This window comes from Armatimonadota bacterium, from assembly GCA_013314775.1.
GTDB lineage: Bacteria > Armatimonadota > Zipacnadia > Zipacnadales > JABUFB01 > JABUFB01.
In genome coordinates this window covers 288,358-372,796 of the sequence record JABUFB010000002.1, presented here as the reverse complement: position 1 = coordinate 372,796, position 84,439 = coordinate 288,358, and the positions used below count along the sequence as shown (strand labels likewise).

Annotated in this window: 61 protein-coding genes (1 of these 61 cut by a window edge); 41 read left to right on the top strand and 20 right to left on the bottom strand. The window is 64.1% G+C overall.

Going from position 1 to position 84,439, the window contains the following annotated elements; genetic code table 11:
- Positions 1–226 precede the first annotated feature (226 nt).
- From HPY44_02845 to HPY44_02835, 3 genes are read right to left on the bottom strand one after another with little or no spacing between them, the layout of a single operon-like run.
- Positions 227–1,273 carry a beta-galactosidase gene (locus HPY44_02845; GenBank protein NSW54927.1) on the bottom strand — a complete coding sequence of 349 codons (1,047 nt, stop codon included), beginning with the start codon at positions 1,271–1,273 and terminating at the stop codon, positions 227–229.
- Between the two features lie 30 nt (positions 1,274–1,303).
- Positions 1,304–4,756: a hypothetical protein gene (locus HPY44_02840; GenBank protein NSW54926.1), complete on the bottom strand. Its 3,453-nt coding sequence runs from the start codon at positions 4,754–4,756 to the stop codon at positions 1,304–1,306.
- 32 nt (positions 4,757–4,788) lie between these two features.
- Positions 4,789–6,756: an acetylxylan esterase gene (locus tag HPY44_02835; GenBank protein ID NSW54925.1), complete on the bottom strand. Its 1,968-nt coding sequence runs from the start codon at positions 6,754–6,756 to the stop codon at positions 4,789–4,791.
- Between the two features lie 190 nt (positions 6,757–6,946).
- On the opposite strand from HPY44_02835, the gene HPY44_02830 reads away from it, so the two are divergent.
- The gene (locus tag HPY44_02830; GenBank protein NSW54924.1) at positions 6,947–7,993 is read left to right on the top strand and encodes a hypothetical protein; all 1,047 of its coding nucleotides are present in this window, start codon (positions 6,947–6,949) and stop codon (positions 7,991–7,993) included.
- A 46-nt stretch (positions 7,994–8,039) separates the two neighbouring features.
- A complete protein-coding gene (locus tag HPY44_02825) occupies positions 8,040–9,149 on the top strand; it encodes a hypothetical protein (GenBank protein ID NSW54923.1) in 1,110 nt (369 codons plus the stop codon).
- A gap of 39 nt (positions 9,150–9,188) precedes the next feature.
- On the opposite strand, the gene HPY44_02820 is transcribed toward HPY44_02825, so the two are convergent.
- From HPY44_02820 to HPY44_02810, 3 genes are read right to left on the bottom strand one after another with little or no spacing between them, the layout of a single operon-like run.
- On the bottom strand, positions 9,189–12,290 hold the full coding sequence (locus HPY44_02820; GenBank protein NSW54922.1) for a DUF4981 domain-containing protein: 3,102 nt from the start codon (positions 12,288–12,290) through the stop codon (positions 9,189–9,191).
- Between the two features lie 49 nt (positions 12,291–12,339).
- The gene (locus tag HPY44_02815) at positions 12,340–13,071 is read right to left on the bottom strand and encodes a LamG domain-containing protein (GenBank protein ID NSW54921.1); all 732 of its coding nucleotides are present in this window, start codon (positions 13,069–13,071) and stop codon (positions 12,340–12,342) included.
- On the bottom strand, positions 13,061–15,973 hold the full coding sequence (locus HPY44_02810; GenBank protein NSW54920.1) for a hypothetical protein: 2,913 nt from the start codon (positions 15,971–15,973) through the stop codon (positions 13,061–13,063). Before HPY44_02810 ends, HPY44_02815 begins: the two co-directional genes overlap by 11 nt.
- Positions 15,974–16,128: 155 nt before the next feature.
- Here HPY44_02810 and HPY44_02805 point away from each other — a divergent pair, with 155 nt between their 5' ends.
- The gene (locus HPY44_02805; GenBank protein NSW54919.1) at positions 16,129–16,908 is read left to right on the top strand and encodes a creatininase family protein; all 780 of its coding nucleotides are present in this window, start codon (positions 16,129–16,131) and stop codon (positions 16,906–16,908) included.
- Between the two features lie 435 nt (positions 16,909–17,343).
- Entirely contained in the window at positions 17,344–19,779 is a 2,436-nt protein-coding gene (locus HPY44_02800; GenBank protein ID NSW54918.1) for a BNR-4 repeat-containing protein, read from the top strand.
- A gap of 88 nt (positions 19,780–19,867) precedes the next feature.
- Here the strand turns inward: HPY44_02800 and HPY44_02795 are convergent, their stop codons facing one another.
- Positions 19,868–21,448 carry a hypothetical protein gene (locus HPY44_02795; protein NSW54917.1) on the bottom strand — a complete coding sequence of 527 codons (1,581 nt, stop codon included), beginning with the start codon at positions 21,446–21,448 and terminating at the stop codon, positions 19,868–19,870.
- Between the two features lie 23 nt (positions 21,449–21,471).
- Complete coding sequence (locus HPY44_02790) at positions 21,472–22,590, bottom strand: SGNH/GDSL hydrolase family protein (protein ID NSW54916.1); 1,119 nt, start codon at positions 22,588–22,590, stop codon at positions 21,472–21,474.
- A gap of 190 nt (positions 22,591–22,780) precedes the next feature.
- Here HPY44_02790 and HPY44_02785 point away from each other — a divergent pair, with 190 nt between their 5' ends.
- The 4 genes from HPY44_02785 to HPY44_02770 all read left to right on the top strand — a co-directional run bounded on the left by HPY44_02785 (position 22,781) and on the right by HPY44_02770 (position 29,615).
- On the top strand, positions 22,781–24,535 hold the full coding sequence (locus tag HPY44_02785) for an alpha-L-fucosidase (protein NSW54915.1): 1,755 nt from the start codon (positions 22,781–22,783) through the stop codon (positions 24,533–24,535).
- A 47-nt stretch (positions 24,536–24,582) separates the two neighbouring features.
- Entirely contained in the window at positions 24,583–27,021 is a 2,439-nt protein-coding gene (locus HPY44_02780) for a glycoside hydrolase family 2 protein (GenBank protein NSW54914.1), read from the top strand.
- 26 nt (positions 27,022–27,047) lie between these two features.
- Entirely contained in the window at positions 27,048–28,295 is a 1,248-nt protein-coding gene (locus HPY44_02775) for a hypothetical protein (protein NSW54913.1), read from the top strand.
- Between the two features lie 285 nt (positions 28,296–28,580).
- Complete coding sequence (locus HPY44_02770) at positions 28,581–29,615, top strand: methyltransferase (GenBank protein ID NSW54912.1); 1,035 nt, start codon at positions 28,581–28,583, stop codon at positions 29,613–29,615.
- Here the strand turns inward: HPY44_02770 and HPY44_02765 are convergent, their stop codons facing one another.
- Complete coding sequence (locus tag HPY44_02765; protein NSW54911.1) at positions 29,616–31,979, bottom strand: heparinase II/III family protein; 2,364 nt, start codon at positions 31,977–31,979, stop codon at positions 29,616–29,618.
- A 253-nt stretch (positions 31,980–32,232) separates the two neighbouring features.
- Positions 32,233–34,380 (bottom strand): GH32 C-terminal domain-containing protein, encoded by a 2,148-nt coding sequence (locus HPY44_02760; protein NSW54910.1) that lies wholly within the window; start codon positions 34,378–34,380, stop codon positions 32,233–32,235.
- Positions 34,381–34,496: 116 nt separating this feature from the next.
- Here HPY44_02760 and HPY44_02755 point away from each other — a divergent pair, with 116 nt between their 5' ends.
- Positions 34,497–35,144, top strand: coding sequence for a ThuA domain-containing protein (locus HPY44_02755; protein NSW54909.1), 648 nt, complete (start codon positions 34,497–34,499; stop codon positions 35,142–35,144).
- A 42-nt stretch (positions 35,145–35,186) separates the two neighbouring features.
- A complete protein-coding gene (locus HPY44_02750; GenBank protein ID NSW54908.1) occupies positions 35,187–36,308 on the top strand; it encodes an exo-alpha-sialidase in 1,122 nt (373 codons plus the stop codon).
- Positions 36,309–36,315: 7 nt separating this feature from the next.
- Here HPY44_02750 and HPY44_02745 read toward each other — a convergent pair whose 3' ends face one another.
- A complete protein-coding gene (locus HPY44_02745; GenBank protein ID NSW54907.1) occupies positions 36,316–38,958 on the bottom strand; it encodes a LamG domain-containing protein in 2,643 nt (880 codons plus the stop codon).
- A 292-nt stretch (positions 38,959–39,250) separates the two neighbouring features.
- Between HPY44_02745 and HPY44_02740 the strand changes: the two genes are divergently transcribed.
- The 4 genes from HPY44_02740 to HPY44_02725 all read left to right on the top strand — a co-directional run bounded on the left by HPY44_02740 (position 39,251) and on the right by HPY44_02725 (position 46,048).
- Entirely contained in the window at positions 39,251–40,441 is a 1,191-nt protein-coding gene (locus tag HPY44_02740) for a Gfo/Idh/MocA family oxidoreductase (protein ID NSW54906.1), read from the top strand.
- 23 nt (positions 40,442–40,464) lie between these two features.
- Entirely contained in the window at positions 40,465–42,150 is a 1,686-nt protein-coding gene (locus tag HPY44_02735) for a hypothetical protein (GenBank protein NSW54905.1), read from the top strand.
- Positions 42,151–42,173: 23 nt separating this feature from the next.
- On the top strand, positions 42,174–44,573 hold the full coding sequence (locus HPY44_02730) for a family 14 glycosylhydrolase (protein NSW54904.1): 2,400 nt from the start codon (positions 42,174–42,176) through the stop codon (positions 44,571–44,573).
- 221 nt (positions 44,574–44,794) lie between these two features.
- Positions 44,795–46,048 carry an alpha-L-fucosidase gene (locus HPY44_02725; GenBank protein ID NSW54903.1) on the top strand — a complete coding sequence of 418 codons (1,254 nt, stop codon included), beginning with the start codon at positions 44,795–44,797 and terminating at the stop codon, positions 46,046–46,048.
- 43 nt (positions 46,049–46,091) lie between these two features.
- Here the strand turns inward: HPY44_02725 and HPY44_02720 are convergent, their stop codons facing one another.
- A complete protein-coding gene (locus tag HPY44_02720; protein NSW54902.1) occupies positions 46,092–47,147 on the bottom strand; it encodes a hypothetical protein in 1,056 nt (351 codons plus the stop codon).
- A 405-nt stretch (positions 47,148–47,552) separates the two neighbouring features.
- Here HPY44_02720 and HPY44_02715 point away from each other — a divergent pair, with 405 nt between their 5' ends.
- Positions 47,553–47,714: a hypothetical protein gene (locus HPY44_02715; GenBank protein NSW54901.1), complete on the top strand. Its 162-nt coding sequence runs from the start codon at positions 47,553–47,555 to the stop codon at positions 47,712–47,714.
- A 158-nt stretch (positions 47,715–47,872) separates the two neighbouring features.
- Here the strand turns inward: HPY44_02715 and rpsE are convergent, their stop codons facing one another.
- Positions 47,873–48,502, bottom strand: coding sequence for a 30S ribosomal protein S5 (gene rpsE, locus HPY44_02710; protein ID NSW54900.1), 630 nt, complete (start codon positions 48,500–48,502; stop codon positions 47,873–47,875).
- 272 nt (positions 48,503–48,774) lie between these two features.
- Between rpsE and HPY44_02705 the strand changes: the two genes are divergently transcribed.
- A complete protein-coding gene (locus HPY44_02705; GenBank protein ID NSW54899.1) occupies positions 48,775–49,995 on the top strand; it encodes an ISNCY family transposase in 1,221 nt (406 codons plus the stop codon).
- A gap of 149 nt (positions 49,996–50,144) precedes the next feature.
- On the opposite strand, the gene HPY44_02700 is transcribed toward HPY44_02705, so the two are convergent.
- Complete coding sequence (locus HPY44_02700) at positions 50,145–50,945, bottom strand: hypothetical protein (GenBank protein NSW54898.1); 801 nt, start codon at positions 50,943–50,945, stop codon at positions 50,145–50,147.
- Between the two features lie 298 nt (positions 50,946–51,243).
- On the opposite strand from HPY44_02700, the gene HPY44_02695 reads away from it, so the two are divergent.
- The 3 genes from HPY44_02695 to HPY44_02685 are packed head-to-tail and all read left to right on the top strand — an operon-like array spanning position 51,244 to position 54,640.
- On the top strand, positions 51,244–51,969 hold the full coding sequence (locus tag HPY44_02695) for an ABC transporter ATP-binding protein (protein ID NSW54897.1): 726 nt from the start codon (positions 51,244–51,246) through the stop codon (positions 51,967–51,969).
- Positions 51,970–53,616, top strand: a complete 1,647-nt coding sequence (locus tag HPY44_02690) for a hypothetical protein (GenBank protein NSW54896.1) — start codon at positions 51,970–51,972, stop codon at positions 53,614–53,616.
- A 46-nt stretch (positions 53,617–53,662) separates the two neighbouring features.
- On the top strand, positions 53,663–54,640 hold the full coding sequence (locus tag HPY44_02685) for a hypothetical protein (GenBank protein NSW54895.1): 978 nt from the start codon (positions 53,663–53,665) through the stop codon (positions 54,638–54,640).
- Between the two features lie 87 nt (positions 54,641–54,727).
- Here the strand turns inward: HPY44_02685 and HPY44_02680 are convergent, their stop codons facing one another.
- A complete protein-coding gene (locus tag HPY44_02680) occupies positions 54,728–55,648 on the bottom strand; it encodes a hypothetical protein (GenBank protein ID NSW54894.1) in 921 nt (306 codons plus the stop codon).
- A gap of 152 nt (positions 55,649–55,800) precedes the next feature.
- On the opposite strand from HPY44_02680, the gene HPY44_02675 reads away from it, so the two are divergent.
- Positions 55,801–57,720, top strand: a complete 1,920-nt coding sequence (locus HPY44_02675; protein ID NSW54893.1) for a right-handed parallel beta-helix repeat-containing protein — start codon at positions 55,801–55,803, stop codon at positions 57,718–57,720.
- Between the two features lie 83 nt (positions 57,721–57,803).
- Here HPY44_02675 and HPY44_02670 read toward each other — a convergent pair whose 3' ends face one another.
- Positions 57,804–58,583, bottom strand: coding sequence for a PEP-CTERM sorting domain-containing protein (locus HPY44_02670; protein ID NSW54892.1), 780 nt, complete (start codon positions 58,581–58,583; stop codon positions 57,804–57,806).
- 128 nt (positions 58,584–58,711) lie between these two features.
- Here HPY44_02670 and HPY44_02665 point away from each other — a divergent pair, with 128 nt between their 5' ends.
- A complete protein-coding gene (locus tag HPY44_02665; protein NSW54891.1) occupies positions 58,712–59,557 on the top strand; it encodes a hypothetical protein in 846 nt (281 codons plus the stop codon).
- 6 nt (positions 59,558–59,563) lie between these two features.
- On the opposite strand, the gene HPY44_02660 is transcribed toward HPY44_02665, so the two are convergent.
- Positions 59,564–61,801, bottom strand: a complete 2,238-nt coding sequence (locus tag HPY44_02660) for a DUF1343 domain-containing protein (protein ID NSW54890.1) — start codon at positions 61,799–61,801, stop codon at positions 59,564–59,566.
- Positions 61,802–61,975: 174 nt separating this feature from the next.
- On the opposite strand from HPY44_02660, the gene HPY44_02655 reads away from it, so the two are divergent.
- Together HPY44_02655 and HPY44_02650 are read left to right on the top strand one after the other, a co-directional pair.
- Positions 61,976–65,824 (top strand): hypothetical protein, encoded by a 3,849-nt coding sequence (locus HPY44_02655; GenBank protein ID NSW54889.1) that lies wholly within the window; start codon positions 61,976–61,978, stop codon positions 65,822–65,824.
- Between the two features lie 33 nt (positions 65,825–65,857).
- Positions 65,858–66,229 carry a VOC family protein gene (locus HPY44_02650; GenBank protein ID NSW54888.1) on the top strand — a complete coding sequence of 124 codons (372 nt, stop codon included), beginning with the start codon at positions 65,858–65,860 and terminating at the stop codon, positions 66,227–66,229.
- A 78-nt stretch (positions 66,230–66,307) separates the two neighbouring features.
- On the opposite strand, the gene HPY44_02645 is transcribed toward HPY44_02650, so the two are convergent.
- The 3 genes from HPY44_02645 to HPY44_02635 all read right to left on the bottom strand — a co-directional run bounded on the left by HPY44_02645 (position 66,308) and on the right by HPY44_02635 (position 69,164).
- Positions 66,308–67,327 (bottom strand): Gfo/Idh/MocA family oxidoreductase, encoded by a 1,020-nt coding sequence (locus HPY44_02645; GenBank protein NSW54887.1) that lies wholly within the window; start codon positions 67,325–67,327, stop codon positions 66,308–66,310.
- Between the two features lie 83 nt (positions 67,328–67,410).
- Complete coding sequence (locus HPY44_02640; GenBank protein NSW54886.1) at positions 67,411–68,292, bottom strand: FliM/FliN family flagellar motor switch protein; 882 nt, start codon at positions 68,290–68,292, stop codon at positions 67,411–67,413.
- Between the two features lie 23 nt (positions 68,293–68,315).
- A complete protein-coding gene (locus HPY44_02635; protein NSW54885.1) occupies positions 68,316–69,164 on the bottom strand; it encodes a hypothetical protein in 849 nt (282 codons plus the stop codon).
- A 205-nt stretch (positions 69,165–69,369) separates the two neighbouring features.
- On the opposite strand from HPY44_02635, the gene HPY44_02630 reads away from it, so the two are divergent.
- The 18 genes from HPY44_02630 to HPY44_02545 all read left to right on the top strand — a co-directional run.
- Positions 69,370–70,707, top strand: coding sequence for a hypothetical protein (locus HPY44_02630; protein NSW54884.1), 1,338 nt, complete (start codon positions 69,370–69,372; stop codon positions 70,705–70,707).
- Between the two features lie 103 nt (positions 70,708–70,810).
- Positions 70,811–71,194 (top strand): hypothetical protein, encoded by a 384-nt coding sequence (locus HPY44_02625; protein NSW54883.1) that lies wholly within the window; start codon positions 70,811–70,813, stop codon positions 71,192–71,194.
- Complete coding sequence (flgC, locus tag HPY44_02620; protein NSW54882.1) at positions 71,191–71,616, top strand: flagellar basal body rod protein FlgC; 426 nt, start codon at positions 71,191–71,193, stop codon at positions 71,614–71,616. Before HPY44_02625 ends, flgC begins: the two co-directional genes overlap by 4 nt.
- 24 nt (positions 71,617–71,640) lie before the next feature.
- Complete coding sequence (gene fliE / locus HPY44_02615; protein NSW54881.1) at positions 71,641–71,964, top strand: flagellar hook-basal body complex protein FliE; 324 nt, start codon at positions 71,641–71,643, stop codon at positions 71,962–71,964.
- Positions 71,965–72,011: 47 nt separating this feature from the next.
- On the top strand, positions 72,012–73,616 hold the full coding sequence (gene fliF, locus HPY44_02610; protein NSW54880.1) for a flagellar M-ring protein FliF: 1,605 nt from the start codon (positions 72,012–72,014) through the stop codon (positions 73,614–73,616).
- Positions 73,613–74,347: a hypothetical protein gene (locus HPY44_02605; protein NSW54879.1), complete on the top strand. Its 735-nt coding sequence runs from the start codon at positions 73,613–73,615 to the stop codon at positions 74,345–74,347. The genes fliF and HPY44_02605 overlap by 4 nt, the downstream gene beginning before the upstream one ends.
- Positions 74,344–75,807 carry a FliI/YscN family ATPase gene (locus HPY44_02600; GenBank protein ID NSW54878.1) on the top strand — a complete coding sequence of 488 codons (1,464 nt, stop codon included), beginning with the start codon at positions 74,344–74,346 and terminating at the stop codon, positions 75,805–75,807. The genes HPY44_02605 and HPY44_02600 overlap by 4 nt, the downstream gene beginning before the upstream one ends.
- Positions 75,761–76,252: a flagellar export protein FliJ gene (fliJ, locus tag HPY44_02595; protein ID NSW54877.1), complete on the top strand. Its 492-nt coding sequence runs from the start codon at positions 75,761–75,763 to the stop codon at positions 76,250–76,252. Before HPY44_02600 ends, fliJ begins: the two co-directional genes overlap by 47 nt.
- A complete protein-coding gene (locus tag HPY44_02590) occupies positions 76,228–76,761 on the top strand; it encodes a lytic transglycosylase domain-containing protein (GenBank protein ID NSW54876.1) in 534 nt (177 codons plus the stop codon). The genes fliJ and HPY44_02590 overlap by 25 nt, the downstream gene beginning before the upstream one ends.
- Positions 76,762–78,963: 2,202 nt before the next feature.
- Positions 78,964–79,500, top strand: a complete 537-nt coding sequence (locus tag HPY44_02585) for a hypothetical protein (protein NSW54875.1) — start codon at positions 78,964–78,966, stop codon at positions 79,498–79,500.
- Positions 79,501–79,521: 21 nt separating this feature from the next.
- The gene (locus HPY44_02580; protein NSW54874.1) at positions 79,522–79,947 is read left to right on the top strand and encodes a hypothetical protein; all 426 of its coding nucleotides are present in this window, start codon (positions 79,522–79,524) and stop codon (positions 79,945–79,947) included.
- A 95-nt stretch (positions 79,948–80,042) separates the two neighbouring features.
- The gene (locus HPY44_02575; GenBank protein ID NSW54873.1) at positions 80,043–81,251 is read left to right on the top strand and encodes a flagellar hook protein FlgE; all 1,209 of its coding nucleotides are present in this window, start codon (positions 80,043–80,045) and stop codon (positions 81,249–81,251) included.
- A gap of 154 nt (positions 81,252–81,405) precedes the next feature.
- A complete protein-coding gene (locus HPY44_02570; GenBank protein NSW54872.1) occupies positions 81,406–81,618 on the top strand; it encodes a flagellar FlbD family protein in 213 nt (70 codons plus the stop codon).
- A 10-nt stretch (positions 81,619–81,628) separates the two neighbouring features.
- Positions 81,629–82,450 carry a flagellar motor protein gene (locus tag HPY44_02565; GenBank protein NSW54871.1) on the top strand — a complete coding sequence of 274 codons (822 nt, stop codon included), beginning with the start codon at positions 81,629–81,631 and terminating at the stop codon, positions 82,448–82,450.
- Positions 82,428–83,279 (top strand): flagellar motor protein MotB, encoded by an 852-nt coding sequence (locus HPY44_02560; protein NSW54870.1) that lies wholly within the window; start codon positions 82,428–82,430, stop codon positions 83,277–83,279. Before HPY44_02565 ends, HPY44_02560 begins: the two co-directional genes overlap by 23 nt.
- Positions 83,276–83,869 carry a flagellar basal body-associated FliL family protein gene (locus HPY44_02555; GenBank protein NSW54869.1) on the top strand — a complete coding sequence of 198 codons (594 nt, stop codon included), beginning with the start codon at positions 83,276–83,278 and terminating at the stop codon, positions 83,867–83,869. The genes HPY44_02560 and HPY44_02555 overlap by 4 nt, the downstream gene beginning before the upstream one ends.
- 36 nt (positions 83,870–83,905) lie before the next feature.
- Complete coding sequence (gene fliN, locus HPY44_02550; GenBank protein ID NSW54868.1) at positions 83,906–84,253, top strand: flagellar motor switch protein FliN; 348 nt, start codon at positions 83,906–83,908, stop codon at positions 84,251–84,253.
- A protein-coding gene (locus HPY44_02545) for a hypothetical protein (protein ID NSW54867.1) crosses the window boundary here: on the top strand, positions 84,246–84,439 show its 5' end (the start). 400 nt of this gene lie beyond the right edge of the window; the window shows 194 of its 594 coding nt (coding positions 1–194); it begins with the start codon at positions 84,246–84,248; the stop codon falls past the right edge of the window. Before fliN ends, HPY44_02545 begins: the two co-directional genes overlap by 8 nt.

Genomic DNA, 84,439 nt, shown 5'->3' with positions numbered 1-84,439 from the left:
GTGGCTGTGGCTAAGGCTTCTTTCAGACCCCGCCTCGCGGCGACGCCCTTGCCTTCGCTTAACGGTTACGGTCTCCGATACCGTAGAGGACTTCCACCTCCGAGATCATGAACATGCCCGGCATACGAACGGCGCGCGGTCAACGGCCTGGCCGCGCATGAGTCTCACGAAACGCTGGCGATTGGTGAATTGCACGAACTATCCTCCGGTCACGGTTTGGGTCGGCTCAATGCTTGCGGATTGCCTGGAACGCCCGGTAGCTGTCGCGGGGCGTGACTGTTCCGGCTTTCCGGTCACGGTCACACAGGCCGAAGTCATGGGCATTCACGTCACTATCGCCGGGCAGGTCGGTGAGTACCAGGTAGCTGGCCTGAAACACCATGTGATACTCGGGTCTTGCGAGACGGTGGAGCACCTTGCGCAGGTTGCGGGCCTTGCGCGTCTCATCGGTGGTGTTCCATCCATACTCATTGAGCCACAACTTCTTGTGCTCATCGCCGTGGCGCACGAGACAGTCATAGGTATCGCGGATCGCTCGCCAGTGCAGGGGCTCTCCGTACGGATGAAGCGCCACGGCGTCGAAGCTATCCCCTCCGCCGTGAGTGTAGATGTCCTCCAGATACCGCCAGCCTTCGGCCACCCCGCTGTGGTAATCCAGCCCCCCCACGGCCAGGACGCAGTTCGGGTCGCCCTTCTTCATCGCGCGATACCAGCGTTTCAGCCACGGCACGTAAGTGTGCGCCATATGGCCGTTTGCGCACCGGTCGTTGATCCAACTGCACCCGTTGGGTTCGTTCCAAAATCCGTAGTACCGCACCTTGCCCCGGTACCGCCGCGCGAGGGTCTCGAAGAACCTCTCGAAATCCGGGATGAACCGTTCCGCCGGCGGGAACCGGTAGCCGATTCCCGGCGTCTTGGGCGCATTGTCCGGCAAGGCCCAGTCGGGCGTCAGTCCGGTGTAGGCGAATATCTCCAGACCTCGCCTGCGAGCCTCCTTCACCTGATGGTCTACGTAGTCCCAATGATACTCGCCGGGCGTGGGCTCAATGTCGATCCACGCAAAGTTCGCGGGGACGTTGGTCCCACCCATCTCCCTGATCCGGTCCATGCTGAGACGGTCGAAGGCTTTCGCCCGGGCATCATCGAGGCCGAGCCACCTGCCCCAGACGATTCCGCAGCCATAGATGAACGGGCGCGGCTCCGGCTCCGAGGCCCGGGAAGTGGTCGCCGCGAGGATGAGAACACAAAGCACGCAGATGACGGCGCGGAGCATGCAGCACGCCTCCTGTTGGGCCAAGGCGCATCACAATACCGGATGACGCACGCCCTGTTCGAAGAGTTGGGTCGGCCTGCTCGAAGCCTCCAGCAGCGTGAACGCGAACCAGTCACCGCCCCAGGTCTTCATTTCCAGGAAGCTATTGCCTGAGAGGCCTTCCACCGGCACATCGCGGGCCAGTGCCTGTCCACCGTAGACCGCATCCAGCAGACCGTTGCGAATCGACAGCACAAGTTCGTTGGTCTCCTCGCCCTTCACGGAGGGCTGATAGACTCTGCCCTCGCGCCACAGATCGGAGGGCAGATACCAACGGCTGCCATCGGTCTGGAGGGTCCACCGGCCGATGTCCAGCCGCCAGCGGCCGTTTCGCTGGAGCGCGATTCGGTAGGTCGCATCCGCACCTACCGGGTGAGCGGTAAATCGCGCCGTCGCGTAGTCATGGTAGATCTTGCTTCTGAGCTTCGGGCCACGCAGCCCCCTGCCAAGATCAACGTCGGGCTCGATGGTGACCCCCTTTGCGTCGGGGTTCAAGTCCCAGTCTGAGGGTCTGTAGCCCTGAATGCTGAAGTCCGCTGGAATAGGAGGTTCCACCGCCGGAGGCGTCTCGGGTGCGCCGGCATTTGCAGCAGGCTCGATCCGGACGGCTGCGAAGCGGTGGCTCGGGATCTCCAGGGCGATGCACCCGTCGCTCACGGAAATCGGGGTCTGTGCATCCACATCTTCCACGCTCACCGGCTCGCCGGGAAACAGCCCGCTCACGTCGAGCCGGGCGCTTTGCTTTGTCCAGGTCAGGTTGCTGACCACAAGCATTGCCGCATCCCGCTTCCGGTAGTACGAAAAGAGCACGTCGCCTTTGACCACCCGCACATGGGGCTGCTCGCGCCAGTACGGGTGATAGCTCACGGAAGAATCATCCTGGAAGTCCGAGTAGATCCGGTCCTCCAGTTCGGCGCACTCGTGGCGCACCTGCACGTCGTGCAGCGCCGCAAGGGTCATCATACGGCGCGCCCCATACGAGGCCGGGATGGTGTCGGTGCGGAAGCCCCAGGGAATGCCACAGTAGCCCACCGCGAACTTGTGCAACGGAATCCGGTACCCCGGCCGGTACCGCGAGATCTGCTCGCCCTCGTAGAAACCGTCGCAGAGAGACAGGGTGGAGATGCCGATTGCGCCGCCAGTGTGGGCGAACATCCACGGGCGCCTGCCCTCGCTGAACACCCCGCGCACCCGTTGCAGGAAACTGCGCGTGGCCATCAGCGGGGTGACAGCGTCCTCATTCCATGAGGGCGAAATCGGTTCGGCACAGGGAGCGTGGGCCGGGTTGGTGCAGGGCCAGGGCACCGAGGTGCCATCCATGTAGACGCCGTCGACACCCCCCTCGCGTGCGAGTCTCCGCATGCCGTCCAGCAGCAGATCTCCGTAAGGGCCGCGCACGCAGCACAGCCAGCAGGGCACATCACGCCCGGGGTCATAGGCGCGCTTGTACCACATGTGGCCCGGGGGCACCAGGAACTCCTCGCGGAACTCGGCGAAACCGGGGGAGTCCTCGGCCAGCATGCTGTTGAAGTACAGTAGAAAGGGCTTGCCACGTGCGTGGGCCTCTTCCGCACGGCGCTTCACTTCCGGCATCTTCTTCAGGTCCGGGTAGCCCTCGTGGTCTGACCATTCCTCGAACCACAGTGAGGTCTGTGCGAGGCCGTCTTTGCGCAGTGAGACGGGTTTTGTCGGCGTGGGCTGCAAGAAGAACCGGAACACGTGGCCGTCTTCCGTTACCTGTCCGGCACCGTCTACAAAGTTGATCCTCAGCAGCGTTTGGCCCGGCTTCTCGATCACCTGCATCTGCGAGCGCCGGCGCTTGGACAGGAACAGCGGAGTGTCGAAGTCGAATGCCAGACCGCGCTCATGCCCACCGACCCACAGTGACCCCGCCTGGCCTTCCCATCCGAACCCCGTGAGCTCTGCAACCTCCTGCACCAGAAGGGTATGCACGAACCGGGCGTTCTCCGGCCGGATCGGGAACTGGAGTGCGAGATGATCAATGGCGTGCGGGTCGACGCCTCGCACCCGCAGCTTGCAGACCGTGAACCCGTCGAACTCCACCCGGCTGGTCAACTCGAGACGCCCGCCGGGAATGAGCAGCGTCGCGTCGGCCACTGCTGTGTTGCCACGCCGGACGACACGCAGCCTCTGCGGGGTGAGGGTCGCCTGCTGCCCGGCGACCGACAGGATGATCTCTCCCGGGCCGGCCAGCAGTTCCTCACCGGCGCGAATGACCGAACCGAACAGGCCGCAAGGCGCGAAGGTCATGTCACCCGGGAGCAGCGAGATGGTGTCATCATGCACCGACGGCGCAGTCCACGGCATGGGCAACTGTGCGTCCACGAAGTCGCTGCCCGCATCGGTACCGAGCCACTCGGGCTCAGCCACCTGCTCAAGTTCGCGGCTTGCGGACGCGAGGACCGCGCCACCTGCATCCGTGAGACTAGCCTCCGCCTTGCAGGGCAGCGAGCACGCCTTGGGAACATCGAGAATGAGCCGCACAGTGCTTCCCGCATCCAGCGTCGCGCGCTTCTCCCCCACTCCGGACACGCGCAGGGCGGCCGATGCACCATCATCCCCCTGTCCGGCGCCAATGTCCGCCACCACTCGGCGCGAGAGAGGATACCAGGCGATCTTCACTTGCGCATGTTCCTGGGCAGGTGCGGAGACATGCGGTGCCGCTGCTTCCTGCACGGTGCGCTGCGTCTCTTCGCCCTCGGCAAGCAGCTTCATTGTGCCGAAAGGCATGGGGGCATATCCGCCGAAGGAGGGCAGGTGCCAGGCGGCCATATCCGGCGGCCGGAAACGGAAGAAGTTGGCGAAGACAGGCAGACCGTCGGCGCCCTCAATACCGGCGGATGCCAGAGGAATGCGCATTTCCACTGTCCAGCAGCCCTTGAAACGCGCCACTTTCGCTTGGAAGAGCGGACGCTCAAGCGCGCTCTCATTGTAGGTCCGCGCCTGGGCACCCGCAGAATTCACGGTGAACTGGTAGTAGTGATCCGCCGACGAAACAGGCTGCCCGAGGGCATTCTCGTAGCCGCCCATATTGAGCACTTCGCGCGAAACATCATTTCGGTCTGCTGTCCCCAGGATCACCTGCACCGCGTCGTCCAGGGAAAGGTCATCCGTCGGGCTGCGCAGGTGAGCCTTCGGGTAGCCGGGCTCCGTTTCGCTGCACCGCACGCCAACCCACAGGCTCTGTCCGTCGTGCAGCAAGCGGAACTCGGTCGCCTCTGGCAGTTGGTCCCGATTCCCTCGCTTGTACAGGTTCCGGATCACCGCCGCGCTATCCCACACGGGGTCGGCGAGCCGTCCCTCAAGCCGCGGCGGCTTGCGGGCAAAGGGAACGTTCACCGTCGGCGCGTCAGCAAAGCACACCTGCGCCAGCAAGACCACGCACGCTCCCAAAATCCCGGGCACAACTCCGTTGACACCCATCCGGTGACACCTCCAGCTTCCCATCTTCAGTCTTATAAGTCGAACAACAACCGCGTCAGCGCCGGGACAAGCCGGCCCGGCGCCTCATCTTCGGTTCCGGGGAGATCGATCACGGTGCACTCGAGCGCAGTGAGGAGCTCTGGAAGGTCGTAGTGCTGCAGTACATTGGGCATGAACAGGTCATGCGGCCAGCGCGGGGTCTCATCGGCAACAAGCGCCTCGAAGCTCTCGGGTCGGTTCCAGACGGCCAGCCCGTGCAGTGGCGCACCAATGAGCGCGACATGCATGGCGACCACTGCCCCTGCGCCGCAACCGCAGATAATGATGCGCGCGCGGTCAACGCCCGGATCACGCCGCGCGAAAGTCAGCGCTGCCAGGCCATCCCGTATACGCATCCCGAGCACCGAGTCCCCCAGCGCGGCAGAAGTGTACGCCAGGTAGCGATCAATGCCGCCCCATCCCGCCGCCTCGTACGGGTAGAGGTTCGGCTCAGTATCGCCCCAGCCGCGCAGGTCCACGGTGAGCAGGCTGGCGCCGGGGTGGTCGCGGTCGATGAAACGGATCGCGCTCATGAGCGGGCCATTGCGAGCGATGAGGCGGTGCCTGCCGGAGTCGTCAAAGTGGATCAACGTCGGAGCGGGCTTGTCGCTGTGGGCCCGGATGAAGGTGGCCGGCAGCTCGATTCCTGCCTCGGGCCGAAGCATCACCGGCTGCCAGTAGTGGGTCCAGAGCCGGAACTGGTCGCCGATTTCGGCTCGCTGCCCTTGTTCCAGGTCTTCAACCTGAGCCAGTTGCATCGCGGCCAGTCTGATGTCCTTCGCCGTGTGTCGTCGGTTTTCTCGAAGCTCTCTCGCCCGGGCCATACTGAGCGTTCGCATGTTCACATCGGTGCGCGGATAGCAGCGCAGATCCCCATACGCGTCCATGATGAACGCTTCGTCCGGCAGGTCGCAGGGAGGCCTCGCGCCGCCTGCGAGCCAGTGGTCCATGAACGCCACGAACTGCCTGGCCTGCGCAAGCGAGTATGCGTGCCCGCCGGGGTCCACAAAGAACCCGATGCATTCGGACATGCCGGCGGATGCGTAGAACAGGCGCGCTTCATCGGCTAACGCGCGCACGTCCCCGATGCGGAAAACCTCATCCTGCTCGCCCGCCATCAGCAGGACGGGCCTGGGGAATGCAGCGCAGATCAGGTCGATCTCGTCGATGCCTTCCGCATAGCGGCGCCACATGTGGGTCTCAGGGCAACCTGCATAGCACTGGGTGATGTCCAGATCCGCCAGCGCCGTCACACAGCAGGACGGTCCCATCACAGACACGCGCGGGTCCAGTAGTGCAGCCAGCGTGGTTGTGGTGCCGCCGCCGGAGACCCCGGTCATCGCCACCCCCCGGCTCGTGTCCACATCTTCACGGCTCTCCAGGTAGTCGATGCAGCGCAGGGCATCCGCGACGAAATACCGGCTCGAACTCTCCCCTACCGGGTAACACCGCACGCCATCCGCGAAGTGATCGTTACCGGGCTGCTTCTCGCTGGACTGACCGGGCGGGTCAAAGACAACGGCGAGATACCCGCTACGCGCGAAGAACTGGCACGGAAGCTGGTAGCTTTCGAATTGCTTGCCCGAATGCCCCACCGGAACCACCACCGCAGGGTACGGTGGCGCGAAATCGCGGGGCACGTAGACGGTGGCGTTCACTTCCCAACCGGGGAAGGAGTCGAACAGCACATTCTCCAGGCGGTACCCTTCGCGCTCGTGGCCGCTCACCAAACGCGCACGTATCGGCTCGGCATCGGGCCCGACCGGAAGCGTCCCGTAGAAGCCCCGAACTGCGGCGGTGATGGTCTCGCGGTACGCCTCCGCCGCGCCCTCCCGGATCGCCTTCTTCCGGCGCTCTGCCGCGCGTTCCATGCACTCGAGGCTGCGGCGCACGAGGTACCCCCGCAGCATGTCGCGCAGGTCTGTCTCGGGACAAATCGGGGCTTGAGGAAGACGGGGCATCTCGGCCTCCACGGCAGGCGTCGGTGTGAGAGCACACCCATATTTCTTCTTCCAGTGGCAATGGCCTGCGGGATTTTCCTGCGGGAATGAAGGAACCCGGGCGTCCGTGGCGAATCACGCAGGTCACGCGGAGACTCCGGCAACAATGGTGCGCCGCCGGAAGACGCGCAACTCGCGGAAGGAGCCTCGTATGAGTCGCCAACTCGCTCTGGACACCATCAACCTCAAGCCCACTCCCAGGTTTGCACACACCGAGTACAGCCTGGACTACCACGTGGACTATGTGACGCGCGTCACCGGCGTCCCCCCCGGTGACCCCAACCGGAGCCGAAAGCTGTACGAAGTGTGGGGCATCGACTTCCTGTGGGGTACCAATGACGGCCTTTTCGCCGACTGGGGCAACCGCGGCCGGGTGACAGACATGGGTCACGCCGTCTATGCCGCAGACGGGAGCGACCTGCGCCAGCCGAAAACGTCGCCGTTCAAGACACCCGAGGAAGTCTGGGCTTTCGACCCCATCGCCGAGTATGGTCTGCCTGATTTCGACGACCAGGTGGCCGCTTACGAGAACCAGGTTGTCAACGCGCGCACCAATTTCCCCGACCAGCTTCAGGCTGGCGGGTATTACAAGAGTATCGTATCCGGCGCGATTGCGTCTTTCGGCTGGGACATGCTGCTTCTTGCCTGCGCGGACCGGGCCAAGATGGAAAAAGTCTTCGACGGCTTCTACCGTTACACCAAGTTTCACATGGAGGCCTGGGCGAAGACCAGCGTGGAAGTGGTCATCCAGCACGACGACTACGTCTGGACCGCCGGGGCGTTCATGCACCCGGACATCTACAGGAGCGTGATCATCCCGCGCTTTGCCGACATGTGGAAACCGCTCAAAGCGGCAGGGAAAAAGATCCTGTTTATCTCCGACGGCAATTTCTGCGAATTCGCTCATGACATGCAGGCAGCCGGAGCCGATGGGTTCTTCTTCGAGCCCGACATGCCCTTTGACTGGATGGTGGAGCACTTTGGCGATTCCATGTGCCTCATCGGCAGCGACGTGGACTGCCGAGACCTCGCCTTCAGCCCGTGGGAAAAGGTCAAAGCCACCATGGACCGCACCGCCGAACTCGGGCGCAAATGCAAGGGGCTGATCTGGGCCGTGGGCAATCACCTGCCCGCCAACATCCCGCCGTCCATGATGGACCAGTACATCGAGTACCTGAAGACCATATGGTATCGCTGAGCTTCTTGCGAGAATTCACGCAGGTGCTCACTACAGGAGGCTGCTCATGGCGGCAACAATGACGCGCCGCGAACGTTGCGAACGGGCGATGGCGCTGCAGGAGACGGACCGCGTTCCCCTGTACGACCTCCTGCGTTGCGATTCGTTGTTCGAGCACTTCAGCGGCGAGAAGTTGCCGCCGTTGTCCGAAGACCCGGAAACGCTTGACAAACTGCACCGCATCGCCTGCAAGGCCGTTGGCGAGATGCTGGACATGACCCGCGGCGTGGGTTTCGGACCAGTGGTGGAGAAGGACGTCACCGACGCCCGGGGATTCGTCTACCACATCAGCCCTCACGCAAAGACGCATTGGATCGTGAGCCGCCCCTTCACTGATGAAGAGGGGGCAATCGAGTACGTGAAGCAGGCGATACTGGATATCAAAGCCGACACTCAGGGCATCCAGGCCGACCCTGCTGCCTATCGCGAGCGTTATCACGCCCATTTCCTGCACACCCAGGGGCTCATCGGAGGCACCGTGAACCTGTTGGCGCAGCAGGGCGTGGGCCTGGATGACATCCGGCACAACGTGGGGATGGAGCTCTACTGTTACCTGGAGCACGACGACCCCGGGCTGATCTCGGAGTACCTGGAGGCCTCCACCGAGCGCAATCTCGCCATCTGTCATGCCATCGCGGACCCCGCCCTCTCCCCCGCGGTGCTGACCTACGGCGACATCGCCTGCAAGGAGCGGCTCCTGCACTCGCCGACCTTTCTGCGCCGCGAGTTCTTCCCGCGCCTCAAACGCCTCAATGACGCCTGGCACAACTACGGCATCAAGTGCCTGTTCCACTCCGACGGCTACCTGATGGAGATCATGGATGACCTGATCGACGCAGGAATTGACGGGCTCAACCCCATCGAGACCGTGGCCGGGATGAACCTGCGCGAAGTCAAGGACAAGTACGGCGACCGGATCTTCATCGCGGGCGGCATCGACATGAGCCAGCTTCTGTCCAACGGATCGCCCGACGAAGTTCGGCATGTCTGCGAGCAGGCGATCAAAGACGCGCGTCCCGGGTTTTTCATGGGCTCTACTACGGAACTGGACAACAGCGTGCGCCTGGAAAACGTCCTCGTGATGTACGAGGTCGCCCTGGAGTCAGGGCCAGGGTAGCCGGACCGCGCAGGCTTGCTCATCACCGGTACGCATGCATCAATCAGCACGCAGCGCGGCAGCCATGCGCGGCTCCGCGGCGGCGTCCCGGTCGAAGGGCGCGAAGCGCACTTCGAAACTGAAGGGGCGGGGCCGCAACATGTATCCCGCGAAGGGTCCCGGTCCGCAACTGGCGCTACCGATGCCCTGGTGCGCGTGGTCCAGACTGAGGAACACGTGCTCGCGCCGCGGCACCTCGTGCATGTGAGCGGCCTCATCCAGATCGTTTACCGACTGCCACCGGGCGCTGAAACTGATATCGGGAACCCCGGCCACCATAAGCCCCCTCCCACGTTCGTCGACGAGGGTGATCCAGCGGGTCCGGCTGCGGCTCCCGTTTTCCTGCGGGTACACGTACGGAGTGCTGAGATCGTCCACATTGCCGCGCCACAGTCCCATGCGCTGGGCTTCCCATGTGTCCGGATAGCTCTCCCCGGGCCCGAGACCGTACCACGCAACCCGGCTCAGTTCTCCGGGTAGCCGAAGGTCCAGCCCGATGCGCAAGAGAATGTCGCTGTCCTCCCAGTTGTCCGATGGCTCGCCGCTGACCCTGAGCCGCACGGTCCCGCCGGGTTGCACCGTGTAGTCATAACGGCAGGTGAAGGCACGGCGCTGGTTGGGCGGGCTCAAGCGGGTATCGACGATGATCCGGACAGCTTCGCCCTCCGCCTCAACGCTCAGGTCCAGCAGCTTCGACGCGAAGTGTTTCAGGTCCGGGCCCTCCCACCACTTGCGTACTCCGAGTGCCCGGTCATTGTCCGTAACAGGGCGGAAGAAACTCAGGGCAGGCCCATCGATGAGCAGCGTCCGGCCGTCCCAGTCCCAGTGGCGCAGGCGCCCATCCACCTTGCTCACCAGCAGGGCCAGCCGGTCGCTCTCGACGATGACCCCGGACTGCAGTTGCCGGATATTGAGCGCCGGGCCGGCGGGGGTGGATGCGGCTGCGGGCGCGGACACCGGAAGCGCGAACTGCCCCCACGCGATCTCATGCCCGGCTTTGGCCCAGGATGTGTCTGAGGCAAGCGCCAGCGACAGGGTTACGTGGGCCCCAATGCCCGACAACTCTCGTCTGACAACCTCCGGGATGGTGATCTCGGAGGAGTCATGTGGCGCGGTGGGTGGGATCGCGGCCGATCCGCTTGCCAGTACATTCCCGTCACATTCGACGCTCCAGTTCAGGGCGAGATGGTCCAGCCCGATGAAGTCATAGAGATTGGTAAGCCGGAACACCCCGCGCGACAGGTCCACTGCCTCCACCCGCACCGGCTCGATGATCTTCTTGTACTGGATCATCCCGGGCGACGGCTCGCGCCACGGGAAGCACAGGCCGTCACAGACGAAGTTGCCGTCATGGGGATACTCGCCGAAATCCCCGCCGTAGGCATACCATGGCGTCCCATCGGGCTCCTGCATGGCAATTCCGTGGTCGATGAACTCCCACACGAACCCGCCGCAGAGGGACTCGTACTGATAGATCAGGTCCCAGTACTCCTTCAGGCCGCCGGGGCCGTTGCCCATAGCGTGAGCGTACTCGCACAGGACGAAAGGCGTGGACTGGTGGCGCTCGTTCGCAGTGACGCCCCAAGCCTCGAAAGGCTCCCCTTCGGCGATCTTTTTCACCGTATCCGGATGAGTGTACATCTGGCTGAAGACATCCGCGGTGTCCACAGCCACGTCGCGCTCGAAATGCACCGGGCGAGTTGGGTCGATCTCTTTCGCGAGGTTCAGCATCGCCCGGGTATTAGGCCCGTGGTCCGCCTCATTGCCTGCCGACCACATCACAATGCTCGGGTGATTGCGGTCGCGCATGACCATCCGGCGCATCCGGTCCAGGCAGGCACCCGCGAATTCGGGCGCCCAAGAGGGATTCGCATCGCGGTTCGACCCGTACCCGAACCCGTGGGTTTCGAAATCGCACTCATCCACCACATACAGCCCGTACTGGTCGCAAAGGTCATAGAAGCGCGGATCGTTGGGGTAGTGCGAGGTGCGCACGGCATTGATATTGTGCCGCTTCATGAGCAGCACATCGGTGGTCATGTCTTCCAGGGAGACGGCGCGGCCCTTTTCGGGATGATGGTCGTGGCGGTTCACCCCCTTGAACTTCACCGGCGCGCCGTTCACGCGAAACACCCGGCCCGTGATCTCCACCTGCCGGAACCCGACGCGCACCGAAGTGGTGTCCAGCACGCTCCCCTCCGCATCCGTTAGCTCCAGGACCAGCGTGTAGAGGTAGGGGTCCTCAGCAGTCCACTTGCGGCACCCCGGAACCTCCAGCGCGAGCGCAGTCCGCTCACTCGCCTCGGCTTGTCCAGCCACGACCTCTACCCGGTCGGCGTCGAAGAGCACCGCGTTGACGCTCAGCCCGTCCGCCTGCCCGTCTACGAGCGCTTCGATCTCCAGCCGGCCGTCGCGATACCCATTGCTCAACGGAGTCTTTACCGATACGTCGCGGATCCCGATGGGCGCCTCAGCTTTCAGGTATACGTCCCGGAAAATGCCCGAAAACCACCAGTAGTCCTGGTCTTCCATATACGTGCCGTCGGACCACTTGTGTACGCGGACTGCCAGAAGATTGGTTCCCGGGTTCACGTTTGCCGTGATATCGAACTCAGCAGGCAGGCGGCTCCCCTTGCTCAGGCCCACGTACTGGCCGTTGACCCAGACCTGGAGGGTGGATTCCACGCCCTCGAACCGCAGCACGATCCGACGCCCGGACCAGTCATCCGGCACCTGGAACCAGCGCCGGTACGATCCGGTGGGGTTCAGATCCGGCACCCGCGGGGGGTCGATGGCGAAGGGGTAGACCACGTTGGTGTAATGTGGCGGGTCGTAGCCCTGCATTTGCCAGCAGCCCGGTACTTCTTCCTCCGCCCAGCACCCATCTTCATAGTCCAGCCCTTCGAAGCCCTCCGGCGCCAGCACCGGACTCTCGGCGTAGTGAAAACGCCACGGCCCGTTGAGACTCAGGAAGTGGGCGGCCCCGCGGTCACAGGTGAGAGCGGCTTCGCGGTTCGGGTACGGAAACAGGTAAGCGCGGGCCGGCAGGCGGTTCAGACTGAAAAGCCCGGGGTTTTCCCAATCGTTCATCGTGCGGCTCATTTCGTCCTCCTCAGGCGTGGTTCGGATTGGTGGCGCAGGACACAGGTGGTCACTGATCGGCTCCAGACGCCACCGCAAACACCTCGTCCTCAGTCAGCGCCCGGTTGTAGATGCGCACATCGTCCATCAGACCGTCGAATGCATAGGCGTTCTTGCGGCCCACGTAGTTTCCAAGCACAAGCCCGCGCCAAGCAGGCTGCGGCGCAATGGTCCCGGCGAACTGCGTCTGCGCCTTCTCCACCGCGTTCACGAATACCCGCAGATGCCCACCATCCCACTGCCCGGCAACGTGGCTCCAGTGATCGGCGGGCACGCTCCACTCTGCTGAAGAGACCTGGGGCTCAAGGCCGTCCGGAGTGCCCACCTGGAAAGCCGCGCGCGCCCAGAAAAAACGCAAACGCCAACCGGGCCATGGCGGTTCTCCGCTCTTATCGCCCTTCATGCAGGCGATCTCGAAAGTGGCGTTGCGGCGCGTGGGCTTTACCCAGGCCATCACAGTGAAGGGGCCCGCAAAGTTGAGGTCTGCAGAATTAGCCACATTGAAGCCTTGCTCCAGCTTCTCGTCGAGCTTCACCGCCTTCCCGTACATACCGGGCACGAACACCGGCGCGACATCTCCTTTGGAGAAGAAAGCGGCGTGGTGCCCGGCCCCGGAAGCGTCGGCCACAACATTTCCTTCTGCGGAGTCCATGCGCCAGTGCGCCACCAGTCCCTCCTGACAGAACACCGGAACGCAGGCCACGAGACCGATCACCGTGAGAATGAGCGCGCTACTTCGCATATGCCTCCACCTCCGAGATCTGGGTGTACTCGTGGCCTTCGGCCAGTCCGGTCACAAGAACACGCAGGGCAGCGGCGGTCTGGGGCTCGGGCAGGCTGATTTCCAGGGTGTCCAGCGCGTCCCCGGTGAACTGCGCCACGGTCTTCCAATCGTCCCCGGCAGGCACCTGCACCTCGAGTGCGGTGATCTCCGCGCCGTGCACCACCACTCGGCCGATGGTCTGGGCTTCGGGCCAGCGGATCACCAGCCAGTCCGGCAGCTTGCGCGAGGTCCCATCCCGCCACTGCATCCCACCGATGACTCCGTCCACCACGCGGTCCGGAGTTGAGCCGTAAGTTGACCTCGAGGACACTTCCACAGTGGTGCCGTTGTCCTCGAAGGCGAGGTTGCCAGGCTTGCGCCGGGCGGCGTCCGCTTCCGCGATAGCTGCCCTGGGTACAGCGATGCTCTCACGTCCACCGATTTCTGCGTTTGTTGTGTATATGTGGGTCTCGTAGATGCCGAAGCTGTCCACGATCTCGCCGCCCCGGAGCTCAACGGTGCGGCCTTCGGAAACAACGTGCAGTGACCCCGCTGCGGGTGCGGGCGTTAGCGTTATCTTCGCGTCCTGCGTTTCGGTGGCGGTATTCACCGCGAAAACGAACAGGTCATCACCGACGCGGCGTGCCGATACGTGGATATGTTCGGGGCGCGCGGCATCTACCTTCACCGTGATGTTATCCGCCGGGTCGGCGAGAATCGCATCCTTCAGGTCCGCAACTTCAAAGGAAAGCCAGCGCATTCCGATGTCCAGGTACGGGTAGTTGGCAGTATGACTGTATGTGTACCACAAGAACCCCTTGGCGCCGTAGACCACGCCCTGATACAGCTGGTTGCGCAGTTCCGTGAGGTTGGGTCCGCGCTGGTTTTTCTTGTCATAGTCGCCGTAGTTGAAAGCCTGTGGGGTGAGCCAGATCGCCCGGCGGCCTTTACTCGCCTCCCGGCAGGCTTTTGTGAACTCGCTGGTCTTCTCAATGGGCTGGGCTGCGAGCCCGCCTTTGATGAAACACGGGTACGGGTCGGGCATAAGCACATCGCCGCCGTCCACGTACTTGAAGATCCCGGCGATGGTGTCATTGAGCATCACGCACGGGTGGAAAGGGTCGGCTTCACGACACACTTGCCAGATGCGTCGGCACCGTTCGGGCAATGCCGGGCGCAGCTCGGGCTCGTCGGCCATGTACCAGGCGAAGACGCCCGGGTGGGTGCCGATGTCCGACACCCTGGCAGCCAGCGCTGCCGCGTCAGCATCATTGAGCGGCTCGCCCCAGACGGAGGACGGGCTGATCATGCCGCTGCGCGGATACGGGTAGATGAGCGCGTGGGTCCCCGCTGCGACGACGCGATCCAGGAACTCGCGCAGGGCATCGTTCGACAGGTACTGGGAGTTGTAGCTCTGCATCAACTGATATGCGTGGCCCTCATCAGCCATGGCTTCAGGCGGGATGCTGAACCAGCCGAAGGGCAGCACAGGTTCGCCGTTGTGCAGGAGGACGTTGTGCTCATCGATGCGCCATTCGTGTTCCACCTGCGGCAGCTTGCGGATGCGCCGGGTCGCGCGGTGCAGATCTTTGCGCGCCTGCGTGTCCACCAGTCGCACCGTGAGGTCGAAGTCCGCAACCGGCAAGCCCTCCACCGGCATCTCGACACGCAGTTTCGGTTCCGCCTTGCGCACGATCCTTGGCGCGGACATCCCGGCCGGCGCGTCGGAGCCGTCTGCCAGGTCCAGGTCCGCGATAACGAAGAGCCCCTGCAGCTGCTCTTCGGGCATTGCCAGCGTCACATCGAACACGATCTGCTTCAGTTCCTCGGTGGCGAAGATGCAGTCCCGGTACCACGGCCGCAGGATGTCCAGCGTGATCGGACTGTACTTCACCTCCACCTGCAGTGCTCTGACAGCGAGCAGTCTGTCGGGCTGTTCGCGGTCGGCCAGCTCCAGCCGCAAGGTTTGTTCACCCTGGGCGGCCACGGGGACACTGAATTCGTACTCGCGGTCCTGTCCTGCATCAAGGCCGTCTTTGACCCACTCACCGGCACTGGCACCCAGCACGCCGCGAAAGACGATGAACTGGAAACGCGAGCCCGCGTTCTTCACATGAGTCTTCGCCCTGTACATCAGGTTTCCGTCCGCGTCAGGCTGGATGCTCACCTCATACGGGCTCTTGATCTCCCACAGGAAGGCCCCGAAATCGGCGTCCTGCATCTTGAGGGCCGCGTAAAGCGACGGCTGATGGAACCCGCCGGTAAGTGGGGAGTACGTACTCAGCTCCTCGCCGGGCCCCCGCCGCGCGCGAGTGACATTGATGGCCCAGTCCCCCCTCGAAGCGGCGGTGAGGCCAAGTTCGACCACCGGAATCTGCATTTCCACGAACCATTTGCCATCCCCCAACGTGGCCGCCGCCTGAATGCCGCAGTCCCACTCTTGACTGCGGACATGGCCGCCCTGGCGCATCTGCGCATCGTAAATGGTGCCCAGCGAGTTGACCATGAAATGGTAGTATTCAACGCGCTCTCCGGTTGGGTCCAGCATCACCTCAAGGCAGTCGTCGCTCCAGACTTTGCCATCGCGCCTGGTCTCCGCCGCCTTCAGATCAGCGATCTGCGGCTCATCAAGCTCAGCGCCGACGAAGACGTCGGAGGCGTCATGCCGGACTTTGAACCGAGTCTGCACGGGCGCAAGCTGCGCGGGGTTGTCCAGCATCGTGAATCCCGAGGACCACTCTCCGGACTGCCAGGCGGCATCGTCAAGCTTCCCATCAATGGTGATCGCGTCACCCGCCGGAAGTGCGATAACGGGTTGCGGTTGTGCCAGGAGCGGCGACGCAGCCAGACACACCAGCAGGAGGATGATCGTGGCATGCATGACAATATCCCTCACAGGCGAGACTTGAACCGGCTTACCCGTGGCTATTCCCCACTGGCCCAGGTAATTCCTTATTGCCACGCACAAGGTCTGTTTGCGGATGCGTGGAAACACTTCCGCCGTGAGTCGCCATAGCGCGTGTTGGAGGACAGGCAATGAACCTGCTCTGGGGCGAGAACACGTGGGAAGACGTCGCACAGGCGGCGCGAGACGGCGCCATCGTTGTCGCGCCCTTCGGCTCCACCGAGCAGCACGGGCCCATGCTGCCGGTGGATACAGACATCCACATCGCCGATCGCCTTGCACTGGACGGCGCGCGGACTGCGCGGGACAAGTACGGCGTCCCGGTACTGGTCCTGCCCACAATGCCCTTCGGACTGGCGCTGCACCACATGCGGTTTGCCGGGACAGTCTCTTTCCAGCCAGAGACTTACGTCCTTGCTATCGCCGACATCCTGCGGTGCGTCGTGAAGCATGGGTTCCGCAGGATCGCAGTCGTCAGTGGGCACGGCGGGAATGAGCCGGCGTTGCGATTGGGCATCGAAAAGGTCGTGCATGAGTTCGCCGAAGCATTCCCCGTGCGTATCGCCCTGTTCCTCGGACACCGGGACCCGGTCTTCTCCAGGCTCTCGCCCGAGATCTGGCGCGACGAACCCTCCGAGGGCCAGCCGGGCATCCACGCCAGCCGCTGGGAGACATCGGAAACCCTTGCGGACCGTCCGCATCTCGTCAAGACCGACCACATGGTGCGGCCTGAGTTGAAGCGCACGACGGTGCCGGAGTTCGCCTGGCGCACACACGAAATCAGCGAGACCGGCGCTTTCGGCGACCCGTCCCTCGCCCGGGCCGAGCTTGGCGAGAAGTGCTGGAGCGCCTGGGCGGAAGCGGTCGGCCAGTTCATCAAGCGCCTTGCCGATGAACCCCTCGACAGCTGACGCGCGCAAGGGCAGACGACAGGGACCCGGAGCGGCATTTGGCTTTCTGCAACTTGGCATACACCGGGTATGCGGTTGCCACGTGCTGGGGGAACTGCGGTTCCCCGGCAGTCATGCTCGAAGCCCGGCTTTTCGTCAGCGAAGAGCACGCCGGTGAGCCTCAACTCGCCCGCGAAAGACTGGTGGGTCTCGGTATGGCAACTATCCGCGACAGCCATCGCAAGCAAGACGGTGAGGGAGTTGAGGCCCGCTCGCCTTTGCGCCAACGCTGTGGCCGGTCGCCGCGCTGCGTTGCACTATGCAGTGCTCTGCCTTCGTCCTGCGGACTCATCCAACGCGCCATCGCCAGGCACCTGCCGGCAAGTGCTCGCCGCGCGGGAGACGAACCGCAAGAAAAAGGCCGGCTGTCGGCCATCGTCGAGAGGATGACCCCTTATGTCCCGCCCATTCACGGGAGCCGTTTTTCTGCTCACTTGCGCAATCAGCCTGCAGATCGCCGGCGCACAGCCTGATACTGCGGCGACTGCCCCCGGGGAGACAGTCATGCAAGAAGCCGAAATCCATCCGCTCATCGGTGGCTGTGGTGGCGCGTATCTCCTCGCCGAACCGGGGGAGCTGATCGTCGAAGTCGTGAAACGCGACCGCAATGCGCGACAGACTACCTGCGAGCTTCAGGCGATCCTCGCAGGCCCGGACCGCACCGTGCTGCAGACCGAGTACATACCTGATGACGGCAGGCCTGTGGGCAGCGGCCTGGGTCCCGCCGGCTCTGTGGTGCTGAAGACCAACGTCGAGCGCGCAGGCATCTACGCCCTCAACATCACGGCCTCCCAGGATCGCTATGGTGACAATTTCGTGTGGGGTATGCGCACCAACTGCCCGCGCTACATGCTGGAGACCGCTCGGGGTCACCGGGACGCGCGCCACCAGGAGCCCATCGTTCTGGAGAGCCCCGGAAGGCCCGTGGACGTGTGCTTCCTGCCGCGCAATGGCGAGTTCGCCATCGAGATCGCCGGGGTTCCCCCGGATGCAGGCCCGGTGCAGCTGATCGACAGCGCGGGCACGGTGCTGCAGACTCTCGAAGTCGGCGGCGATGGCAAAGCCGGCTGCACAATCCCCTCCGCGGCCGGCCGCGAAAACACGCCGTGGCGTCTCCACCTGCCGTCTGGCAAGGGCGTCATCCAGGCCGATGGCCTGACGCGTTGGGACAGGTCGGACCCCTGGGAGAACGTGTGCTCGTGGACGCCGAATCCCTCGTCATACTTCCCGGTGCTGGACAACCGGTGGCTGCTCACCCCATACCAGCGAACGGTCTACTCGGGCGCGGGCAACACAGACAGGCTCACATTCCAGGTGCGCAACAGCGCCCGGCAGGAGCGCACTATCCGCCTATCCCTGGAGTTCCCCGGCCAGGTCTGGCCCGTGCGTCTGGGCATGTCCGAGGTCGCTCTCGGCCCCGGCAAGAGCGCCGCGGTCCCGGTTGAGTTCGACCTGCCCGAAGGCACGGCCGAAATGCGCTGCCACATTCGAGCGACGCCCGATGGCCGCGAGGCGGTCAGCACATATTCCACGCTTATCGCCCGGGCGGGCCAGGCGCCGGCACTGTCCGCGCTGGACATGCCGATCCAGCTCAAGCCCTACCGGCACGAGAACGAGCAGTTCGGCTACCTGCCCGACTACCCCACCGAAAGCCAGTTCTATTTCGGCATCGATAACCGGCCCTTCGCCCGGATCAGTAGCGGGCTGGCCACCATCAGGGACGGAGAGTGGATCACCACCGATGTGCGCACGGCAGTTGGAGAGCTGCCCGAATCCCTCGCCGGGTCGTCACTCTCGCCTCTCAATACAAAGGTGGCTTTCGACCGCGATGGGGACCTTTACATACTCGGAAGCGGGCGGGGATTCGGTGTCTTGCTCCACTCCTCCGACGGTGGCCGGACATTCGATGCCACCCAGATTCCCGGCCGTACGGGTGCTTGGGACATCGAAGAGTTCACCGGGAACAACATTCCCGATGGCCCCCCGCCCATCGTTCGTTTCACCCGTACCCAGAGCGACCCGAAGCTGATCTGGCGGTCACTGCATGATCTGGAACTCATCGTCCCGCGCAAGGTGGACGGGCGCATTGAGATGGGCGAACCGGTGCGCATTTCCAGCACATGCATCGGCCTGTCAGCCCACTCGGGGATACCGTCGACGGTGGTATCGCGAGGAGACAAGATCCATGTGGCGTGGGGTGAAGCTACCGATCCCAACGAGAAGGTGCCGGGCGTGCCGACATATGTGGCTACCTACGACAAGAGCACCGGGAAGCTGGGCGAGCCTGCACTCATCGGCTACGGTCCGCCCGCTAATGACATCCACAACTCGCCCAGCATCACCATGGACGCGGATGGCTACCTGCACGTGCTCGTGGGCACTCACGGGCGACCGTTCCAGTACGCGCGCTCACTGGCGCCCAATGACGCCTCGGGCGGCTGGATAGAGCCGGTGTCCGCGGGTGATGACCTGAGCCAAACCTACATCGGTTTCGTGTGCGGGCCCGATGGGACGCTGCACGTGGTGTTCCGGCTCTGGCGGTCGGGCGAACCGTACCCCAACAGCAGCTACGCGACCCTCGCCTACCAGAGAAAGCGCCCCGGCCGGCCCTGGGAGGAACCGCGCATTCTGGTGGCGGCGGCGTTCTCTGAATACAGCGTCTTCTACCACCGCCTGACCATCGACCGCCAGGGTCGCCTGTTCATCTCGTACGACTACTGGTCTACTCACTGGTTCTACCGCAATGACCACTTCGGATCGCGCAGAGCAGTGATCATGTCGCCTGACGGTGGCGAGACCTGGAAGCTGGTGGACAACAAGGACTTCCAGTAGCGGCCGTCAAAGCTGGGCCGCAACCGCATCCCGCAGTTCCGCCGCAGTCCTGCGCACCGTGTCCAGATCGATGCGCACCGGCAGGCCGCTATTTCACCACAATGTTGCGGACCCACTCATTTGTCTTGATGCGCGAGTCGCCCGGAATAAGGCGCTGGCCGCAGATCTCCACGTTCTCAAAGGTGACGTTTTCGATGGGGCTGTCGGGGCCGTCGGCCATGACCACCACGTCGGTGTTCTGCGCCTGCAGCACCCGCACGTCCCGGAACAGCACGTCGCGGATGGCTCCTCGGGGCCTTTCACGCGCCGGCGGATTGAGTTGCTGGTACGGGTCGCCCGGCTTGTGGGGCAGACCCATGTGCCAGTCGTCCCAGTTGTTGACCACCTTGATCGGCGCGTGCAGCTCGCCGCGCACATCCTCGATGGTGATCCGCTCGAACCGGAAGTCGCGCACGGAACCCTCGCCCTCAAGCTCGATGCCGATGGCTCCGCGCGAGGTGGAGGCACAAGTGGCATGGAGCACGGTGCAGTCCTGGTACAGCACATTGGTCAGGTCCGCACCGCACTCGCAACACAGGCCCAGTGAGCCGCCCACGTCGGTCCAGACCACGCAGTTGCGAAAGACCACATTGCGCTGCGGGAGCCAGACCTTGACTTCCAGCGAGTCGTCGGCATTGTGGCTGAAACAGTTTTCCACCAGCGCGTCAGAGGTGCCGCCGATCACGATGCCATCGTTGTTCACGTAGTGCCCGATGACTTTCACGTTGTCGATGTGGACCCGGTTGGAGTTCACGACGTTTAGCGACCACACCGAGGACTCCCGGATAATGATGCCCTCGATTTCCAGTCCGTCGATCCCCTGTACGCGGATGAGATGTCCCCGCTGGCCGCACTCCAGAGCCTTGCGCCCGCAGAGAATGCCCCGGCCGCGTATGGTCACCTGCTTGCGCCATTTGCTGCTGAACATGCCCGGCGCCCACCAGACCTCGACACCGTAGACGCGGTGTGGTTCACCCAGCGTGCTCGGGTCCACAGGCCGCAGGTTCACGATGGCCCCGCCGGCGACATACACCGTCTCGGCGTCGCCGATATCCGTCTCGCCCACGTCATGCACGCCCGGGCCGAAATACCGAACCTTCGGGTCGTCGGGGTCCGGCGCGTCAGTCTCAGGAGGGTTCACGAAGATATGAAGGGGATGGTCCAGCCCATCGCCCGCTTCGACGGTCAACTGGCACGGCTTCGACACGCGGAAGGAGAACGCACCGTCAACCACTTCGGGCCGGATGCCGTGAGCCAGTGGCCGCACGGTGACCCGCGAGGTGTCGATGCCCGCCCTTTCGAGGCCAGCCAGCAGGCGCACCGTGACTTCGGCCTCGCCGGACAGATCGAAGCTGCAGAAGCTCACCGGCGAAACCGGACGCCCGGCGATGGTTGCGGCGGAATCCCCGTCGAACCGGTACGACGTGTAGCAGAAGACCGGTCGACCGTCCACCGTGACCGCGTAGTCCCCGGATGCAGGCTCGCCCGCTGGCGCGGGGTAGAGGGTGACCCGCGACGGTACGGGTGAATTGGCGTCTACCATTGGCGCATCCCCGCCCAGGTCAGCCAACGCAGAGGCCAGCGCAAGCGTAGCCATGACCCAGCACTGCATGAATGCTCGCGTATACATGGGCACCCCTGAAATCCGCCAGTTCACCGCGCCTGAAGCACTTCGCGCAGGACCGGCTCCAGTACCAGCGCTTGCCGCCAGAATCCCAGGTCGGTGGGGTGCGTGCCATCAACGGTGGCCTCGGCATCGCCGCCCAGCAGGTCCCCCCCGGGCACATAATGCAGGCCCGACACACCCGCTGCAATCAGTCGCGCGTAAGCCTCCTGCAGGGCCTTGTTCTTGGACATGTACGAGTTACGCGGCGCGGGAAGCAGCCAGCCCGCCTGGTAGCTGATGTTTTCCACCAGCAGGATCGGCGTGGCCGGATGGGCCTCGCGAAGCTTCATCACCAGCGGCTCGAGGCGCTGGGTGACGCCTGCCGCATCATTGTTCGGGAGCGCGTCCAGGACGAATGCCGCCGGATCGAGTTCCGCAAGAAGCGCCGCGACTTCCGGCTCCATCTGTCCGTTGCCCGAGAACCCCAGGTTGATGGTGGGTCGGTCCAGCCAGCGCCCGATGATCGCCGGGTACGCCATTCCCGGCCGCGACGCGCACCCGCCCTGAGTGATGGATGTCCCGTAGAAGACAATCGGCTTGTTCGCGTCGCCTGTTCGTACGGCCGTCTCCAGCATCGCCGACACCGGGACGCCGATCTCGGCCTTCACCGTGCCATTGTACAGGGGCAGATTCAGGATGTATTCGCGGGTGCCTTCCGGGATCCCCGTCGCCAGCGCCTGCTCGTTATCGTTCTGTTTCTCAGGCCTGCCGGTGCCGATCCAGCGCCAGCGCAGGCGCGGGTCGGTGGCAGTCGGGTCATTGGCATAGAGGTCCACACCGCTCATCCCAGTGGGCGGCATGTGGTTCATCCCGAGGTTCGGCGAAGCTACGGACCAACGCACGTATATCACCCGGGCGTTGGTCCTGAACCGGGCGCACAGACCCGCCGAGTTCTTGCTCAGGCTCCAGACCGGATCGCGCACAACGCCCTTTGCTTTCGCGGGAAGGCGGTCATAGTAAGCTTCAGTATCGGTCCAGCCTTTGCCCTCCACGCCGAGTTCAGTGAGGTCGTACCACCTGATCTCCTCGGCGGCTTCGCTGGACTCGGTGAGATTGGCGATGATGAGGATCAGCAGAGCGGCTGCGAGCATCGCGGACACGTCCATCGGTCGGGTCTCCTTGATGAAGCGGGATTGATGTGCAGTGCGTTGCTCTTGGTGTTCGGCGCAGTTTTCGCGGCCAATCAGGCCATACCTCCCACAGCCGGTGGAGGTGTTTGCGTCCGGCAGGGGAAAACTCTCGCCCTGCGGGACAACCCGCCACGTTTTCCGAACACACTGGGAGGAAAGACCAGCCATGGCAAAGGCAAGCGCCCCTCGTGCACCGAAGAAGACGCCGCGTGAGAAGACGCGCGAATGGTTCAGCAAGGCCAAGTTCGGCATGTTCATCCACTGGGGCGTCTATGCCGTCCTCGGCAAGGGCGAATGGATCCGAACCGTTGACAAGATCCCGCAGGACGAATACGCCAAGCTGCCGCCGAAGTTCAACCCCACCAAGTTCGACCCGGGCGAGTGGGCGGATCTGGCGAAGCGCGCGGGGATGAAGTATATGGTGGTGACCACAAAGCATCACGACGGCTTCTGCATGTTTGACGCCCACAACACCGACTGGAAGGTCACCAACACCCCATACGGCAAGGACGTCATCGCCGAACTGACCGAGGCCTTCGAAGCCCGGGACGTCCGGGTGGGCTTCTACTACTCCATCATGGACTGGCACCATGACGACTATCTGCCGCGCCTCGATTGGGAGGTCGAAGCGCGCCCGGCCGAAGGCCACGACGTCATGAATTACATCAAATACATGCGCGAGCACATCGAGCAGCTCTTGACCGAGTACCGCCCCGCGCCCTTCGTGCTCTGGTACGACGGCGGCTGGATGAACAAGCCCGAGGAACTCGGGGGCGTCGAGACCAACGCCATGGCCCGGAAGCTCAAGCCGGACATCCTCATCAACGACCGGCACTTCACAAAGGAAGACCTGATAACCCCCGAGCAACGCATTCCTCCCACCGGTATCTTCGACGAAGACGGCAACCCGGCCCTGTGGGAAGCCTGCATCACCATGACCTCCCACTGGTGGGGCTACGACAAGCACGAGAAGGTCTTCAAGACCAACGAGTTCCTGATCCGGATGCTGGTGGATATCGTTTCCAAGGGCGGAAACCTGCTGCTGAACATCGGCCCGAAGCCCGACGGGACCATCCAGAAGGAGTTCGTAACCCGACTCGAGGCCATCGGCAAGTGGATGGACAAGTATTCCGAGGCCATCTACGACACCACCGCCAGCCCCTTCAATCTCCTGCCCTTCTACGGCCGCGTGACCACCAAGGGCGACAGGCTTTACGTCCATGTCTTCGAATGGCCAGGCGATCTCCAGGCGCGCCTGCCCGGACTGGCCAACGAGGTGAAGGCTGCATACCTGCTGCAGGATGACAAGCCCGCGATCCCCTTCACCCGCGACGGCAAGGACTGGGTCTTTGACCTGCCCAAGAAAGCCCCGGACAAGGCGGCAAGTGTGTTCGTGGTGGAACTCGATGGCCCGCCGCAGGTGACGCCGGTTGTCCTGAAGCCGGACGCGAAGGGCACTCTCGAACTGCCGGTCCTGTACGGTCTGCTGGACGGCCCACACGGTATGCGCATCCGGTACGAGGCCCAGGACGGCATCATCCACGCCGGCAATTGGATCAACCCCCGCGACAGCGTGGAGTGGAGCTTCAAGGTCCCCAAGCCGGGCAACTACCAGGTCTGGCTGGAGTACGCGGTCGATGAGGGCCAGGGCGGCAGCGAAGTGGAGTTCATCGTGAACGGCAAGGAAGTGCCGCTAATCGCTCCCAACGGTCTGGTTTTCGGGGCCGGCAACATGCAGGTGGGCGACGAATCCAGGCGTCAGGTATGCAAGACCAGCGCAACTGGCGGCGAGTTCAAGCGCAAGAAAGCGGTTCTGGTGCGCCTGAAGCGCGGTGACAACACGCTGAAAGTCATGGTCCCGAAGATCAAGAAAGAACGGGCCATGAACCTGCGCGGCCTCGTGCTCAAGGCAGTGGAGTAGTGCCCGCCGAACTTGCGCAATATTGACCACACCCGGGAGGGTCTTCAATGCTTGCATGGATCAGCCTCGCTGCTTTGGCCGCTATCACACTGTTCGCGATTGCCGCAGGCGAAGGTTCACCTCGCACTTGCACGCGCCTGGGAAGCCGCTGGCGATTCCACCGCGGCGACGTTCCCGGAGCGCAGGAACCGGCCTTCAATGACGCCTCGTGGCGCGAGGTGAGCGTACCCCATGACTGGAGCATCGAGGACCTTCCCGAGACCGAAGACACCGGAGATGCCGAGCGCAGCGGTCCCTTCGTCTCCAGCAGCGTGGGCGGAGGGGCTGTCGGGTACACCGTGGGCGGGGTGGGCTGGTATCGGCTGGATCTGGACATCCCACAGCAGTGGCACGGGAAGCAGGTCAGCATCCTTTTCGACGGCGTGTACATGGACTCCGAGGTCTGGCTCAACGGAGTGAGCCTTGGCAAGCACCCCTACGGGTATACGTCCTTTCACTTCGACCTCACCCCGCACCTGAACTGGGACGGTCCGAACGTCCTTGCCTTGCGAATGGACTCGTCAGGCAAGACCAGTCGCTGGTATGCCGGCTCAGGCATCTACCGCCACGTCTGGCTCATTTCCACCGCACCGATCCACGTTGCCCAGTGGGGCATCGCGGTGGCCACGCCGCAGGCCGACGCCAACAGCGCCGATGTAAACGCGACCATCACCGTCTGCAATGAGACCGACGCCGAAGCCGCGGTTGCGGTGAACCTGCAGGTGCTCGATCCGAGTGGGAGCCTCGTCGCCGAATCCACATCCCAGGCCGGTCTCATGGCCGGGGAGCGGCGCGATCTCAGCCAGGACCTCAAGGTCGCCCGGCCTCAGCTCTGGTCCCCGGACTCGCCTGCCCTGTACAAGTTGATCACGACTCTGAGCGTGGGCGGCGAAGTCATCGACCGCGTGGAGACGCCTTTCGGAATCCGCACCTTCACTCTCGATGCCGAGAACGGGTTCGTCCTCAACGGGCAGCCCATGAAGCTCCGGGGCGGCTGCGTGCATCACGACAATGGCCCGCTGGGCGCATGCGCTTATGACCGCGCCGAAGAGCGCCGCGTGGAACTCCTCAAGGCCGCCGGCTTCAATGCCATCCGCACCGCCCACAATCCTCCGTCGCCCCGGTTCCTGGACGCCTGCGACAGAATTGGGATGCTGGTGATAGACGAGGCCTTCGACTGCTGGCAGATAGAGAAAAACCCCGAGGATTACCACCGTTTCTACGACGACTGGTGGCGCGCAGACATGGACGCCATGATCCTGCGGGACCGCAACCACCCCTGCGTGTTCGCCTGGAGCATCGGCAATGAAGTGGTGGAGCAGTCGTCGGGGGTGGAGGAGGGCCCGCGTATCGCAGAGATGATGGCCGAGCACGTGCGGAAGACGGACCCCACGCGCCCGGTGGCAATCGGCGCGCACCCGGGCACCGATCCCTGGGAGAAACTGGACCCGCTTTTCGCCCACCTGGACCTGTGCGGCTACAACTACAAGTGGGAGAAGTACGCGCCCGACCACGAGCGCGTCCCCAGTCGGGTGATGGCGGGCACCGAGTCCTTCCCGAAACAGTGCTTCGAATCATGGATCGCCACCATCGACAACTCCTGGGTCATCGGCGACTTCGTCTGGACTTCCTTCGACTATCTGGGTGAGGTAGCGCTTGGTCACACCCACTTCGAGGGCGATGAGAACCACTATGCCAAGTGGCCTTGGACTGCCGCGAATTGCGGGGACCTCGATATCTGCGGGTTCCGCCGGCCCCAGTCGTTCTACCGCGAGATCGTCTTCGGCAGACCGGGCAAGGTGGCGTGCTTCGTCGCGACGCCGGTTCCCGAAGGACGCACCGAAGTGGTCTTCGGCTGGGGCTGGCACAACGAATGGCCTTCCTGGACGTGGCCCGGTCACGAGGGCGAGAGCATGACCGTCCGGGTCTATTCCTCCTGCCCGCAGGTTCGCCTGCTCCTCAACGGCCAGGACCTGGGCACCCGCGAGACCAATCGTGACACCCGCTTCGAGGCGGTCTACGAGATTCCGTACGAGCCGGGCGAACTCGTCGCCGTCGGGCTGGACAGAAACGGCGCCGAGTTGGCCCGCTGGGCCCTGGAGACCGCCGGAGAACCGGCATCCATCCGCCTGATCCCCGACCGTACGACCTTGGACGCCGACGGGCAAGACCTGTCTTTCATCGAGGTGGAAGTCCTGGACCACCGGGGAATCCTGTGCGCGAACGCCGAAAACTTGCTGAGTTTCAGCATCACAGGGCCGGGGAGCATCGTGGCCGTGGCCAACAGCAATCCGCAGAGCATAGAGAGCTTCCAGCAGCCGCAGCGCAAGGCCTGGCGTGGGCGGGCACTCGTGGTCGTGAAGGCCGGCAACGAGCCCGGCGAGATCACCCTTGCCGCAAGCGCCGAAGGCATCTCAGCGGCTGAGATCAGTATCGCCGTGCGCTGACAGCACACCTCAATCGGGAGACCCGCATGAGCACCCCTTCCGACCGCGCACGCCTGCGCCGACTGGCCGCCGAGTACTCAGAGATCGTCAACAGTGACGAGATGAACGCTCGGCGCGAACGCTGGCGCCTGAGCAATCGGCTCGAAGAGCGCACCGTACCCTTCCAGATCGAGGACAACGGCACGTTCTTTTCCGATCTCACCCCGCCGCTGGAATGCGAGGGCGAGTTCGAGCGCAGTTGCGAGGCCCAGATGCTCAGAGCGATCACCAACTTCCGGCTGATCGACGACGACCGGGTGTTCCCGCGTTCCTTCGCGGTGCATGTCTCCGCCTGGCGCACCCCCAACTGCCCCGATTTGCAGTACCGCCGCGTGAAAGATTCCCGCGGGCTGGAACTGGGTTACGAAACCAACACCCCGCTGGCCGACCTCGCGAACTCCATGCACAAGCTGGTGCCAAGCGAGTACCGCCTGGACCGCGAAAGCACACAGCAGCGCGCGGAGATGGCGACGGAGCTTTTCGGAGACATCCTGCCCGTGGAGACCGTCTGCTTCCAGGCTGCGTACCCCGGCGGCGCGGTGGCCCAAGCCGGTGTACTGCTCATCGGTATGGACGACTTCTATCTTGCGATGGTGGACCAGCCCGAGAATGTCCATGCGTTCTTCGACTTCCTGACCAGCGAGGCCGAACGCTATCTGGATTGGCTCGAGCAGGAGGGGCTCATCACCAGCAATAGCCGGGAAATGGACTGCGGTTCGGGCAGTTGTGTCTACACCGATGAACTACCTCGGCGCGCGATCGGGCCCGGCGAGAAGCTGCGCGTGAGCGACACCTGGGGGTTCGTCGAAGCCCAGGAAGCCGCGGGGATTTCCCCCGACATGTACGCCGAGTTCATCCACCCCTACCAGCGCCGGATCGGCGATCGCTACGGGTTCATCAACTACGGCTGCTGCGAGCCCACCCACCATTTCTGGCCGTCCCTGCGCAATTTCCGCAGCATCCGTAAGGTCACCGTCTCCCCCTGGTGCGATGTCGCGTCTATCGCGGAGCAGGCCGGCAAGTCCGTGGTTCTGTCGCGCAAGCCCCACCCTATGAAGCTGTGTGGCCCAACCTTCGACGCCCGGGAGTTTGAACGCGACCTGACGGAAACCATGGCGCTCACCCGCGACAACTTCGTGGAACTGATCTTCCGCGACACCGTGCCCCTGTGCGGCGCCATGAGGGAGCGTGTTGCGGAAGCCTGCGAGATCCTGCACCGCGTAACGGGCCACTGACCCGGTGTGTGACCTGGCCGTTCTTCCCTGTCGGCCCGGCAGGCCCCGACCCGTCTGCGGGGAGCTTCCGGCGCGGCGGGTGCCGGCCCGACGGCCTGTTGCGGCTGGGAACGGATACCCTTGCACCCGGCGAGCACGAAGCACGCATCGTCTGCCTTGACGGACTGCTGGAAACGACGGGGAGGCATGGCAAGATTCGCTGTCTCGAATGCAGGGGGCGCTGGAGGTGAGCGGGAAAGTAACCATCCAGCGCCAGGCATCTTCCGCCGAGGCAGGAGGGCAAGCATGAACCACATTGACCGCTTCTACGCAACCGTTCGGCGGGAGCCGGTGGATCGGCCCTGCACCTGGCTCGGGCTGCCTGTTCCCGATGCTTGGCCCGCATTGCTGGCGTATTTTGGCGCCGCGGATGCCCGGGAACTCACCGAGATTACCGGTGACGACATCGCCCCGGTGGAACTGCCGTATCACTCCCCCACCAGCGACGCCATCTATGCGGCCTTCGACTTCGCCCACCAGGGCCCCGTAGACCTGGACCACCGGACCCTAACCAGCGCGGGGTTCTTCGCGGGACAGACTGATCCGGCATGTGTGGAGGAGTTCGACTGGCCGGACCCATCGCTCTATATCGACCCGGAGGAGTGTCGCCGCGCCGTGGCCGCGACGCCGCCGGAGCGCGCGGTGCTGGGGGTGATCTGGTCTGCCCATTTCCAGGACGCCTGCGCGGCTTTCGGCATGGAGAACGCGCTCATGGCGATGTATGACACGCCGGACGTCTTCCGCGCGGTGATCGACCGCATCACCGACTTCTACCTGCAGGCCAACGGCATCTTCTACGAGGCCACTGAGGGAGCCCTGCACGCAGTTCTCATCGGCAATGACTTTGGCTGCCAGACCGGACTCCTGCTGGCCCCCGAACTCATCCGCGAGTTCGTGATACCCGGAACCCGCCGGCTCATCGCCCAGGCGAAAGAGCACGGACTAGTCGTGTTCCACCATTCCTGCGGGGCGATACGACCCATCATCGGCGACCTCATCGAGGCGGGGGCGGATGTGATTCACCCCATCCAGGCGCTGGCGACCGGCATGGACCCCGCGAGCCTGATGCAGGAGTTCGGCGATCGCGTGTCCTTCTGCGGCGGGGTGGACTCCCAGTATCTCCTGGTGCGCGGGACGCCCGAACAAGTGCGCGCGAAGGTGCGCGAGCTGCGCTCGATCTTTCCCACCGGGCTGATTATCTCTCCCAGCCACGAGGCGATCCTACCAGACATTCCGCCGGCCAATGTAGCAGCGTTCCTCGAAACGGCGCACGAGATCTGATCAGCGCGGGCGCAGACTGACCGAAGGCGATTCAGTGCCCTGCCCGTCCCAGGTGATCGTGTCCTCGCGCCCCGGCCAGCGCACGGTGACAATCACTGCGCCATCCGGGCGCGCGAACTCGATCTCCGGTTCCAGCGTCCCCCCCGGCAGGGGCGCCAGCACGGCCGCGAACCCCGGGTTGACCGCAGTCACTGACGCCTTGAGCCGCGGGTGGCTCTCGTACAAGTCGCGGTCCAACCTGGCCGGGCCGTCCCCACTGATCGCCAGGACCATGCGCGGCTGGTCAGTCTCGCCGCCGACATTCACCACCCGCATCGGCGCCACGACGTCCCCACTCTCAGCCTCGAATCCGATCTCGGAATCCAGTTGCTCCAGTGTCAGGGCCTCGCGAGACGCAGCGGTGACGATGATCCGGTCTACCTGCGCGCCGGGCTCGCGGGTCGCGAACCGCAGGCTGTGCGTGCCCGGATTGAGGGTGTAAGTCACCTTCTCGAACCGGATGCCTTTGCTGACGCGGCCCCAGGTCCAGTCGCGCGCGCTGGGCATGTGCCAGTCCACCGGCGCGCCACCGTCCACACTCACGAGAAAGGAGTCCGACTTGCCCGCCTCCTCACCAGCCGCGCGCACCCGTGCCCAGACGGCGTACTCGCCCCCCTGCTTCACCTCGAACTCCCACGTCACATGCCCGCGCCCGGCCTCAGCAGCCGGGGTCTCCACGAAGCCATCGCCCGACGCGGATAAGGGCACCAGCAGCGCGCCGGATTCCCGCAGCTTGACATCAATGTTCGGCCCGGAGTGCAGCAGCCATGTGAACTCGTGCGCTGCATCGTCTTTCACGATGTCATCGAAGACCACTGAGTACGCCGGCGCGCCGTGACCGGGACGAATGAAGAGCGCATGGCGCAGGGCGTGCTCCACCGTGGCGCCGGGCTGGCCGTGATTGTTGCGGTTGTAGGCCTCGGTTGCGTCGGCCAGTGCGTACCCGAACTCGGCACTGTTCGAGTAGGCCACGATCTTCCCGTTGGTGCCCGCCCCGGCGCCGGAGATTGCTTGCCCCTCGCCGTCGATGAGCACGCAGTTGTGGGCCACCGTCTGGTCACGCCCACCCGGTTGGCGATTGTTCCCGTAGCCGGAATCGATGGCCCAGCGTTCACCGAGACCGTACAAGGTAATATGCCCCTTGTCCGCCTGGTTGTGGGTCACCTTGTAGTACGGTCCGGCCTCGATGGCGAACATCACGTCGTCCTTATCCCAGCCTGTGCGGAACACGCAGAGCCCGCGCCCGAGGAAGTGCTCTGCCGGCGGCTCTCCTGCCTGCGCGGGCGTCAGCGGCTCGACCTCGTTGTCCCAGATCACCGCAAAGGGCGAGTTCCCGCCACCGCAGTACTCCCACAGCCAGCGGGCCAGCCCGTCGTCATGGGCACCGGCGAGGCGCAGGATCACAGGATCGCTCAGGCCTGCGTAGTTCGCGTCATTCCGGGCATCGAAGACCCTCTCTCCGGGCAGGAGGGACATCGCCAGGTAGTGGGACACGCGCTTGAGCTTTGGGTGCGGGAATAGATCAGGGCCGCCACTCCGCAGCAGTGCGTCGGCAAACAGCGTGGCATTGCTCAGGCCATAGACCGCGTATAGTGTGCCCTCGAAGTACGCGCCCTGATCGTCGAAGCCCTGGTCCAGCCAGCGCGAGATGAGTTCGGCGCAGTCGTCCACCCAGCCCTGCGCTTGTTCAGGCCGGTATGCGCGCAACTGCAGGGCCAGGCAGCCGGCGGCCCCGACCGCGACGCCCACGAAATTGTGATGCGGAACCCACCACGTGCCATCCTTGTGGGCCTCCGCCAGGATGTTCTCCACATACCCCGCTGCAGTGTCCGCCCAGAGGGCCTTTTGTTCCGGGCTCAGCGCTTCGCCCAACCAGTCATAGCCCACCGCGAGACCGTGGGCGATGTCTCCTCTGGCTCCGGCGAAGGATTGCGCGACGCCCGGGTGTGTCACCGGAATAAGGCGGCAGGCGGCTTCCATAATCGCCGCCCCGTGCCTGCCCAGCGCCTCGTCGCCCGTCAACTGGTAAGCGAACCCGATGCTCTCCGTCCAGTCGGTGAGCTTCCGGCCGAAGTAGTGCCCCAGCACCTGGGGACGTTTTGGGTCGCCCGCGTCCTTATCGATCGATTCCGGGTCCGCAAAAGACCCGCCAGGAGTGCAGTAGCCCCGGGCCTGCGAGAGAATGGCATTCCAGCGGTCTCGGTGCGGGTCAGACTCCACCCGGGCGCGCAGGGAGGCCAGGTCTGCCTTTGTGAACCAGAGCGACGGCTGCGCGGAAACCGATATGCACGTGAGCGGCAAAAGGATCAGCGTCAGAATGATCATCGTCAATCTCCAGAGTTATTCCGAGCCGGGACGCCAGTACGGGCGGTGTGGGCGCCATGCCCCAGGCCCGGAGACTGCACATCTTTGCGGTCCCGTCGGTGGCCCGCTAGCGCCGCCTTCGCCGGCGTGTCCGGGGGGCGCTGCTGCCACGGATTGGACACTTCGTCTGCGGATAGCCGGCCCCGGAAGCCATGACCGCCGGCTAATGTCTTCATCCCTGGGCTCACCGCAGAGTCTTTCACGACGCGCGCGATCAATCCCAGATCGATTTGAGCTCATGGACTTCCAGAGACCGGATCCGTGCGGTGCCGCCCATGGAGTAGACCGCGAGCCCGTGCTGGTTGTCGGGCGGGATGACCCCGATGGGCATATAGAGCGCCCCGTCGTTCCCGAACAACTCAGTCGTTGTCCGATCTACCAGCGCTCGCAGCTTGATGGCTCCGTCTTGCTGCTCCAGCTTCCCCGCGGCGCCCCGGCAGTGCAGTTCCGACTTGCCGCAGTCATACGCAACCGGAACGCCCCGGATGAGCATGCCGATCTCGCGCGCATCACCCGGATCGATCACAAGCTCAATGTCGAACAGGTCGCCGCTGATTTCCTCCAGCGGGTTCTCCTCGCGCAGGTCAAGGTCCGCGAAACGGTGGCTCTTCCCGCGGATTGCCTCGATCTCCCGGACCGGGTTGGCGAATAGCCGCAAGCCCTCATCTGTGCTGCGCAGCGTCAGTTCCACCGGGAACATCATGAGCTGGTTGAAGGGCATGCCCGGTGTGGACATTGTGCCCCAGGCGATCTGGATGCGGCGGCCATCTTCCGCCGGGATGTCATTGAAGGTCTGAGAGGCGTAGAAACAGTTGCCGAAGTTGAACCGGTGCTTGCCGTCGGTGACGGTGAACTCGCGGCCGTCGAACTGCCCGACCGCGTACTCTCCACTGGCCCCGTAAGCCACCCAGCGGGTGTTTTTCGGGTCGCCGTCCACCGCGATCTCGAATAGCTCCGGACATTCGTAGAAGCCCTCGATGCGGCTCTGGAAAGTCCAGTCTTTCAGGTCCGGGGATGTATAGAAGGCGATGCACCGGGCGGGCTCATCCTTCCCCTCCACCGGCTGCTCGTCATAGACCGCCATGACCCACTGCCCGGATGCCTCGTGCCGGATGATCTTCGGGTCGCGCCCGCGGTGCTTTACCACCGGGTTGCCCTGGTAGTCGGTGAAGGTCCGACCGCGATCAATGCTGTAAGCGATAGCTTCCCCGCGCCCGGTGCTGGTATATGCGGCGATCATCGGCGGCACGGTCCCGTCACCGAACCCCGACGTATTCTCCCAGTCAATGGCCGCGCTGCCCGAAAAAACCCAGTCGCCGTAGCAGCGGGGGTAGATGGCGATGCCCACCTCGCGCCAGTGCACCAGGTCCGGGCTCACCGCATGGCCCCAGTGCATGTTGCCCCAGCCCCAACCATAGGGGTTATGCTGGTAGAAAAGATGGTATTCGCCATCGAAGTACACGAGGCCATTGGGGTCGTTGTTCCAGCCGCGCCGTGAGGTGAAGTGGAACTGCGGCCGGTAGCGTTCTCGGTACATGTCCTCCGCGCCCCGGATCTCATCATCCTGGGTCACGGCCTCGAGCCCCACGGAGTCGCGCGGCTTGTCCAAGAGTCTGAGCGTCCCGGTCTTGCCCTGGAATGGTGCGAGGTCCAGGAACACCCAGAAGTCCGGTTCGCCCTGGGCAAGTTCGATTTCGAACTCTCGGACTACGGCGCCATCAATGGAGAGCGACACCTGTTGTTTCGGCGCGCCGTTCTTCACCGGGAGGTTCAGGTACCGCCTCTCGAAGGTCATTTCTCGGGTCTGCTCAGACACGATCGCTTCCTCCGTCTGGATAATTTGATCCACATTGATATGTCCCCAGGTGCCCCGCGCGCTGTCCACGATCTCGATCACAGCCTGCTTCCCCATGAACTCCCGCACATCCCAGCAGGACCAGCGCAGTCGCTCGGTGCCGCCCGGCCTGTCATTGGGGCCCGTCGCGGTGCGGGCGATCCGTCCATCCACCAGCAGGTTCATGCAGGCTTTGCCGGGGTGTCTGCCGCCGCCGATCAGGAAGCAGATGAAGGGGCGCTGGATCGTGATCTCCGGTGAAGTGAGAGTGCCCACCGTACCGTCGCCTTTGAAAAACGTGTTCACCAGCGAGCGGCCCTCGTAACCGGAGACGTGCATCTGGCCGGATAGAGTGCCCTTCGCCGGCCCGGGACCGAAGGCCTCACCGGTCACCACCCAGTTGCCGTAATCTTCGCCTTCGAAGTCGGCGATCAGGATGTCCTCGCCGCAGGCCGGCAGCACCAGCAGAAGACCGGCGAGGCCGATGAACCAGTTGGCGGACCTTCGGTCCAGGCGATCACAGACCATTCCAGCACCATGACATGCGCTGTCTCATCCTTCGGCCATGCAGGTTCCTCCTGCGGTCGCGTTGAACCTTTTCCACGTGCGCCCACCCACGCAAGCCCAGTGTCAGGAGGCCAACCGTGAGCAACTGCTGCTCGTGTGACCTGCCGATCGCCGTCGTCACCGGCGTGCACCCCTTCGACGTCCCCAGCTTCCACCACCTGTTCCGTGCGCTGCCGGGAATCGACGCCTATATCCAGGACGTGGAGAACTTCGCCCTGGACTGGGGCAAGTGTCGGGAAGAGTACGGCGCCGCGGTCTTCTACAACATGCACCCCGGCGCACCGCCGAAGGGTGCTGTCGAAGATGCCCCCCTGAGCCTGAGCGAGAAAGGCCAGGGTATCGTGGTGCTGCACCACGCGATTCTCGCCTGGCCCGACTGGGAGCCCTGGGGTGAGATCACCGGGCTGCGTGACCGAGGCTTCAAATACTTCGTGGACCAGCAGCTGCGGGTGGACGTGGCCGATGGTGCGCATCCCATCACCGAGGGCCTGGCACCCTTCGATCTGGTCGACGAGACATACACCATGGCCGAGCCCGGCGAGGACAGTCACGTCCTGCTCACCACCGAGCATCAGCCCAGCATGCGCTCCCTGGCCTGGACCCGACAGTACGGGGCTTCCCGGGTCTTCTGTCTGCAGCTCGGCCATGACGCGAAGGCCTGGAAGGACACCAATTTCCAGCGGGTTCTCTCTCGAGGCATTCACTGGGTCAGCGGAAAGCTGTGAACCGGGGCCTGGCGGCAGGCGCGCGACGTATCAGGAGGCATCATGGAGATCATTGACAGCGGAACGGTTGCGGGCACGCAGCGCGAGGGAATAGCGGAGAGCCGGGCATTTCCGGGCATCTGCGTGCTGCCTTCCGGGCGCTGGCTCTGTGGTTTCAGGGCTGCTCCGGTGAAGGCGGAGATGGCCGGGCAGCGGGCGATGCTGTGCATATCTGACGACCAGGGGAAGGCCTGGTCCAGACCCGTTGCGCCTTTCGAACCACCGCTGGTCGACGGAAAGCCCGGGCTGTTCCGCGCCCTTTTCTGCACGGCTCTGGGCGGCGAAAATGTGCTGGCGCTCGTGTATTGGGTGGACCATTCCGAGCCTGAACTGGCTTTCTTCAATGAGGAGACCCAGGGGCTGCTGGACTCCCGCCTCTTCCTGGCCCGATCAGCGGATGGGGGGCAGACCTGGACCGAACCGGAGCTGATCGACACCGACCCCTTCCACATTCCCACGCCGCCCACCGGACCGGTTCTCCTCCTGCCCGACGGCTCATGGGCCTCTCAGTTTGAACTCAACAAGCCCTACATGGACCCCGAGCCGTGGCACCATGCGTCGGTGCTCCTGTTTTCGCTCGACCAGGGCCGTACGTGGCCCGAGCATGTGCTCACCAGCAAGGACCCGGCGAACCGTATCTTCTACTGGGACCAGCGCCCGGCAGTGCTCGACTCGGGCCGGATGCTTGACCTGTTCTGGACCTACGATACCGTCGCCTGCGCCTATCTGAACATCCATGCGCGGGAATCGGTGGACCAGGGGCGAACGTGGTCGGCTCTGTGGGACACCGGAGTTCCGGGGCAACCTGCCCAGCCGGTGCTGCTGGATGACGGCCGGATCCTGATGGTCTATGTCGACCGCACGGAAGCGCCGGCGATCAAGGCGCGCCTGAGTTCCGACGGGGGACGCACATGGCCGGAGGATACCGAACTGCTGCTGTGCGAAGCCAGGCCGCGCCACGAGCGGCGCATGCAGTCGATGCAGGACGCATGGGACGAGATGGCCGCCTTCGCCCTGGGCCTGCCCGCAACCGCGAAGCTGCCGGACGGGGACGTGCTGGTGGTCTACTACTCCGGCCCGGAACCTGACGATACCGATATTGAGTGGCTGCGCCTGCGGTCCTGAGGCACCGCTACCCGCCGCCCTCGATCACCGCGATCTGCGCCCAGTCCCGCAACTTCAGATCAATGCGCCAGCCATTCCCCTCGCGCTCCATGACTGGCTCGCAGGCGACTTGCCGGCCATCGAGATCAAACAAGAGCACCTTCGGTTTTTCCAGCGCGGCCCACCGGTACCTGCCGGAGACGCAGGTCAGTGTGCGCTCCTTGCCAATGATGAACCCCTCGCCCAGTTCCACCGGCGTGATCGGGAACATGTGGTTCACCGGCCCGTACTCGCCACTTCCCTCGCCCGTCAGCGGGATGTCTTCCAGGAAGTAGTGGTAGTAAACCATGCCGTGGCGCAGATAGGTGACGACCGCCTTCATGAGCCGGCGCGCGGTGTCGTGCTTCTCCGGGTGCCCGAGTATCCCCAACCCGATCATCGACCCGAGATGGCTGCGCATCAGGGATGCCAGCAGAGGCGGCTTTTCGCCGTCCGGGGTCAACATCGGGTCGAAACTGCCCCAGGTCTCAGCGAACCGGTTCACGGGAAGCCCACGCTCTGCCGCCGCAGTGGCGTATGTGTTGGCGATGACGATCTTGCCGCGATCCAGCGCGTACTTCGCGAGATTCACCCGCGCCTGCGTCCCGGCGTAGCCGCAGTCCACAAATCTCCGCTTGATCGCTCCAGTGACCATATCCAGTTCGGCGCTGACCCCATCCCAGCCCTGATAGCTGCGAATACCGTCACTCCAGGCCTGGCTGAACTCATCGATATAGTAGCCGTCGAGACCGAGGTCATCCAGCAGGAACTTCACCTGGTCCATCAGGAACTGGTACTGGTAGTTGCCCACCGCGGGATACACAGAGAGCGCCGTCTGGGGCTTGCCGCCGCGCATGTACAGCTCGAGTTGCAGCGTGCCGTTGCGATCGCGCTTGACGCTGTCGGCCCAGGGCAGCTTCGCGTCGTCGATGATCCTGGTTTGCTCAACGCTCAGACCCCCACCGCCCCGTTGGTCCGCGCGGGGCAGCTTGTCGCCGCCCGGGATCTGCTCCGGGTAGATGGTTACCCAGTCGGTCTCGATGCAGCCGACGCAGAGAATATTCGGATCCGCTGCTTTCAAGGCCTTTACTGCCTTGAGCGCATACCGTCGGTATTCCTCGCGCGACCACACCCGGTCCTCGCTGCCCGGGTCGTAATCCAGCCACGGGCTGAGCGCCATCACCTTGACGCGCTTGCGTTGGAGGTAGGCTTTCAGTTCCTCGGGCTTGTCCAGAAGCGGATTGGTCATGAAGATCCAGTCGAAGGGCCCCTCAATCGTGTAGTTGGCGCCCCACTCACGCCGCACGGCATTGATGAAGTCGTGGTAATCTGCGCCGCGTGCCATCGGCCACAGGGACCACTCGAACACCAGTCTCTTGCCGGCGTCCAAAGCCATGCTGCCCATGCGCACGCTCACCTGGTTGGTGCGCAGCCCTGTAACGGGTTCCTGCCGCAGGCGCGACAGGTCGTCCTCGATAACCAGACCCAGGCTCCCGCGCGAGCCCTGCATGAAACAGGTCGGGTTCTCCGCACCACCCGGTGTGAAGCTGGACTCGAAGCGCCGGCGCGAGGTCACATCGTGCTTGACCATCAGCCCAAGCGGCTCGTCCGTCCTGTTGATCAGCTCATCCCGCACACTCACCCGGCCATCGTGCAGCCGTATCCGGCGGACGATATCGTACAGGCTCCCCCGCAGCATCACCTCGGCCTCGGTCGGCGACAGCTTCACAACACTGCCGGTGACCTGGCCTTCCTCCTTTGTTGCGCCCAGCACCTTCCAGCCGATGCGCTCGCCCGGATACGAGAACCGGCTTTCGGCCAGGTAGCTCTCGCGGTTGGCATCCACCTGGAACTCCCCGTGCGGGCCCAGGTCCACGCGCAAATTCCCCTCCATGAGCCGCGCCACTCGCTCCACTTTGCGGAAGGGTTCAGTGATCTCGGACAGCGGCGCTTCCCGGGAAGCGTGGTCGGCCACTTCCTCGGCGCCCAGTGCGCGGTTGTACACGCGCACTTCGTCGATCATCCCCAGGAAGTGCGATGTCTGGGTATACGCGGGATCCGGCGCATCGGGGTCGCCCATGACGCAGCCGATCAGGAACTTGCCCGACTTGTTCGCCCGTTCGGATTCGGCCTTACGGCTGGCCCCGAGCTTGCCGTCCACGTAAAGGCTGAGATGCTTGCCGTCAAAGGTGAACGCGACGTGGTGCCACGCGCCCGCGCCCAGGGGAGCGTGGACATTGTGGGCGCCGCCGTTGATGTATGCCCAGCACTGGCCATCGTGGTAGTAAGTGACCAGGTAGCTCTGGAAATGCTTGCCGAACACTCCGGGCTCGGCATCGGGCGCCACTGCCGGGAAGACCCAGCCTTCAAGCGTGAGTGCGCCCTCCAGGTCCAACGACGGCCCTGCGCCGCAGTCCACGTAGCTCGTCTGCCCGTTGAACTCCAGGCAATACCCGCCCGTGTTCTGCACGAACTTCGCATCATGAACCGTCCCGTCGTTACCGTTCCCGCTAAGATCCGCGACCACCGACCCCCTCCCCTCATCGAAACTCCAGTGGGCGACCAGACCCGTTTCGGCGCATGCGGCGCAGAGCGCGGCGGAGGCTATCAGGGCGCAAGTCAAACGCATCATGGGCGGGTTCCTCAATAGGCGGCAGGCCGTCTGCCAACAGAATGTGTCGGGTGTAACCTGTCGACGGTCGAGCGGTAGGCAAGACGACCCGCAATATTCGGGCGACTATTGTTGATTTCCCCGCCGCAGGTAATTCCCCCTGCTCTAGCCCAGCAGCAGGCCTCGGTTCCTGGATGGGGCAGTTCTCCCGCAATTGTTCAGAAGGCCAGGAGATGACTTCGGGGAAATGACTGACGAATTGCTGTCCGGACACACCGCATCTTGACGGCGCACAGTTCGAGGAGGCAATCTCATGCCCGATGATGTGCGAGACCTGTCCCGGCGGGACTTCCTGAGGGTTGCCGGTGTTGGCACTCTCGCTGCCGCTGCCTTTGGCCAGACCAAACTCGGCGGCGCCGCTGAACTGGACCCCGAGAAGAAGATCAGGATTGGCGTGGTGGGCGGCGGTTTCGGCGCCGCCTTCCAGTGGCATCTCGACCCCAACTGCATCGTGGAAGCCGTGAGCGACCTGCGGTCCGACCGCCTGGCACACCTGAAGAACACGTACAGATGCGACAAGGGCTACGAGTCCCTGGAGAAGCTGGTCCTGGACCCGAATATCGACGCCGTGGCGGTGTTCACCGAGGCCCCGAACCACGTGAGGCATTGCGTTGAGGTGATGAACCACGACAAGCACTGTATCTGCGCGGTGCCGGCGGGCTGCACCCTCGAGGAGCTTCAGTTGCTCAAGGAGACCAAGGAGCGTACGGGCCTGAAATACATGATGGCTGAGACCAGCTACTATCGCGCGCCCACCATGTTGGCAAGGGAGTTGTGGCAGGATGGGAAGTTCGGTGGCTTCCTCTATTCAGAAGTGGAGTATTACCATAACAATATCGGCAGGGCCGATGACGCCCTGTCCATGTGGGGCGGCAAGCGCACCTGGCGCTACGGCTACCCCCCCATGCTCTACCCCACCCATGCCACCTGCTTCCATGTGGGCGTAACCGGCGAGCGCCTGACGCATGTCAGTTGCATCGGCTGGGGAGATGATGAGCCGGCCCTGAAGGACAACGCGTACAATTGCCCCTTCGCGAACCAGTCAGCGCTCGCACGCACCAGCGGCGGGAATATCTGCCGGTTCAATGTCTTCTGGCGGGTCGAAGCAGAGGGCGAGCGAGCCCAGTGGCTGGGTGAGAAAATGAGCCTGTACATGGCGGGATACGGCGACCGGCCCTTCAAAGTAGTGGCCCCGGGGCAGCCGCCCATCACCACCCCGCCGACTTACCTGCACTTGCTGCCCGAAGCCATGCGCCACGACACAGGGCATGGCAATTCCCACGGCTTCCTGACCCATGAGTTCATCGCGGCGCTTGTTGAGGACCGCGAGCCCGCGGTGGACCTGTACGAGGCCATTGCCATGACCGCACCCGGGATCGTCGCCATGGAATCCTCGCGCCGGGGCGGCGAGCAGCTTCCCGTCCCCGACTTCGACCGCAAGTGATCCCCGGGAGGAGGCACCCGCGTATGGAAGCACCCCCCACTGCGTTCTTGGCCGTCGCTGCCCTTGCGGTCTGCGCCGCCGTCTCAGCCGATCTCCCCCCCGGAGCCACCCCGGTAGGCGGCAACTGGGTGTCCGGCCGGGAGATCCAGCCCTTCATCCGCCAGTCACAGGAGGGTGGAGGAGAAGCCCGGCTTGTCCTGGCATCCAGTCATCCCCGCGACGGCGCATTTCGCGTCACGGTGCAGCCGGGACTGGGAGTCACCGCGTCCGGCATGCTCCTGGGGCTGACGGGAGACCCGGCGCAGGGACTCGCGCTGCTGCTCGGGACTTTCGGCGAGACCGGCTTCGCCCTGCTGACCACCGCCGGCGACGTGCTCTGGTCCGACCGTTACGCACCCTGGGAGCCCTACCAGACGTATATCCTCGAATGCGTGGTTGACGGCCGGCGCGCCCGCATTCAGATGTTCGACGCGGACACCGCGACGCTCCTCTCCCAGAGTCCCTGGCTGGACCTTCCCCAAGACGCGCTGGCGGACACAGGCAAGCCGGCCCTGTTCACCCGCGGCGGCATCGCGCGCTTCTGGTCATCCGGCCGCTGGGACGAGCCGCTCTCCCCCATCGTGCCTGACGCGCCCAATCTGCGCCGGCTGGCCTCCGGGGAAGACTCGCCGTGGCGTATCGTCGGTCCGGGAAGCTGGATGTGGACCTCCGGCGAGAAGCGAGTCATCCGCCAGTATGCCCAAATCGAACGCAGTTCCGCGATCCACACGGGGATCCGCGGCGCACAACGCTCCTGGGAATGTCGGGTCAAGGTGGACCCGGGGGCGGGCGGTGCGGGAATGCTCTTTCAGTGCTCGGATGACGCGCAACAGGGATTCCTCGCGTGGCTTGGAGGCGTCCACGGAGACGGCGGCCTCATGCTCTACCGTCTGCCCCTGCAGGCCCTCTGGGGTGGCGCGCAGGGAGCGTGGAAGTACGACACGCCATATACCCTCCGCGCCCAAGCGAAAGACGGCAAGGTTCAGGTGACTTTGCTCGACGGTGGGGCCGAGACCGTTATCCAGCAGTCGCCCTGGATTGCAATGCAGGAGGACGAACTCCACTACGAGGGCTCGCTGGGCTTCATGACCTGGCTCGGGACCGCCGAGTTCTGGGGCTTCTCCCAGGAGACATCAGGCATTGGCCCGGTGGCCACGTCATCCACCGGTTCCCTCGGCGGTCCCTGGCTCGCACTGGGCGAGGGCAAGTGGAGTTGGGTGGATGACCAGCGCACCCGCCTATCCTGCACCAGTGGAGCGCCCGGCGCATTGGTGCTGAACACGTCTTCGCAGGGAGCGCTCGGCACCTGGCGGTGCCTGGTCACTCCCGGCGAGAAAGCCGTCGCAGGCCTCGCATTCCAGATATCCCGCGACGGCAAGGCCGGGTTTGCGTGCGTGGTCTATCCGGGCGGCGCGCGTATGATCAGCCTTGATGGTCGGGTGATGTGGGAAGACAATGCGCTCCGCATCGAGCCCGGCAAGGCATACCTGCTCGAAGGTGTGGTGGATGTGGACCGCGTCAGCGCGAAGGTCCTGTCCCCCGACGGCCTGCAGGTGCTCAGCCGCTCGCCCGATGTGTACGTGCCCGATACTAACAACCACCGCACGGGCCACGTGGGCGCGCTCTGCATCGAAGGTTCCGCGGCCTTCGAGGGCTGGAAGCACCCATGACAGGTCCTTGCCCGAGGTGCGCCATGCTCCTGAATATCGCCGCCTTGATCGCCGCAACGCTGGTCACGACCGCTCTCGCCGAACCTCCGCGTCCCGCGCAGTTCGTCTGGTTCGCGGAGGGTGAATCCTGTGCGGATCACGACTGGAACGGTCCCGTCGTCGGCAACAAGGATTACGAGGACTGCTACTCCAGCGCCCATCTCATGTGCGCCAAAGACAACGACCCGGAAGAGGGCGCCTTCGAGGCCAGATTCACAATCGACCTCGCCGACCCAGGCGAATACATGGTCTGGGTCGCCGCGACGCGCCCGGCGGTGGCGTCCCCGTTACAGGTGTCCGTAGACGATGCGGAGCCCGCCGCAATCTCCGGCGTGTTCTACGAAAGCATGTGGGGGCCGTCCAGCGTGTTCTCCTGGATGCCGGCGGCGCGGGTGGGTCTCACTGCGGGAACCCACACTCTCAGCGTTGGAGTGTCAGGCAGACGCGGCTATGACAACAAGTACTACGCCTACCTGGATGCAGTAGCCCTCGAGCGCGTCGGTGACAATGCCGCGCAGCCTTTCTCCGCCTGGCCGAGGATGCCCGAAATCCGCGATACCCGCATCCGCTTCTACTCCGGCAACGCCAGTGTGGGCTGGTTCATGCAGTACTGGGGAACCGGGCAGCCGGGCAACACGGGCGCCATCGATCAGGCCATGATCAACCTGCTCCACCGCTGCGGCTGCACTGCGATGTGCGACTACCTGGCCTGGTGCCGCATCGAGGAGCAACCGGAACGCTGGGACTGGTCCTTCTACCGCAGCAACGCCCGCAAGCTCCACGCTGCAGGCATCCAGTACAACACTTTCGCCTGGCTGCACTTCCCCCCGAAGTGGTTCATGGAGACCGATGACTGGGTGCCCTACCGGTGCCTGGAGCATGGGCTTGAACTGAAACAACTCTCCCTGTGGGCACCCTTCACACTGCGCCTGTACGACGAGTTCTATCGCAGGCTGGCCACCGATCTGGGCGAGACCGTGGATTTCATTCGCCTCGCGATGCCCTCCGAGTATGGCGAGATCGGCTATCCCATCGGCATGACTAACTGGCTCGTGCCCCAGGATCATGTGCATGGTGGTTACTGGTGCGGCGACGATTTCGCGCTTCGCGATTTCCGGGTGAAGATGCAAGGCCGCTTCGGCTCTCTCGACGCCGTCAATGCCCGCTGGGGCACGAACTTCGCCTCTTGGGAATCCATCGCGCCGCCGGAAGCACCAAATGAGTGTGCTGCCCGTGCACTTGAGACGCGCTCACCCGCCGACCGCCGGCGATGGCTGGACTTCGTGGACTGGTACCAGGATGCCTGGGGCGAGTTCGCCCAGGCGGCAACCCAAATCGTCCGGGAGCACTTCCCCGACCGTGAGATCATCATCAGCCTTGGCTACGGTGCCGAACCGGTGCCGTGGGGCAATGATCAGTCCAGGCATATCAAGCGGATCGCGCAGGCTGGCGCAGCAGCCCAGACGCCGGGCGACATCGGCTACTTCGAGACGCGCCGGGTCTCCTCGGCTTGCCGCGTGTATGGCGTCCCTTACTTCACCGAACCGCCAGGCCGAGTAGACCGCGAGCGCCAGGTGCGCCGGCTGTTCTACGACATCAGCAACGGCACTCAGACGTGGTTCGACTACCCCGAGAACCTGGATGAGTCGCGGGATATCTTGGCGGCGCATCTCGACCATCTGAACGGGCAGGCGCCGGTGTGCGATGTGGCCTTTCTTATGCCCAGTTCCTGGTGGTGGTGCCACCCGACCATGCACTGGCCCGACCGCACGCTCCGCTTCGCCGAGGGCCTGCGCGACCGCATGGACTACGAGGTGCTGGACGAACTGCTGGTGCGCGACGGCGGCCTTCAGAAGCTGGGAATCCGGGTTCTCGTGCTCTGCGAGGGCGACTTCATGCAGGCGGAGACGCTGGCGGCCCTCGCGGACTGGGTCTCCGGCGGCGGCGTGCTCGCGCTCATGGGTGTGGACAGGCTGGAAGACATCGACGGCAGCACGGAGGTCTTCGACAGCCTGCGGCCCACGTCCACTCCCCCCGGCCGGGACGCGAAGACCTGTTGGGACGGCGGACGCAAGATAGGCGCCGGTCACGTGGTCTCCCTGCCCGGCACGACCAATGATTCCATGCCTGCACAACAAGCGATCGTGCTGGAACTCGCGCACCACCTCAGCCGTCTCGACCCGTCCCGCAAGGACGCGCCTGAGATCGACGCCCAGGCCGACGGTGTTGTTGCCACGCTCTTCGCCGACCGCGCCCTCTTTTACAATGGCACCGGTCAGCATTTGAGCAAGTCTGTCACTGTTCCGGGGCCCGAGGGTCCCAGACAGGTCACTCTCGACATCCCGGCCCGCAGCATCGCCGCGGTGGTCACGGGGAATCCATAGGTGAGACGGTTTTTCGCCTGCGTCGCACCAGATATAGGGTCTGGGGCCCGGGCCCCAGCGGGGTGCAGGGGCAGAGCCCCTGCGGTGTGATGCCGTCGTGGCCTGTTCCGAATACAGATCGTCCAGGAAGGTCTCCACACGCCGAAGTCGAATCCACGCCCATCCGTTGCGACCGAAAACGGCGCTTCCGAGCGCCACCAATCCGAGAGGGAGTCACCGCAATGGCAGCCAAAGAGCAACTGTCCGCCGAGGAGAAAGACAGACAGCGCAGGCTAAAGTGGTTCCGCGATGCCAGGTTCGGGATGTTCATCCACTGGGGGCTTTACTCGCAACTGGGGCGCCACGAGTGGGTCATGAACCGTGAGCGGATTCCGCTGGAAGAGTACGAACCGCTGGCTGACAGCTTCAAGCCTGGGCCGTGGCCGGCGCGCAAATGGGCTAAGCTCGCGAAGCAGGCTGGACAGCGTTACATGGTGATGACCACCAAGCACCACGAGGGCTTCTGTCTCTTCGACACCAAGCTCACCGACTACAACGCCGTGAAGCGCGGGCCCGGTCGCGACCTGGTGGCCGAGTATGTCGAAGCCTGCCGGGCCGAAGGCCTGCGCGTGGGGTTTTACTATTCCCTCATGGACTGGCACCACCCGGACGGCGCCAAATGCAAGACCAATGAGAAGTCGCGCCGCCGCTTTGTCGACTTTATCCACGGCCAGATCCACGAACTCCTGTCCAACTACGGAAAAATCGACATCCTGTGGTATGACGTGTCCTGGCCCTTGAACGCGGAAGAGTGGGAATCGGTGGCGATGAACAAGATGGCCATGGAACTGCAGCCGGACATCATCATCAACAACCGCAACCAGCTTCCCGGCGACTTCGGCACCCCCGAAGGCCACATCACCCCCGAGGATCGCATGTGGGAGGCGTGCATGACTTTCAACGACTCCTGGGGCTACACCCCCATCGACACCAACTTCAAGTCCGCATGGACCGTGGTCAGCATGCTCCGCCAAGTAGCAGCCGGCGGCGGGAATCTCCTGCTGAATATCGGGCCGGCTCCCGATGGAAGCGTGCCCGCGCCCTGCCCGAAGATCCTGCGGGAGGTGGGCCAGTGGCTGGACACCTACGGCCCCTCGGTCTACGAGGCCACCGACCCGATGCAGCAGGAGTGGTCCATTCTCGGCGCCTTCACCCGCAAGGGTGACACCCTCTATTTCCACTGCAACCGCTGGCCAGGCAAGGAACTAGCCATCGGCGGGCTCGTCTGCGAAATCAAGGAAGCGCGGCTCATGGGCGGCAAGAAGGTGAAGTTCACCCAGGTGCGCGACCGCCTGGTGATCTCAGGCCTGCCCGAGGAGGCGCCGTCGAAACTAGCCTCCGTCATTGAGCTGAAGTTTGAGGGCGAGCCGAAGCAGATTCTCGGTGCAGGCTGCGTGGTCATCGGCAAGGACCCGTGGCGCAAGACTGAGAAGTAGGTTTGTTCTGACGAAACCAGCGAGCTGAAATGGCTGCCCGGCTTCACGCAGGTCTCCAATCCCGCAGGGAGTCGGGCAGCGTGCATTGCAGGATCAGGTTGCGGCCGCCCGTAATCTCCACGGCCCGCTCCGGCGTTATCGTCTCGGTCGGCGAGACGTACAGGACCTGGTCACCCCTCCGCCCCTCCGCGTACAACTCCAGATCTTCGGTCGCGCGGTCATTCAGTTGCAGCGACTTCACCTGCGGCATCTCGCGCCAGACCGGAATCTGCTGGGCGCAGGCGCCGCACAAGTGGATCATCCCCCCGCCGGGGTATATGCCGAGCAACCGCGCATCCAGCGGCGCGAAGAACTCTGCATAGTGCCCTTCCGACACAAGCTGATCCGCGCACCCGTCGATGAACCCGTATCCCGGCGGCGCGTACCGGTTGCAGGCCACCGAGTTCCCGCGACGCTCCGTGGGAATCACTCGCGCAAAGGCCTCCATACAGTGCCCGATGACTTGCGTGATGATCCCCAGCGCCCGCTTCGCGCCGTCGGGGTCCAGCACCAGCGCCTCCAGCAACCTCTGACCGAACAGGTTGATCCCGATATTCACCGGCGCGCTCAGGACCGGGTTCGCGATGATGATCTCCTCCGGCGAGGCCTCGACAGCCAGCGCAGCCAACTCCAGCGCCGCGCTCAGCACCGGCGAGTGTGAGAGGTCAGGCATCTCGAGGTCGCCGACTTCGCAGTCCAGCGGCTCGGACCACGCTTGGTCCTCGTGGAAGTATACCCTCGCCCCGAACAGTGCGTCGATGAAATGGGTGCCGAAGGCGTCCATCTCCAGCACCAGCGGGCGGAAGGTGACCGGATCGGCTGCCGCGTGTGCATTGGCGGCCATATCCGCGAAAACATCGGCCAGCCAATCGCGCGGCTCTGCGAGCATATCCGGCTCAGTGGTGCCCCACAGGCCGTGAGAGCGCCCGCACATCCTGCCGTCGATGGCGATGAGGCCGTCCACCGGCTCTCCTGCGTAGAGGGCTGCGAAACGCCGGCGGTGGCGTGCCCAGACATCCATAACTTCATCAGTCAGCCACGCGAATGGGTATTCTGCCACCGTGCATGCCTCCTGAACGTGATGGCGGCCTGTTCGCGTAAGGCGCCGCCGCACCTTCCCCGCAGACCTTCCCAGGCATCCCGCAGGGGATACTCAAAGGCAAGACCCAGGTCTTCGAGAAATCCGGCCGTCCCAGCCGTCTCGCCGTGGTGGAGGACCTCAATCTGCAGGTCTGCACCGCAGGCCGACTTCCCGCTGGAAACCGACAATGCGCAGACTGAAAGTGCTCATCCCTTGTACCGGCAGTTCCTGCCGCCGATAGATGACTGACGGCTGGGCCCGTGCTCTCAAGGTCCACTTGGTCGTGCCACAGTCGGCGGGCATCGGGACCCAGGGGTCGAACCCGCCCCCCTCAAGGTGATGGTCAGGACGGGGGGAGGCATCTCCGGACAAAGGTCTAAGCATGTGGATGAGTTGGATGGGATCGAGTTCGACCACGTGGTCACCGTCTGCGACAACGACCACGAGACCCGCCCACGGTTGCTGGGCAAGACGAAGCCAATCCACCGGGGGTTCGGCGATCTTCCGAGGCTGGCCGGGGAGGCGACCACTCAAGAGGAAGCATGAGGTCACCGCCAACGGGTGAGAGATGATATCCGGGAGTTCGCGGCGACCTCTTCGGACGCATTCGGACACGGCTCAGGTCTTGCGTTCCTGTGGCGGCGCACGAAAAAGGGGCGAAGGAGGATCCCTTCGCCCCTACCGGGTACTTGACCGACGTCTATCTAGTCGTCGCTGTCGTCGCTGTCGTCGTCGTCAGCCAGGTGGATAGGAACGGTGGCGGCAGCCCTCGTGGCTTCGGCATTCTGGTCCGCGTAAGCATCCTGGACATCGCGGCCGACGATCTCCTTGACCGTCTTGCCCCTGCGTGCGGCGACTTCGGCCGGGTCGCGAAGTAGCTGCAGCGCCTTGAAGCAGGCCTTGGCGCGGTTCATCACATTTCCACTGCCCAGCGACTTTGTGAGCACATCACGGATGCCGCTAACCTCAATGATCTGTCGGACTGCGCCGCCGGCGATGATGCCGGTCCCGCGAGAGGCCGGGCGCAGAAGGATGACGGCGCCGCCGACTTCCGCCTGCACTTCGTGCGGAATCGTGTAACCGTCCAGCGGGATGCGCACCATGGTCTTCCGGGCGCGCTCGAGAGCTTTCTGGATGCCGTCTGTGGCACTGAGGGCCTTGCCCATGCCGAAACCCACACTACCACGGCCGTCGCCTACGACCGCGCACACGCGCGAGCTGGAGATCCGGCCGCCCTTGACGGTCTTGCGGGTTCTGTCAATCCTGATGACACGCTCCAGGAACTCGTCCTGTTCCTGATCCAGTTTCTTGTTCCTATCGGATCGCTCGGCCACTTTCGCAGGTCCTCCAAAAACGGTATAGCCTCCCGCCACCCGGGGAGGCGATGGATAGGATACCACTCAGCCCTGGCGCTGTCAACCTTTCCCGCGGCGTTTGTAAGCGCAACGTGATAATGTCCGGTTGGTGCAAAGTAGAAATGTCCGGTGGTAGTGTCGTCGTCGTCGCGCGGCGAACTATCCGGGATGGAACTACTCATGAGCGTAAAAGAGCGTGACTGTCTAAGATCGTTTCGCAGTTGGCAGGACCCGGCGGTGGTGCCGGCAAGTTGACCCAGGCCCAGGCCGCGGACTTGCTGGGGTGCACTGAGCGCCATGTGCGGCGTCTGGTGCGGCGCTATGAGCACGAAGGCGACGCCGGCCTTGTTCACAAGTCTCGCGGCAGGCCGTCGAATCGCTGTCTGCCCCAGGAGTTCCGGGAACAGGTCATGGTCCAGGTGCGCAAGCATTACCGCGATTTCGGCCCGACCCTTGCTGCGGAGATGCTTGCCGAACGCCACGGCCTATCGGTCAGTCGCGAGACCCTGCGCCAGTGGATGATCGCCGAAGAGCTGTGGAAGCCCAAGCGCCGCAAGGCCGTTTATCGACAGCGGCGCCCGCGCAGGGAGTGCTTTGGCGAACTGGTGCAGATCGACACCTCCGAGCATGACTGGTTTGAAGGACGGGGCGAGAGCGCGGTGCTCATCACCCTCATCGACGACGCCACCAGTCGCGTCACTATGCGCTTCTTTGAAGCGGACGACACGCAGGCCAACATGACGATCCTGCGCGACTACATCGCCCTGCATGGCCGCCCTATGGCTTTCTACGGCGACAAGGCAAGCCATTTCCGGGTCAACCGCCCGGCCAGCGTGGAAGAGCAACTGGAAGGCCTGGAGCCCGAGACCCAGATCGGGCGCGCCCTGCGCGAATTGGACATCACGTGGTTCACGGCCCATTCTCCCCAGGCCAAGGGACGGGTGGAACGCAGCTTCGACACCGCTCAGGACCGGCTGGTCAAACTGATGCGCTTGGACAACATCCGCACCATAGAAGAAGCCAATCGCTTCCTGCAGGAGCGCTACATGCCCCAATTCAATGAACGCTTCACGGTTCCGCCCGCCTGCGATACGGACGCCCACCGTACTTGCGAGGGCCTGGACCTGGACGCCATCTTCAGCCACCAGGAAGAGCGCGTGGTCACGCGGGACTACACGATCCGGTTCAAGAACCAGCGCTACCAGATCAAAAAAGAAAGCGCCGCGCCGGGCCTAGTGCAAAGCAAGCTGATCGTGGAACAGCGCCTGGACGGTAGCATCTGGCTGCGATGGCGGGATCAGTACTTGCAGTTCGTGACGATAACCCCCACCCCGACGGGCGCCGCCGCTGCCCTTCCGGTCGGGCTACGCCCTCCCTACAGGGCAGCGGCCAAAGGCACAGCCGTCACCCCGAAGGCAGACCACCCGTGGAAGAAACCCTACAAAGGAGACTCCCGACCCCAACGGCAGTAGGACATTTCTACTTTGCACAAAACCGGACATTTCTACTTTGCGTTGACACCTTTCCCGCGGCGTTTTCAGGTAAGGCGCGCTGCTTTCGCGGGAATCCATGAAGGCCGGACAGACTCTGCCCGGCCTCTGGTGCATCTGGCGAGTGCAGGCTACTGTTGCGGAGGAGGACCGCCCGGGCCGCCGCCGGGACCACCTTGTCCGCCCGGACCGCCACCTGGGCCGCGTCCACCCGGACGCCCGAAACTGGTGAGTTCCGTGTACCGGGCCATCTGCTCCTCAGTCAGCGTCTCCTTCAGTTTCGCCTCGACGTGCGCACGGGTATCATCCAGCACGGCGTTGACCAAGTCCGCATTGCCGGCCGCCACGGCATCCGCGCGGGTCTTGAAAGCATCCGCGAAGATTGGCTTGAGAGTGGCCATCTGCTCGGCGGTCAGCTCCAGCCCGAAGTTGATCACAGACCAGGTGCGCTCCAGGAACATGATCGCTCCCATGCGACCCCGGCCCTGTGGCCCCTGCTGCCCCTGCTGAGCCATGACCATCTCGCCAAGCTTCGTCAGGCCTTCCTGCCACTCGGTCAGATGGGCGATCTGCTCCTCGGTCAGCTCCTTGAGCAGTGCGGCGCCCAGTTCCTTATTGGTCTCGTCGATGTTCTGCTGGATCGCCTGGAAGTTCCGGTTCTGCATGGCTTCGGCGCGCACCGCGGCACGGCGCTTGTATACATCCTGATAGACGGGCCTCAGGTTGGCGATCTGCTCATCCGTCGCCTCGCAGCCGAAGCTCACCGCTGCCCAGGTGAACTCCAGGTACATCATTGCGGCCATGTTCGCGCGTTGTCTTTGACCGCCACCCGGGCCGCCGCCCTGAGCTTGCGCGGCAACGGGTAGCAGTGCGATGACGAATGCAACGGCCAGACAGAGAGCAACCACCGGCACAACAGTTTTCCTTCCCATGCGGGTCCCTTCTCCCATTGGTGACGCTAATTTGCTCGTCCGCTCGGGGGACGCATTACAGTTTTCGACGTTTCATCACCGAAGCATGTTCATTGCCTGGCAGACGTGTTATTCGCTGTCTGCTTGAGCAATCCTTGCGTTTTCGCGACTGTTTGGTTACGATTTGCGGGGGCGGGCACCGTCCACACCATAGAGGGTTCCAGGGCTCATGTCACACATCCCGTCCAGTGATTCGGGACTCTCCGCCCCGATTGCGTCTCCTGCAGAATGGGTATCCCCCCCGCAGCCTCTTCTGCACGTGGAAACGCTCTACAAGTACTACCGGGAGTTCTTGGCGGTCAACGGTGTCTCTTTGTCCCTGTGGCCCGGCGAAGTCGTGGGTCTCGTGGGGCCAAACGGCGCCGGGAAAACCACGATACTGCGCTGCATCACCGGTATCCTGCGGCCAACCCAGGGCACGGTCATCTGCGGCGGCTATCGCGTGGACAACCAGCCCGCCCAGGCCAAGCCGCTGATGTCACTCGTGCCCGAGACCCCGAACCTGTACGAGTTGCTGACCGTCGAGGAGCATCTGCGCTTCGTCCACATGGCCTACGGCGAGCAGGACCAGTTCGACGAACGGGCCGAAATACTTCTGCGCACCCTGGATCTCGAAGACAAGCGCCACAGTCTTGTCGCCACGCTTTCCAAAGGCATGAAACAGAAGGTCGCCGTTGCTTGCGCCTTTATCCACTCGGCCCGTGTATTCCTCTTCGACGAACCCTTCATGGGCATCGACCCCGCCGGACAGAGGGCGGTGCGCAATCTCATCCACGGCGCTACCGCACAGGGCTGCGCTGTTCTCATCAGCTCCCACATTCTGGAGACCGTTGAGGCGCTCTGCAGCCGGGTGCTGGTATTGAACCACGGTTCACTTATCGCTGAGGGCGACCTCGACCAATTGCGAGAACGCGCCCGGCTTGGTCGCGCGGACAAGCTGGAGGACGTGTTCCTCACACTGACCCGCGAGGGCGGGGCGGAGTGAATGGCGGCGCTTATCTACCTGCAGACACGGCTGATTCGCAACGGCATTCTGTCAGTCCTGGGCAATCCGCGGCGTCTCATTTTCGCCATCCTGTTTACGGCCTGGATCGGCACCAGTGTTTTCCTTGGCGTGGTCTCCAAGCTCACTGGCGGGGCGATGGCTGCCCGCCTGTTCGTGGTGCCTCCGGATGTCATGCGTGTCGGCGTTCTCGGCGGGCTGTTGCTTCTCACTCTGACTGCCATCGAGCGCGGCCTGAGCGGCTCGGTGTTTTCCTTCGCCGCGGCAGACTATGACTTCCTCTTTCCCACGCCGATCAACCGGCGCCTCGTGGTCGCTTCAAGGGTCGCCGTCGATTCACTCACCGTAGTAGCCTGGGTGGGCATCTTCGCAGTCTCCATGGTGGCGGCGCTTCCCATCCAGCTGCTCGGTTCGGACGCATCCCCGGCCCGGTTGGTCCTGGTATGGATCGCAGGGTCCTTCTACGCGCTGTTCATGGTCAATCTGGCGCGAGTGGTTGAATTGCTGGTCACCGGCAGCCAGGCTTTGCTGGGCCTGAACATCGCGGTGTTTAGGGCTATCGTCTGGGTATTGGCGTTCGCTGTCGCCGGAGGACTGGTCTTAGCCATCGTTCTCTCAGGCGACGGGCTTCCGCTGGCGCAGGTATCGGACCGGCTCACTCGCCCCCCGTGGAGCATTATCCTTCTGCCTTTGCTCTCGGTGGCTAGCTTCGTCACGGGCGACCCGGCCCCAATCGCCGGCAGCGCTGCGGGCACACTGGGATTCTTGGCCGTTCTGGCCGCTTCATGCATGTCGGCCGTGGTGCGACTCGACAGGGATGTGGTGGAGGCAACCATAGAGCATTCGGTCCGGGTCTCGCGCATGCGACAGGCGGCCCGGGAGCAGGACGCCGAGAGGATGATGGGCGAATCCCTGCGCGTCGGATCATCGGGACGCAGTCTGCGGGTATCCTGGCGAAGCGCGGATCTGGCCCTGATCTACAAGGCACTCGCGGAGACCGCCCACGGAAGCCCCCTGCGTTGGGTCGGCGTCGCGTCGCTGGTGGTTGCCCCTGCGTTTCTCGCACGTCTCGCGCCGGGGGACGAGTTCGCGAGATACGCTCCGGGACCGGTGGTCACGTACCTGCTCCTTCTTTTCGCCGGCGTTCAAGCCATGCGATTCAGGAGCGAACTCAACCACATCTCGCTCCTGCGCACTCTCCCCGTCCCTGGTCGACGGCAGGTGCTCGAGCTTGTGATCCCCAGGGCGCTCTGGCTTTCGGCGGTGCTGGGCGCCGGGATCGCCAGTTTCTGGCTGGGCCGGCCCATCGCGAACCCATCCCTTAGTCTTGCGGTGGCCATCTCCCTGCCTTTCACTGTCACCATCGCCTACCTGATGGGCGCCATCTCCGCGTGCCTATTCCCGGCCGGCGGCGACCCGTCACAGCGTTTCTTCTCGGGCTTGCTGCTCATGGTGGGCACCGCAGCTGCCCTGGCTCCGACCATTGCGTTGCTGGTATTCGGCCTGATACTTCGCCAGCCCGGTCCGGCCCTCGGGCTGATGGGAATTGTGGGCGCGCTGCCCATGGTATTCCTGCTGTCCCTCGCCGCAGGTGCGCTGTTTGACCGCTTCGAGCCCGGCGACGAGTAGCGTACTGACGTTCCGCAGATACTTCGGTGTCACGGAGCCCCAATCCATGGCAAATCCAGTCCAGGACCGTATCGACCGCATCCGCGCTGCAATCAACCTCCGCCGGCCAGACCGCCTTCCCTGCGGTGACTTCGCCTGGGCCGAATATCGCCCTGAGGTCTATCATCTGGAAGAGCCCGAACCCGTCTCTGCCATCGGACAGGTCGCTGTCTCCGCTGACGGCAAGACGCGATACACGAAAGATGGCGGCACATGGGCCGTGGGTGACAGGGAGAAGTACCGTGACCACGAAGATGTCCTCGCAGTGGCCCCGGATACGTTTGAGGTGGAACAGGTGCGGCCCGAGATGATCTCCCACATGACCGATCTTTTCGCCGCTGCGCAGGAGCGGGGCTATCCTGCGCCACTGCACTACGGGACGCTTGTCACCCGCGCAACGCTGGAGTTCGGCTGGGAGCCATTTCTCACGGCTTCGGCGCTGGCGCCGGAGCGCTTCGGGCGCATCCTCGACCGCTTTGCCGAAGCCACCCTTGCAGTGATCCAGGGCTGGCTGGAAGTGCCCGGCGTGGAGCTTATTGTCATTCACGACGACATCGCCGGTACCCGCGGGGTGCTCATGAGCCCGGGGTGGTACAGGCGGTACGTTTTCCCCTGGTACGCGCGGTTCTTCGCCGAAATCCACGACCGGGGATGCAAGGTGCTGTATATGTCGGACGGCAATTACCTGCCCGTCCTGCAAGACATCCTGGCCGCCGGTGCCGACGGCCTGTACATCGAATCCAGCTCAATGGACCCGGGCGAGTTCATGCGCGCGGCCGGCAAGGACCGCTTCTTCCTGCTGAAAACCGATAATCGAAACATCGACGTGGGCACGCCGGAGGACATTCGGCAGGAGCTCGAAAACCTGCGCGAGCTTCACACCGAGTTCCCCGGCATCACCATGTATCGCGGAGGCGGGAACCCTTCACCCGCGAATGCCGAAGCTTTCACCCGCTATTACAACGAGTACCTGGTGTATGCGTGAGCTCAGCGCCGGGCGCTGCCTGCGACCAGGACAAGAAGAGGCCCGCAACATCTGCCGCGGGCCTCTTGCGCGTTGGAAAGTCTGTCCTCAGAACATCACGTCACACTGCGTGTTGTTCGCCACGACGTTGCTCTCCGGACTGGGCTCAAACCACACGCTGCTCGAAGCCAGGTGCATGAAGGTGCAGCCCGTCACCGAGCAGTTTCGGGCGCCCATGCCATGCACAACGGCAGGCACCGAGACACCCTCGGGCAGCTTGTTCGCATCGAACTTCCGCGTGAATGTGAATGTGAGACCCGAGACATTGATGTACTCCACGTGCTTGCCCGCGGCTGCGTCGCCCCGGAAAAGGATCAGGCTGTGGGCCATGGGCACCGCAAGCTCCAGCGTTTTCGGATTCTCCCCACGCAGGGGCCGGTAGTACATGTTCGTAGACGCCCGATCGAAGTACCACTGTCCCGGCTCGAGGCTCTCGAAATGCTCTGCTCCCGCAAGACCTACGTTGATCGTGCCCTCGGGCTCAACCTTGAGTTCGCGGCGCGTTCCATTCACCCACGCCTGTTTCACCGGCCACGCTCTGCGGGTCTCCCAGGGCAAGAATGACACCCACAGGTTGCCCGGCCGCACGAACCAGTCACGCACAAGCCACGACGCGCAGAGCACCGGGGTCTCGCCCGGATAGGCTTCGTATGAGATGGGCGCTGCTGCTGTCCCGGAATCCTCGGGGCTGAAGACCACGGGCGCGAACATGGGGTATTGGCCGCCACGCACGAGGACCTTGACGGGAAGTCCCTTGGTCTTCAGTTCGCGCACCGCCCTGCGAGCGCCCTCAAGAGTTGCGAAGGGGCCATCAGTACCGTCGGCATTGGCGGCTGCGCGCGTGCCGGACCACTCATCATTGCCGCACGGGGCAACGTACACCACGGTCGTGTTCCGATCAGCCGCGAAGACAGCACACCACGAAAGCAGCAGGAGCAGACCAGCAAGAAGCGCACGAGTTCGTGTCATCGGATTCCCTCTCCCGGGCTTACATTGGCCGGACGGCGTCTGAAAGACATCATTCCCCTTACCCGCAGGTAATCCCTCCAGACATCGAGGAGGAGTTCGGGGGACGAAAGCCAATTCTACCTCCACATCCTTCACCGCAGGAGGCCCCTGCTATGCCCGCGTTCTACGTTGCAGTTGATGGCAAGGATAACTGGCCGGGGACAAAGGCGCGCCCATTCGCAACGATCGAGGCCGCGCGCGATGCTGCCCGCACGATTCGCAAGGCCGGCGCTGTGGACGGGCCGATCACTATCTATCTCAAAGGCGGTCACCATTTCCTCGAGCGCCCACTCATCCTGTCCGGCGCGGATTCCGGCACCGAGGACAGCCCCCTCGTCTTCGCCGCCTGCCCCGGCGAAGTGCCGGTGGTGAGCGGAGGCGTGCCCATTGCCGCGTGGGAGAAGGGCACTCTCAACGGCAAGAGAGTATGGGTTACGCGCGTACCGGGAGTCAAGCGCGGCAAGTGGCGCTTTGCCCAGCTTTTCGTCAACGGACAGCGGCGCACCCGCCCGCGCCTGCCCCGCGAGGGTTTCTACGAGATCGCATCCCTGCCTGATGTCACCCCCGAGACTCAGTGGAACGTAGGCCAGCGCCGGTTCATCTGCAAGCCCGGCGACATCCGTCCCTGGCACAACATCCAGGACGTGGAGATCCTCGCCCTGCACCTGTGGACCGAGTCGCGCCTGCCCATCGTGTCCTTCGACGAGTCCACTGGACTGGTGGAACTCGCCAAGCAGAGCCATTTCCGCCTGACCCGAGATCACCACGGCGCCGGATCGCGATACTATGCCGAGAACGTGCGCGAGGCTTTCGGCGTGCCGGGCGACTGGTACCTCGATGCCGATTCCGGCGAGCTGGCATACCTGCCCATGCGCGGCGAGAAGCCGGAGAGCGCGCATGTGGTCGCTCCCAGGCTTGAGCAACTCGTCGTGCTCAAAGGCACCGAGAAACGCCCAGTCAGTCACATCCGTTTCGAGGGGATCACCTTCTCCCACACCGAATGGACGCTTCCAGAGGACATGGCCGGGATGTCCCAGGCGGCTGTATCGGTGCCCGCGGCGATCCATGCCGAGAACGCGACTCACTGCTGGATATCCCGGTGCGAGGTCTCTCACGCGGGCACATACGCCGTGGAGTTCGGGGCGGGCTGCCGCTCCAACTTTGTCTCCCACTGCCATCTGTGGGACTTGGGCGCCGGCGGGGTGAAGATGAATGAAGGCAGTGGCTTCACCACTGTCGCCGACTGCGAGATCCATCATTGCGGACGCATCTTCCACAGCGCGGTGGGCGTCTGGATCGGTAAGAGCAGCGACAATCAGGTGGTGCACAATGACATCCACGACTTGTACTACACCGGAGTCTCCGTGGGCTGGTCATGGGGATATCAGCCCTCCAGCGCAGCCCGAAACGTGATCGAGTACAACCACATCCACCATATCGGCAAGGGCGTTCTTTCCGACATGGGCGGCGTCTACACCTTGGGCGTATCCCCCGGCACACGGGTCTGCCACAACCTCATTCATGATATTTCATCCGACACTTACGGCGGCTGGGGGCTGTATACAGATGAGGGCAGCACGGGCATTATTCTGGCGAACAACATCGTCTACAACACCAAGACCGGAGGGTTCCATCAGCATTACGGTCGCGAGAACGTGATCGAGAACAACATCTTCGCCTTCGACCAGTCTAACATGGTCGCACGCACGCGGAATGAGGAGCACATCACCCTCTTCTTCCAGCGCAATATCGTCCTCATCGACCACGGGGATTTCTTCGGCGGAAACTGGGAGGGCGACACCTTCAGCATCAACCAGAACCTGTACTGGGATGTGCGCAAGAAGCCGACGGGTATGGGGCCGGGAACCATCGCCCAGTGGCGTAAGCGGGGCCACGACACGACCAGCATCTTCGCGGACCCGCGTTTCGTAGCTCCCGAGAAGGGCGATTTCCGCCTCAAGCCCGGCTCGCCCGCCGAACTCATTGGGTTCCAGCCTATCGACCTGTCCACGGTTGGGCCGCGCGAGGGTTAGCGGGAGGTTCTTCTGGCAGACGCGCGCAGGCGGCCGCTCCATTGTGGAACGCGGCCGCCTGTTTATTGACCGGGTCTGCGCTGCTAACTCGCCTTCCGACGTCGCCAGCAGATGAGCCCGGCGATGCCAAGCCCGAAGAGCGCCATCGTGCCCGGTTCAGGAACACACTCCGTCGCGGTGTGCCACGAGTCCATGAAGAATGCTTCCCCCGGGGCCACGGACACACTCAGGACGATCTCTTCCCAAGGCGGGTTAGGCTCAATCCTGGCATAGCCGTCGTTGATGAGCCAGCCATCCTGCAGCTGCGATGCGGGGTCGAACAAATACCACATGTCCGTGACTTCGTGTCCGTCCGGCGCAATGATCCCAACGCCCAGCGAGGTCTCCGTTCCGGTCTGCAACCAGATCAGCTCGGACCAGATGTCCTTCTGCAGTCTCGGGTCCGGCCAGTTGTCCAGATGCCACGTGAAGCTCGCCATCAGCGGGTCGTTGCCCGAGGAGTTGTCGAAGACCAGGATGCCGGTTCGGTTGCCGGGCAGGCCGGGTACCGTCTCGGCCCACACATAATCCCCGTCGATCAGCAACCAGTCGGACGGGAACAGTTCCGAGTCGTCCCAACCCTCAAGATGGTAGTCCGGTCCGGGTATGAGGTCCACAGAGCCCGTGGGCCCGTCCGGGTCCGATGGCCAGGTGGCCGGACTGGTGACGAAATCCAGCAGGGCGTTACGCTGGTAAGGGAACGGAGTCTTCCACTCGTCGGGTGTTGCGTTGTCCTCGGGGGGGTTGATGAAAGGCAGTGCGAAGGCGCTGACAGCAAGAGACAGGGCAATCACAATGCAGAGCAACAGCGGTAGTCTCGGCATGGCACTCCTCAATCCTCCAGCGCAGCAGCGTTAGCCACTCCGAGTGTCCATTGGCATCGTGCCTATGGAAAGCCGAGCAATACGTGATGATTGCGAGAACCGTCGCCGCTGAGTAAAATGCTAGTCAACTGGCAGGCACAAGTCAACGACAAAATTGCTCAAAAATAAGTCTAATTTGCGTCAATCAAGTTGAGATATACTGCTATCCGTCGTCTGAGGGGGAGATATCTCTGGCGAGGTTCATCATTCTCTCGGGACCGTCGTGCATCGGCAAGAGCCCGCTGAATAAAGCAATCCGCAAGTTCTACCCGGAGCTCCTGGAGAACACGGAAGAGCCAGTCTTGTACAACAGTCGCAGCCCCAGGCCGGGGGAGGTAGATGGCGTCACATACCATTTCCGCTCTCGAGATTACCTGGAGAGCCTCCGGGCCAAAGAAGATTATGTGGTGTTGGATGTCCGCAATGACGTGCAGGCCCTCGCGCTGGAAGACCTGCGCGCAGTGTTACGCGCGGGCAAGGACGCGTTCTTCGAGGGCAATCCGTACATCGCGACTGCGCTCATGAGCGTCCCCGAACTGGCCGGGACCGACTTCGTCACCGTCTTCTTGTCGCCCGTATCATGGGCCGAACTGGAGTATCTCCGCGAACAGGCGCCGGATCACGTCGAGAAGCTGGTGACGGACATCATGCGCCGGAAGCTCCTGCGGCGGACCCAGAAACAGAAGGGGATTCTGTCCCTCACAGACTTGGAGGACATCGAGGCGCGCTGCGGAGCGGCGTACCGGGAACTTTCATACGCGCACCGTTTCAGCTACGTCCTGCCCAATCACGACGGCGAGGACAGCGAGAACTGGGACGCCTTCTACTACCCTCTGGGCGATGCCCGCAAGTGTCTTCTCGACTTCGCAGCCATCCTCCGGGGGGAAGAGCCGCGATTCGCCGAAACCTGGGAGCCCTGGCCCACGGGAGCATGACCGTGCCTAACCGTACAGAAGATACTGCCCCCGGCGCTTGAGGAAGTCCTCGAGGCCCGGTTGCCACGCGTTCACGATTTCGTCCACGGGCTGCAGTTCCCCCACAGCTTCCACCGCTGGCGCGCTCCCCAGCAGGTGCGTGAGCTTGCGGTAGTTGAAGGTCTCCGGCCACAGCTCTCGCAGCGCCCGGGCGATCTGCACCGCCGCCGTCACGGGCTTGAAACGCGTGCGATCCCCCAGCATGATGTACACGCCCCCGCATTGCTCTCCAACGAACTCCCTGGTGTTTGGAGTGAACTCAATGGGTGTGAAAGTGAGTTCATCCACGCCCTCCGAGTTGAGCCTTCGCGCCAGCTTCGATCCGTCGATCCACGGCGCGCCCAGCACCTCGAAGGGCGTGTCCGTGCCGCGACCCACGGAAATGTTGGTCGCCTCCAGCGTGCCCGTGGCCGGGTACAGAATTGCTTGCTTCAGGTTCCGCATATTGGGCGAGGGGTTCACCCAGGGCAGCCCGGTCTGATCGAACCACTGGTCCCGCCGCCACCCAGCACAGTTGACGACCCGCAAGTCGCAGCCGATCTCATACTCCCCATTTGACCATAGGGCGAGTTCCCCCGACGTGAGACCGTGTCGCAGCGGGATCGGGTGCCAGGCCGACAGCAGACCGAAGGGCTTGTCCAGTACCGGGCCTTCCACGTCCGTCCCGTTGATCGGGTTGGGTCGGTCCAACACGAAGAACGGCATCCCGGCCTGTGCCGCGGCCTTCATGCAGAGCGTCATGGTGGTGGTGTAGGTGTAGAAACGTACGCCAATATCCGCGATGTCATACACCAGCGCATCCAGCCCCTGCAGCATCTCCGGCGTAGGCGACTGGTGCTCGCCGTACAGGCTGTGGATGGGCAGGCCGGTCTCGTGGATCTCCGAAGGCACAAGCTCATCCAGCAGTCCCGCGAAGCCGTGTTCGGGCGACAGGATCGCACAGACCTCCACATCCGGCGCTGACAGAAGCAGGTCCAACAAGTGCTTGCGCGATCCGTCGATGGAGGTGTGATTGCACACCAGCCCCAGCTTCATGCCACGGATGGCCTCGAATCGGCAATCCCGCAACTCGTCCAGCCCCGTGCGCACGGGATTAGCCGGTGCGGCCATGACGAAGCGTCGTGAGGGCACCGCGTGAGAGGCCACGATATTGGCCACCTGCCGCCGGAGCCGTCCCACGTCCTTGTCGCGGCCGAGATGCACCCGGTTGGTGAGCAGGATCGCATAGGTGCGGCTTGCCGGATCAGCCCAGATTGACGTGCCGGTGTAACCGGTGTGCCCGATGGTCCCAGGCGGAAACAGGTCGCCTCGTGGGCCCGGTGTGTGGGGGCTGGAGACATCCCAGCCCAACCCCCGAACCCCGTCGGGAATCTGGGATTGCGCCGACATCATCAGGGCCGTGGAAAGCGGCGACAGTACTCGCACACCACGCCATTCGCCCTGGTTGAGCATTGCGCGCATGAAACGGCTCAGATCGCTCGCGGTGGAAAACAGCCCGGCATTCCCTCCAACTCCGTTGAGAAACCGCGCGGCCTCATCATGCACCACTCCGACCAGCACACCGTCGGGAAGTTGCTCCGTGGCCGCGCAACGCTCGACGAGTTCCGGGCCGGGGTTGAAGCCTGTGTCAGCCATTCCAAGCGGCTCGAAGATGTGCCTGCGCGCATACTGATCGAGCGGCTCGCCGGTGATTGCTTCCACAACCGAAGCCAGCACGATGTAGCCCAGGCAGGTGTACATGAACCGGGTCCCCGTGGGATAGGCGGGCTCCATCGCGCAGATGTCCTGAATGGCCAGGGGCCGCCGCTGTTCGGCCGGTACATCCGTGCCCATGGTTTCCAGGAAGTTTCGGTATGCCTGCAGGCCGGAACTATGGGTGAGCAGATGGCGGATTGTGGCCTTGTCCCCATAGTGCCGCGAAAAGCCTGGAATGAACCGGCTGACCGGGTCCGCGAGAACCAGCTTCCCCTGCTCCAAAAGCTGCATAACGCACGTGGCGGTGCAGACCGGCTTGGTCAGCGACGCCAGGTCGAAGATAGTATCCGGAAGCATCGGCCGGCGTTCCGGGGCAACCATCCGGTCGCCGAAGGCCGCGTGGAACAGCACATCATCGCCACGCCCCACAAGCGCAACGGCCCCCGGAGTCTGCCCGTCATCCATGGCTTCGCGCACGGCTGATGCAATGCACTGACCCAGGTTGCTCAACTCGCTGCACCTCGCAGAATCGGGCTCTGTCTGCATTCACGACCGGTCCGGCTCTCCTCACCGTCGTCGTAATATACCCCCCGCGGTGAAGAAGGGCAAAGGGTTCGCGCCCGCTCGTCGGGAATAGGTATCCTGGAGATGACGACTGACATGACGAGTTCGGGAGTGAGGACGATGAGTACGCGTGCACGACCGTGGATGACGGCTGCGATTCTTCTCTCGGGCACCTGCCTTGCTGCAACGGACGGTCCCATGCTGTCCGTCCCCGTGGCAACCGCCCCCGTGATTGACGGCGCCATCGGCGACGGCGAGTGGAGTGGCGCCAGTTCGCCCTGGATGTTCGTAGATATCGCCGGCGGCAACCTGGCTTCCCGACAGCCCGCAGTCTGGCTTTCACGTGATGACGCTGCCCTGTACGTGGCCGCGCGCCTCCCCCTGCCACCCGGGAAGAGGCCCGTTGCCGCAGTGACCGTCCGCGATGGCGCCGTCTGGGAGGACGATGCCTTCGAGGTCTTCCTGGACCCGCTATGCGATGGGGAGTACAAGCAGCTGATCGTCAATTCCGTGGGCAACCAATGGGACTCCATTCGGCAGGACGGGGCCTGGAACGGCGACTGGACCTGCGCGGCCTCCGTGGGGCGCGACCACTGGTCGCTGGAGATGCGCATTCCCTTCACTGACCTGGGCGTTGAGGCGCCGAAGCCCGGCGACGTCTGGCGCGCGAACTTCGCCTGGGATTGCAAGACACCCGAGACCTCAATCGCCTCCTGGGGCCACATCAAGGGCGGGCTCCACCAACCTGGATGCTTTGGAGCCCTGACCTTCGCGGAAGGAGCCCCGAGTGTGCAGGTGTCCGGCCCGGCGGATCTTGCGCCCGACAAGGTCAGTTTCGCAGGCACCTGGTGCGCCGCTGTGCCGGCCCAGGCGGAACTGTCCGTCGCCGGCATCAGAGACGGTCAGCCCGAACCGGTGGGCATCGACAAAGCCCTCCACCCCGGCAGCAATGCCTGCGCCGCGATCAAGCTCGGCGTTGAACTCCCGGTGGACGTGCGATTCACCGCCGCTGGGCAGTACGTGGCGACAATGACCGTCACTGACCGCGGCAACGTCGCGTATCGGGCCACCGCGCCGCTGGTGGTACCGCCGCCCATGCAGGTTACCTTGCACGGTTACTTCCTCAAGGGCGAACTCGACGTGGATGTGGACCTGTCCGGCGTCGGGGCCTTCGCGCAGGGAGCGGCGGTTCGCGCCACGCTCAAGGACGCCGCAGGCGAAAAACTGGACACCCGCAACCTCAAGCGAGAGGGCCAGGCGCCGAAGTATACAAGCACGTACCGGGTCGGAGAGATGGCGCCGGGCGACTACAGCCTGGAACTGGCGGCGATTGGCCGCAAGGGCGGCATTCTCCACACTCAGACAGTGCCCGTCACTGTCCCGGCGAAACCCGAGTGGCTGGGATCGCAGGAGGGCAGAAGCACCGAGGTACTCGCTCCGTGGACGCCGGTTGAACTCGAGGGCGAGCACGTTCGCGTCTGGGGACGGGACTACGCCTTCGGTCCACTGCCCTTCCCCTCCCAGGCCGTGAGCGCGAGCGAGGACATCCTTGCGGGGCCGGTAACCGTTCTGGTGGTTGCCGACGGCAGGGAGTCCGTCTGGAAGCCCCACGATGAGATGAGAACCATTGAAGCCAAACCCCACGTCGCCCGGATCGGCACCTCGGCCCAGGCCGACGGGATCATCTGCGAGGGCACCGCATCCGTGGAGTATGACGGCATGGTGATCTCCGACTTCGAGATCAAGCCCTCCCGCGTTCGCCAGCTCGATCAGGTCAGCCTCATCATCCCCATCAAAGAAGAGCACGCGAAGTATCTCTACTACTACCCCGGCCGCTGGGGGAGCACGAAGAACGCCGGGAACCTGCCCCCGGAAGGGTTCACCAGTGCATTCAAGCCTTTCATCTGGCTGGGCGACAATGACCGCGGTCTGGCGTGGTTCTCGGAGTCCGACCAGGGCTTCGTTCTCGACGACCCGAACAAAGCCATCGAGATCACCCGCGACGCGGGCGTGGTGACATTGCGGGTGAACATGGTGCGCGGCGGGATGAAGGCTGCACCGCTCAAGTACAGCTTTGGCTTCCAGGCCACGCCGGTGAAACCGCTCAAGCCCGACGTCTGGGATTACCGCATCTGTCATGCCGGAAACTACGGCATCGAGGACACCCCGTGGCGCGAACCCGCCACACTGTCATACCCCGGCGAGGGCACAGTCCGACTGGATCAGGGCACCTTCGAAGCCTGGGTCAAGCCCGGTTTCGATACCCAGCCCAAAAATGTGCCCGCCGATTCCAGCCGCGGTAGTCTGAACCGCAATCTCTTTGAGTTGACCCTCTCCAACGGGAACCGTGTGGGCTTCTACTGGAACATCGACGACCGGGGAATGCGCGTCTACTACCGGCAGGACGGCGACCACCCGCTGGTTCTGCCCTCCCATGCTCCGCTGAAGCAGGACGAGTGGCACCACGTGGCCTTCACCTGGGGCGATAAGACGTGCATCTTCATCGATGGCGTGAAAGTCGCCGAACAGGCTTACAAGGGCACTGTTCGGGGCGATCTGGCCGACTCCGTGCTGATCCTCGGGCCATCTCCCTCGGAGTTCGCCATCGACGACATCCGGATTTCCGACATTCCCCGGGAGTCCTTCGACCTCACCCAGCCTGCGCTGGTTGATGAACACACGCTGCTCCTGGACCGGCTGGACAACCTGGACCCCAACGCGAGCCAACGCATGACCCATCCCGAGAAAGGCCTGGGCGCCGTGGCGAACAACGGCAAGGTCATCAACGGCAAGTGGGGCTATGGCTTCAGCCTGTTCCTGCCCGGCGAGGAGAAGACCATGCTGGACCGCCTCGCTTCCCTCGGGGTCCGCACCATCTGCTTCCACGAGCACTGGACGGACATCCAGAACTACACCAGCACCACCCACGGGGAACGACTGCACAAACTGGTCAAAGCCTGCCACGAGCGGGGCATGAAGTTGCTCCTGTATTTCGGCTACGAGATCTCGAACATCGCGCCGGAGTGGGACCTGTACGCCAACGAATGTCTGGTCGCTCCCCTCTCCGGCGGGTATCATCGGCTCCCCGAACAGAAGGCCTACATCGTCTGCTACAACAGCCCGTGGCAGGATTTCATGGCCGATGGGATCGCCAGGGTCATGGACGAGTACGACATCGATGGCGTTTATCTGGACGGGACCGCGAACCCCTGGGGGTGCCGCAATACCGAGCACGGCTGCGGCTATGACAAGGGCGACGGAACGGTGGGCACCACCTACCCGATCCTTGCCACCCGCGAGATGATGCGCCGCCTGTACACCCTCATCAAGGCCCGCAAGCCCGACGGCCAGGTGAACGTGCATCAGTCCACCTGTATGACCATCCCCACCCTGAGCTGGGCCACGAGTTACTGGGACGGCGAGCAGCTGGGCAGCATTCCGCGGGGCTCCAACCCGCTGGATCATCTGCCGCTGGACGCCTTCCGCTGCGAGTTCATGGGCCGGCAGTGGGGCGTTCCCGCCGAATTGCTCTGTTACGAGAAACCCTACACCTACCGCGAAGCCCTGGCATTCTCGCTCCTGCACGACGTCCTGGTGCGCGGCAGTCTCGGCGGCAATCTCGAGCTGGAATCGAAGCTTTGGAAGGGCATGGAAGCCTTCGGCCGCGACAAGGCCGTCTTCATCCCCTACTGGGAGGAGAACTACGTTACGCTGGGCCCGAACGAAAAGATCATGGCCAGCGTCTGGTCCCGCGCCGAGGAAGGGGCGGTGGTGGTCGTCTCCAATCTTGGAGGCGCCGAGGCCGACGCCGTTGTGGACCTGGACCTGGAGGGTCTGGCCTTGCCGGCACACGTGACCGCTACCGACCTCATTACCGAGGTCCAGATGCCGGTGAAAGACGGAGGAATCATGGAGTTCCCGCTGGACAGCTTCGGGTTCCGAGTGCTTTGGATCAAACCGGCGCAATAGCCACAGGCCGAACACATAAGAGAGGTTGGGGCGATGCCCAGACCTGTGCACTTCCACATTCCAGCCGATAAGCCAGAGGCGCTGGCGCAGTTCTACTCCGATGCCCTTGGATGGACCGTAACCACCTGGGGAGGCGGTGATTACTGGATAGTCCAGACCGGCCCCGAAGACGAGCCGGGGATTGACGGCGGCATCGGCGGCAAGTTTGAAGGTGACACGGTTCCCTTCAACACCATCGACGTGCCCGACCTGGACGAGTACATGTCGCGCGTCCTGAGGTCCGGTGGCAAGCTACTCACCGGGAAGATGGCCATCACCGGCGTGGGCTATCTCGTCCACTGCGAAGACCCGGAGGGCAACCGCTTCGGGCTCATGGTGAGGGACGAGACTGCGCGTCACGGATAGGCACATGTGGTGCCGGAAGTAACAACGGCCCAGCCCCTGCTCAGGGACTGGGCCGTTTCGTTCCCGCTCTGAGGGGGGCTACAGCTCCACAATCTGCCCCGTCTCGATGGATTCCTTCTCCGCGAGGATCAGGCGGATCGCCTCGCGCGCGTCGAAAGCCGTGACGCGAGTCGGCACCTGGTTGTTCTCAATGCAGGCTGCGAAGTACTCGAGCTCCTGCATGTACCCGGTGGTCGCCCTGTACTCGGGGGTCACCGGCTCACCCTCTGCCGGGTGGAAGGAAAGCATGGGGTCGTGAGAGGTGGAGAACCTGAGACAGCCCTTCTCCCCCAGGACCTCGTAGGCCATCTCAAACGGATAGGTCGGGGGCATGGCCCAGCCGCCTTCGGCGAACACGGCAACATCGTCGTAGATGTAGTGGGTCATCACGTGGTCAACCTTCGGGCCATCCGGCGCCATGTGACCGGCGCGGGAGAAGACCGCTTTGGGCATACCCATGACCGACATGATGTAGTCCGCATCGTGAACGTGCAAGTCCAGGAGCGCGCCGCCGCTCTTGGAGGAATCGTTGAGCCAGCCGTCCTGGCTCCAGAATGGCGAAGGAGATACGCGGGTGAACTTCATGCTTACCAGTCGCCCGAGGTCCCCATTGCGGATCATGCTCGCGAGGACCTCGTACTCCGGCCAGAAGCGGATGCACTGAGCGATGAACAGCAGCCGGTCATTGGCCTCAGCTGCCGCAATCATCTCGTCGCACTCCTGCAGTGACAGAGCCATAGGCTTCTCGCAGATGGCATGGAAACCAGCCTGGCAGACTTTCTTGGTCATCAACGCGTGCAGGGTGGTGGGCAGACAGATGTCCACTACGTCGAAGCCGCCGGCCGACAGCATGTCGTCGGCGTCTGTGAAGCGCTGGACGCCGGACAGATCCAGCGCCGCTGCTTCGCCCACATTGCCGCCGACCGCCGCTGCAGCCGCCGCCACTTTTTCCACCTGCTTATCCGCAACCGCCACCACCTGGGCGCCATCAACATCCGCCCACGTCTGGAAATGCTGCTGACCGATGAAACCCATCCCGATGATGCCGACCTTGACCATTTCTTGTCCCTCCAAGAGCTTCTGCGCTCGGGTAGTCCCGTTTTCAGCCGGGAAATAATTCGCCACCCGCTGCACAGAACCCTTCAAGCCGCCACAACCGATCGGTCGCCGGGATGGTGCTCGCGAAACTCACACTCGGGAGCTTGGTCACCGAGCACTTGCACCGCAATTCTCCCCCGGCAGAGCCCGGGCCGCACATGGAGCTTCGCGCGGCCCTGTATGCGCATCTCTAGCGGGGCTCCCGAAGGTGTGCCCAGGCCAATGAGGTCACCGGGCTTCAACGCCGCCAGAGCTGCAAGCGTCAGGCGGCAAGTACCCAGAACCACCGTCGCGCGCACGGTGGCCTGCTGAACTTCCTGCGCCGCGGGACTATTGGCCACGATTCCACGTCTGGCCACGGAAGCGGGTTGCTCACGCACAATATCCGCCGGCAGCCAGAACCCCAGCGTGCCTGCCTGCCCATCCAGGCCCACCTCGAATTGCAGCAGCAGTCCGGCGCGAGGGTCAGGCTTGGCCGGATTGCCGCTGGTGACCCAGGCGCCGGGCTGCGGCGCCGTCCAGCCCCATGCGGCAAGGCAACCCGGCGCAACCTGTCCACACAGGAGCCCGACCAGTTCCCGTTCCACCTCCGTCAGCTCCCGGTCAGCGCGACGTTCGCGCGCACCGACCATCCGCGCCGCGAACTGGCCGCACAGACCGGGGCAGACCCCAACTCGCGGCAACTCACACCCAAAGCCGTCCCGTGGTGCGAACCACGCAAGTTCCCCTGCCGCCAACGCCGCCTCGCGAGGGTCCGCAAGCCGTGTCAAGCAGGCTCGCACAGGTTGCGCAAGATAGGCGCTCGCAAGGTCTGCGAGGGCACGCTCAAGCGCAGATGCCCTGCGCATCGCAGCGGCCTCTTCGGAGGGCGTCAGGAGCGGTGGGTTCGCAAGATCATACGGGCGAGCGACCAATGCACAAGGCAACGCGGCGCCTCCAATGTCGGCAGTCAGCAGTCAGGGACAACCTGCAACTGCGGCGCGGGAATAACGCTGCTGAATACGCACAGCTCAGGGGGCGCTTCGTCGTCCGATCCTTCGCCGGGGCACGGGGACTCGCGCAGCGAAAACCCCAGTAGCGCCGCCACGCTATGAGCCAGGTTCTCATCTCGCTCAGCCAGCGCGTGGAGAGCTTCTCGCGCCACCTGCTCGCTCTCGGAAGCCGCCAGCGCTCGCGCCACCGTGAGCATACCCTGTCGGCGGCGCTGGTCTCGGGCCACGAGCCGACCCACTTCCTTCTCCAGCGCCCGGGCGATGCATCCGAGCGCACCCGGCGCCGGAGCCGGTGCGTCGTGAGCCAGCGCCACGGCAACATCTCCACAAAGACCATCGGGCATGTGCTTGAGGACTGCCCGGGCCACTTCCGGCGATACGCGCTGCAACACGAGAGCGGCAATCTGGGGCATCTCCCGCGCAAGACATGTGGCGACGTGCGGGGCACTGTCGTGCGTGACAAAGGCGAAACTGGGTGGCTCGGGTGGCGCCACCGGAAGGCGGTCGGTGTCCTCCCCAGGCTCATGCACGGACATGCCTTCGGCACGCTTCGGGGTCTCCACCCGACTTGCCTGCGGCGAAGCATTGACTTGGCGCGCTTGCCATCGACGCTCATCTGTGAAGGAACGCACGAGTTGGATCCGCTCTTCATCAGGCGCACGACGCACCTGCTCAAGCGCCGCATCCAGACGTGCGCGCTGGTTCTCAGTCAGCCCGGCGCGCACGCGTTGGACCAGGTCTGGGTCGAGCAGACTCAGAATGGTCGCGGCTTGTAGCGTCGAGTCAGCGCTTTGCGATGCGTTCACAGTCGCGCGCCTTTCTCAGAGTCTGGCCTGGATACGATGAATCCGCTCCAGTCGCCTGCAATTCCCGTGCCCCGAACAAAGGGCTCCAAGTTGTTGCCCACTTTTTTCTCAAGTTCGCTCCATTGGCGCCGAAAAGACGAACGGGTGGCCTGTTGGCCTGCACTCGGCCGCCGGAAGCCACACAACGACCGGGAGTTGATCACCGATGGCCACGATGGAGCTCCGCCAGGAATTGCGCGTGACCACACAGGTCAACGTACTGCCGCAACTAGTGGCGCGGGCGGCTCTGCTGGAGATGTCACAGGAGGGCCTCGAGGACCGTATTCGCGAAGAACTGGAGACGAACCCGGCGCTTGAGCTCGCGGCGCCAAATCTCTGGGGGCCAGTCTTCCAGCCCGTCGCAGACGCCGAGGAGCAAGACGCTCTCGCGCGCTGTGCGAATCCTGTCTCGCTGCGGGATGATCTCCTGCTGCAGGCGCGTGCGACCTGCCACGGCGCCCTATTGCGCCATGTGGAGTACCTCATCGAGAGCCTGGACGAACGCGGGTATCTGCCTGCTCACGCGGTCAGTCTCGCCGAGGAGATGGAGATCCCCGTCGCTCGGGTGGAGGAGGCCATCGCGCACTTGCGTTCCCTGGAGCCGGCCGGGATCGGAGCCCGCGATCTCGTCGATTGCCTGCTCCTGCAACTCGAGCGGCTGGCACCCGGGCAGGCTCCCGAGGGGCTGCGGGAGTTCATCGACAACAGACTGCGCCAGGCCCTGGGTTCGGGCGATCCTCGTCTGCTAAAGACCCTTCAGGACCGCCGAGGCGCCCCGTTCCTGACTTTCATTGCCGAGCACTTCCATCCGTACCCCGCTGACCTGTACCAGCCGCCGCACCGTCTGGAAGCTCAGCTAGTCCCAACCAAGCTGCCGGATGCTGTGGTGGAAATGGACAATGGTTGCCTGCGCGTGTGTGTGCCTCTTGCCCGGGCAATGGCGCTCCGCATCTCCCAGACTTACGAAGGCCTGGCTCGCGCCACTTCCGCAGTGCGCGGCCAGGACGCGGGCATGCAGGCGATCCGCCGTCTGGTGAACGAGGCCCGCCAGTTCATCGACAACCTGACTCACCGTCACGCCACCATCGCTCTGGTCACCCGTGCCCTGCTCGAGGAGCAGAGCGATTTCCTGGAATACGGCCCCAGCGGACTGCGCCCGCTCACCAAGAAGCAGCTCGCTCAGCGCCTGCGCATGCACGAGTCCACCATCTGCCGCGCCACGCGTGGGAAGACGGTCATGCTCCCGGACGGCGAGGTATTGCCCTTCGACGTTTTCTTCGAGGACGCCCTCCCCGCGAAAGTCACTCTCGCGAAGATCATCCACAGCGAGGACCCCAACGCCCCGATGACCGACAATGAACTGGTTCAGGCCATGCAGGCACGGGGTTTCGGGCTTGCTCGCCGCACGGTTAGCAAATACCGCGAGAGCCTGGGCATCCCAACTGCCAGCACTCGTCGCGGGGGCAACTGGAGCCGCAGTACACCAGCTGCCGAGCGTAGATAGTCCCTCCGCTGATCCCTGGCATACCGATTGCAGAGTGGATCCCCAGTGACATCCCGGGCTCGGGGTCCGCTGGTTTTCCCCGGGCGTAACATCGCCAACTACCATGCTTCGCGAAATCTCCAGCGCAGCCGTCGAAAAGGCCATTAGCGGCCTCTCGCGACGCCACGAGGCTATCGCATCCAACCTGGCCAATCTCGAGACCCCCGGCTACCGTCCGCGCCGCGTACATTTCGAGGAGGCCCTGCAGCGCGCGGTTGAGCGGGAGACCGAACTGTCGGACGGCAGCGCGGGGCCCCACGAGATCGAAGCCGTCCAGCCCCGCATTCGGACGCAGCCCGGCGCCGGCGGAACGCCTGGAAGCATGAGCGTCGAGGGCGAACTCACCGACCTCGCGATCACTAGTCTGCATCACGAGGCGCTCACCCGGATTCTCGCCAGGCAGTATGGCATGCTGCGCACAGCAATCACTGGAGGCGGACGCGGATGAGCATCTTCAGATCCATCGACATCAGCAGTTCCGGCCTGCGCGCGGAGCGCGTCCGCATGGATGTGATCGCCCAGAACATCGCCAATGTGGATTCCACCGCCGCACCGGGCACCGCGTACAAGAGACGCGAAGTGGTGCTCTTGGCCGACCAGCTGAAACGCGCCGGGGGCTTCGGGCCGCCTTCGAATGAGGGCGGCGGAGTTCGTGTGCTGGCGATCCGTGAAGACCGGTCGCCCGGGATGTTGGTCCACGAGCCGAACCACCCCGCGGCCAACGCTGACGGATACGTGGAACGCCCCAACGTCAGCCTGCCCCTCGAAATGGTGGACCTGGTCGCCGCGGGCAGGGCGTACGAGGCCAACGCATCCGCGCTCAAGACCGGGCGCGAGATCGCCAAGCGCACGCTGGACATTCTCAGGTAGCGGCCCGGCCGCAGGTGAATCGCCGTGCGAATCGGCAGCTCTCTTCGCGAGTTCCAGGTACCAGCGCCGCCAGTCAAGGAGCCGGCGCAGACGGGGCAGCCTGGCCAGAACGGCGTCGCTCGGTCTGATGAACCGTTTCTCGAGCGCCTCACCCAGGCCGTGCGGCAGGTCAACGACCTCCAGGGCGAAGCCGGCCTGCAGGTCACCCAACTCGCGACGGGGCAGACCAGGGACCTGAGCCAGGTCGTCACCGCAGTGGAGAAGGCCGACCTTGCGCTGCAGCTTACCGTGCACGTGACGCAGAAGGCCGTGCAGGCCTACCAGGAGATCAGCAGGCTGCAGGTCTAGCTGCAGGTTCCGGCCTCACGGACAGGACAGCGCCCGAGTGAGGAGCCATGTTGGAGCAATTTCGCGCCGCCTGGGAAAATCTCGAACCCCGCCAGCGGATCGCCCTGGCAATCGCCCTCGCGAGCACCTTTATCGGGCTCGGAGTGGTGGGCGTCTGGTCTTCCCGCCCGAACTACGCCACTCTCTACAGCGGACTGGCCCAGGAGGACGCCGCCGAAGTGGTCGAGGAACTGCAACGCGAGAAAGTGCCCTATCGTCTGTCTCCGGGCGGCGGATCAATCCTCGTCCCTACCACGGCTTTGCACGAGACGCGGCTGAAGATGGCGGGCAAAGGCATGCCCCGCGGTCATAGTGTAGGCTTCGAGGTTTTCGACCGCTCAGGCCTGCCTGGCACCGACTTCTCGAACAACATCAACCTCCAGCGTGCTTTGCAGGGCGAGCTGGAACGCACCATCGCCTCCCTTGAGCAGATCGATTCCGCGCGCGTCCATCTGTCCATACCCCGCGAGACTCTTTACGGCGAGCAAGCGCGCCCGACCGCTTCAGTGCTCCTGGAACTTGCCAGCAACGCCGAGCTGGAGCGCTCACAGGTGCGCGGCATCGCCTACCTTGTCTCCAGTGCCGTGGACGATCTGGACCTGAACAATGTCACCGTCGTCGATACCACCGGTCGAGTTCTCCACGGTGGCAGTGACGAGGGACTGGCGATGTCGGAGACTACCCTCGAGACCGCCAAGGCCCACAGCGACGCCCTCACCCGGCGACTGCAGACCATGCTGGACGCAATGTTCGGCCCGCAGATGACCATTGTGCGCGCCCAGGCGGATATTGACCTGGATGCGGAAGAGACCAGCGAGGAAAAGGTGGAACCCATCGGCAACGCCCGTGACCGGGCCATCGTCCGCGAGCACAGTTCCCAGGAGCGATACACGGGGGGTAACGCAGCGGGCGGCGGCGCGGGGGGAATACCCTCGGCGCTCGCGGGCAGCGCGGCGGGAGGCGTGGAGGAAGGCGCGGGCAACTACGTGTCTTCGGAGGAGACGCGGGAGTACGAGTTCTCCAAGACCACGCGCCACCTCAAGCGCAGTCCGGGCCGCATTACCCGCCTCAATGTGGCCGCAGTGGTGGACGACAGTCTCCCGATGACTGCCGTCGAGCGCGCCCGAGATGTTCTCACCGCCGCAGCGGGCATCGACATCGAGCGCGGCGACAGCATCGTCGTGCAGCGCCTGAAACTCAAGTCGGCGGAGATCGCTGCCCAGGACGCCAAAGAGATGGCCGTTGAGCAGACAGCGCGCAGACGGCAGGAGACCCTCGCGCTGCTCATGCGCCACGGACTTCCGGCGCTCATGGCCTTGGTACTGATAGCCGTCGCCATCCGCTCTACTAGCGAGCTGCGCCGTTCGACGTCACGCATCGACAGCGAAATGGATTCCGAACAGTACGCCGCTCAGGCCCCGATGCAGCCCGCATTGTTCAGGGCCGCCGCCGAAGGACCATCAGACCCCGAACAGTCGGAGCAGGGCCCGGTGACCGTTCCCCTGCGCGAGGACCAGCGTCTTGCCGAGGAACTCCAGCGCATGGCGCGGGAGCGACCCGACGCCCTCGCCGATGAACTCCGGCGGATGGTGGCTGGAGGTGATGTGGGATGAGTTCCCCGCCCGGAAACGAACTGCAGACGTGTGCGCCGTTCAGGCTGTGGGAGCAAAACCTCCCGGAGCTTGAGCTTGACCGGATCTCTGCGGGCGAGATCGATACCGGGAGCGAGCCGGACCACCCAGAAGCTTCGCCCAGGGACCCCACAAGTGCCCACCTCCGCGCACAGGAGATACTGGACCGCGCCCAGGAGCAGGCCGAGCAAGTGCTGGACGACGCGCGCCGCGCGGCTGCCCGGCTTGAGGAAGAGACGCGGCAGCAGGCGCTCAAGGCCGTGGCCGACGCACAACAGGAAGCATTCGCGGAGTTCCTGACTCTCCTGCGCAACAGCTTCGAGGCCGAACTGATGCGGCTTTGGCACGAGGCGGAACGTGAGGCTATCGAGCTCTGCGCAGTCGCTGCCGAGAAGGTCATCCGAGAGCGCATCCCCCGCGACGACGCGGTGGTTGTCCGTGCCGTGCGCGAGTCTCTCGAGCAGTTGCGCGGGGCGTCCGGCGTAACCGTCCGCGTGCATCCCGATTGCGCGGCAGTACTGGACGCGGCGGCATCCAGGCTGGCTGCGGACTTCCCCGGCGCCGAAGGTCTGCAGGTCGAGTGCGCGCCGTCCCTCAGTCCCGGCGGGGCTGTAATTCGCAGCGATGCCGGCGAGGTTGATCTGCGCATCGAGACCCAGCTGGCGCGCATCCGCCAGGCTCTCGGTCTCACCGAGGGGAATCCGCAGACGTGAGCGCCCTCACAGCAGCCCGTGAACGCATTGCCGGCCTGAGGCTGGTGCAGCCCGTGGGCGCAGTGACGCGCTCCGCCGGCCTGCTCCTGGAAGCAGCGGGGCCACCCGCTCGCGTCGGGGAGAAGTGTCTGCTCGAAGTCCACGCAGGCTGCGAACCCGTGCCTTGCGAAGTGGTCGGCTTCTCAGGCCACCGTCTCCTGATCATGCCCTTCCGCGACATTCAGGACGTGGGCGTGGGCAGCCGGGTCATCGCCACCGGGGAGCCGGTTACGATCCAGGTCGGGGACTGTCTTCTCGGCCGTGTCTTGGATGGTCTCGGCGAGCCCATCGACCAAGGTCCTGCTCTCTTCGACACCCGGCCGCAACCGGTTGAACGCGAGCCGCCGGCGGCTCTCCAGCGCCGGGCGATCTCCCGTCCCTTGCCTCTGGGGGTGCGCGCCATTGACGGCCTGCTGACCTGCGGCGTGGGCCAGCGCATGGGCATTTTCGCCGGGCCGGGTGTAGGCAAGAGCACCCTTCTAGGCATGATTGCCCGCAATGCCCGCGCCGATGTCAATGTCATCGCTCTCATCGGCGAACGTGGGCGCGAGGTCGGCGAGTTCATCCAGGGCTCACTTGGTCCCTCCGGTCTGCAGCGCTCTGTGGTCGTTGTTGCCACGGGCGACCAGCCGCCTGTGCTGGTGATCAGGGCTGCCCAGGTTGCCACCGCCATCGCCGAGTTCTTCCGGGACCAGGGCCGCGACGTGCTGCTCATGATGGACTCCATCACCCGCTTCGCCTGGGCACAGCGCGAGATCGGTCTGGCCACCGGAGAGCCACCGACCCGCGGAGGCTACACGCCTTCCGTGTTCGCTGCCCTGCCGCGCCTTCTCGAACGCGGCGGAAACTCCGACCACGGCAGCATCACTACCCTCTGCACGGTGTTGGTCGATGGCAATGATATGGATGAACCCGTGGCCAGCGCGGTGCGGGCCATACTCGACGGCCACATCATCCTGTCCCCGCGCCTTGCGGCGGCCGGACATTTTCCGGCCATTGACGTGCCTGAGAGCGTGAGTCGAGTCATGCCCCAGGTGGCCGATGAACATCACATGCGCATGGCCAGGGAGATCCGGGCATGCATCGCGGCTTATCGTGAGTCCGAAGACCTCATCAATCTCGGTGCCTACGTGCGCGGGTCCAGCGCCGCGGTGGATCGTGCAATCACGCTGAAGGCACCCATAGACGTTTTCCTGCATCAGGCCCGAGACGAACGCACTGCCTTCGAGGATACCGTCGGCGCGCTTGAGGAGATTCTGAGCATTCCTGAACCGTCTCCGGCCAAGACGGTACGCAAATTGCAGGATACCGAGCAATTCGCAGACACTTACGCCGGCTACCGGGACCTCCAGGGCCCGGCGAATGGAGGAACGGATGCCCCGGTTTCGTTCAGGCCTGGAGACGCTGCTCAAGATGCGTGAACGCGCCCAGGACGCGGCGAGGCAGGAGCTCGCCGACGCTGCGCGCCGGAAGGAACACGCCGGTTCCGAACTGGATGCCGTGGACAGCCAACTTCAGGCGCAGGCCGAAGCGCTCTGTGCCGAAACGCCATGCCTGCCACTCATGCTGCTTCAAGCCGGCCACGCCCGATGCCGGATGCTGGATGATGCCCGGCGCCGCAAGAAGGCAGAACTGGAGCAAGTTTCCTACGAGCACGAATGTGCGCGGGAAGCGGCGGTCACTGCCCAGCGCGAGCTGAAAACCGCGGAAAAGCTCCACGAGAAGGCCCACCAGATGCACATCGCACACATGCGGCGCAAGGAGAGCAAAGCTCTGGACGAGACCGGGAAACGCCGACCGGCTGCCGCGGATACCGAACACGCACTGGAGGGGGAGCCGCCATGGCCCTCGGGCTCGACGGGGTAATCGCGCGCATCGAGGAGATCAGGTCCCAACTTGGGACCTTGGCCGACCCAACTGCCGACGCCGGAGTGCAACAGCCCTTCGCGACTACCCTTGCATCCGCGATGAGCACTCACGATCGGCCCTCAACCGCGGGCCCGATACAGATTGAAGCGCTGATCCGGCAGGCCGCTGCGAAGCACGGAATCAGCGAAGACCTGGTGCGCGAAGTCATCAGGGCAGAGTCGGACTTCAACCCGCGCTGCGTCTCCAGGGCCGGTGCCATGGGCCTTATGCAACTCATGCCCGAAAACTGCCGGGAGTATGGGGTCTCCGACCCCTTTGACCCCGCTCAGAACGTGGATGCGGGGGTGCGCCACCTCAAGGACATGATCGACCAGTTCGGACGCCTCGACCTGGCCCTCGCGGCATACAACGCGGGCCCCGGTGCGGTGCGCAAGTATGGTGGCATCCCACCATACTCCGAGACCCGGGCGTACGTTGCGAAGATCAGGGAGCGTCTGGGCTTCTGAACTCGGCAGGAAGCGAGACCGATGGTACCCTCCGGCCTGACACTGCATTTGAATGCCACGCCCTGGGCGATGCTCCTCGGTGTTCTGGGGCCCTCGCCGGACGGCCCTCGTGTGACAGGGGTGCCCGAAAACCCGCAGTTTGTAGCACCCGTCCTGCCCGTACCGTCCTCGCCTCAGGTCGTCTTGACCGGACCGGTGCGCCCGGCGCCTGTCTCACCCGCCGGACGCGCTGCAACACTCGACCCCATACTCATCCCGTCGGAGCAAGCCGGAGCGCCGGCATCAGCCGAAGACGCCCAAAGCCCGCAGAATGCGGATGCCCCCCAGGCCACTCCAGCATCCGCGTTGCCGGTTGTCTGTTGGCCGATACCCGTGTCCTGTCAGGGGTGGGCTTCGAATGCATCCTCGGCGTCTGTGACCGCGCCCATTGTTGAAACACGAGCCGCACCTGGAGCACAGCCCACGACCACCGCACCTGAGAGCACGTGGGACGCTCCAGCTCGGCCGCCCTCCCCGACGCGGATGGTACGCACGGTCATGGACGATCCAGCCCCGTCCAAGCCGGCATGGGCCGCACCGCTGCGAACAGTGCCAGACACTTCCGCCGTCCTTCAGCCCGTACCGACTAGAGCCCAAGCGCCCAGACGGCAACAACTCGGACGTAGCATTCAGCTTGAGATAGAGCTGCCCCAAATGCCCACGGCACTATCTGCCGTGCCCGATCTTCCCGGTGATGATCGAGATGTGACTCGCCCGGCTTTCAAACCCGCGGCGCAATCGGCAGTCACAGTCGCGATGGACTCCGCCGTGATCACCAGACCCACACCCTCCCCGGTCCTCGAGGAACCAGCGTCGCGCCCGTCACCAACCGGCTCGGCAGCCATCCCACGGGACCAGTCTGCAACGGTCGGCGATAGGCCGGCCACCACCCATGACGGAGCCGAGGATCGCGTTGCTCCAGCCCAGGCTCAGCTCAGACCGCCTGTGCTCCCTGACCCGGGACCGGTCGGGGAGTCCGCGCATCCTCGGCCCCGTCCGGCGGGGGAAGCCCAACCGCACGACATCCTTGTTCAGGCAGAACCGGCGCCGTCTGAACAGCGGGTGGCAGTGCCAACGCATCAGCTTGCCACCCCGGAGGCGCCGCTGACCGAATCCGCGTTGCCGGCTGTCGCAAGGCAGATCGCTTCGTCCATCGACCCAGGCGCCTCCCCGCCAGTTCTCGCCGATCCGCCCGCAATTCCGGAGCAGCGTGTGCTGGGGTTCCCTTTCGCCCGGCCGCAAGTGACCGTTGGTGCGCCGTCAGTTGCTCAGCCCGGACCGGACTATGGGTCGAACGCGCCTCCACCACGGGTGCTCAACCCACCTCCATCGCGGGTGCCGGCGCCCACGGAGGACAGCATGCGGGCAGGCGATTCCGCGCGCGCACTGCTGCCCGAACATAGCCGGCTTCCGCGACCTGCCGGAATGCCCCTGTCCAATGTCCGTGCCTCAGCGCAGGACGGGGCCGCCGTCACGTCAGCCACATCCCGGCTCCCGCGTGAGCCCATGCCCCAGGCGGTTCGCGGCATACAGCCCCATGCCCACGGGACTCGTCGGTCCGCGCCGCAACCCGTGCCACACCCTTCGCCCAGCCCCACGCGGCCAAGCTACGAAGCCAGTGAAACTCTGCCGGACGCCATGGGGGCGAGCGCCCTGCACCAGACCGTCGGGCAGAGGTCTGAAGCGCGCCCCGAGGGACACGTATCAGCGTTGCGATTGACCGGCCTGATACGGCCCGCGTTCATAGAGCGTTCCGTTCATACTGCACCGCAGGGCACCAGGGCGCAGCCGGCCACCGAGTCCTACCGCCGCACTGTGGGCGAGGGGCCTGTGAGTCCGGTTGTCGCGGCCGAGGCCGCGCCCGTGCCGGAAATGCAGGTGCTCGTCCAGGAAACTGCCGCGCCGCGAACACCGGTAAGTTCGGTGTCGAGACCGGCATCACATTACTGGCGCCTGGATGACGTTCCGGCGGGCAGTGATCTCCCGACGCCCACGGTACCCGTCCTCCGAGAACCAGACGCTCTCTTGTCGCCGGCACCAATCCCGGCAGCTCCGCTCGTCCCGAAGACTGGACTGTCTGCAGAGCCCGCTGACGGCACAACGCTCCGGGCCCCATTCCAACACGCGGCACCGGTGGCCTTCACAGAGGAAGCAAACCCTTCTGTGCAGCCCAGGGAAGACATCGCGCCTCCCGTTTCGCCAACACAGTTCACGCTAACGAGGCCGGAAGAACCGTCCCACGCAGCCCCGCTCACCCCGCAGAGCCTGGATGAGACCTCCCATCTCCCCGCGCGCGTTCCGACGCAGTTGATGGAAGCTCTGGACCGGGTCACCCAGTCTTTCGAGCTTGAGCTGTCAGGAGACTCCGGCTCCACACTGCGTGTGGCCGTGGAGGTGCGCGACGGAGCAGCCCGGGTGGAGATCGCCTGCGCGACCCAGAGCGATGCCGAAGCTCTCCGGGGTATCGAGCCGGAGATCCGTCGGCGCTTGGCGGATCGGGGGCTGGACCTGGCGCAGTTCACCGCCCAGCGCGATCCACAAGGCGGCCATGGCGACGCGCCTGACTACGCGGCGCCGCGCGCAAACTGGACAACCACCGAGCCCCGGCAATCTGCAGCCAGTCCTCATCCGCGCAGCTATTCGCTCAGGACGCTCTACGGGACTCCGGCTTCCGCGCCGGTCCTGAATCTTCTCGCCTGATGCAATCCGGAGGGAACCACATTGCCTGCCGCACTCAACGCTGTCACATCCGCCGGCGCAAATACCAAGTCCTCAACATCTCCCACTACCGGCGTCATGTCAGCCGGCCGGCAGCTTTCTACCGACGCCTTTCTCACTCTTCTATCCGCGCAATTGCAGCACCAGGACCCGCTGGAGCCGATGAGCACCCAGGACATGCTCACCCAACTCACGGATCTCACCACTCTCAACGAGCTGTCCACTCTCAACACGCACATGGAACAACAGGCGCGAGGTACGGCAGGTGAGCTGGCGGATCTCCTGGGCCGGACTGTGTCCTGGGTCGACCCGGGATCGGGCGATACCGTCTCCGGCGTCGTTGACCGCATCATCCGCGAGAATGGTGAGTGGCTCTGCTGCGCAGGAAGCCGGAAGGCCGCGGTCGATAGCCTGATTTCCGTCGAATGACGTTACATGGGTGGCCCGGGAATTGCACTCTCCCCGTTTGGGGCGAGACGCCTCGAAGCGGAATGCAATCGTCGCATTGAAAGGGTGTCACCGCGTTGAACAAGGCGCTATACGCCGGTCTTTCCAGCACCGTCGCACATCAGGTGAAGATGGACGTGGCCGCCAACAACCTGGCGAACGTGAGCACGGTGGGCTACAAGGCCTCGCGCGTGTCATTCCAGGACGCTTTCTACCAGACCCTGAGAGCGGCTCGGCCGAGTATGGGCGGACAGGGCTCCACCTCCGCACTCCAGGTGGGCAGTGGGGTCTCCGTGGGCGGAATCAACACCGTCAACTCCCAGGGAACCCTCGAATACTCCGGCCAGGCCCTGGACGCTGCAATCGACGGGGCGGGGATGTTCATTCTCAGTGGGGACCGAGGGCAGGTTTACACCCGCGAGGGCATCTTTCGGATCGACGGGACCAACAACCTGGTGATGGCATCCACCGGGTTGCGTGTACAGGGCTGGACTGCCGTGAACGACGTCATCGACACCAACGGTCCCATTGGAGACCTGAGTTTCGCCCTGCGTACCATGCGCAGCCCGAAGCCAACCGATAGTGTGGTCCTTGAGGGCAATCTCAACTCCGCCGCTGCGGTGGGTGATACTTACAACGCTTCAGTCACAGTGTATGACTCTCTCGGCGATGCCCACGAATTGTCCCTGGTCTACACGAAAACCGCCACCAACGCGTGGGATGTCACTGCAACTTGTGAGGGCACCTCGGTCACCGGGGCCATCACCTTCGACGCAACCGGCGGGCTCACGGCCGGCGGTACCCTCGCCCTCACTGCCGCCATGCCCAACGGCGCCGCCAACCTGGTTCTCAACATCGACACTACCGCCGCCACCCAGTACGCCGGCAGCAATGACGTTGTCCCCACCGAACAGAGCGGCTACCCCGGCGCAACGCTCCTGGGGGTCAGTATCGCAGACGGCGGAGTGGTCATCGGCAACTACTCCGATGGTCGATCCGCGCCTTTGGCCCGGCTTGCCCTCGCCACATTCCCAAATGTGGACGGGCTCGAACGCAACGGCGACAACCTCTACTCCACCAGCGCTGCATCGGGCCTGGCCCAGATCGGAGCCCCCGGCAGCGCAGGCCTGGGAGACATCACGGGCCAGGCCGTGGAGATGTCCAACACGGACCTCACCAGCGCTTTCCTGGAGATGCTCGTAACGCAGCGCGCTTACCAGGCCAGCACGCGCGTGATTTCAACCGCCAACGAACTGATCGAAGAAGCCATTCGGATGACGCAGTAGGCTTCCGTCCCCCCGGAAGGCCCGCGACGCCGGCCTGACTGTGGCCCCCGGTCACCCACACAGTCCACCCCGGCGTCGCGGGTGAAAGACCATGACCCGTCCGCTCCCGCATGGAGCCATCGTGGCACGCAGATTGCAGCATGGGCGGATTACCATGATCAAGCTAACGCGACTGAACGGCTCCACCATGGTCATCAACGCGCTGCTCATCGAACGCGTCGAATCCACGCCGGACACGGTCGTGCGCCTCACCACGGGCAGCCAATACGTGGTCAGAGATACCTGCGACGAAGTGTGCATGAAAACGGCCCAGTTTTTCCGGGACATCGGCGCCGGCCACATCGATCTTCCGGCGATCATCAGGTAGTGATGCTCCATTGGACCTTGGAACCATCATCGGACTCGGCGTCGCTTTCGGTGCGCTACTCGTCGCTAACAGCCTTGAGGGCGGAAGCATCGGTGCCCTTATTAGCCCCTCCGCCGCGCTCATCGTGTTCGGCGGCAGCGTGGGCGCAGCCATGGTCACCCAGCCCCTGCGCAATTCCCTTATGGCTCCGATGCTCCTGAAGCACGTCATTTTCTCAAGACCCGCAGAGCCCCTGGGCGCACTGGAGACCCTCACTCATCTCGCAAGAGTGGCCCGGCGCGAAGGGGTCCTAGCACTGGAAGGCGAGTTGCACAGCGTCCAGGATGACTTCATCCGCCGCGGGGTCCAGCTCGTGGTGGACGGCACCGACCCCGAGGTCGCACGGACCATTATGGAGATCGAAATCGACTCTCTCGTGGAGCGGCATTCTGGCGCCGCGAAATACTACAAGACCCTTGGCGGCCTGGCCCCAACACTGGGCGTTCTCGGCACCGTCATGGGCCTTGTGCACATGCTCAGCAACCTCAGTGACCCCGGCAGCATGGGACCGGCCATCGCCACCGCATTTCTCGCTACTCTCTACGGCGTGGGATCGGCGAACCTTGTCTTCCTGCCCATCGCCCAGAAGCTGCAGATGCGCAGCGAAGAGGAGCAGTTCATACGACGCATGGTCGCAGTAGGCATCGAGGGTCTTCAGGCCGGCGATAGCCCGATTATCCTGGCAGAGCGCCTCAAGGCCTTCCTCTCGCCTTCCGAGCGGGAAGCGGCGAACCGGGCGCTGGCGGCCGAAGGCCAAGGCGGTGGGGCCAGTGAGTCAGCACGGGCGGCGTAAAGCCCACGGGGAGCACGAGAACGAAGAGCGGTGGCTTGTCACCTACGCGGACATGATCACCCTGCTCATGGCCTTTTTCATCATGATGTACGCCATGTCTATTGTAAACCTGGGGAAGTTCAACGAGCTCGCGGTGTCGGTTCGGTCGGGCTTCGGGGGCAGTTCCCCCGGCTTGCGGTCCGCCTCCATCGGTTTCGAAGCCCGGCGCGGACAGGTCCCAGTACAGTTGCCCCTCAACGCCTTCGATGTCATGTCCGCCATCGCAGGGGCGATCGAGAGCAACCTATCCGACCGAGAGATGAAAGACCTGGACTTTGTTTCGGAGGACGGTATGGCCAAGGTCCGGGTACGCGCCGATGACGTTCTGTTCGCCCGTGGATCGGCGGATCTTACCCCACGCGCAATCCGCACCCTGTCCGCCGTGGCCGACGCGGTCCGAGATCTGCCTTACGACCTGCGCATTGAGGGGCACACCTGCGACCTGCCCATCACCACTGGGAAGTTCGCCAGCAATTGGGAACTCTCAGCACAACGCGCCATCAACGTGGTTATGTTTCTTATTCGTCAGAAGGACATCCCACCGTCCTCCCTGAGCGCCGCCGGATACGCCGACACATCGCCCGTCGTGCCCAATACAGATGAGAAGAACCGCAGGCGTAACCGCCGCATTGACATTGTGCTCCTGCCGCCGGGTGGCCCCTCGTCCGCAACGCGCGCAACACGAGCGCGCCTGAAGCCGGTGACACCCAGTATCGCCCCACGGGGGGTTCAGATCGTACCGGAGCTGGGCTCGCAGAGCCACGACACGGCCGGGGAGGCAAGCCTATGAGACACCAAGTCGGCCGAAGGGGCGACCTCGGCGCTCGTTCTGGCGGAATCAAGCTCGTGATCATCCTGGTCCTCGCACTTGCCACCGGTGCGGGCGCCGGTTGGCTCGTCTGGGGCCGCGCAAGCGCGGACAGTAAGAAATCGGGGCGGGGTTCCCAACGGGAGTCCACAAGGGGCCACGATGAGAAGAAGAAGAACGATGAGCATGCGTCGGATGATGATCAGCTCGACCTCGTCTACGTGAACATGGGCGCGTTCCTGGTCAATGTTGCTTCCACCGAGAAACTGCGATACGTCCAGGTCGAAATCACTCTCGGCGTCCACCCCTCCGAAGAGGAGGGCAAGAAGAAAGAGAAGGGCGGACATGGCGGGCACGGTGGCGGCAAGCCCGAGGAGCCCACCCTCACCCCTGCGTCTGACGCTCTCGCCCGGGACACCATCGTACGAGTGCTTTCAGCGCAGTCCTTCGACCAGCTTCAGGACCCGGCCACGCGCGAGAAACTGCGCGCTCAACTGCTCCACGCGCTGCAAGGGGTCGTGAAGGACACCGAAGTTCACGCAGTGCTGTTCACGTCCTTCCTGATGCAGTGACTTGCACCCATCGCCAGCATGAAAGGCCGGACAACCATGGATCCCACAAGCGCAGAAAACCTGGCGGAACTCACCGCGGACAGCGGCAGTGCGGGCCCGGCACGCTCTCCTGGGCAGGGCGGCATCGACACCGCTGCGCTCGAGATGATGCTGGACCTGCCCCTGGATGTCACTGTGGAGCTTGGCCGCGCGAGAATGCAGCTCGGCGAAGCCCTCGGGCTGCAGGCCGGCGCCATCATCGAGCTCGACCGACTGCCGGGCGAACCCCTTGACCTCTATGTCAACGAGCGCCTGGTGGCGCGGGGCGAAGTGGTCGTCGCCAATGACGTCCTCGCCCTGCGGGTCACCGAGCTGATCAGCAAGGGGGCACCCCGGCATGTGTAGTTCTCTCCGAACCGGCGCACTGGCGGCGCTGCTGCTGGCAATCGCTCTCCCGCCTGCCTTTGCACAGTCAGCCACAGCACAGGATCTCGCGGATCAGATCGCAGTCACCCAACTTGGGCCGGACCCGGCGAAGGCGTCCGAACCGCTGTCAGGCGAGAGCGCGGAGCCTGTACCTGTCTCCGTCCT

What these genes read in the sequence shown, in the direction of transcription:
- HPY44_02845 (NSW54927.1), bottom strand. Translation starts at nt 1,273, where the DNA reads ATGCTCCGCGCCGTCATCTGCGTGCTTTGTGTTCTCATCCTCGCGGCG.
- HPY44_02840 (NSW54926.1), bottom strand. Translation starts at nt 4,756, where the DNA reads ATGGGTGTCAACGGAGTTGTGCCCGGGATTTTGGGAGCGTGCGTGGTC.
- HPY44_02835 (NSW54925.1), bottom strand. Translation starts at nt 6,756, where the DNA reads ATGCCCCGTCTTCCTCAAGCCCCGATTTGTCCCGAGACAGACCTGCGC.
- HPY44_02830 (NSW54924.1), top strand. Translation starts at nt 6,947, where the DNA reads ATGAGTCGCCAACTCGCTCTGGACACCATCAACCTCAAGCCCACTCCC.
- HPY44_02825 (NSW54923.1), top strand. Translation starts at nt 8,040, where the DNA reads ATGGCGGCAACAATGACGCGCCGCGAACGTTGCGAACGGGCGATGGCG.
- HPY44_02820 (NSW54922.1), bottom strand. Translation starts at nt 12,290, where the DNA reads ATGAGCCGCACGATGAACGATTGGGAAAACCCCGGGCTTTTCAGTCTG.
- HPY44_02815 (NSW54921.1), bottom strand. Translation starts at nt 13,071, where the DNA reads ATGCGAAGTAGCGCGCTCATTCTCACGGTGATCGGTCTCGTGGCCTGC.
- HPY44_02810 (NSW54920.1), bottom strand. Translation starts at nt 15,973, where the DNA reads ATGCATGCCACGATCATCCTCCTGCTGGTGTGTCTGGCTGCGTCGCCG.
- HPY44_02805 (NSW54919.1), top strand. Translation starts at nt 16,129, where the DNA reads ATGAACCTGCTCTGGGGCGAGAACACGTGGGAAGACGTCGCACAGGCG.
- HPY44_02800 (NSW54918.1), top strand. Translation starts at nt 17,344, where the DNA reads ATGTCCCGCCCATTCACGGGAGCCGTTTTTCTGCTCACTTGCGCAATC.
- HPY44_02795 (NSW54917.1), bottom strand. Translation starts at nt 21,448, where the DNA reads ATGTATACGCGAGCATTCATGCAGTGCTGGGTCATGGCTACGCTTGCG.
- HPY44_02790 (NSW54916.1), bottom strand. Translation starts at nt 22,590, where the DNA reads ATGGACGTGTCCGCGATGCTCGCAGCCGCTCTGCTGATCCTCATCATC.
- HPY44_02785 (NSW54915.1), top strand. Translation starts at nt 22,781, where the DNA reads ATGGCAAAGGCAAGCGCCCCTCGTGCACCGAAGAAGACGCCGCGTGAG.
- HPY44_02780 (NSW54914.1), top strand. Translation starts at nt 24,583, where the DNA reads ATGCTTGCATGGATCAGCCTCGCTGCTTTGGCCGCTATCACACTGTTC.
- HPY44_02775 (NSW54913.1), top strand. Translation starts at nt 27,048, where the DNA reads ATGAGCACCCCTTCCGACCGCGCACGCCTGCGCCGACTGGCCGCCGAG.
- HPY44_02770 (NSW54912.1), top strand. Translation starts at nt 28,581, where the DNA reads ATGAACCACATTGACCGCTTCTACGCAACCGTTCGGCGGGAGCCGGTG.
- HPY44_02765 (NSW54911.1), bottom strand. Translation starts at nt 31,979, where the DNA reads ATGATCATTCTGACGCTGATCCTTTTGCCGCTCACGTGCATATCGGTT.
- HPY44_02760 (NSW54910.1), bottom strand. Translation starts at nt 34,380, where the DNA reads ATGGTCTGTGATCGCCTGGACCGAAGGTCCGCCAACTGGTTCATCGGC.
- HPY44_02750 (NSW54908.1), top strand. Translation starts at nt 35,187, where the DNA reads ATGGAGATCATTGACAGCGGAACGGTTGCGGGCACGCAGCGCGAGGGA.
- HPY44_02745 (NSW54907.1), bottom strand. Translation starts at nt 38,958, where the DNA reads ATGATGCGTTTGACTTGCGCCCTGATAGCCTCCGCCGCGCTCTGCGCC.
- HPY44_02740 (NSW54906.1), top strand. Translation starts at nt 39,251, where the DNA reads ATGCCCGATGATGTGCGAGACCTGTCCCGGCGGGACTTCCTGAGGGTT.
- HPY44_02735 (NSW54905.1), top strand. Translation starts at nt 40,465, where the DNA reads ATGGAAGCACCCCCCACTGCGTTCTTGGCCGTCGCTGCCCTTGCGGTC.
- HPY44_02730 (NSW54904.1), top strand. Translation starts at nt 42,174, where the DNA reads ATGCTCCTGAATATCGCCGCCTTGATCGCCGCAACGCTGGTCACGACC.
- HPY44_02725 (NSW54903.1), top strand. Translation starts at nt 44,795, where the DNA reads ATGGCAGCCAAAGAGCAACTGTCCGCCGAGGAGAAAGACAGACAGCGC.
- HPY44_02700 (NSW54898.1), bottom strand. Translation starts at nt 50,945, where the DNA reads ATGGGAAGGAAAACTGTTGTGCCGGTGGTTGCTCTCTGTCTGGCCGTT.
- HPY44_02690 (NSW54896.1), top strand. Translation starts at nt 51,970, where the DNA reads ATGGCGGCGCTTATCTACCTGCAGACACGGCTGATTCGCAACGGCATT.
- HPY44_02685 (NSW54895.1), top strand. Translation starts at nt 53,663, where the DNA reads ATGGCAAATCCAGTCCAGGACCGTATCGACCGCATCCGCGCTGCAATC.
- HPY44_02680 (NSW54894.1), bottom strand. Translation starts at nt 55,648, where the DNA reads ATGACACGAACTCGTGCGCTTCTTGCTGGTCTGCTCCTGCTGCTTTCG.
- HPY44_02675 (NSW54893.1), top strand. Translation starts at nt 55,801, where the DNA reads ATGCCCGCGTTCTACGTTGCAGTTGATGGCAAGGATAACTGGCCGGGG.
- HPY44_02670 (NSW54892.1), bottom strand. Translation starts at nt 58,583, where the DNA reads ATGCCGAGACTACCGCTGTTGCTCTGCATTGTGATTGCCCTGTCTCTT.
- HPY44_02655 (NSW54889.1), top strand. Translation starts at nt 61,976, where the DNA reads ATGAGTACGCGTGCACGACCGTGGATGACGGCTGCGATTCTTCTCTCG.
- HPY44_02650 (NSW54888.1), top strand. Translation starts at nt 65,858, where the DNA reads ATGCCCAGACCTGTGCACTTCCACATTCCAGCCGATAAGCCAGAGGCG.
- HPY44_02645 (NSW54887.1), bottom strand. Translation starts at nt 67,327, where the DNA reads ATGGTCAAGGTCGGCATCATCGGGATGGGTTTCATCGGTCAGCAGCAT.
- HPY44_02630 (NSW54884.1), top strand. Translation starts at nt 69,370, where the DNA reads ATGGCCACGATGGAGCTCCGCCAGGAATTGCGCGTGACCACACAGGTC.
- HPY44_02625 (NSW54883.1), top strand. Translation starts at nt 70,811, where the DNA reads ATGCTTCGCGAAATCTCCAGCGCAGCCGTCGAAAAGGCCATTAGCGGC.
- flgC (NSW54882.1), top strand. Translation starts at nt 71,191, where the DNA reads ATGAGCATCTTCAGATCCATCGACATCAGCAGTTCCGGCCTGCGCGCG.
- fliF (NSW54880.1), top strand. Translation starts at nt 72,012, where the DNA reads ATGTTGGAGCAATTTCGCGCCGCCTGGGAAAATCTCGAACCCCGCCAG.
- HPY44_02605 (NSW54879.1), top strand. Translation starts at nt 73,613, where the DNA reads ATGAGTTCCCCGCCCGGAAACGAACTGCAGACGTGTGCGCCGTTCAGG.
- fliJ (NSW54877.1), top strand. Translation starts at nt 75,761, where the DNA reads ATGCCCCGGTTTCGTTCAGGCCTGGAGACGCTGCTCAAGATGCGTGAA.
- HPY44_02590 (NSW54876.1), top strand. Translation starts at nt 76,228, where the DNA reads ATGGCCCTCGGGCTCGACGGGGTAATCGCGCGCATCGAGGAGATCAGG.
- HPY44_02570 (NSW54872.1), top strand. Translation starts at nt 81,406, where the DNA reads ATGATCAAGCTAACGCGACTGAACGGCTCCACCATGGTCATCAACGCG.
- HPY44_02555 (NSW54869.1), top strand. Translation starts at nt 83,276, where the DNA reads ATGAGACACCAAGTCGGCCGAAGGGGCGACCTCGGCGCTCGTTCTGGC.
- fliN (NSW54868.1), top strand. Translation starts at nt 83,906, where the DNA reads ATGGATCCCACAAGCGCAGAAAACCTGGCGGAACTCACCGCGGACAGC.